The 110,920-nt window shown below is 68.9% G+C and carries 109 protein-coding genes and 1 pseudogene (2 of these 110 only partly in view); 41 read left to right on the plus strand and 69 right to left on the minus strand.

Annotated features, from left to right (window positions below; genetic code table 11):
- Both CLU95_RS13650 and CLU95_RS13655 read left to right on the plus strand, forming a co-directional pair.
- Positions 1-298, plus strand: the 3' end of a protein-coding gene (locus tag CLU95_RS13650; protein ID WP_099793872.1) for a T6SS phospholipase effector Tle1-like catalytic domain-containing protein. Its footprint begins 1,814 nt before the window's first position; the window shows 298 of its 2,112 coding nt (coding positions 1,815-2,112); its start codon lies off the left edge, out of view; its stop codon occupies positions 296-298.
- Between the two features lie 88 nt (positions 299-386).
- Positions 387-674: a hypothetical protein gene (locus CLU95_RS13655; protein WP_099793874.1), complete on the plus strand. Its 288-nt coding sequence runs from the start codon at positions 387-389 to the stop codon at positions 672-674.
- A 13-nt stretch (positions 675-687) separates the two neighbouring features.
- Here the strand turns inward: CLU95_RS13655 and CLU95_RS13660 are convergent, their stop codons facing one another.
- Genes CLU95_RS13660 through CLU95_RS13685 form a run of 6 tightly spaced genes read right to left on the minus strand, consistent with a single transcriptional unit; the run spans position 688 to position 7,241 of the window.
- Positions 688-2,421 (minus strand): acetyl/propionyl/methylcrotonyl-CoA carboxylase subunit alpha, encoded by a 1,734-nt coding sequence (locus CLU95_RS13660; RefSeq protein ID WP_099793876.1) that lies wholly within the window; start codon positions 2,419-2,421, stop codon positions 688-690.
- Between the two features lie 16 nt (positions 2,422-2,437).
- Complete coding sequence (locus tag CLU95_RS13665) at positions 2,438-4,027, minus strand: urea amidolyase family protein (protein ID WP_099797282.1); 1,590 nt, start codon at positions 4,025-4,027, stop codon at positions 2,438-2,440.
- Between the two features lie 8 nt (positions 4,028-4,035).
- The gene (locus CLU95_RS13670; protein WP_099793878.1) at positions 4,036-4,806 is read right to left on the minus strand and encodes a LamB/YcsF family protein; all 771 of its coding nucleotides are present in this window, start codon (positions 4,804-4,806) and stop codon (positions 4,036-4,038) included.
- Positions 4,807-4,847: 41 nt separating this feature from the next.
- Positions 4,848-5,528: a pyroglutamyl-peptidase I gene (gene pcp / locus CLU95_RS13675; protein ID WP_099793880.1), complete on the minus strand. Its 681-nt coding sequence runs from the start codon at positions 5,526-5,528 to the stop codon at positions 4,848-4,850.
- A 10-nt stretch (positions 5,529-5,538) separates the two neighbouring features.
- Positions 5,539-6,495 (minus strand): DUF979 domain-containing protein, encoded by a 957-nt coding sequence (locus CLU95_RS13680; RefSeq protein WP_099793882.1) that lies wholly within the window; start codon positions 6,493-6,495, stop codon positions 5,539-5,541.
- 2 nt (positions 6,496-6,497) lie between these two features.
- On the minus strand, positions 6,498-7,241 hold the full coding sequence (locus CLU95_RS13685; protein WP_099793884.1) for a DUF969 domain-containing protein: 744 nt from the start codon (positions 7,239-7,241) through the stop codon (positions 6,498-6,500).
- A gap of 283 nt (positions 7,242-7,524) precedes the next feature.
- Between CLU95_RS13685 and CLU95_RS13690 the strand changes: the two genes are divergently transcribed.
- Positions 7,525-8,229 (plus strand): GntR family transcriptional regulator, encoded by a 705-nt coding sequence (locus CLU95_RS13690; protein ID WP_257214621.1) that lies wholly within the window; start codon positions 7,525-7,527, stop codon positions 8,227-8,229.
- A gap of 27 nt (positions 8,230-8,256) precedes the next feature.
- On the opposite strand, the pseudogene CLU95_RS13695 reads toward CLU95_RS13690, so the two are convergent.
- The 3 genes and pseudogenes from CLU95_RS13695 to CLU95_RS13705 form a co-directional block, all read right to left on the minus strand.
- A pseudogene (locus CLU95_RS13695) lies at positions 8,257-8,442 on the minus strand (C4-dicarboxylate ABC transporter permease); the annotation flags it as partial.
- A gap of 50 nt (positions 8,443-8,492) precedes the next feature.
- Positions 8,493-8,753, minus strand: a complete 261-nt coding sequence (locus tag CLU95_RS13700; protein ID WP_257214622.1) for a hypothetical protein — start codon at positions 8,751-8,753, stop codon at positions 8,493-8,495.
- Positions 8,754-8,781: 28 nt separating this feature from the next.
- The gene (locus CLU95_RS13705; RefSeq protein ID WP_257214623.1) at positions 8,782-10,395 is read right to left on the minus strand and encodes a hypothetical protein; all 1,614 of its coding nucleotides are present in this window, start codon (positions 10,393-10,395) and stop codon (positions 8,782-8,784) included.
- Positions 10,396-10,759: 364 nt separating this feature from the next.
- Here CLU95_RS13705 and CLU95_RS13710 point away from each other — a divergent pair, with 364 nt between their 5' ends.
- A complete protein-coding gene (locus CLU95_RS13710) occupies positions 10,760-11,389 on the plus strand; it encodes a LysE family translocator (protein ID WP_099793891.1) in 630 nt (209 codons plus the stop codon).
- Between the two features lie 19 nt (positions 11,390-11,408).
- Here CLU95_RS13710 and CLU95_RS13715 read toward each other — a convergent pair whose 3' ends face one another.
- The 4 genes from CLU95_RS13715 to CLU95_RS13730 are packed head-to-tail and all read right to left on the minus strand — an operon-like array spanning position 11,409 to position 16,567.
- On the minus strand, positions 11,409-12,851 hold the full coding sequence (locus CLU95_RS13715) for an L-serine ammonia-lyase (RefSeq protein WP_257214624.1): 1,443 nt from the start codon (positions 12,849-12,851) through the stop codon (positions 11,409-11,411).
- On the minus strand, positions 12,824-13,804 hold the full coding sequence (locus tag CLU95_RS13720) for an ABC transporter substrate-binding protein (RefSeq protein WP_099793893.1): 981 nt from the start codon (positions 13,802-13,804) through the stop codon (positions 12,824-12,826). The genes CLU95_RS13715 and CLU95_RS13720 overlap by 28 nt, the downstream gene beginning before the upstream one ends.
- 32 nt (positions 13,805-13,836) lie before the next feature.
- The gene (locus CLU95_RS13725; RefSeq protein ID WP_099793895.1) at positions 13,837-15,483 is read right to left on the minus strand and encodes an ABC transporter permease; all 1,647 of its coding nucleotides are present in this window, start codon (positions 15,481-15,483) and stop codon (positions 13,837-13,839) included.
- Positions 15,484-15,496: 13 nt separating this feature from the next.
- Positions 15,497-16,567 carry an ABC transporter ATP-binding protein gene (locus CLU95_RS13730; protein ID WP_099793897.1) on the minus strand — a complete coding sequence of 357 codons (1,071 nt, stop codon included), beginning with the start codon at positions 16,565-16,567 and terminating at the stop codon, positions 15,497-15,499.
- A 222-nt stretch (positions 16,568-16,789) separates the two neighbouring features.
- Here CLU95_RS13730 and CLU95_RS13735 point away from each other — a divergent pair, with 222 nt between their 5' ends.
- Both CLU95_RS13735 and serB read left to right on the plus strand, forming a co-directional pair.
- The gene (locus CLU95_RS13735; RefSeq protein ID WP_257214625.1) at positions 16,790-17,674 is read left to right on the plus strand and encodes a LysR substrate-binding domain-containing protein; all 885 of its coding nucleotides are present in this window, start codon (positions 16,790-16,792) and stop codon (positions 17,672-17,674) included.
- Positions 17,675-17,679: 5 nt separating this feature from the next.
- A complete protein-coding gene (gene serB / locus CLU95_RS13740) occupies positions 17,680-18,357 on the plus strand; it encodes a phosphoserine phosphatase SerB (protein WP_257214626.1) in 678 nt (225 codons plus the stop codon).
- On the opposite strand, the gene recG is transcribed toward serB, so the two are convergent.
- The 3 genes from recG to CLU95_RS13755 are packed head-to-tail and all read right to left on the minus strand — an operon-like array spanning position 18,347 to position 22,631.
- Positions 18,347-20,455 (minus strand): ATP-dependent DNA helicase RecG, encoded by a 2,109-nt coding sequence (gene recG / locus CLU95_RS13745; protein WP_257214627.1) that lies wholly within the window; start codon positions 20,453-20,455, stop codon positions 18,347-18,349. The two genes, serB and recG, sit on opposite strands and share 11 nt — an antisense overlap.
- An 11-nt stretch (positions 20,456-20,466) precedes the next feature.
- Positions 20,467-21,957, minus strand: a complete 1,491-nt coding sequence (locus tag CLU95_RS13750; protein WP_099793903.1) for a TIGR01777 family oxidoreductase — start codon at positions 21,955-21,957, stop codon at positions 20,467-20,469.
- Positions 21,954-22,631: a DUF4166 domain-containing protein gene (locus tag CLU95_RS13755; protein ID WP_099793905.1), complete on the minus strand. Its 678-nt coding sequence runs from the start codon at positions 22,629-22,631 to the stop codon at positions 21,954-21,956. Before CLU95_RS13755 ends, CLU95_RS13750 begins: the two co-directional genes overlap by 4 nt.
- Positions 22,632-22,768: 137 nt before the next feature.
- Here CLU95_RS13755 and queA point away from each other — a divergent pair, with 137 nt between their 5' ends.
- From queA to CLU95_RS13770, 3 genes are read left to right on the plus strand one after another with little or no spacing between them, the layout of a single operon-like run.
- Entirely contained in the window at positions 22,769-23,812 is a 1,044-nt protein-coding gene (queA, locus tag CLU95_RS13760; protein ID WP_099793907.1) for a tRNA preQ1(34) S-adenosylmethionine ribosyltransferase-isomerase QueA, read from the plus strand.
- An 8-nt stretch (positions 23,813-23,820) separates the two neighbouring features.
- Positions 23,821-24,993, plus strand: coding sequence for a tRNA guanosine(34) transglycosylase Tgt (tgt, locus tag CLU95_RS13765; protein ID WP_099793909.1), 1,173 nt, complete (start codon positions 23,821-23,823; stop codon positions 24,991-24,993).
- Between the two features lie 36 nt (positions 24,994-25,029).
- On the plus strand, positions 25,030-25,815 hold the full coding sequence (locus CLU95_RS13770; RefSeq protein WP_099793911.1) for an SDR family NAD(P)-dependent oxidoreductase: 786 nt from the start codon (positions 25,030-25,032) through the stop codon (positions 25,813-25,815).
- A 72-nt stretch (positions 25,816-25,887) separates the two neighbouring features.
- Here the strand turns inward: CLU95_RS13770 and CLU95_RS13775 are convergent, their stop codons facing one another.
- The 6 genes from CLU95_RS13775 to CLU95_RS13800 all read right to left on the minus strand — a co-directional run bounded on the left by CLU95_RS13775 (position 25,888) and on the right by CLU95_RS13800 (position 31,844).
- On the minus strand, positions 25,888-26,265 hold the full coding sequence (locus CLU95_RS13775; protein WP_099793913.1) for a DUF3597 domain-containing protein: 378 nt from the start codon (positions 26,263-26,265) through the stop codon (positions 25,888-25,890).
- A gap of 91 nt (positions 26,266-26,356) precedes the next feature.
- Positions 26,357-27,469 carry a serine endopeptidase gene (locus CLU95_RS13780; protein WP_099793915.1) on the minus strand — a complete coding sequence of 371 codons (1,113 nt, stop codon included), beginning with the start codon at positions 27,467-27,469 and terminating at the stop codon, positions 26,357-26,359.
- Positions 27,470-27,500: 31 nt separating this feature from the next.
- The gene (locus CLU95_RS13785) at positions 27,501-28,304 is read right to left on the minus strand and encodes a DUF2145 domain-containing protein (RefSeq protein ID WP_099793917.1); all 804 of its coding nucleotides are present in this window, start codon (positions 28,302-28,304) and stop codon (positions 27,501-27,503) included.
- Positions 28,301-28,747 carry a hypothetical protein gene (locus CLU95_RS13790; protein WP_257214807.1) on the minus strand — a complete coding sequence of 149 codons (447 nt, stop codon included), beginning with the start codon at positions 28,745-28,747 and terminating at the stop codon, positions 28,301-28,303. Before CLU95_RS13790 ends, CLU95_RS13785 begins: the two co-directional genes overlap by 4 nt.
- A 221-nt stretch (positions 28,748-28,968) precedes the next feature.
- Entirely contained in the window at positions 28,969-30,924 is a 1,956-nt protein-coding gene (locus CLU95_RS13795; RefSeq protein WP_099793921.1) for an MFS transporter, read from the minus strand.
- 62 nt (positions 30,925-30,986) lie between these two features.
- Positions 30,987-31,844: a hypothetical protein gene (locus tag CLU95_RS13800; RefSeq protein ID WP_099793923.1), complete on the minus strand. Its 858-nt coding sequence runs from the start codon at positions 31,842-31,844 to the stop codon at positions 30,987-30,989.
- Positions 31,845-31,984: 140 nt separating this feature from the next.
- On the opposite strand from CLU95_RS13800, the gene CLU95_RS13805 reads away from it, so the two are divergent.
- Positions 31,985-32,719 carry a helix-turn-helix domain-containing protein gene (locus tag CLU95_RS13805; RefSeq protein ID WP_099793925.1) on the plus strand — a complete coding sequence of 245 codons (735 nt, stop codon included), beginning with the start codon at positions 31,985-31,987 and terminating at the stop codon, positions 32,717-32,719.
- A gap of 7 nt (positions 32,720-32,726) precedes the next feature.
- Here CLU95_RS13805 and pyrF read toward each other — a convergent pair whose 3' ends face one another.
- The 6 genes from pyrF to CLU95_RS13835 all read right to left on the minus strand — a co-directional run bounded on the left by pyrF (position 32,727) and on the right by CLU95_RS13835 (position 37,506).
- The gene (gene pyrF, locus CLU95_RS13810) at positions 32,727-33,551 is read right to left on the minus strand and encodes an orotidine-5'-phosphate decarboxylase (RefSeq protein ID WP_056577070.1); all 825 of its coding nucleotides are present in this window, start codon (positions 33,549-33,551) and stop codon (positions 32,727-32,729) included.
- Positions 33,552-33,584: 33 nt separating this feature from the next.
- On the minus strand, positions 33,585-34,421 hold the full coding sequence (locus CLU95_RS13815) for a uracil-DNA glycosylase family protein (RefSeq protein WP_099793927.1): 837 nt from the start codon (positions 34,419-34,421) through the stop codon (positions 33,585-33,587).
- A complete protein-coding gene (rimI, locus tag CLU95_RS13820; protein ID WP_099793929.1) occupies positions 34,418-34,960 on the minus strand; it encodes a ribosomal protein S18-alanine N-acetyltransferase in 543 nt (180 codons plus the stop codon). Before rimI ends, CLU95_RS13815 begins: the two co-directional genes overlap by 4 nt.
- Positions 34,957-35,676 carry a tRNA (adenosine(37)-N6)-threonylcarbamoyltransferase complex dimerization subunit type 1 TsaB gene (gene tsaB, locus CLU95_RS13825; RefSeq protein WP_099793931.1) on the minus strand — a complete coding sequence of 240 codons (720 nt, stop codon included), beginning with the start codon at positions 35,674-35,676 and terminating at the stop codon, positions 34,957-34,959. The genes rimI and tsaB overlap by 4 nt, the downstream gene beginning before the upstream one ends.
- On the minus strand, positions 35,669-36,643 hold the full coding sequence (locus CLU95_RS13830; RefSeq protein ID WP_257214628.1) for a DMT family transporter: 975 nt from the start codon (positions 36,641-36,643) through the stop codon (positions 35,669-35,671). The genes tsaB and CLU95_RS13830 overlap by 8 nt, the downstream gene beginning before the upstream one ends.
- 95 nt (positions 36,644-36,738) lie before the next feature.
- Positions 36,739-37,506 carry a DeoR/GlpR family DNA-binding transcription regulator gene (locus CLU95_RS13835; protein ID WP_099793935.1) on the minus strand — a complete coding sequence of 256 codons (768 nt, stop codon included), beginning with the start codon at positions 37,504-37,506 and terminating at the stop codon, positions 36,739-36,741.
- Positions 37,507-37,584: 78 nt separating this feature from the next.
- Here CLU95_RS13835 and CLU95_RS13840 point away from each other — a divergent pair, with 78 nt between their 5' ends.
- From CLU95_RS13840 to CLU95_RS13850, 3 genes are all read left to right on the plus strand, one after another.
- Positions 37,585-38,172 (plus strand): GDP-mannose pyrophosphatase, encoded by a 588-nt coding sequence (locus CLU95_RS13840; RefSeq protein ID WP_099797289.1) that lies wholly within the window; start codon positions 37,585-37,587, stop codon positions 38,170-38,172.
- 7 nt (positions 38,173-38,179) lie between these two features.
- Positions 38,180-39,613 carry a D-alanyl-D-alanine carboxypeptidase/D-alanyl-D-alanine endopeptidase gene (gene dacB / locus CLU95_RS13845; RefSeq protein WP_099793937.1) on the plus strand — a complete coding sequence of 478 codons (1,434 nt, stop codon included), beginning with the start codon at positions 38,180-38,182 and terminating at the stop codon, positions 39,611-39,613.
- A 133-nt stretch (positions 39,614-39,746) separates the two neighbouring features.
- Positions 39,747-41,348 (plus strand): alpha/beta hydrolase family protein, encoded by a 1,602-nt coding sequence (locus CLU95_RS13850; RefSeq protein ID WP_099797291.1) that lies wholly within the window; start codon positions 39,747-39,749, stop codon positions 41,346-41,348.
- A 25-nt stretch (positions 41,349-41,373) separates the two neighbouring features.
- On the opposite strand, the gene CLU95_RS13855 is transcribed toward CLU95_RS13850, so the two are convergent.
- Genes CLU95_RS13855 through purE form a run of 3 tightly spaced genes read right to left on the minus strand, consistent with a single transcriptional unit; the run spans position 41,374 to position 44,128 of the window.
- Positions 41,374-42,375, minus strand: coding sequence for an L-threonylcarbamoyladenylate synthase (locus CLU95_RS13855; RefSeq protein ID WP_099793939.1), 1,002 nt, complete (start codon positions 42,373-42,375; stop codon positions 41,374-41,376).
- A complete protein-coding gene (locus CLU95_RS13860; RefSeq protein ID WP_099793941.1) occupies positions 42,372-43,577 on the minus strand; it encodes a 5-(carboxyamino)imidazole ribonucleotide synthase in 1,206 nt (401 codons plus the stop codon). Before CLU95_RS13860 ends, CLU95_RS13855 begins: the two co-directional genes overlap by 4 nt.
- Complete coding sequence (purE, locus tag CLU95_RS13865; RefSeq protein WP_099793943.1) at positions 43,574-44,128, minus strand: 5-(carboxyamino)imidazole ribonucleotide mutase; 555 nt, start codon at positions 44,126-44,128, stop codon at positions 43,574-43,576. The genes CLU95_RS13860 and purE overlap by 4 nt, the downstream gene beginning before the upstream one ends.
- A gap of 36 nt (positions 44,129-44,164) precedes the next feature.
- On the opposite strand from purE, the gene CLU95_RS13870 reads away from it, so the two are divergent.
- From CLU95_RS13870 to CLU95_RS13885, 4 genes are all read left to right on the plus strand, one after another.
- On the plus strand, positions 44,165-45,085 hold the full coding sequence (locus CLU95_RS13870; RefSeq protein WP_099793945.1) for a tetratricopeptide repeat protein: 921 nt from the start codon (positions 44,165-44,167) through the stop codon (positions 45,083-45,085).
- 124 nt (positions 45,086-45,209) lie between these two features.
- Positions 45,210-45,518 (plus strand): helix-turn-helix domain-containing protein, encoded by a 309-nt coding sequence (locus CLU95_RS13875; protein ID WP_099793947.1) that lies wholly within the window; start codon positions 45,210-45,212, stop codon positions 45,516-45,518.
- Positions 45,519-45,559: 41 nt separating this feature from the next.
- Positions 45,560-46,849: a type II toxin-antitoxin system HipA family toxin gene (locus CLU95_RS13880; protein WP_099797293.1), complete on the plus strand. Its 1,290-nt coding sequence runs from the start codon at positions 45,560-45,562 to the stop codon at positions 46,847-46,849.
- Positions 46,850-46,954: 105 nt separating this feature from the next.
- On the plus strand, positions 46,955-47,398 hold the full coding sequence (locus CLU95_RS13885; RefSeq protein WP_099793949.1) for an META domain-containing protein: 444 nt from the start codon (positions 46,955-46,957) through the stop codon (positions 47,396-47,398).
- 12 nt (positions 47,399-47,410) lie between these two features.
- Here the strand turns inward: CLU95_RS13885 and CLU95_RS13890 are convergent, their stop codons facing one another.
- The 4 genes from CLU95_RS13890 to CLU95_RS13905 all read right to left on the minus strand — a co-directional run bounded on the left by CLU95_RS13890 (position 47,411) and on the right by CLU95_RS13905 (position 50,984).
- Positions 47,411-48,319 carry a phosphoribosylaminoimidazolesuccinocarboxamide synthase gene (locus CLU95_RS13890; RefSeq protein ID WP_099793951.1) on the minus strand — a complete coding sequence of 303 codons (909 nt, stop codon included), beginning with the start codon at positions 48,317-48,319 and terminating at the stop codon, positions 47,411-47,413.
- 100 nt (positions 48,320-48,419) lie between these two features.
- Positions 48,420-49,484: a class II fructose-bisphosphate aldolase gene (gene fba / locus CLU95_RS13895; RefSeq protein WP_099793953.1), complete on the minus strand. Its 1,065-nt coding sequence runs from the start codon at positions 49,482-49,484 to the stop codon at positions 48,420-48,422.
- 94 nt (positions 49,485-49,578) lie between these two features.
- Entirely contained in the window at positions 49,579-50,463 is an 885-nt protein-coding gene (locus tag CLU95_RS13900; protein ID WP_099793955.1) for an alpha/beta hydrolase, read from the minus strand.
- Between the two features lie 35 nt (positions 50,464-50,498).
- On the minus strand, positions 50,499-50,984 hold the full coding sequence (locus CLU95_RS13905) for an Lrp/AsnC family transcriptional regulator (RefSeq protein WP_099793957.1): 486 nt from the start codon (positions 50,982-50,984) through the stop codon (positions 50,499-50,501).
- A gap of 135 nt (positions 50,985-51,119) precedes the next feature.
- On the opposite strand from CLU95_RS13905, the gene CLU95_RS13910 reads away from it, so the two are divergent.
- Entirely contained in the window at positions 51,120-52,136 is a 1,017-nt protein-coding gene (locus CLU95_RS13910; protein ID WP_099793959.1) for a 1-aminocyclopropane-1-carboxylate deaminase, read from the plus strand.
- A gap of 60 nt (positions 52,137-52,196) precedes the next feature.
- Here CLU95_RS13910 and pyk read toward each other — a convergent pair whose 3' ends face one another.
- The 3 genes from pyk to CLU95_RS13925 all read right to left on the minus strand — a co-directional run bounded on the left by pyk (position 52,197) and on the right by CLU95_RS13925 (position 55,945).
- Positions 52,197-53,645: a pyruvate kinase gene (gene pyk, locus CLU95_RS13915; RefSeq protein ID WP_099793961.1), complete on the minus strand. Its 1,449-nt coding sequence runs from the start codon at positions 53,643-53,645 to the stop codon at positions 52,197-52,199.
- Between the two features lie 105 nt (positions 53,646-53,750).
- Positions 53,751-54,944, minus strand: a complete 1,194-nt coding sequence (locus CLU95_RS13920; RefSeq protein WP_099797294.1) for a phosphoglycerate kinase — start codon at positions 54,942-54,944, stop codon at positions 53,751-53,753.
- Positions 54,945-55,036: 92 nt separating this feature from the next.
- Positions 55,037-55,945, minus strand: coding sequence for a LysR family transcriptional regulator (locus CLU95_RS13925; RefSeq protein ID WP_099793963.1), 909 nt, complete (start codon positions 55,943-55,945; stop codon positions 55,037-55,039).
- Between the two features lie 89 nt (positions 55,946-56,034).
- Between CLU95_RS13925 and CLU95_RS13930 the strand changes: the two genes are divergently transcribed.
- The 6 genes from CLU95_RS13930 to CLU95_RS13955 are packed head-to-tail and all read left to right on the plus strand — an operon-like array spanning position 56,035 to position 61,568.
- The gene (locus tag CLU95_RS13930) at positions 56,035-56,589 is read left to right on the plus strand and encodes a VOC family protein (RefSeq protein ID WP_099793965.1); all 555 of its coding nucleotides are present in this window, start codon (positions 56,035-56,037) and stop codon (positions 56,587-56,589) included.
- Entirely contained in the window at positions 56,582-57,703 is a 1,122-nt protein-coding gene (locus tag CLU95_RS13935; RefSeq protein WP_099793967.1) for an alpha/beta hydrolase, read from the plus strand. The genes CLU95_RS13930 and CLU95_RS13935 overlap by 8 nt, the downstream gene beginning before the upstream one ends.
- Positions 57,704-57,714: 11 nt before the next feature.
- Positions 57,715-59,370: an FAD-dependent oxidoreductase gene (locus CLU95_RS13940; protein ID WP_099797296.1), complete on the plus strand. Its 1,656-nt coding sequence runs from the start codon at positions 57,715-57,717 to the stop codon at positions 59,368-59,370.
- Entirely contained in the window at positions 59,367-59,585 is a 219-nt protein-coding gene (locus CLU95_RS13945) for a DUF2783 domain-containing protein (RefSeq protein WP_099793969.1), read from the plus strand. The genes CLU95_RS13940 and CLU95_RS13945 overlap by 4 nt, the downstream gene beginning before the upstream one ends.
- Positions 59,582-60,547 carry an MBL fold metallo-hydrolase gene (locus CLU95_RS13950; protein ID WP_099793971.1) on the plus strand — a complete coding sequence of 322 codons (966 nt, stop codon included), beginning with the start codon at positions 59,582-59,584 and terminating at the stop codon, positions 60,545-60,547. The genes CLU95_RS13945 and CLU95_RS13950 overlap by 4 nt, the downstream gene beginning before the upstream one ends.
- A 46-nt stretch (positions 60,548-60,593) precedes the next feature.
- Entirely contained in the window at positions 60,594-61,568 is a 975-nt protein-coding gene (locus CLU95_RS13955; RefSeq protein WP_099793973.1) for a Bug family tripartite tricarboxylate transporter substrate binding protein, read from the plus strand.
- Positions 61,569-61,578: 10 nt separating this feature from the next.
- Here CLU95_RS13955 and CLU95_RS13960 read toward each other — a convergent pair whose 3' ends face one another.
- The 5 genes from CLU95_RS13960 to def are packed head-to-tail and all read right to left on the minus strand — an operon-like array spanning position 61,579 to position 64,622.
- Complete coding sequence (locus tag CLU95_RS13960) at positions 61,579-61,920, minus strand: AzlD domain-containing protein (protein WP_099793975.1); 342 nt, start codon at positions 61,918-61,920, stop codon at positions 61,579-61,581.
- On the minus strand, positions 61,917-62,657 hold the full coding sequence (locus CLU95_RS13965; protein WP_099793977.1) for an AzlC family ABC transporter permease: 741 nt from the start codon (positions 62,655-62,657) through the stop codon (positions 61,917-61,919). Before CLU95_RS13965 ends, CLU95_RS13960 begins: the two co-directional genes overlap by 4 nt.
- Positions 62,657-63,613, minus strand: a complete 957-nt coding sequence (fmt, locus tag CLU95_RS13970) for a methionyl-tRNA formyltransferase (RefSeq protein ID WP_099793979.1) — start codon at positions 63,611-63,613, stop codon at positions 62,657-62,659. Before fmt ends, CLU95_RS13965 begins: the two co-directional genes overlap by 1 nt.
- Complete coding sequence (locus tag CLU95_RS13975; protein ID WP_099793980.1) at positions 63,610-64,104, minus strand: hypothetical protein; 495 nt, start codon at positions 64,102-64,104, stop codon at positions 63,610-63,612. Before CLU95_RS13975 ends, fmt begins: the two co-directional genes overlap by 4 nt.
- Positions 64,101-64,622: a peptide deformylase gene (def, locus tag CLU95_RS13980; protein ID WP_099793982.1), complete on the minus strand. Its 522-nt coding sequence runs from the start codon at positions 64,620-64,622 to the stop codon at positions 64,101-64,103. Before def ends, CLU95_RS13975 begins: the two co-directional genes overlap by 4 nt.
- A 160-nt stretch (positions 64,623-64,782) precedes the next feature.
- Here def and CLU95_RS13985 point away from each other — a divergent pair, with 160 nt between their 5' ends.
- The 3 genes from CLU95_RS13985 (at position 64,783) to CLU95_RS13995 (ending at position 67,869) form a co-directional block, all read left to right on the plus strand.
- Complete coding sequence (locus CLU95_RS13985) at positions 64,783-66,006, plus strand: LysM peptidoglycan-binding domain-containing protein (RefSeq protein WP_099793984.1); 1,224 nt, start codon at positions 64,783-64,785, stop codon at positions 66,004-66,006.
- 33 nt (positions 66,007-66,039) lie between these two features.
- Positions 66,040-67,182: a DNA-processing protein DprA gene (dprA, locus tag CLU95_RS13990; RefSeq protein ID WP_099793986.1), complete on the plus strand. Its 1,143-nt coding sequence runs from the start codon at positions 66,040-66,042 to the stop codon at positions 67,180-67,182.
- A gap of 150 nt (positions 67,183-67,332) precedes the next feature.
- Positions 67,333-67,869, plus strand: coding sequence for a DUF494 family protein (locus CLU95_RS13995; protein ID WP_062478246.1), 537 nt, complete (start codon positions 67,333-67,335; stop codon positions 67,867-67,869).
- Positions 67,870-67,994: 125 nt separating this feature from the next.
- Here the strand turns inward: CLU95_RS13995 and CLU95_RS14000 are convergent, their stop codons facing one another.
- From CLU95_RS14000 to CLU95_RS30885, 6 genes are all read right to left on the minus strand, one after another.
- Complete coding sequence (locus CLU95_RS14000) at positions 67,995-70,391, minus strand: DUF1631 family protein (RefSeq protein ID WP_099793988.1); 2,397 nt, start codon at positions 70,389-70,391, stop codon at positions 67,995-67,997.
- A 160-nt stretch (positions 70,392-70,551) separates the two neighbouring features.
- Complete coding sequence (secF, locus tag CLU95_RS14005) at positions 70,552-71,511, minus strand: protein translocase subunit SecF (RefSeq protein ID WP_099793990.1); 960 nt, start codon at positions 71,509-71,511, stop codon at positions 70,552-70,554.
- Between the two features lie 18 nt (positions 71,512-71,529).
- Positions 71,530-73,413 carry a protein translocase subunit SecD gene (secD, locus tag CLU95_RS14010; RefSeq protein ID WP_099793992.1) on the minus strand — a complete coding sequence of 628 codons (1,884 nt, stop codon included), beginning with the start codon at positions 73,411-73,413 and terminating at the stop codon, positions 71,530-71,532.
- A gap of 89 nt (positions 73,414-73,502) precedes the next feature.
- Entirely contained in the window at positions 73,503-73,838 is a 336-nt protein-coding gene (gene yajC / locus CLU95_RS14015; protein ID WP_099793994.1) for a preprotein translocase subunit YajC, read from the minus strand.
- A gap of 257 nt (positions 73,839-74,095) precedes the next feature.
- A complete protein-coding gene (locus tag CLU95_RS14020) occupies positions 74,096-77,710 on the minus strand; it encodes an indolepyruvate ferredoxin oxidoreductase family protein (protein ID WP_099793996.1) in 3,615 nt (1,204 codons plus the stop codon).
- Complete coding sequence (locus CLU95_RS30885) at positions 77,707-77,871, minus strand: hypothetical protein (protein WP_180288598.1); 165 nt, start codon at positions 77,869-77,871, stop codon at positions 77,707-77,709. The genes CLU95_RS14020 and CLU95_RS30885 overlap by 4 nt, the downstream gene beginning before the upstream one ends.
- 179 nt (positions 77,872-78,050) lie before the next feature.
- Between CLU95_RS30885 and CLU95_RS14025 the strand changes: the two genes are divergently transcribed.
- Positions 78,051-78,527, plus strand: a complete 477-nt coding sequence (locus CLU95_RS14025; protein WP_099793998.1) for an Lrp/AsnC family transcriptional regulator — start codon at positions 78,051-78,053, stop codon at positions 78,525-78,527.
- Between the two features lie 88 nt (positions 78,528-78,615).
- Here CLU95_RS14025 and CLU95_RS14030 read toward each other — a convergent pair whose 3' ends face one another.
- The 4 genes from CLU95_RS14030 to CLU95_RS14045 all read right to left on the minus strand — a co-directional run bounded on the left by CLU95_RS14030 (position 78,616) and on the right by CLU95_RS14045 (position 80,652).
- Positions 78,616-78,975, minus strand: coding sequence for a hypothetical protein (locus CLU95_RS14030; protein ID WP_099794000.1), 360 nt, complete (start codon positions 78,973-78,975; stop codon positions 78,616-78,618).
- Between the two features lie 99 nt (positions 78,976-79,074).
- Entirely contained in the window at positions 79,075-79,464 is a 390-nt protein-coding gene (locus CLU95_RS14035; RefSeq protein ID WP_099794002.1) for a roadblock/LC7 domain-containing protein, read from the minus strand.
- Entirely contained in the window at positions 79,461-80,003 is a 543-nt protein-coding gene (locus CLU95_RS14040; RefSeq protein WP_099794004.1) for a GTP-binding protein, read from the minus strand. Before CLU95_RS14040 ends, CLU95_RS14035 begins: the two co-directional genes overlap by 4 nt.
- Before the next feature lie 13 nt (positions 80,004-80,016).
- Positions 80,017-80,652 (minus strand): hypothetical protein, encoded by a 636-nt coding sequence (locus CLU95_RS14045; protein ID WP_143605996.1) that lies wholly within the window; start codon positions 80,650-80,652, stop codon positions 80,017-80,019.
- A 389-nt stretch (positions 80,653-81,041) separates the two neighbouring features.
- On the opposite strand from CLU95_RS14045, the gene CLU95_RS14050 reads away from it, so the two are divergent.
- The 4 genes from CLU95_RS14050 (at position 81,042) to CLU95_RS14065 (ending at position 85,022) form a co-directional block, all read left to right on the plus strand.
- On the plus strand, positions 81,042-81,533 hold the full coding sequence (locus tag CLU95_RS14050; RefSeq protein WP_099794008.1) for a hypothetical protein: 492 nt from the start codon (positions 81,042-81,044) through the stop codon (positions 81,531-81,533).
- 80 nt (positions 81,534-81,613) lie between these two features.
- The gene (locus CLU95_RS14055; protein ID WP_099794010.1) at positions 81,614-82,378 is read left to right on the plus strand and encodes a basic amino acid ABC transporter substrate-binding protein; all 765 of its coding nucleotides are present in this window, start codon (positions 81,614-81,616) and stop codon (positions 82,376-82,378) included.
- A 92-nt stretch (positions 82,379-82,470) separates the two neighbouring features.
- Positions 82,471-83,241 (plus strand): amino acid ABC transporter permease, encoded by a 771-nt coding sequence (locus tag CLU95_RS14060; RefSeq protein WP_099794012.1) that lies wholly within the window; start codon positions 82,471-82,473, stop codon positions 83,239-83,241.
- A 155-nt stretch (positions 83,242-83,396) separates the two neighbouring features.
- Complete coding sequence (locus tag CLU95_RS14065) at positions 83,397-85,022, plus strand: MFS transporter (RefSeq protein WP_099794014.1); 1,626 nt, start codon at positions 83,397-83,399, stop codon at positions 85,020-85,022.
- 9 nt (positions 85,023-85,031) lie between these two features.
- On the opposite strand, the gene CLU95_RS14070 is transcribed toward CLU95_RS14065, so the two are convergent.
- Genes CLU95_RS14070 through CLU95_RS14095 form a run of 6 tightly spaced genes read right to left on the minus strand, consistent with a single transcriptional unit; the run spans position 85,032 to position 90,235 of the window.
- The gene (locus tag CLU95_RS14070; RefSeq protein WP_099794016.1) at positions 85,032-85,358 is read right to left on the minus strand and encodes a cytochrome C oxidase subunit IV family protein; all 327 of its coding nucleotides are present in this window, start codon (positions 85,356-85,358) and stop codon (positions 85,032-85,034) included.
- Positions 85,359-85,369: 11 nt separating this feature from the next.
- The gene (locus CLU95_RS14075; RefSeq protein WP_099794018.1) at positions 85,370-86,062 is read right to left on the minus strand and encodes a heme-copper oxidase subunit III family protein; all 693 of its coding nucleotides are present in this window, start codon (positions 86,060-86,062) and stop codon (positions 85,370-85,372) included.
- A gap of 11 nt (positions 86,063-86,073) precedes the next feature.
- Positions 86,074-86,700, minus strand: a complete 627-nt coding sequence (locus CLU95_RS14080; RefSeq protein ID WP_099794020.1) for a bb3-type cytochrome oxidase subunit III — start codon at positions 86,698-86,700, stop codon at positions 86,074-86,076.
- Entirely contained in the window at positions 86,697-88,490 is a 1,794-nt protein-coding gene (locus CLU95_RS14085) for a cytochrome c oxidase subunit I (RefSeq protein WP_099794022.1), read from the minus strand. Before CLU95_RS14085 ends, CLU95_RS14080 begins: the two co-directional genes overlap by 4 nt.
- On the minus strand, positions 88,487-89,662 hold the full coding sequence (locus CLU95_RS14090) for a c-type cytochrome (protein ID WP_099794024.1): 1,176 nt from the start codon (positions 89,660-89,662) through the stop codon (positions 88,487-88,489). Before CLU95_RS14090 ends, CLU95_RS14085 begins: the two co-directional genes overlap by 4 nt.
- A 57-nt stretch (positions 89,663-89,719) precedes the next feature.
- On the minus strand, positions 89,720-90,235 hold the full coding sequence (locus CLU95_RS14095; protein ID WP_099794026.1) for a DUF1269 domain-containing protein: 516 nt from the start codon (positions 90,233-90,235) through the stop codon (positions 89,720-89,722).
- Positions 90,236-90,490: 255 nt separating this feature from the next.
- Here CLU95_RS14095 and CLU95_RS14100 point away from each other — a divergent pair, with 255 nt between their 5' ends.
- From CLU95_RS14100 to CLU95_RS14140, 9 genes are all read left to right on the plus strand, one after another.
- Complete coding sequence (locus tag CLU95_RS14100) at positions 90,491-93,028, plus strand: autotransporter family protein (protein ID WP_180288599.1); 2,538 nt, start codon at positions 90,491-90,493, stop codon at positions 93,026-93,028.
- Between the two features lie 170 nt (positions 93,029-93,198).
- On the plus strand, positions 93,199-94,020 hold the full coding sequence (locus tag CLU95_RS14105) for a creatininase family protein (protein WP_099794030.1): 822 nt from the start codon (positions 93,199-93,201) through the stop codon (positions 94,018-94,020).
- 23 nt (positions 94,021-94,043) lie between these two features.
- Entirely contained in the window at positions 94,044-94,853 is an 810-nt protein-coding gene (locus CLU95_RS14110) for an ABC transporter ATP-binding protein (protein ID WP_099794032.1), read from the plus strand.
- Positions 94,831-95,727 (plus strand): ABC transporter permease, encoded by an 897-nt coding sequence (locus CLU95_RS14115; RefSeq protein ID WP_180288600.1) that lies wholly within the window; start codon positions 94,831-94,833, stop codon positions 95,725-95,727. The genes CLU95_RS14110 and CLU95_RS14115 overlap by 23 nt, the downstream gene beginning before the upstream one ends.
- Positions 95,717-97,096 (plus strand): FAD-binding oxidoreductase, encoded by a 1,380-nt coding sequence (locus CLU95_RS14120; protein ID WP_180288601.1) that lies wholly within the window; start codon positions 95,717-95,719, stop codon positions 97,094-97,096. The genes CLU95_RS14115 and CLU95_RS14120 overlap by 11 nt, the downstream gene beginning before the upstream one ends.
- A gap of 57 nt (positions 97,097-97,153) precedes the next feature.
- Entirely contained in the window at positions 97,154-98,182 is a 1,029-nt protein-coding gene (locus CLU95_RS14125; protein WP_099794037.1) for an ABC transporter substrate-binding protein, read from the plus strand.
- Between the two features lie 140 nt (positions 98,183-98,322).
- Positions 98,323-98,913 (plus strand): NAD(P)H-dependent oxidoreductase, encoded by a 591-nt coding sequence (locus tag CLU95_RS14130; protein WP_099794039.1) that lies wholly within the window; start codon positions 98,323-98,325, stop codon positions 98,911-98,913.
- Positions 98,914-98,949: 36 nt separating this feature from the next.
- Positions 98,950-99,912 (plus strand): PDR/VanB family oxidoreductase, encoded by a 963-nt coding sequence (locus CLU95_RS14135; protein ID WP_099794041.1) that lies wholly within the window; start codon positions 98,950-98,952, stop codon positions 99,910-99,912.
- Positions 99,909-100,559, plus strand: coding sequence for a TetR family transcriptional regulator C-terminal domain-containing protein (locus CLU95_RS14140; RefSeq protein ID WP_099794043.1), 651 nt, complete (start codon positions 99,909-99,911; stop codon positions 100,557-100,559). The genes CLU95_RS14135 and CLU95_RS14140 overlap by 4 nt, the downstream gene beginning before the upstream one ends.
- On the opposite strand, the gene CLU95_RS14145 is transcribed toward CLU95_RS14140, so the two are convergent.
- The 10 genes from CLU95_RS14145 to mdeB all read right to left on the minus strand — a co-directional run.
- Positions 100,552-101,019: a RidA family protein gene (locus tag CLU95_RS14145; RefSeq protein ID WP_099794045.1), complete on the minus strand. Its 468-nt coding sequence runs from the start codon at positions 101,017-101,019 to the stop codon at positions 100,552-100,554. The two genes, CLU95_RS14140 and CLU95_RS14145, sit on opposite strands and share 8 nt — an antisense overlap.
- Positions 101,016-102,221 carry an amidohydrolase family protein gene (locus CLU95_RS14150; protein WP_099794046.1) on the minus strand — a complete coding sequence of 402 codons (1,206 nt, stop codon included), beginning with the start codon at positions 102,219-102,221 and terminating at the stop codon, positions 101,016-101,018. Before CLU95_RS14150 ends, CLU95_RS14145 begins: the two co-directional genes overlap by 4 nt.
- Entirely contained in the window at positions 102,218-103,036 is an 819-nt protein-coding gene (otnI, locus tag CLU95_RS14155; protein WP_099794048.1) for a 2-oxo-tetronate isomerase, read from the minus strand. Before otnI ends, CLU95_RS14150 begins: the two co-directional genes overlap by 4 nt.
- Before the next feature lie 12 nt (positions 103,037-103,048).
- On the minus strand, positions 103,049-103,714 hold the full coding sequence (locus CLU95_RS14160; RefSeq protein WP_099794050.1) for a class II aldolase/adducin family protein: 666 nt from the start codon (positions 103,712-103,714) through the stop codon (positions 103,049-103,051).
- A 167-nt stretch (positions 103,715-103,881) separates the two neighbouring features.
- A complete protein-coding gene (otnK, locus tag CLU95_RS14165) occupies positions 103,882-105,165 on the minus strand; it encodes a 3-oxo-tetronate kinase (protein ID WP_099794052.1) in 1,284 nt (427 codons plus the stop codon).
- Between the two features lie 3 nt (positions 105,166-105,168).
- Positions 105,169-106,182: a D-erythronate dehydrogenase gene (denD, locus tag CLU95_RS14170; RefSeq protein ID WP_099794054.1), complete on the minus strand. Its 1,014-nt coding sequence runs from the start codon at positions 106,180-106,182 to the stop codon at positions 105,169-105,171.
- A gap of 41 nt (positions 106,183-106,223) precedes the next feature.
- Entirely contained in the window at positions 106,224-107,153 is a 930-nt protein-coding gene (gene ltnD, locus CLU95_RS14175) for an L-threonate dehydrogenase (RefSeq protein ID WP_099794056.1), read from the minus strand.
- A gap of 16 nt (positions 107,154-107,169) precedes the next feature.
- A complete protein-coding gene (locus CLU95_RS14180; RefSeq protein WP_099794058.1) occupies positions 107,170-108,501 on the minus strand; it encodes an MFS transporter in 1,332 nt (443 codons plus the stop codon).
- A gap of 157 nt (positions 108,502-108,658) precedes the next feature.
- Complete coding sequence (locus tag CLU95_RS14185; protein ID WP_099794059.1) at positions 108,659-109,435, minus strand: FadR/GntR family transcriptional regulator; 777 nt, start codon at positions 109,433-109,435, stop codon at positions 108,659-108,661.
- 86 nt (positions 109,436-109,521) lie between these two features.
- On the minus strand, positions 109,522-110,920 hold the 3' portion of the coding sequence (mdeB, locus tag CLU95_RS14190; RefSeq protein ID WP_099794061.1) for an alpha-ketoglutarate dehydrogenase. It continues 1,265 nt past the right edge of the window; 1,399 of the gene's 2,664 nt are visible here — the last part of the coding sequence; its start codon lies beyond the right edge, outside the window; the stop codon is at positions 109,522-109,524.

Consider the following 110,920-nt stretch of genomic DNA (forward strand, 5'->3'; position numbering starts at 1 on the left):
GAAGAAGGCCACGCACGACCGGTTGCTGAAGGCCGCTGACGAAGAGTCCATGCCCTCTGCTGCGGAGAATCTGCGCAACTTCGCTCGCGGCTATGAACTCAACAATTTCGAAAGCCGTGTGCTCGCACAGGATGCGAAAGAACCGGGGACACTGCCGCTGATGACGGATGCCGATGCGGCAGATCTGCGAGACAACGCGGGCACGATGGCATCGCTCGCATTGAAGATCCTGGGCACCGCCAGCCGGCGCGAACCGCGCGGCCACGGCCGCTACCGACGCGTGTTCGATAAGAGTTGAAGAAGCGCGCTGCAGGTTCTGTCATCACCTCGCAGAACCTGCAACAGCCAGCTGCCAGGCCATCGCCGCTCGGTGACGGCGAATCAAGATGAATTTGATCGCCCTCGTCCTCGTGATCGGCATCTTGCCGTCGCTGGTGTGCACGCTCTTTCTCATCGGCCATCGCGTGCGTCCACATCCATCGTGGACGCCACGCTTAACGAAAGCCCGGCTGTTCGTGCTCGTACTGGCCGGCACCGCGTTGCTTTATCTCAGTACACGCCACCTGCTCATCGACGCACGCGATGCAGGCGCACGTCTCGAAACCTACATGGCCGCCGTGACGTTCGCACCCTGCATCCTTTCAGGACTCGTCGCCCTGTTCTTCAAACCTTGACGGTCGCCCGCATTCACCCAATGCGCGCAATCGCCGTCCCGGCCGCCACATAGCCCCCCGCCGCAGCCGCGAACGCAATGCGCCCCGCGCGGTGCGCGACGACCTGCATCTCCATCTTCATCGCCTCCATCACCGCGATCACGGCGCCTTCGGCGACCTCGTCACCGTCGGCGACTTTCCATCCTTGCAGCGTGCCCGACACCGGTGCCGCCACGGCGGCGGCATCGGCTGCAGGTGCGTTCGCAACGCCAGGTGCAGCACCACCAGCACCACCCGCCGACGCCAACCCACGCAACAACTCCGCTGGCAGCCCCAGCGACATGCGCCGCCCGTCGATCTCGATGGCCGTGCGGTGCAGCGACGCATCCGGCAGCAGATCAGGCCGCATGCCCGCCGCTTCGTCGTTCGCAAAGTCCGTCTCGATCCAGCGTGTGTGGACCTTGAAGGTGTCTTCCGACACGAAGTCGGGGTGCGCCATCACGGCGCGGTGGAACGGCAGCACGGTCGCCAGGCCTTCGATGCGGAATTCCTTGAGGGCGCGGCGTGCGCGTGCGATCGCCTGGGCGCGCGTGGCGCCGGTGACGATGAGCTTGGCCATCAGCGAGTCGAAGGTGCCGGGCACCTGCGAGCCGGCGTCGACGCCGGTGTCGACACGCACGCCCGGGCCCGACGGTGCGTCGAACACATGGACAGGGCCGGGCGTCGGCAGAAAGCCGCGGCCCACGTCTTCGGCGTTGATGCGGAATTCGAAGGAGTGGCCGCGCGGTGCGGGCGTCTCTGTGACCGACAGCGGCAGGCCTTCGGCGATGCGCAGCTGTTCGATGACGAGGTCGATGCCGGTGGTTTCCTCGGTCACGGGGTGCTCGACCTGCAGGCGCGTGTTGACCTCGAGGAAAGAGATCGCGCCGCTCGCGCTGAGCATGAACTCGACGGTGCCGGCGCCGGTGTAGCCGGCGGCCGCGCAGATGTCGCGCGCCGATTGGTGGATGCGTTCGCGCTGTGCGTCGCTCAGGAACGGCGCGGGCGCTTCTTCGACGAGCTTCTGGTTGCGCCGTTGCAGCGAGCAGTCGCGCGTGCCGAGCACGACGACGTTGCCGTGCGTGTCGGCGATGACCTGCGCCTCGACATGGCGCGGGCGGTCGAGGAACTGCTCGACGTAGCACTCGCCGCGGCCGAAGGCGGTGATGGCTTCGCGCACGGCCGATTCGAACAGGCCTTCGACTTCGTCGAGCCGCCACGCGACCTTGATGCCGCGCCCACCGCCGCCGAACGCGGCCTTGATGGCGATCGGCAGGCCGTGCTGTTCGGCAAAAGCGAGCACCTCGCCGGCGTTGTTCACGGGGTCGGCAGTGCCCGCGACAAGCGGTGCGCCGACCTTCATCGCGAGCTTGCGGGCCTGCACCTTGTCGCCGAGCGTGGCGATGGCCGCGGGCGAGGGACCGATCCATGTGAGGCCGGCGTCGATCACCGCCTGCGCGAAGGCAGCGCTTTCCGAGAGGAAGCCGTAGCCGGGGTGCACGGCGTCGGCGCCGCTGCGCTTCGCAACGGCCAGCAGCTTGGGAATGTTGAGGTAGGTGTCGGCGGGGCGGTGGCCGTCCAGGCCGTAGGCCTCGTCGGCCCGGCGCACGTGCAGCGCGTTCAGGTCGGGATCGGCGTAGACGGCGACCGACTGCACGCCGTGGTCGGCACAGGCACGTGCGATGCGCACGGCGATTTCGCCGCGGTTGGCGATCAGGACTTTTTTCATCGCAGGACTCTCGATCTCAAAGGTCGATGGGGCCATGCTGGCCGGCCATCGGTTGGAAGCGGACGCGGGCATTCACGGGGATCTGCCCCGCACGGTCCAGGTGGTGGGTGGCGACCGACGCGATCACGGGGTAGCCGCCAGTGAGCGGGTGGTCGGCCAGGAACAGCACGGGCTGGCCGCTGGGCGGCACCTGGATCGAGCCGCGCGCCGTGCCCTCGCTGGGCAGCTCGGCGGTGTTCGCGCGCACGAGCGGCTCTTCGCCATTCAGGCGGATGCCGACGCGGTTCGACTGCGGCGTCACCACCCACGGCTGGCTGCACAGGCGCTCGACGGCGTCGGCGGTGAACCAGTCGGTGCGCGGGCCGAGCACGATGTCAAGCACGACTTCTTCGTGCACGGTGGGCAGGTCGGCCGGTGGTGCTTCGGTGGCACCGACGACGGCGCCGATGGCAACGGCGCGCACAGGCAGCACGTCGCCCGCCACCACGGCGGGCGGGCCGACGCGGGCCAGCGTGTCGGTCGCGCAGCTGCCGAGCACAGGCGCCACGGCAAAGCCGCCGCGCACGGCCAGGTAGCTGCGGATGCCGGCGATGGGCTCGCCGAAGGTGACGGTGTCGCCGTCGGCCAGCGCGATGGGTTGATAGCGCGACAGCGGCCATTGCGCGCCATCGGTGCGGGTCAGTGTGAGCGGGCCGTCGGCGCCGGTGACCGCCATCACGGCGTCGCCGCGGCAGACGAACTGAAAGCCGCCGTAGGCCAGCTCGAGGCACGCGGCATCCGACGCATTGCCGACCAGTCGATTGGCTGCGTGCAACGCGCGCTGGTCCATCGCACCGGAGGCGGACACGCCCTGTCGAGCCTGGCCATGGCGACCGCCGTCTTGCCACAGCGCTTGCAAGCCAGCGGCACGAACTTCGAACGCGCTGTCGCCTTCAACGGCTGCAGGTGCGGGCGCCGCGACAACTTGCTCGGCCACGGGCAGCGGCACCTTCAACGCCGTGGCATCGACAAAACGCACCGTGTCGCCCGGCTGCAGCAACGCCGGCGTCTCGCGCGACAGGTCCCACATGGGCGTGTCGGTCACGCCGATGATTTGCCAGCCGCCGGGGCTGGCCTGCGGGTACACGCCGCTGAAGCTGCCCGCAAGCCCGACGGCGCCCGCAGGGATGCGGGTGCGCGGCACGGCGCGGCGCGGCACGTTCAGGCTCGAGTGGCCGCCGCTCAGGTAGGCAAAGCCGGGCGCGAAGCCGGTAAAGGCGACGGTGTAGTCGCTGCCGGTGTGGCGGCGCACCAGCTCGTCGGGCGTGATGCCGAGCAGGCCGGCCACTTCGGCGATGTCTTCGCCGTCGTAGCGCACGGGAATCTCGATGCGCTTGTCGACGCGCGTCTCGCGCGCATCGAGCTTTCGCCGACGCACGGCGTGGGCGAGCGCAGCCGCCGACAGCACGGCGGGCCGGAAGGTGATGAGGATCGTGCGCGCGGCGGGCACCAGCTCTTCGATGCCGGCAATGGGCTCGGCGCGCAGCGAGGCCAGCAGCGCGAGGGTCTGCGCCAGGTCGTCGAGCTCGACCAGCACCGCATTGAGGTTGACGGGCAGAAAGCGCATCGACGTCGTCATGCGGTCGCGGCCTCGGTGAAGGGGCGGACCGTCACGCCGGCCCGCACGAGCCGCTCGCGCACGCGGCGCGCCATCTCGACCGCGCCGGGGCTGTCGCCGTGCACGCAGACCGACTCGGCGCGGATGCGCACCACGCTGCCGTCGATGGCGGTGACGGTGCCTTCGTTGGCCAGGCGCAGCATGCGCTCGGCCACGTCGTTCGCGTCGTGCAGCACGGCGCCGGGTTCGCGGCGCGACACCAGCGTGCCTTGCGGCGTGTAGGCGCGGTCGGCAAAGGCTTCGGCCACCACACCCAGGCCCTGCGCCTCGGCCCAACCCAAGAGCGGCGAGCCCGCGAGCGCGACGAGGACCAGGCCCGGGTCGATCTCGTGGATGGCGGCAATGACGTCGCGCGCCTGGCGCTCGTCGTGGGCGATGGTGTTGTACAGCGCGCCGTGCGGCTTCACGTAGCGCACCTCGGTGCCGGCCGCGGCGGCCAGGCCCTTCAAGGCGCCGATCTGGTAGATGACGTCGGCGCGCAGGTCGGCGCTGTCGACGTCCATGTTGCGGCGGCCGAAGCCGACGAGGTCGCGGTAGGCCACGTGGGCCCCGACCGCCACGCCGCGCTCCTTCGCCTGGCGCAGCGTGCGCAGGATGCCCGCGGGGTCGCCGGCGTGGAAGCCGCAGGCCACGTTGGCGCTGCTGACGATGTCGAGCATGGCGGCGTCGTCGCCCATGCGCCAGACGCCGAGGCTCTCGCCGAGGTCACTGTTCAAGTCGATGTTCATCGGGGGTCTCCGGCGTGCATGCACGCACGCCTTGGGTCAGGTCAATGCAGCTGGCCGGCGGTTTCGCGCACGTCGTGGCGCACGGTGAGCGCGGTGCGGATCGCCACGCGGAAGGCTTCCACCTGCGCGTCCAGCGCCATGCTCGCCACGCCGGGCTTCGAGGACGCCTGCTCGGGCAGGTAGGGCACGTGGACGAAGCCGCCGCGCGTGTGCGCCAGCGCCGGGCGCGTCGCGAGCCGGTGCATCAGCGCGTAGAAGATATGGTTGCACACGAAGGTGCCGGCGCTGTTCGACACGGCCGCGGGCAGGCCCGCCGCGCGCATGTCGCGCACCATGGCCTTGATCGGCAGCGTCGAGAAGTAGGCCGCCGGGCCGTCCTTGACCACGGGCAGGTCGATGGGCTGCTGTCCGGCGTTGTCGGGAATGCGCGCGTCGTCGATGTTCAGCGCGGCGCGCTCCATCGAGATTTCGGTGCGCCCGCCAGCGGCGCCGATGCACAGCACCAACCGCAGGGGCGGGCCGATCAACGCGGCGTCGAGCGTGTCGATGGCGCGGCCGAACACGCAGGGCAGCTGCACCGCCTGCACCACGGCGCCTTCGCAGGCCCAGCCGTCGAGCGCGCGGGCAATTTCCCACGCAGGATTGACCGGGTCGTTCTCGAAGGGCTCGAAGCCCGCGAGCAGCACGCGGGGTGCCTTCGCATCGGTGGTGGCGATCGTCATGCGCAGCGCCTCAGCGGAACATCAGGAAGTACAGCAGGAAGATGTTGACCACCAGCAGCGCGGCCGCGGTCGGTATCTGCACCTTGATCACCGCGTTCTTGTCGGGCAGCTCCAGCAGGGCCGCGGGCACGATGTTGAAGTTGGCCGCCATCGGCGTCATGAGCGTGCCGCAGTAGCCCGAGAACATGCCGATGGCCGCCATCACGGCCGGGTCGCCGTGGTACACGCCCACCAGCACCGGCACGCCGACGCCGCCCGTCATCACCGGGAAGGCCGCGAAGCCGTTGCCCATGATGATGGTGAAGAGGGCCATGCCCAGCACGTACACCGCGACGGCAACGAAGCGGATGTCCATGTTGATGTAGCTGGTGGTGATGTGCGCAACCGCCTTGCCCACGCCGGCGTCGGAGAACACCAGGCCCAGCATGCCGAGCATCTGCGGCAGCACCACGGCCCAGCCGAGCGCGTCGGTCAGGCGGCGCGACTCGCGCATGCCCTGCACGGGCGTCTCGCGCGTCAGCCAGCAGGCCAGCGCCAGCGCCACCACGCAGCCGATGCCCAGGCTCACCAGTGTGGTGTTCTTGGGGTCGAGCAGCAGCGTGCCGCCGAGCTTGATGTGGCTCATGCCCACGGTGCCGATCACGGTGACCAGCGGAATCGCCAGCGCCGGAATGAACAGCTTGTTGCCCAGGCGCGTGGCACTGGCCTGGTACTGCTCAGGGGTGGGTTCGCGGTGCTTGCCCGCGCCGACGCCGCGCAGGCCGGCAATGACGGCCATGCCGATCGCGCCGACGCCGACCAGCGCGGGCGGCAGCTTGTCGCCGACGAGGAAGACCAGCGCATAGAGGCCCCAGAAGAGCGCGCTGGTGTAGCGCTTGGGATGCTGGCGGTCGGCCAGCGTCATCACGGCCGTGACGGCGAGGATGACGCCGACCAGGAGGTACAGGTGCTGGATCGAGAGAATCATGATCAGCGTCCTTCCTTGGCGGGCACGGCAGTGGCAACGGGTGCGTCGGCCTGTGCGGCGCCACCCAGCTCACGGGCCAGCGCCTGGTCGAGCCGGCGCAGGCGCCAGGCGTGGATGATGAAAGCGGCAATGGCCGTCGGGATGCCCCACATCGCGATGTGCAGCGGCTCCACGTCGATGCCGGCTTCGTGCAGGAAGGTGGTCATGAGCACGATGGCGCCGAAGGCCACGAAGATGTCTTCGCCGAAGAACAGGCCCACGTTGTCGGTGGCCGCCGCGTAGGCGCGCAGCTTGTGGCGGATGCGGTCGGGCAGCTTGCCGTAGCGCGTTTCGGTGGCGCCTTCGGCCATCGGCGCGAGCAGCGGACGCACCATCTGCGGATGGCCGCCCAGGCTGGTCAGGCCCATGGCCGCCGTGAGTTCGCGCGCCGCGAGGTAGACGATCAGCAGGCGGCCGGCGGTGGCCGACTTGATGCGGCTGATCCAGTTCTGCGCGTGCTGGCGCAGGCCGTGGCGCTCCAGCAGGCCGATCACCGCCAGCGGCAGAAGAATGATCAGCGGCAGGTTGCGCGTCTTGATGAAGCCGGTGCCGATGGCCGTGAGGATCGCCATCGGGCTGAAGCCCGCGGCAAACGCCGTCACGATGGCCGTGACGATCACGACCAGCATCGGATTGAAGCGCAGGATGAACCCCGCAATGATCACGGCCACGCCGATCAGCGGCCACAGAGGGACTTCAGGTGTCATGGTTGGTCTTTCGTTGCAATGCAAAACACCGGCGCAGGGGCACCGGTGCGGTCGATTGATGCAAACCTCATGCCAATGAATGAGCAATTCATTTCTTGTGAATCACTCATTTCAAACAAGTTGTTGAACAATTTAATGTAGTGTGCCCAACAACAGTGCCTGAATACCCCCATGAAAACCCTGAAACGGGCGCGTTTCGGTGCACGGCTCGGCGTGGCACGGGGGCGGTCTGTTACAACGCAGGCTCGCTGCGCCCCTCCCTTTTCCCCTCCGACCGACCGGCATGACCCGACTGGATTCCCCCACTTCCCCCGCCTCGCCGGCCGCCGGCGCGCTCACGCTCAACGACCGCGTGGCCGAGCTGATCCGCCAGAAGATCGTGAAGGGCGAGTTCTCGCCGGGGCAGCGGCTGTCGGAGGCCGCGCTGGCCGACAACCTGGAGATTTCGCGTAACACCCTGCGCGAGGTGTTTCGCACGCTGACCAAGGAAGGCCTGCTCAAGCACGCGCCGAACCGCGGCGTGTTCGTGGCGGTGCCGAGCATCGCGTCGATCATCGACATCTACCGCGTGCGCCGGCTCATCGAGTGCCAGGCGCTGGCGCAGGCCTACCCGCGCCACCCCGCCAAGAAGCACATGCGCGAGGCGGTCGAGATGGCGCTCAAATGCCGCGACGCCGGCGACTGGCTCGGCGTGGGCACGGCCAACATGGAGTTCCACAAAGGCATCGTCGAGCTGGCCGACAGCGAACGGCTCAACGTGCTGTTCGCCCACATCCTGGTCGAGCTGCGGCTGGCCTTCGGGCTGCTGAAAGACCCGGAGTTCCTGCACGCGCCCTACGTGGACATGAACACCAAGCTGCTCGAACTCATCGAGGCCGGCAAGTTCGCCGAAGGCTCGGCGGCGCTGAACGACTACCTCATCCACTCCGAGCGCATCGTGCTGGCGGTGTATGCGCGGCAGATGCCGGATGGTGGCATCGACGGCTGATTGGCCTGCGCCGCGCGGGCTGCCGCGCTAGCGCTCCTTGCCCGTCACCAGGTCAGGCAGGATCGTCACGATCGACGGGAACAGCGTGACCAGTGCGATGCACCGCACGAGGCAGAAGAAGAACGGAACGGCCGCCTCGGCGACCTTCTGGATCAGCAGCGGCACCACCGCGCGGGTCCGCACGATCATCGAGATGCCGTCCAGCACCGTGCCCCGCATGTATACATGCACGCCGTCGCGCCAACGGCCAGGGCCCGGGCCGGCTATTCCTTCTTCTTGGGGGCCAGCTCGAGCGGGCTGGTCGGCAGGTCGGAGCGCCGGGGCTCGGGCTTGTCTGCGACCTTGCAGTCCTGGTCCTTGAACGGGCCAACCTCGCGCACCCAGTCGGGGCTGATCGGATGCTGCGCGCAGACGGCCTTGCCGCTGACCTTGTTGCGCATCAGGTAGAAGCTCTCGGTGGGTTGCGCCAGGGCCGCGCCCGACAGCGCCAGGCCGACGATGCCGATGAAGAGTTGGTGTTTCATGTCCATGCCTTCTTGTGATGCAACGTTGTCAGGGTGCCGGCGCCGACAGGGTCTTCGCCATCGCGATCACCAGGTTGCGGCCCTGGGCCACGATGGCATCGCGGAAGCCCTCGAAGGTTGCATCCGTGATCTTGCCGTCGCTGCCCGCACCGAAGCGCGTCATGACCGGCGTGTGAATGTGCCCGGCGGGAATGTTCAGCTTGAAGGTGTCGCGCAGCAGCGTGTTGCGGTACGCGCTCGCATTGGAGAGGTAGTTGCCGCCGCCGCCCCGGCTGGAGCAGTTGTTGTCCAGCGGGCCCAGCGCGTCTTTCTTGCACGGCTGCACGCTGTAGGTGTCGCGCCGCAGCACGTCCCAGCCGCCGGGCGTGCCGGTGTCGCGGTTGATGACGCCCTCGCCCGTCTTCGCGTCGATCATGGCCTGGAACGGCAGCGTCGACACCGTGAACTGCGGCGGCGTCTCCTTGGCCCAGGGCCGCGGCATGAAACCGAGCCAGCGCTCCGGCGGATAGATGTCGCAGTCCAGCACCGACGGGAACCTCTCGCCGTCGATGCAGGCGGGCCAGACGTTGTCGTTGCCCGGAATGCTGGCCAGGTGGTAGCGGCCGTTGAAGTGCTCCAGGTGAAAGGCACCGCCGCCCTGGCTCATGGAGATGGATGCATCCACGCGCTTGGGCCCGGGCTTGAACCACGGCCCCAGCGTGTCTTCCTGCATGCCCTGCAGGAAGGGCGGGTAGTTCACGGGCAGGATGAAGGTGCGGATGACGGCCGTGGTGCCGTCGCCCAGCACCACGGTGTTGCCGTCCAGCGAGAGGATGGTCGCGCCCGACGGGTTGCCGATGCGGATGTTCGGGTTGTCGTGGACGCCCGGCGTGCCCAGCGTGAAGGGATCGAAGCCGCTGACCAGGATGCGCTTGTGGCCCGCGCCTTCCGGGAAGTCGATCGCGTACTGGCCGCGCGACGCGCGCTCGAATTCGTTCTCCAGTGCGGCGCGCTGTGCGTCGTCGAGCGGGAAATCGGGCTTCCACTGGCGCAGCGCGAACGTCATGGTCAGACGCGCCCAGTACAGCATGCGGTCGTCGCTCTGCGGCAGGCTGCCCTCGACCTTGCGGCCCTGCACCCGGTCCACCGCGGCCTGCCACAGCTGCTGGCCCTCGGCCTTCAGCAGAGCCACGGCCGCGTCATAGCTCGACGCGCCGGCCAGACCGTCCTTGCACAGCTTGAGTGCAAACGCCGGCCCGAACTTGTCGAAGCCGCTGGCCTGCAGCAACTGCTGCGAGAAGCTCGCCGCATCGCTGGCGCTGAGCTTGTTGGGCAGGCGTTGCTCTTCGTACGAGGCCGCGACGCCGGTGTCCATCGCGCACCTGGCCTGGATCGCCGGCGGCGCGGGTGGTGGGGGATTCGTCGTGGGTGGCGGTGCGGGCGGTGGTGCGTTGGCAGCGGCGATCGCTGCTGCCATGGCCGCGACGGTGGCCGGGTCAGGCCCGCCACCTCCGCCGCCGCCGCATCCCGCCACTACCGCCGCGCAGATGCCCAGACCCAGTGCGTTTCGGCGCCAGGAGACGCCGCCCTGCACGGCGCCCGCGGCGTCCTTCGCTTCGCAGTCGTCCCCCGCGCAGGGGCTCGGATGAAAGTCGCTTGCCATGACGAATCGCTCCCATGAATGTGGTGTGTGCAGACCAGGAAAGCCCCACGGCCGGTCGCCGTAAGTCTCGGCAATTGGTCAACACCACCATGGATCTAGGTCTCAACTATTCGATCTTGGTTGAGCTTTGATATATGTTTTGTTGAACAATTAACCAAATGATGCCCCACCATGTTCTTCATGAAATTGGTGCAAACCCGCAAGATGAGAGATGCAGGCGCCACGGCCGCGCGCCTCGCCGCACAGCGGTGGCTCCCTGATTCGTGAGGTGCGCGCGAGGGCAAACGAGCACCGCGGGCAGAGCGGTTCGCCACCGGACTGCTGAAATAATGGTCACCCCGCCACACCGCCGCCGGATGCGCCCATGACCCTGTCCGCCTACCTGCTGTTCCTCCCCGCCTGCTTCGCCATCAACATGGCGTTCGGCCCCAACAACCTGCTGTCGGTGACCAACGGCGCGAAGCACGGCGTGTCGCCGGCCGTGATCGCGGCGAGCGGCCGGCTCGTGGCCTTCGCGGTCATGATCGCCATCGCGGGGCTGGGCATGGGCGCGGTGTTGGTCGCATCGGAGCTGGCCTTCGATGTCATCAAGTACATCGGCGCCGCCTACCTCGTGTGGATCGGCATCCGGCTGTTGCGCGCGCCCGCGCCGACCGCGCAGGTGCAGGCGCACGAGGCCGCGCCGCCGTCGATGCGTGCGCTGGTGCGCCAGGAGTTCACGGTGGCAGCCGGCAACCCGAAGGCGATCCTGGTGTTCACCGCGTTCTTCCCGCAGTTCGTGGTGCCCGGCGCGTACGCGTCGAGCTACCTGCTGCTGGGTATGACCTTCCTCGTGTTCGAGCTGGTCGCGATCGCGCTGTACGCGCTGCTCGGCGCGCGCATGCGCCGGCTGGCCAACGGCAGCCGCGCGATGCGCTGGTTCAACCGCATCAGCGGCAGCATGATGGTCGGCTTCGGCCTGATCCTCGCGTTCACGCGCCGGCCGGCGGGTTGAGCGGCTGACCGCGCAGCGGTCAGCACTCGACGATGTTCACGGCGAGGCCGCCGCGCGAGGTTTCCTTGTACTTGGTCTTCATGTCCGCGCCGGTCTGCATCATGGTGCGGATGACCTTGTCGAGCGACACGACGTGCGAGCCGTCGCCGCGCAAGGCCATGCGCGCGGCGTTGATGGCTTTCACCGCGCCCATCGCATTGCGCTCGATGCACGGGATCTGAACCAGCCCGCTGACCGGGTCGCAGGTCATGCCCAGGTTGTGCTCCATGCCGATCTCGGCGGCGTTCTCGACCTGGCCGGGCGTGCCGCCCATCACCGCGGCGAGCGCGCCCGCCGCCATCGAGCAGGCCACGCCGACCTCGCCCTGGCAGCCGACCTCGGCGCCCGAGAGCGAGCCGTTCTTCTTGTAGAGGATGCCGATGGCGGCGGCGGTGAGCAAGAACTCGATCACCGCCTCGTCGCCCGCGCCGGGAAAGAAGCGCTGGTGGTAGTGCAGCACCGCCGGAATCACGCCCGCCGCGCCGTTGGTGGGCGCGGTGACCACGCGCCCGCCGGCCGCGTTCTCTTCGTTGACGGCCATGGCGTACAGGTTGACCCAGTCCATCGCCGCGAGCGGGTCGGGTGCGGCCTGCGCGGTGCCGCTGCCCTGCAGCTGACCGAACAGGTCGGCCGCGCGCCGCCGCACCTGCATGCGCCCGGGCAGGGTGCCGGTGCTCGCGCAGCCGCGCCGCACGGCGCCGGCCATCGCGTCCCACACCTGCAGCAGCTCCGAGCGCACCTCGGCCTGGGGCCGCCATTGCGTTTCGTTGGCCATCATCAGCGCGGCGATCGACAGGCCCTGCGCCCGGCATTGCGCCAGCAGTTCCGCGCCGCTGTCGAAGGCGAAGGGCAAGCCCGCAGGCGCCGGGCGCTGCACGCCCGCTTCGTTGCGCACGCTCTCGCCCTGCGCATCGACGACGAAACCGCCGCCGACTGAAAAGTAATCCGCCTCGGCGAGGGTCTGCCCCTGCGCATCCAGCGCGATGAAGCGCAGGCCGTTCGGGTGCTGCGGCAGGCTCTTGCGCAGGAAGAGCAGGTGCGCCTTCTCGTCGAACGCCACGGCATGCACGCCGAGCAAATGCAGGCGCTGCTCGCGCCGGATCGTCGCGACGGCGGGCTCGATGGTGTCGGGATCGATCCGGTCGGGCCGGTGGCCTGCGAGCCCGAGCAGCACGGCGCGGTCGGTGCCGTGGCCGCGGCCGGTGGCGCTCAGCGAGCCGTACAGCTGCGTCACCAGCGCGGCCACCTGCGGCAGCAGGCCTTGCGATTGCAGCAGACAGGCGAACTGCCGCGCCGCGATCATCGGCCCGACCGTGTGCGAGCTCGAGGGGCCGATGCCGATCTTGAACAGATCGAAGGCGCTGACGGACGTCGAAGACGCCTTCGCCGTGCCGGTCACCGCGCCTTCACCGCCAGGTTCCACAGCGCGACGAGCTGTTCGTACTCGGCCGAAGCGGCTTCCTGGTCGAGCGGGAAGATCTTGATGGCGCTCAAGTCGGGCAGCGAGGTGAGCTTGGACACCGCGATGTCGCTGCGCACCGGACGGCGGAAGTTCTTCACCAGCAGTTCCTGCTGCGTCTCCTTGCTCAGCAGGCCGTTGTAGAGCGCAACGGCGGCGTCCATGTTCTTCGCGCCCTTCACGATGAACATGCCTTCGGGCGCCAGGTAGCTGCCCTCGGTGGGATAGACCAGCTTGATCTCTTTCTGGCCGCCCGCCACGTACTCCTGCGCCGCGTACTCGATGGTCAGGCCCACCGGGTACTCGCCGGCGGCCACGCCCTTGTAGGTGCTGCCCGACGACGCGGTGATGACCGCGTTGGCCGCCAGCTTGCCCAGGCCGTCGCGGCCGAACTGCTTGAGCAGGCCATACACCAGCATGTAGGCCGTGGCGCTCTTGCTCGGGTCGGTGATGGCGAACTTGCCCTTCCACTCGGGGCGCATGAGGTCCGACCAGGTCTTGGGCGCGGGCATGCCCTTGAGCTGGCGCTCGTTGATCATCATCACCATCACGTGCACGTTGGTGCCGACCCACAGGTCGTTCGGGCCGCGAAAGGCTGCGGGCACGGCCGCGAGGTCGGGCGACTTGTAGGGCGCCATCTGGTCCTTGTAGGCACCCAGCGTGCCGAAGCCGCCGCTCCACAGCACGTCGCCGCGCGGGTTCTTGGCCTCGGCCTGGATGCGCTTCATCAGCGTGCCGGTGCCGCCCGTGACCTGCTGCACCGTGAGCCCGGGCGTCTTCTTCTTGACCACGGCCAGCGCGGTCTCGACGGTTTCGGTGTTGTTGGACGAATAGAGCACCACCGTCTGCGCACCGGCAACACCCGCCGTGAAGGCCAGGGTCGCAATCGCGCATTTCGCCAGGGACTTGAAGGACATGAAAACCTCGCAGGTTGAAGTGAATGGGTGGGTCATTTGCTGGAAAACAGATTGATGCGGAACACCTTGATCGCCACCACGATGGGCAGCAGGATCACGCTGACCAGCGCCGCGCCGTACGCCGAGGCCAGGCCCAGGCGGCCGCCGTCGACCTGGCGGAAGATGGCGATGGGCATGGTCTCCAGGCCGCCCGTGTAGACCACGATGGAGGCCGACAGCTCCGAGATCGTGGTCACCCACATCAGGATGGCGGCCGAGATGATCGAGGCCTTCATGGCCGGCAGCAGCACCTTGAAGAAGGTCTTCAGCGGCGACACGCCCAGGCTGATCGAGGCCTCTTCGATGGAGTCCGAGATGTTGAACAGCGTCGACGACGCGTTGCGCACCGCAAAGGGCAGGCGGCGCACCGTGTAGCACAGCACCATGATCCCCGAGGTGCCCGCCAGCACCAGCCAGCCGGTGTTGAAGGTCTGCACCAGCGCAATGCCCAGCACCGTGCCCGAGATGGTCAGCGGCAGCACCACGATGTAGTCGAGCAGTTGCGTGAAGGGGTTGCGCTTCTTGATCGTCAGGTAGCTCACGAGCACCGCGAAGGCCACGCCCACCACCGTCGCCATCGAGGCGAACTTCAGCGAGTTGATGATCGGCTCGGGCGCACCGCGCAGCGCACGCTCCAGGCTCGACAGCGACCACTGGCCCCAGCGCATCACGGGCCCGCTGGTCTCGGTGAACGCGCCCACGAAGACGATGAGCAGCGGCAGCATCGACAGCACGATGATCACGCCCACGCTGAGCGTGTAGAGCACCGCCGCGCCCGAGCGCACGCGCACCACCGCGGGCGCGCGGCCTTGCGTCATCGTGTAGATCTTGCGTTCGACCACGCGCTTCTGGAAGAACAGCACGATGGCCACGATGCCGATGGACACCACCGACATCGCGCTTTGCAGCGTGGGGCTGCCGCCCATCTCGCCGACGAAGGCGTTGTACGTCATGACCGACAGCAGCGGCACGCTGCTGCCCAGCACCACCGACAGCGCGAAGTTGCCCACCACCAGCGTGAACACCACCAGCGCATTGACCAGCACCGCGGGCAGGATCACCGGCACCAGCACGCGCAGCTTGGTCACCAGCGGCGAGGTGCCCAGGCTCAGGCCGGCTTCTTCGAGCTGGCCGTCGAAGCCGCGCAGCGCGGCCAGCACGCCCAGGTAGATGTAGGTGTAGTAGACGAGGGTCATGGAGAACACCATGCCGGTCCAGCCGTAGAAGGTCGGCAGCGTGATGCCCACGCCCGCGAGCAGGTTGGTCACCAGCCCGTTGTTGCCCAGCAGCAGCAGCCACGACTGGCCGACGATGATCTCGGGGATCACGATGGTCATGATCGGCAGCACGGCCACCAGGTTCTTCAGCGGGAAGTCGTAGCGCGCCACCATGTACGCGAAGGGCACGCCCACGGCCACGGTGCAGGCCGTGACCGACACGCCGAGCACCAGCGTGTTGCGGAACGCGAGCAGGTATTCGCTGTCCTGCAGCAAGGTGATGAAGCCGGTCAGCGAGAACGCGCCCGACTCGTCGCGCACGCTGTTCACGAACAGCGTGCCCAGCGGATAGAACACGAAGAACAGCAGCAGCACGAGGCTGAGCAGGGTCAGGAAACCCCAGGGCCACCAATTGATTTTCATGGCGTGCGTCCGTTCAGGCGGCGACGACGCGGCTGTCGGCCGGCACCAGCACCTGCACCGCATCGCCGGCCTGGAAGTCGGCCACCATGTTGCCGGCATGCAGCTCGACGCGGATCTCGGAGTTGTCGTGCAGCCGGATGCGGTAGGCGGTCTTGAAGCCCAGGTACTGGCGGCGCAGCACCTCGCCCGCGATGGCGTTGGGCACGTGGGGCGCGGGCGCCATCAGCGACAGCGCCTCGGGCCGCGCGATGAGGATGCCCTGCGCGCCCAGTGCGGCGCCGCCCTGCGTGCCGTCGAGCTGCTGGCCGCACAGCTGGTAGCGCACATGCGACGCGGCCCCGCCGGCGGACTCGGCCGGCACCGGAATCACGTTGGCCGAGCCGATGAAGTCCGCCACGTAGGCGTTCACCGGCGTGCCGTACAGCTCTTCGGGCGTGCCCAGTTGCGCGATGCTGCCGCGGTCCATGATGGCGATGCGGTCGGACATGGCCAGCGCCTCTTCCTGGTCGTGTGTGACGAACACGGTGGTGATGCCGGCCTCGCGCACGAGGTCAAGAATCACGTCGCGCATCTGCAGCCGCATCTTGGCGTCGAGGTTGGACAGCGGCTCGTCCATCAGCAGCACGCGCGGGCGGATCACCAGCGCGCGCGCCAGCGCCACGCGCTGGCGCTGGCCGCCGCTCATCTGCGCCGGGTAGCGGTCGGCCAGTGCCAGCAGGCTCACCTTGTCCAGTGCCTCATTCACGCGCCGTGCGATCTCGGCCTTGGGCACCTTGCGCGCGCGCAGGCCGTAGGCCACGTTGTCGAAGGCCGTCTTGTCGGGGAACAGCGCGTAGTCCTGGAACACCATGCCGATGTCGCGGTGGTGGGTCGACACGCGCGTCACGTCGTCCTTGTCGAACAGGATGCGGCCGCCGTCGGGCTCGTTGAAGCCGGCGATGCAGCGCAGCAGGGTCGTCTTGCCGCAGCCGCTGGGGCCCAGCAGGGTGTAGAAGGCGCCATCGGGCACATGCAGCGACAGGTTCTGCAGCACCGTCTGGTTGGCGAACTGCTTCACGACGTTGTCGATGGTGATGGAAGCCATGTCTCTTGTTCAGGGTGGAAGGAAGCGCGATGCTAGGTGCGGCTCTTGCGTGCCACCAGCCGTATTTTTTAAGGCGGCCGGTTAGTTTTTCTGCAGGCTTCCCGGTCTACGATGCCCGCCGGCCTCCGACCCCGGGCGGCACGCAACCGAACACGAAAAACAGATGAGGAAGACAAGCCCGCTCGCCAAGGTACGCATGTGGTGACCCGACGCCTCCCCCCTTTGAAAGCGCTGCGCGCTTTCGAGGCGGCGGCGCGCCATGCCAACTTCACCGCGGCCGCCGACGAACTCAGCATCACGCACAGCGCCGTCAGCCAGCAGATCCGCCTGCTGGAGGACTACCTGGGCCAGCCGTTGTTCGCGCGCGAGGCCCGCGGCGCGACGCTGCTGCCCCATGCGCGCGACTACTTCGCCGAAGTGCAGGCCAGCCTGGACCGCATCGCCAGCGCCACGGCCGCGCTGAAGTCGCCCCACCAGCGCAGCAGCCTGCGCGTGTGCACCACGCCCTCGCTGGCGATGAAGTGGCTCATTCCGCGGCTGGCCGGGTTCCAGGCCCTCGCGCCGCAGACCGACGTGCAGCTGTCGACCCTGGGCCGGCAGTTCTTCGACCAGGCCGAGGCCGGCAGCGACGTGCTGATCCGCCGCATTCCCATGCAGCGCCCCGACCACACCTGCGTGCGCTGCCTGGACGACCACCTCGTGGCCGTGGCGTCGCCGCGCTTCATCGAGCGGCACCGCATCGCCAGCATTGCCGACTGCCTGGGCCACCCGCTGCTGCAGGCCACCGGCGGGCTGGAGAACTGGCCGCGCTGGTTCGAACTGGCCGGCCTGCGCGTGCCGCCCCAGCTGCCGGGCCCCGTGTTCGACCACCAGTTCCTTTGCATGCAGGCGGCCATGAACGACCTGGGGCTCGCGCTGGCGCCCTGGTGCCTGCTCGAGGAAGACATCCGCGCCGACCGGCTGCGCCTGGTGTTTCCCGAACCGCGCCTGCCCGCCTCCGGCGTCTATGCGCTGTACCGCACCGAAGGGCCGGTGGCCGCGCTGGCACGGCAGTTCGTCGACTGGCTCGGCACGCAGCACTGGAGCGCGGGAAGCCGCACGCCATGAACCCCATGCCCTCTCTTCCTCTCCGGCGGCTGTCGGACTTCAAGCTGATCGCCTTCGACATGGACTCGACGCTGATCGACATCGAGACGGTCGACGAGATCGCCGACATCGCGGGCTGCGGCCCCGAGGTCGCGGCGATCACCGAGGCCACGATGCGCGGCGAGATCACCGACTACAAGGACAGCCTGCGCCGGCGCGTGGCCCTGCTGCGCGGCGTGCCGCTGTCGGCGCTGCAGGCCGTGTACGACCAGCGCCTGCACCTGAACCCCGGCGCCGAGACGCTGATCGCCGCCTGCAAGCAGGCCGGCCTGCGCGTCGTGCTGCTGAGCGGCGGCTTCACGTTTTTCACCGACCGCCTGCGGGACCGGTTGAAGCTGGACGACACCCGTTCCAACGTGCTCGAGATTGAAGACGGACGCCTCACCGGGCGCATGCTCGCCCAGCCATGGGGCGACATCTGCGACGGCGATGCCAAGCGAGACAAGCTGCTCGACTGCTGCCGCGATATGGGCATTTCGCCGGCCCAGGCCATCGCCGTGGGCGACGGTGCCAACGACCTGCCGATGATGGGCGCGGCCGGGCTGTCGGTGGCCTACCGCGCCAAGCCGATGGTGCGTGAGGCCGCGATGCTGGCAATCGACGAAGGCGGGCTCGACCGGCTGCTGGGTTTCCTCAGGCCTTGAGGTACTCGGCCTTGGTACCGAGCCAGCGGTCGATGTGGCGCTGCGCCAGTTCGGGGTGCTTCTGCAGCATCACCGGCGCGAGTTCGCGCGCCCAGTCGAGCAGCAGCGTGTCGGTCGCGAGGTCGGCAAAGCGCAGCAGCGGCGCACCCGACTGGCGCGCGCCCAGAAATTCGCCGGGCCCGCGAATCTCGAGGTCGCGCCGTGCGATCTCGAAACCGTCGCCGGTCTCGGCCATGGCCTTGAGCCGCGCGCGCGCCGCTTCGCCCACGCGACCGCTGTCGCCCGGCGCATAGAGCAGCACGCAGGCCGAAGCCGCCGCGCCGCGCCCCACGCGCCCGCGCAGCTGGTGCAGCTGCGAGAGGCCGAAGCGCTCGGCATGCTCGATCACCATCAGCGAGGCGTTGGGCACGTCGACGCCCACTTCGATCACCGTGGTGCTCACGAGCACCTGGATTTCGTTCGCGGTGAAGGCCGCCATCACCGCCTGCTTCTCGGCCGTGGGCATGCGCGAATGCAGCAGGCCGACCTGGATGTGGTCGCCCAGCGTGCCGGCGAGTTCGTCGCGCGTCTCGGTGGCGTTGCGCAGGTCGACCGCCTCGCTCTCCTCGATCAGCGGGCAGACCCAGTAGACCTGCCGGCCCTGCGAAATCTGCGCCTGGATGCGGTCGATGACCTCGTCACGCCGGTGGTCGGCCACCAGCTTGGTGACGATGGGCGTGCGGCCCGGTGGCAGCTCGTCGAGGGTGGAGACGTCGAGGTCGGCGTAGTAGCTCATCGCCAGCGTGCGGGGAATCGGTGTGGCGCTCATCATCAGCAGGTGCGGTTCGAGGTCGCCACCGGCCTTGCCGCGCAGGGCCAGGCGCTGCGCGACACCGAAGCGGTGCTGCTCGTCGATGATGGCCAGCGCGAGCTTCTTGAAGCGCACTTTTTCCGAGATGACCGCGTGCGTGCCGATGACCAGCGCGGCCTCGCCGCTCTCCACCGCCGCCGACATCTCGTCGCGCTCCTTCTTCTTCTGGCTGCCCGTGAGCCACGCCACGCGCAGGCCGCGCTCGGCCAGCAGCGGATCGAGCCAGCCGACCAGCTTGCCGAAGTGCTGGGCCGCGAGGATTTCGGTGGGTGCCATCAGCGCGCACTGAAAGCCCGCGTCGATGGCGCGCGCCGCGGCCAGCGCCGCGACCACCGTCTTGCCCGAGCCCACGTCGCCCTGCAGCAGGCGGTGCATCGGAATCTGCCGGTGCAGGTCGGCCGTGATCTCCTCGCCCACACGCTGCTGCGCACCGGTGAGGCCGAAGGGCAGCACGGCGAGCAGCTGCGCGTGCAGTGAACTCGCCACCGGTTCGGCGGACGAAGGCAGCACGGGCGCACGTTGCGCCGCGCGCTCCAGCCGCGCCTGCAACTGCGAGAGCTGCTGCGCCAGCAGTTCTTCCGCCTTGATGCGCTGCCACGCCGGGTGGCTGTGGTCTTCGAGCGCGGCAATCGACACGTCGGGCGTCGGGTAGTGCAGGAAGCTCAGCGCGCTGCGCAGGTCCCACGCACCGCGCAGGCCGATCTGCACCGGAATGGTCTCGTCGAGCAGCGCGCGCGCCAGGCCCGAGCGCACCTCGCGCCGCAGCACCGGCTGTGCGAGCCCGGCCACGGTCGAGTACACCGGCGTGAGCGCATTGGGCAGCGCGGTGCCGGCCGCCTTGACGGTCGGGTGCATGATCTGCCGCCCCACGAAACCGCCGCGCATTTCGCCGCGCACGCGCACCTTGGCGCCCACCGCGAGCTGCTTCTGCTGCGACGGATAGAAGTTGAAGAAACGCAGCTGGCAGGTGTCGCTGCCGTCGTCAATGGTGGCGATGAGCTGGCGGCGCGGGCGGAACACCACCTCGCACTCGGTGACCACGCCCTCGACCTGCGCCATGTCGCCGTCGCGCGTGTCGGCGAGGCGCACGACGCGCGTCTCGTCCTCGTAGCGCATCGGCAGGTAGAGCGCGAAGTCGATGTCGCGCACGAGGCCGAGCTTGCGCAGCGCGCGCTGCACGAGGCTCAGGCCGGTGCCGGGCGGTTGCGCCGGCGCGGCGGGGGGAGTCGGTTCTTTCTTGGCGGGCACGGACAAGGCTTCTAGCGTGGACGGCAAAGGTCCGTCAAGGCGCTGCGGGCATCGGGGAACATGAACTGGAAGCCGGTGCGCAGCAGCTGCGCCGGCACGACGTGCTGGCCTTCGAGCAACAGGTCGGCCTGCTCGCCCAGCAGCAGCTTCACGGGCGCGGCGGGTGTGGGCATCCAGCAGGGGCGGTGCAACACACTGGCAGCGACACGGGTGAAGGCCTCCTGGCCCAGCGCGCCCGGCGCGGTGACGTTGAAGGCCTGCGCGGCGACGGGCTCGGTGGCGGACTCGGTCACGGTCCACACATGCGCGATGGCGCGAATCAGGTCGTGCACATGCACCCACGACAGCCACTGCCGCCCGCTGCCCAGGCGCCCGCCCATGCCCAGCTGCACCGGCATCAGCAGCTGCGGCAGCGAGCCCTGGTGGCCCAGCACGAAACCGAAGCGCAGGCAGGCCACGCGCACGCCGTGCGCCACGGCCGCGTGCGCGGCCTGCTCCCAGCGCTGGCACAGCGTCGACATGAAGATGTTCTGTGGCGGCGCGTCTTCGGTGAGCTCGGTGGTGTCGCCCTGCGGCTGCACGCCGTAGTAGCCGATGGCGGAACCCGAGAGCAGCAGCCACGGCTTGCGCGGGCGCGTGCCGATCCACGCGACGAGCTGCTGCGTCAAACCTTCGCGGCTTTGCAGCAGTTGCTGCTGGCGCCGCGCGCTCCAGCGCTGGCCGAGGATGCGTGCGCCCGCGAGGTTGACGACCACATCGATGGCGTCCGCGGCGGGAATCTGGTCGAGCGATTGCACGCAGCGCACCGCGCCGCCGAAGCCCCAGGCGGCGCCGCGCGCGTCGCGTGTCCACACCGTCACTGCGTGGCCATCGGCCAGCAGGTGGCGCACGAGGATCTGGCCGATAAAGCCGGTGCCGCCCGTCACCAGCACCTGCTGCGGCGTCGTGCCGAAGTGCACCGGGGCCTGGGCGTCGCGCACCTGCGCCTGCTTCCGCTGCTTGAACAAGGCGCGCGCCGCGAAGCCGTCGCGCAGGCCCGAGATGCCCACGCCCACGCCGCACAGCGCCAGGAAGGCGCTGAGCCAGCCGTGCGGCTGCCACACCATCGCCGTCGGTTGGTCGGCCCAGCCGACCGCGCTCATCGCCAGCAGCGCGATGAACGCGCCGGCGTTGATGGCCAGCACCGTGTGCGTCACGCGTTCGGTCGGCGGCAGCAGGCGGCTGCCGTCTTCGACCACGAAGTCCCACAGCGTGAGCACGATCTCGATGCCGAACACCGCGAGCAGCACCCACGCCCACGCGCCGTGCCAGGCCCACGCCGACAGCCCGAGGAACAGCGCGCAATAGATCGATGAGCGCGTGGCATGGATCGCCAGCTCGCGACCCGCCGTGCCGCGGCGCGGCAGGGCTTCGGTGCCTTCGTGGTGGTAGAGCGTGTCGAAGGCGCCCAGCGCGCCCTGCGCCGCCATGAGCTGCAAGGCCAGCAGGTGCGTGTCGATCATGCGGACACCGCCTGCGGCTCCGGCACTTCCTCGAACACGCCGACCTGCGTGAAGGTGGTGCCCATGAGGCAGTGGCGGATCTCGATGCGGATGTTGAAGCGCTCGGGCGTCTCGTTGTGGTGCCAGAGAAAAGTCTTGCCCGGCGTGAACAGGCCCGGCAGCGGAATGCGCCAGCCGAACACCTCCCAGAAATAACCGTCGCTCTGGAAATGCAGGCTGCCGTTGGCTTCCACGCTCAGCACCAGCTTCATGCCCAGCCCCATGCCCACGTACTCCAGCACCTCGCCGCGTTCGCTCTCGCGCATGAAGCTGGTGAACTGGATCGGTGGGCGACCGTGCAGGCGGTAGATGCGCTGCTTGTAGATGGCGGGGTCGTCGGGCCGGGCGTAGACCTGGATCTCGACCGGGAAGTGGCTGTCGCTGTAGGGAATCAGCGCGCCCTGGATCATCGGCTGCGTGAGGTGGCCCAGCAGCTTGCCGAAGCGCGAGCAGCGCAGCTCGCTGAGCGCGCCCAGGTAATGCAGCGCCTTGCCCGGCAGGGGATTTTTGTCGAAGCGCCGGCGGATGTCGGGGTGCAGCCCCATCCACGCGCCGCCCAGGATCTTCTTGAAGAGCTCGCCTTCGGAAGGAGGGGCAGGGGCAGGCGTGACGCGCGCAACGGAAGAATCGACCATGCGTCGATTCTGCCTCGGCAACCCCCGGCCGACCCTCACGCGGCGCTGTGATTCCGGGCCATGGGACAATCGCCGCTCTCCGCCTTTTTCTCTTTCCCATGCCTCCTTGGCACGGGCCCGTCCGGCCCTCAAGCACCATGCGCGCCTTCACGCTTTCCGATTTCGATTTCCATCTGCCGCCCGAGCTGGTGGCCCAACACCCGGCCATCGAACGCACCGCCTCCCGTCTGCTCGACGGCACCGGCGATGCCCCGGTCGACCGCATCTTCAAAACGTTGCCCTCGCTGCTGCGCGCGGGCGACCTGCTGGTCTTCAACGACACGCGCGTGGTCAAGGCGCGCCTGTTCGGCGAGAAGCCGACCGGCGGCAAGCTCGAGCTGCTGGTCGAGCGCGTGCTGCAGGGCCACGAGGTCGTGGCGCACATGAAGGTCAGCAAGAAGCCGCCCGTGGGCACCACGCTCGAGATGGTGGGCGGCTTCCGCGCCACGCTGCTGGGCCGCTGGCCCGAGGAAGACGGCGCGCTGTTCCGCTTCGGCTTCGAGAGCGACGCGGGCGAAGACCCGTATGCGCTGATGCAGCGCTGCGGCCACGTGCCGCTGCCGCCCTACATCACGCACACCGACTCGGCCGACGACGAGAGCCGCTACCAGACCGTGTTCGCGCGCGTGCCCGGCGCGGTGGCCGCACCCACGGCCGCGCTGCATTTCGACGAAGGCCTGCTGGCCGAGCTCGAAGCGCGCGGCGTGCAACGCGCCAGCGTCACGCTGCATGTGGGCGCCGGCACCTTCCAGCCCGTGAAGACCGAGAACATCGCCGAACACACGATGCACGCCGAGCGCTACGAAGTGCCCGAAGCCACGCAGCGCGCCATTGCCGAATGCAAGGCACGCGGCGGGCGCGTCGTTGCCGTGGGCACGACCACGGTGCGCACGCTCGAGTCGTGGGCGAAAAGCGGCGAAGCCACGGGCGACACGCGCATCTTCATCACGCCGGGCTTCGCCTTCGCACACGTTGACGTGCTGGTGACCAACTTCCATTTGCCGAAGAGCACGCTGATGATGCTGGTCTCGGCCTTCGCGGGTTATGAGCGCGTGATGGCGCTGTATGCCCACGCCATTGCCAACGGCTACCGCTTCTTCAGCTATGGCGATGCCATGCTGCTCGCACGGACCCAGGACTGAACGACATCATGCTGAACTTCGAACTCCTCAAGACCGACCCCGACAGCCACGCGCGCCGCGCGACGCTCACGCTCAACCACGGCAAGGTCCAGACGCCGATCTTCATGCCCGTGGGCACCTACGGCACCGTCAAGGGCGTGATGCCGCGCAGCCTCGAAGAGATGGGCGCGCAGATCATCCTGGGCAACACCTTCCACCTGTGGATGCGCCCGGGGCTGGACGTCATGGCCAGCTTCGGCGGGCTGCACCAGTTCGAGAAATGGAACAAGCCCATCCTCACCGACTCGGGCGGCTTCCAGGTGTGGTCGCTGGGCGCGATGCGCAAGATCAGCGAAGAGGGCGTGAAGTTCGCGTCGCCCGTCAACGGCGACAAGCTGTTCCTCACGCCCGAGGTCTCGATGCAGATCCAGACCATCCTGAACAGCGACATCGTGATGCAGTTCGACGAGTGCACGCCCTACGACACCAAGGGCCACATCACGACCGAGGCTGAAGCCCGCATCTCGATGGAGCTGAGCCTGCGCTGGGCCAAGCGCTGCCAGAGCGAATTCACGCGACTCGAAAACCCCAACGCGCTGTTCGGCATCGTGCAGGGCGGCATGTTCGAGAACCTGCGCGAAGAGTCGCTCGCGGCGCTGGTCGACATGGACTTTCCGGGCTACGCCATCGGCGGCGTGAGCGTGGGCGAGCCCAAGGAAGAGATGCTGCACATCATGGGCCACACGCCGCACCGGCTGCCCGCGAACAAGCCGCGCTACCTCATGGGCGTGGGCACGCCCGAAGACCTGGTGCAGGGCGTGGCCGACGGCGTCGACATGTTCGACTGCGTGATGCCCACGCGCAATGCGCGCAACGGCACGATGTTCACGCGCTTCGGCGACCTGAAGATGCGCAACGCGCGCCACAAGAGCGACCCGCAGCCGGTCGACCCGAGCTGCACCTGCCACGCCTGCGCGGGCACCTCGGGCGTGAGCTGGAACGACGGCGGGCGCGAAGGCTTCAGCCGTGCCTACCTGCACCACCTCGACCGCTGCGGCGAAATGCTCGGGCCGATGCTGTGCACGATCCACAACCTGCACTACTACCTGAACCTGATGACGGAGATCCGCGCGGCGCTCGACGCGGGCACCTTCACGGCGTTCCGCGCGCAGTTCAAGGCCGACCGCGCACGCGGCGTCTGACAACCGGCGCGGCGGTGTTGGGGTAGGCTTGCGGCCATGACATCCGCCGCTGCTTCCGCTTCTGTCTACACCGCCCGCTACCCCTCGCTGGCCGGCCGCACCGTGTTCATCTCGGGCGGCGCCAGCGGCATCGGCGAATCGCTGGTGCGGGCCTTTCATGCACAGGGCGCCAAGGTCGGCTTCTGCGACCTCGACACCGCCGCCGGCGGCGCGCTCGCCGCGCAACTGCAAGGCGCGGATCCCGCGCTGTTCGTACCCTGCGACGTGACCGACACGGCCGCGCTCGCCGCGGCCATCGACGCGGTGCGCCAGCGCTTCGGGCCGGTGTCGGTGCTGCTGAACAACGCGGCCAACGACCGGCGCCATGAACTGGCCGACGTGACGAGCGACGACTTCGACCGCCTCGTGGCCGTCAACTTCAAGCACCAGTTCTTTGCCGCGCAGGCGGTGGCCGACGACATGCGTGCGTTGGGCGGTGGCTCGATCGTCAACTTCGGCTCGATCAGCTGGATGATCAAGGGCAAGGGCTACCCGGTGTACCAGGCCTGCAAGGCCGCCGCGCGCGGCCTCACGCGCTCGCTGGCGCGCGACCTGGGCAAGGCGAACATCCGCGTCAACTCGATCGTGCCGGGCTGGGTGATGACCGAGCGGCAGATCCAGCTGTGGGTGAAGCCCGAATCGGGCGCGGAGATCGATGCGGCGCAGTGCCTGCCGGGGCGCGTGATGGCGGAAGACATTGCCGCGATGGCGCTGTTCCTTGCCGCTGACGATTCGCGCATGTGCACTGCACAAGACTACGTGGTGGACGCAGGCTGGACCTGAAGCGCCTCAGCGGTCGCCCCAAAGAAAAAGCCCGGCATGCCGGGCTTTTTGCTGCGTGGGTGGCGGGACGGATCAGTCGCGCAGTTCGGCTGGCAGCGTGCCGCCATTGGCGGCGATGCGGGTCATCACCTGCTTGTGCAGGCCGATGTTCCATTCGGCCGAACCCGGTTCGCCGTTGCTGTAGAGAATTTCGGTGGCCAGTTCCTTGCGCGCGGCGAGGCTGCTGTCCAGGCCCAGCAACTTGAGCAGGTCGACGATCGAGGTGCGCCAGTTCAGGCCGGCGGCACCCGGCATGGCGTCCAGGACGGCGGGCACGTCGCCCAGCGGAATCGCAGGCGGCGGTGCGACAGCGGCCGGCGCGCCGGGTGCAGCCGCCGGCGGTGCGGCGACGACTTCAGCGGCGTTGGCCGACGGAAAAATCTTGGAAAAAATCTTGCCGAAAATGCTCATGGGTGTGCTCCGTCAATGTGAATGGGAAAACCCGCGGCACGGCGTTGCGTGTCGCAGCCCGGGGTTGTAGCACGACCGTGCGGCGCTTTCGCTACGGGGCCGGCTGAACCGGTGCGCCCGGCGTGACCGATTGCGCAGTGCCGGTCACAGGTGTGTTCGGCGCTTGCGTTGCGGTCGCGGCGGTTCCGCAGGCATGGCAGAACTTGGAGAACGCGCTCTTGCGCGTGCTGCAGTGGCCGCAATGGTCGAACAGGCCGATGCCGCAGTGCGGGCAGAAGTCGATCTCGTTGTTCTTCAGGTCGACCGGGCGTTCGCAGCCGGGGCACACGCTCTTGCCCAGGCGTGCCAGCGCGACGTCGTAGCTCAGCTCTTCGCGGCGCACCTGGTCGGGCTGCTGCTCGGCGAGCTTCTGGCGCGCCAGGTAGCGGTTGAGCGCAATGATCGCGTAGCGCCCCACCAGCACCGTGAGCACGATGCCCACCACGTAGCGCACATAGCCGCCGTAGCTCGGGAGGTAAGGCACCAGCTCGACGAAGAAGGCAAACAGCGCGAAGAAGATGAAGCCCCACACGAAGGGCCAGTAGGTGCTCTTGCGCTTCTTCACGAACAGCCAGCCGGCCACCAGCAGCAGCGGCAGGGTCAGCGCGAGCCGGTAGGCGAACACGCGCAACTCGACGCGGCGGTACTCGGCATTCAGCCGCTCTTGCGCATCGTGCTCCAGCACCGACAACGCCTCGCGCGCACGCTGCTCGGCCTGGCGTGCGTCGAGCGCAATCTGGCGCTGTGCGTTCGCCTTACGTTGCGCCGCGTCTTCCTTCTGCTTGAAGGCGTCGAGCGCCTTGGTGCGCGCGATGAGCTCGGTGTCCTGGTCGGGCTGCGCGGTGGCGCGGCGCGTGGCGATCCAGTTGCCGAAGGTCTCGCGCGCGTTGGCGCTGGCCTGCTGCGCCGTGTTGAGCTGCAGCTGCGCCTGGTCGAGGTCGCGCGCGGCCTGCTCCTCGGCCGTTTCAGACGCCTTGATGGTGGCGCGCAGCGGCTCGGCCGCCGGCTTGTCGATGAAGTCGTCGAGCACGCGCACGCGCTCGACCTGCGGCAGGTCGCCCACGATCGTGCTGCCCAGCCCGATCAGGAAGCTCGCGAACACGAACGCCACCAGCCACAGGCCGCGGCGGAACCACTTCTCGGAGAGGCGCAGGGATTTGCTCATGGTCTTTCCTTCTTTCTTTTCTTCGTTTCGCTCAGAGCTTGAGTGTGACCGGCGCCGCACCCAGCCCCGCGCGCGGCAGCCAGCTGAACACCGAGTCGACGGTCACGGTCTCGATGCGGTCCGAAAACCGCTTCTCGTTCGGATGATCGTCGAACGCGATGTTGGCCGAGCCCACGCGCCCGCCCAGGCGGGTCAGCGGGCCGAGGGTCAGCGTGGTCGGCTCGTAGCCCTTGAACTGCAGCCAGGCCTGCGCCTGCGCGCGGGTGCCGATGGTGGCGGGCTCCATCGCGGCGGCCAGGGTTTCGAGCGCCCACTGGTTCGACTGCTGGTACTTCTGGCCCCAGGCGTAGCTCACGATGCTGTAGGGCGCCACGTTCAGGCGCACGAGGCGTGCATCGGGCTCGCGCAGCGCGGCCATCAGCTGCGCCTGCACCGCGGGCGTGGGCACGGACCAGGCGGCCTCGTAGCGCCACAGGTCGTCGAGGAAGAACTCGCCCAGCCCCTGCCGGTAGACCGCGGCCACCGCCGTGCCGCAGTGGTTGAGCTTGTGCACCACGCGCCACGGACCCTCGTCGGTCTTGTAGGCGATGCCCAGGTGCGAATAGCGCAGGCCGTACTTGCTCAGGTCCTGCCCGGCGCGCGCCAGGACGACCACGCGCGCGCCGCTCGCATCGAGCTGCTGCGACGTGCGCTCGGCCAGCTGCATGCCCTTGACGATCAGCGCCGGCGTCGGCTTGACCTGTTCGCACGAGCGACCGGCATTCGCCTGCAGCGGCAGCACCACCGCTGCGATGGCGAACGTCAGCAGCAGCGCGGGGCGCACGGCGGGCTTCACGACAGTCTTTCGTTGTGGAGCAGTGCGCGGCCGACCGCGTTGGGCACGAAGGCCAGCACCTCGCCGGCAGCCGAGAGCACGACACCCGTGCCGATCACGCTGACGACCACGGCCGTGCCGGCGACCGCCGACACGCCGCGGGTGGCGCGCCCCATCACCTTGACGCTGGCGCGGGCGCCGTCCGAGGCACGTTCGAGCAGGTAGACGGTGCCATCGACCGAGGCCTCGACCGCGATCACGGTGAGCACCGAGCCGCCCACCGACAGCGCCGCGGGCACGGCAACCACCGCGGTGGCCGATGCCCCGACGACAGACGCAGCACCGACCACCGAGGCCACGGGCAGCAGCGACAGCGCGGTCGAGGCCTCGCTCTGGGCCTGCGCGGGCAGCGGCGTGGCCACACCCGCGAACGCGGCGCAGACGGCGAAGGCCAGGGCGGCCATCGAGTGCGTCAGGGTGGTCTTGCGCGCAGCCGGCTGGCTGCGCGGGACGATCGAAACGGTGGGGGAAGAGAGGGGTTGCATGAAGGCCTCGCGGCGCAGTGAAGGTGAGCGAATGATGGTTCGCCTTCACGCCGCGAGGCTCGGATACTTCAACCAGTTGCGGCGCTGGCGTCCCGCAGTATCCCGACGAGATACTTCCGGGCACCCCCGCGCCGCGCGCGTCAGGAGGCCAGCAGGCCGGCCACGCGCTGGCGCAGCGTCTCGGGCTGCACGTCCTGCGGCGGCACGGGGTGGCCGACGCGCAGGCCCACGCGGCTGAAGAGGCCGCGGCGGAAGGGCTTGGCCATGGCGACCTGCTGGCCGCCGCGCAGCTCGATGCGGCTGAAGTACGAGCCCCAGAGGTTGGTCAGCGCCATCGGAATCACCGGGGGCTCGATGCCTTCGGCGCGCGCGCCTTCGAGGATCTTCATCACGCCGCCCTTGAAGGGCTGCAGCTCGCCGTCGCGCGTGATCGCGCCTTCCGGGAAGATCGCGAGCAGGTCGCCCTCGCGCAGCACGCCGATGGCCTTTGCAAAGGCGGCCTCGTACGCGGCCGGGTCTTCCTTCTGCGGCGCGATCGGAATGGCCTTGGCCAGCTTGAACAGCCAGCCGAGCACCGGCACCTTGAAGATGCGGTGGTCCATGATGAAGCGAATGGGGCGCGGGCTCGCGGCCATCAGCAGCACCGCGTCGATGAAGCTCACGTGGTTGCACACCAGCACCGCGGCGCCCTCGGTGGGAATGTGCTGGTCGTCCTTGATGTCGAAGCGGTACACGAAGCGCGACAGCACCCAGGCCACGAAGCGCAGCAGGTACTCGGGCACCAGCATGAAGATGTAGAACGCGACCACCGCGTTGGCGATGCCGGTGAACAAGAAGATCTGCGGAATGGTGAAGCCCGCGCCCAGCAGCGCGCCCGCCAGCACCGAGCTGCCGATCATGAAGAGCGCGTTGAGGATGTTGTTCGCCGCGATGATCCGCGCCCGGTGCGTGGGCTGGCTGCGCAGCTGGATCAGTGCGTACATCGGCACGCTGTACAGGCCCGCGAAGAGCGACAGCAGCGCAAGGTCGGCCATCACGCGCCAGTGCGCGGCCTGGTGCACGAAGGCGCCCAGACCCATGCCGGCCGAAGGCGGCAAGGCGCGCGAGGCAAAGTACAGGTCAATGGCGAACACGCTCATGCCGATGGCACCCAGCGGCACGAGGCCGATCTCGACCTGCCGGCGGCTCAGCGTCTCGCACAGCAGCGAGCCCACGCCGATGCCCACCGAGAACACCACCAGCAGCAGCGACGCCACCTGCTCGTCGCCGTGCAGCACTTCTTTCGCGAAGCTCGGGAACTGGCTCAGGAACACCGCGCCGAAGAACCACATCCACGAGATGCCGAGCAGCGAGCGGAACACCACGATGTTCTCGCGCGCCAGCATCAGGTTGCGCCAGGTTTCGCTGAAGGGGTTCCAGTTGATGACCAGGCTCGGGTCGGTGGCCGGCGCGGGCGGAATGGCCTGCGCCACGCCGCGCCCCACCAGCGCGAGCAGCAGGCAGGCCACGGCCACCGTGGTGTGGCCGATCTGCGGCATCGCCACCAGCAACCCGCCCGCCACCTGGCCCAGCAGGATGGCGACGAAGGTGCCCATCTCGACCATGCCGTTGCCGCCCGTGAGCTCGCGCGAGTCGAGCACCTGCGGCAGGTAGGCGAACTTGACCGGCCCGAACAGCGTGGAGTGCAGCCCCATGAGGAACACGCAGCCCAGCAGCACCACCGCGTCGGCGCGCACGAAGCCCCAGGCGGCGATCACCATGATCGCGATCTCGAGGTTCTTGACGAAGCGGATCATCTTCGTCTTGTCGAACTTGTCGGTCAGCTGCCCGGCCGTGGCCGAGAACAGCAAAAACGGCAGGATGAACAGCGCGCCGATCACCAGCCCCGCCATCGCCGGCGGCATCCAGCTGATCTGCAGCTGGTAGGTCACCATGACGGTGAAGGCGAACTTGAAGAGGTTGTCGTTCGCGGCCCCCGCGAACTGGGTCCAGAAGAAGGGTGCGAAGCGCCGCTGGCCGAGCAGCGCGAACTGGTTGGCGTGGGCGTTGGCCTCATGAACCACGGGCGCAGGTGCGGCGGCGGCGGGGGTTGTCATGCGATGCAATCTCCTCTTTGTCTTCTACCGCTGCGCCACGGCGTTCAGGTGCTCAGGTCGCGTCATGCCGCGATGGCGGCAGGGTCGGGATTGTGCCGCAGCAGCGTCGCGCGCCAGCCCTTTTCGAGGCGGTACAGCGCCATCAGCACGGGCAGGCCGGCCATCGACGCCACCAGGTGCTTGAGCGTGTGGCCCGACACGAGATGGCCGGTGGCTTCATAGATGGCGTGGTCGCCCAGCTCGAAAATCTTGGCCACCACATAGAACGCAATCACCCAGCCCAGCTTGAGGCCGACGGCGCCGCGCATCGGCCGGGTCAACGCCAGCGTGAGCACCAGCCCCATGCCACCGAACTGCACCAGCGCCCAAGGCAGCACGTTGCCGGTTTCCTGGCAGACCTCTGCGGCCAGCAGGCCGGCCGTGAGCACGAACCAGGCGGCCGGCCAGCCGGCGCGCTGGCTGACGCGTTCGCAGACGGCGATGCCGATCAGGCCCGCGAAGGCCACGGCCATGCCGGCGCGGTCGGCGGCGAGGCGGGGTGCGTCGGGCATCAGGTGATAGAAGGCCGAGCCGGCGGCGGTGGCGATCAGGCCGGCGAAGAACAGCCAGGCGCAGTCCAGCGTGTTGTCCGGTGGGTCGTTGGCGGGCGGCGCCAACGGGAACCCGGCCAGCGCCTCCTGGTGCGAGCGGTCGATGCGGTTGAGCCGGTACAGCCCGAGGCAGCCGATGACCAGGAACGGCAGGTTGCTCAGCACGTCCATCGCGTTGGGCAGGTGCAGCAGCGGCCGGTTGTCGGCGAACACCGAGGCGATCGCCACGTCGGCGGCCGGCAGCGCCGGGCCGAAGAAGGCGATGAGCAAGAGCAGCGCGAAGGTGAACAACAGTCCGCGTTCGCGGCGTGTCAGGGTGGGCAAAAGCATGGCGTTCCTCGGTGGGGGTGGTGGCTGGCGGGTGGAATTTAGTTGCCAGCCCTCTCCCAGGCATCGAGAATCGATACGAGGCACTATTTCACTCCCTTCGGTATCCTTTTCCAATACCTTCAACCCGCACTGCCCCCTCCATGAGTACCACTGTCGATCTGGTCCAGGCCCTCAAGAACGAACTCAAAAGCGCCCGCATGACGTATGCCGACCTGGCCCGGTCGCTGGACATGGCGGAGTCCAGCGTCAAGCGCATGCTGGCCAAGAGCGACATGCCGCTGTCGCGCGTCGACGCGATCTGCCGCGCCCTGAAGATCGATTTCGCCGAGCTGGCGCGGCGCGTGGCCGACGCCCAGCCGCTGCTGAAGGAGCTGACGCACGAGCAGGAAAAAGCCGTGGTCAAGGACAAGAAGCTGCTGCTGGTGGCGATCAGCGTGCTGAGCCAGTGGACGCTGGAGCAGATCGTGGCGTCGTACCGGATCACCGAGCCCGAGTGCATCGGCTGCCTGGCGCAGCTGGACCGCATCGGCATCATCGAGCTGCGCCCGCTCAACCGGTACCGCCTGAAGCTCGCGAAAACCTTCCGCTGGCGCCCGCACGGCCCGGTGATGGAGTTCTTCCGCGAGAACGTGGTGCTCGACTACTACAAGGGCGGCTTCGACGGCCCGGCCGAAGGCCTGCTGCTGGTGCACGGCTCGATCAGCCGCTCATTGGCACCGGCCTTCCTGGAGCGGCTGCAGCGCGTGGCGCAAGACTTCGCGCAGCAGCACCAGACCGACCAGAAGCTGTCGGCCAAGGACCGCGAGGGCTACACCCTGCTGCTGGGCATGCGCAACTGGGAGTTCGAGGCGTTCACGCGCCTGCGGCGGAACTGAAGGCCTGTCAGGGCTTGGCGGCTTCGAGCGCGTCGCGCGTGGTGCGCGCCGCATTCTTCGCCGCGTCGGCGAAGTCTTCGCCCGACGAGGCGTAAATGATCGCCCGCGACGAGTTCACGATGATCGGCGCGTCGGCGCGCCAGCCGGCGCGCACGGTGGCGACTGCGTCGCCGCCCTGGGCACCGACGCCCGGGATCAAGAGCGGCACCGTCGGCGCGAGTTCGCGCACGCGCTCGATCTCGGCCGGGTAGGTTGCGCCGACCACGAGGCCGAGCTGGCCGTTGAGGTTCCACGGGCCCTGCGCCAGGCGGGCGACGTGCTCGTACAGGAAGGGCTGGCCCTCGACGCTTGCGAGCCGCTGGCCCTGCAGGTCGGAACCGCCGGGGTTGCTGGTGCGGCACAGCAGGAAGGCGCCCTTGCCTTCGTGCTTGAGGTAAGGCGCGACCGAGTCGAAGCCCATGAAGGGCGACAGGGTCACGGCGTCGGCGCCGTAGCGCTCGAAGGCTTCGAGCGCGTACTGCTCGGCGGTGGAGCCGATGTCGCCGCGCTTGGCGTCCAGAATGGTGGGCACATGGGGCGCGTTGCGGCGCATGTGCTCCATCAGGCGTTCGAGCTGGTCTTCGGCGCGGTGGGCCGCGAAGTAGGCGATCTGCGGCTTGAAGGCGATGACCAGATCGGCCGTCGCGTCGACGATGCGCGCGCAGAAGTCATAGATGCGGCTGGCGTCGCCCTTGTACGCCCCCGGGAATTTGGCGGGCTCCGGGTCGAGGCCCACGCAGAGCAACGAACCGTTGGTTTGCTGCGCGGCGGCCAGCTTGTCGAGGAAAGTCATGGGGCCCGATTTTACGGACCCCGCCCGCAGGCCTCAGACCGTGGGGGTGGCTTGCTCCGCGGCCAGGCAGAGATCAGCCCAGGCGCGGGCCTTGTCGGCCGGGTTGCGCAGCAGGTAGGCGGGGTGGTACGTGGCAACCACCGGCACGCCATTCGCCGACGCCAGCGGCACGGCGCGACCGCGCAGCTTGCCCAGCGGATCGCGGCTTTGCATCAGGCTTTGCGCGGCCAGCGGGCCCATCGCCAGCACGATGCTCGGCGCCAGCGCCGCCGCGTGGGCGTCGAAGGCGGCATCGATCGGCTGCGGGCTGCCGGGCTGGCCGGCGGCCACGCCGCGGTGCGTGCGCATCAGGTGCACGGGCGTGCGACCGTCGTGCAGCTTCAGCGCGCGCAGCATGTTGTCGAGCAGGCGGCCGGCGTCACCCGCGAAGGGCTCGCCGTGGCGGCCGTCGGCCTCGGGCGGCATGTCGGCCACGACCAGCCAGCCGCCCTGCACCGGCGCCGTGGCATCGGCCTTGTCGGCGTACAGGCGGCAGGGCGCTTCGACCAGCACGGCGGCGCCTTGCGCCACGGGCGGTGCCGCGACGGGACGCGGGGCGGGGGCGGCCACGGGGCGGGCGACGGGCGCGGGTGCCGGGCGTGGCGGGGGCGGCGCGTCGTACGACTGATCGCGCTCGTCGAGCTCCAGCGGCGGACCTTCGGGCATGTCGGGCATGCCGGAATCGGCGGCCACCGGGGCCTCCGGCTCGGCTTCGGCTTCGATCTCGGGTTCCGGCGGCACAGGCCACCAAACCTTCACGCCCATCTCGTCGAGCATGGCGCGCTGGCGCGCGTCCAGGCGCAGGGTGTGTACAGCGGCGGTGTCCGTCATCGCAAAGCTCCCCAGGCGGAGCCTGTTTCGTTGAGGCGCATGCTCATGACGACCGCGTCTTCACGCTTGCCGTCGAACGCCGGGTAGTAGCCCTTGCGCACGCCGACGCTGCGAAAGCCTTGCCGCAGATAGATGTCGAGCGCGCGCCGGTTGCTTTCGCGCACCTCGAGCCAGAGCCACAGCGCGCCCTCGCCGCGCGACCAGCCGGCCAGCGCCTCGAGCATGAGCGGCGCCCAGCCCTGGCGCTGGAAAGCCGGCGCCACGGTGATGTTGAGCAGGTGCACCTCGTCCACGCCCTTCATGGCGACGAAGTAGCCGATGAGCGTTTCGCCCAGGCTGGTGCAGGGCGATTCGACACCCGCCGCCACGCCGGGCGCCAGCAGGCACTGGCAGTGGTAGCCCACGGCCATCGAATCGGTGAAGTTGGCGCGCGTCCAGGGGTGCGTGTAGGCCGTCTGCTCGACCGCGCACACGGCATCGATCCGCTCGACGGTGAGCGGTTCAAGACGGGCTTCGACGGACTGGAGGACAGCGCTCATGCGGGGCTTGGCGGAACGGCGACAGCAGCGGCAGCGGCCTTGATGGCGGCGCGTTCCTCGGTGGTTTGCGCCACTTTATCGCGAACATAGAGCGGCCAGGCCTGCGCGGCGGGCACGGTGCGTCCGGCCGCGAGCAGCGCGGGCGCCAGCCGCAGCATGGCGGCGGCCGTGGGCAGCACCTCGTGGCGGGCCGTGGCGGGCGCCAGGCGCGGGCCGTAGGCGGTGAAGGCGTTGCCGGCGAGCGCCCAGCCGGCCGGCACCTCGAGCGCCTCGGGGGCGAGCAGCAGCGGCTCGGGATCGCCGCCGAACGGGCCGGCGGTGTCGAAGTCGTAGTGCGCGGCGTAGAGCTGGTCCATGCGCGCATCGAGCACGGCCACCACGCGCTGCGCGCCGAAGGCATGACGCGCCTCGTCGGCCACGGCCAGCAGGGTGTCGACCGGCAACAGCGGCACCTTGGCGCCGAAGGCCAGGCCCTGCGCCACCGAGCAGGCGGTGCGCAGGCCGGTGAAGGAGCCCGGGCCGCGCCCGAAGACGATGGCGTCAAGCTCGGCCAGCGCGAGCCCCGCGTCGGCGAGCAGTTGGCGGATCAGCGGCAGCAGCGTGCTCGACGCCTGCGCGCCGCCCACGCCGCTGTGCGCCAGCACGCGGTCGCCGTGGCGCACCGCGACCGACAGGTGCTCGGTGCTCGTGTCGAAGGCCAGCAGCTTGTCAGACATTCGGACGCCCCATTCCCGCCGGGCACGGCGTCGGGCAGACCGGCGCCACGCGCACGGCCGCTGCCTTGCGCACGCCGAACAGAATGCCGCCCGTCACCAGCGCGAGCCCGGCGACCAGGCTCCAGTGCATCGGTTCACCCAGCCACAACACCGCGCCGAAGGCCGACAGGCCCGGCACCAGTGCCGTGATCATGGTGGTGCGCACGGGGCCGAAGTGCTGGATCATCTTGGTGAAGGTGATGCCGGAGATCACGACCGAGCCGAGGCCCTGGAAGGCCATCTGGAACGCGACCTCACCCCACGGCGCGCTGCCGATGTGGCTGACGACGGCACCCGAGGCCACCAACAGCGTGTAGACCGGCACGTAGGTCATGAGCGCGAACACGGTGATGGCGATGGTCGCGCGCACGGCGTCGAGGCCGTTGCGGCGCGCCACGATGCTGTAGCAGGCCCAGCAAAAGGCGGCGCCCATGAACATCAGGTCGCCCTTCCAGACCTCGCCGCCCTCGAAGGCGTGCAGCAGGCTGCGCCCGCCGACCACGAGATCGCCCGCGACGATCATCGCCAGGCCGATGGCGCGCGTGGGCGTGATGCGGTCGCGCAGCACCAGTGCGGCCAGCAGCGTGGTCCACAGCGGCAGGCTGCCGGGCATCAGCACGGCGGCATGGCCGGCCGGTGCGAAGAAGAAGCCGCTGTAGGCGATGAGGGCGTAGGCCACGCCGCCGAAGATGCCGGCCGTGGCCGTCACGCGCAGCGACAGCGGCGACAGGCCGAAGAACGAGGACACGGCGCCGCGGTGCTTGGTCGCCAGCCACGCGCCCCAGGGCACCAGCACGAGGCTGGCGCCGCAGACGCGCGCAAAGGCGAGGTCGAAGGGCGTGAGCGAACGCGCGGCCGAGGCGCGCGCGATGAGGATGAAGGCGGTCCAGACCACGACGGTGACCACGGCCGCACCGATGCCGAGCATGCGGGGAGACAGGAGGGGCGGGGAGGTCTGCGGGGGCGCGGCGGGCATCCCGCCATTATCGAGGGCGGGCCTCGGCCGCGCAGGGACGGGGCGAATCAACCAGCCTCGCCGGCACGCAGGATCGCCAGCCCGGCCGCGCGCAGCGGCGCCAGCACCTGCTCGGGGGCCTGCGGCGCCACCAGCAGCTGCGTTGCGCCCGCCAGCGGGTTGACCACCCAGGCCGACGCGGCCCCGAGCTTTTCGGACGAGGCCAGCACGACGGTCTCGGCCGCCGCGGCCATGAGCGCGCGCTTGATCTCGGCCTCTTCCGCATCGCCCGTGGTCAGGCCCGCCTCGGCATGCACGCCGGTGACGCCCATGAAATACGTGTCGGCATGGATGCGCGAAATGGCCGCCATGGCCGCCGCGCCGACCGCCACCATCGAATGCCAGAAGAGGCGCCCGCCGATCAGCACCACCTCGATGCCGGTGTGCGCCTGCAGCTCGACCGCCACCGACGGGCTGTGCGTGACCACCGTGGCCTGCAGCGTGGGCGGCAGGTGGCGCGCCAGCTGCACGGCCGTGGTGCCGCCGTCGATGAACACCACCTGCCCCGGCTTCACGAGGCGCGCGGCGGCGCGGCCGATGGCCACTTTTTCGTCGGGCGCGAGCTGCTGGCGCCCGGTGAAGTCGGCCTCGGCCGCCGCGACCGGCAGCGCGCCGCCGTGCACGCGCTGCAGCAGCCCTTCGGCCGCGAGTTCGCGCAGGTCGCGGCGGATGGTGTCTTCGGACAGGGCCAGCTCCTCGCTGAGCGCCTTGGCGACGACCTGGCCGTCGCGCCGCAGGACCGAGAGGATGTGTTGCTTGCGCGGGCGGGTGAGCATGGGTCGATGATAGCGAGATTGCACGTTAATGCACGAATCATCTTGTTATTGCACGAATCCGGTTTTATGCTCGCCGCCATGACCCTCCACGACCGCGTCCGGGTGCACGAAGTCACCCTCCTGTCCGACCACTGGTACACGCTGCGCACCACCGCCTTCGACTGGCGGCGCAACGACGGCGAGTGGCAGCGCATGCACCGCGAGACCTACGACCGCGGCAACGGCGCCACGCTGCTGCCCTACCACCTCGGCCAGCGCACGGTGCTGCTCACGCGGCAGTTCCGCTACCCGGCCTTCGTCAACGGCCACGACGACCTGCTGATCGAGGCGACTGCGGGCCTGCTCGACAACGCCGCGCCCGAGGAGCGCATCCGCGCCGAGGTCGAAGAAGAACTGGGCTACCGGCTCGGCGCCGTGCAGAAGGTGTTCGAGAGCTTCATGAGCCCGGGCTCGGTGACCGAGAAGCTGCACTTCTTCGTCGCGCCCTACGAGGCCTCGATGCGCGTGGGCGCGGGCGGCGGGCTGGCGGAGGAGGGCGAGGACATCGAGGTGCTCGAGCTGCGCATCGACGAGGCGCTGGCCATGGTGGCCGACGGCCGCATCGCCGACGCCAAGACGATCATGCTGCTCTACCACGCGAAGCTGCACATCTTCGCGCCGGGATAATCGGCGGATGCCTCTTGCCTTCCGCCACGCGCCCCGTGCGCAGACTCTTGCGCTGATCCTTGCACTGCTGGTTTCGACCGGCGCCCTCGCCCAGCAAGCCCTTCCGCCCCAAGTCGATGCCGCCCTCGCGCGCGCCAAGGTGTCGCGCGACGCCGTGACCTTGCTCGTGGCCGATGCCGACGCCGGCCGCGCGCCGCGCCTGGCCTGGCGCTCGCAGGTGCCGGTGAACCCGGCCTCGATCATGAAGCTGGTGACCACCTACGCGGCGCTCGACCTGCTCGGCCCGGCCTACAGCTGGAACACGCCGGTCTACGTCGAGGGCTCGGTGGCCAACGGCGTGCTCAACGGCAACCTCTACATCAAGGGCCAGGGCGACCCCAAGCTGGTGCTCGAGCGCGTGTGGCTGCTGCTGCGCCACGTGCAGGGCCTGGGCATCACCACCGTGAGCGGCGACATCGTGATCGACCGCAGCGCCTTCGAGACCACGGTCGAGAACGACCCGGCCGCCTTCGACGGCGAGCCGCTGCGCCCCTACAACGCCTCGCCCGATGCGCTGCTGGTGAACTTCAAGTCGGTGAACATGACCTTCGCGCCCGACCGCGCCGGCCAGTTCGCGCGCGTGAGCTACGAGCCCCCGCTGGCCAGCGTGGCGATGCCGCCGACCGTGCCGCTGGCGCCCGGCGAATGCGGCGACTGGCGCGGTGCGCTCAAGCCCGACTTCAGCGACGTGAACCGCATCCGCTTCAACGGCGGCTTTCCCACCGGCTGCGGCGAGAAGAGCTGGGCCGTGGCGTACGCCGACCCGCGCACCTACAGTCTGCGCGCCATCGGCGGCATGTGGGCCGAGATGGGCGGGCGCGTCGGCGGCCAGATGCGCGAGGGCCGCGTGCCCGCGGGCCTGAAGCCGGCCTTCGACTTCGAATCGCCGCCGCTCGCGGAAGTGGTGCGCGACATCAACAAGTACAGCAACAACGTGATGGCGCAGCAGGTGTTCCTCACGCTCGGCCTCACGCAGAAGCAGCGCGGCACCTTCGAAGCGTCGCGCAGCGCACTGGGCCAGTGGTGGCGCGACCGCATCGGCACCGGCGAGGCCTCGCCGGTGTTCGAGAACGGCTCGGGCCTGTCGCGCGACGAGCGCATCAGCGCCGCCGCGCTCGGCAAGATGCTGCAGGTGGCGTGGCGCTCGCCCGTGATGCCCGAGCTGATGGCCTCGCTGCCCGCGATGGGCGTGGACGGCACGCTGAAGCGGCGCACGCTGCGCTCGGGCGGCGCAGCCCACCTGAAGACCGGCACGCTGCGCGACGCCTCGGGCGTGGCCGGCTACGTGCACGGCGCGAGCGGCCGGCGCTACGTGCTGGTGGCCATCGCCAACGGCGAGAACGCCGGCGCCGCGCGCGCCGCCTTCGACGCGCTGATCGACTGGACCGCGCAGGACCAGTGACTCGGACGGGGCCTGGCCCGTTCGGCTACTGAATAGGTTCTGCTGGCAAACGCGGCTTGCGCGCGGCCGTGGCGCTGCCCAGAATAGGACGCTCGTTCGTTTTCGATACAAATCCAGGAGACGCGTCTTGACCTTGCATCCACGGCATTCCCGGCCCTCTTCCCTCTCGGCCCGCCGAGCCACCGCCACGGCGACGCTCGCCGGCGCCACGCTGTTGCTCGCCGCCTGCGGCGGGGGCGGCGGTGGTGGGGGCGGCATCGGCATCGGCTTTCCGCCGCCGGGCGGCGGCAGCGACACCGGGCGCGGCACGGTCGTCACCAGCCCGCCCGAGCAGGGCACCAAGCTCACGGCCGACCAGTTCAGGGCCAGCCTGCAGGCCTCCGACCAGGGCAAGGCGCTGCTGCAGGTCACCGGCGCGCCCAAGTGCGGCGTCGACATGCGCTACCTCGAGTACCGCACCGTCGGCGGCAAGAACGAAGCCACCAACGCCACTGCCGCGATCATGGTGCCCTCGGGTTCCGACGTCGCCTGCAGCGGCGGGCGCCCCGTGGTGCTGTACGCGCACGGCACCACGCCGGCACGCAACTACAACCTCGCCAAGTGGACCGACACCACCCAGCCGGCCGCCGGCGAGGGCCTGATGGTGGCCGCCATGTTCGCGGCGCAGGGCTACATCGTGGTGGCGCCCAACTACGCGGGCTACGACAAGTCGACGCTGCCCTACCACCCCTACCTCAACGGCGAGCAGCAGGGCAAGGACATGGTCGACGCGCTCACCGCGGCGCGCAAGACCTTCTCGGACATCGGCGCGAACGACGCCGGTTCGCTGTTCATCACCGGCTATTCGCAGGGCGGCTACGTGGCGATGGCCGCGCACCGCGAGATGCAGGCCACCGGCAAGACGGTGACGGCCTCGGCCCCGCTGGCCGCGCCCTCGGCCATCAGCCTGCTGACCGACTACACCTACCTGGGCTGGCCGGCGCTGGGCTCCACGCTGTTCGTGCCGCTGCTGTCGACCAGTTGGCAGCAGCAGTTCGGCAACGTCTACGCCAGCCCCAGCGACGTCTACGAAGCGCAGTACGCCACCGGCATCGAGACGCTGCTGCCGAGCCTCACGCCGGGCACGCTGTTCTCCAGCGGCAAGCTGCCGCAGCTGGCGCTGTTCCCGGCCGACGGCAAGCCGGGCCCGGTGAGCCCCGAGCTGTCGATCTTCTATGGCGCCAACAACCTCATCAAGCAGAGCTTCCTGACGCAGGCGGCCACCGACATCCAGTCGAACACCTGCCCCGGCAACGCGCTGCCGGCCACGGCCGCGTCGCTGAGTTCGGCTTCGCCACTGGACTGCAAGCCCGCCACGGGCTTCCGCAAGGCCGCCATCGCCAACGACCTGCGCAACTGGGTGCCGACCAAGCCGATGCTGCTGTGCAGCGGCGCGAACGACCCGACCGTGAACTTCCTGAGCACCCGCGCCACGGCCGGCTACTTCCGCGCCAAGGGCATGCCGGCCGCCGCGCTCGCGGTGGTCGACCTGGAAGACCGCAGCGCCACCGACAGCTATTCGGCGGCACGCGCCGGCTTCGCGCAGGCGAAGGACCTGCTGGCACAGAGCACGCCGGGCAGCGCCGCCGACAAGGCCCGCGCCGTGACTGCGGCCTACCACGGCACGCTGGCGCCGCCGTTCTGCCTGGCGGCAGCGCGCGGGTTCTTCCAGGGTGTGTTGGCGGCGGGAGGCTAAACCCCCGCGGCCTGGGAGGCGTTGATCAGGCCGCTGCAGCGCGCTGCAAGCGGTCCTTGACGCCTTCCCACTCGGGCGTGTCGGGCGGCGTCTCGATCCAGATCAGCTTCACGCCCTGCGCGTCGAACTCGCGCAGCACCGCGAACAGCTGCTGCGCGGCGGCAGCAGCGTCGTCGGGCATGCGCCGCAGCAGCACGCGCTGCGAGCGGCTGCGCACATTGCTGCGCGTCCACACGGCGATGTGCGCGGCATTGGCGCCAAGCACATCGAGACCGGTCTGGATCGCCTTGGGGTCCATCAGCCGCACCTTGGCATCGGGCGCGTAGTGCGCCTCCAGCGTGCCCGAGGCGCGCGGATCGGGCGTGTCGAGCACCTCGCGGTCGCGCAATGGCTCGCCGGCGGCGGCCTCGATCTGCGCCCGCGTGATGAGGCCGGGCCGCAGCAGCACCGGGGCGCCGCGGCTGCAGTCGACGATGGTCGATTCGATGCCCACTTCGCAGGCACCGCCGTCGATCACCAGCAGCGCGTCGCCGAACTCGTCGTGCACGTGCTGCGCCGTGGTCGGGCTGACGCGGCCGAAGCGGTTGGCGCTCGGCCCCGCCAGGCCGGGCACGCCCTGCTCGGCGCAGGCTTCGAGCAGCGCCTGCGCCACCGGGTGCGCGGGGCAGCGCAGGCCGATGGTGTCCTGCCCGCCGGCCGCCGCCGCGCCCACGCCGGGCTGGCGCGTGACGATCAGCGTGAGCGGGCCGGGCCAGAAGGCCTGCACGAGCTTCTGCGCGAAAGGCGGCAGCGGCTGGGCAAAGCGCGACAGCGCCTGCGCGCCCTTGGCGCCCGCCGCCACGTGGACGATCAGCGGATGGTCGGCCGGCCGGCCCTTGGCCGCGAAGATGCCGGCCACGGCGGTGTCGCTGCTGGCATCGGCGCCCAGGCCGTAGACGGTCTCGGTCGGAAAGGCGACCAGCCCGCCCGCGCGCAGCACGCGCGCGGCCTCGGCGATGGCGTCGGGCGCTTGGCCGTCGAGGATCATGCGAGCGCCGGCAGGCCCAGCAGCAGCGCGGCCTGCGAGGCGTTGGCGCGCACGCTCTCGAGCGTGGCGCCGGTGAGGGTCAGGTGGCCCATCTTGCGGCCGCGGCGCGGTGCCAGCTTGCCGTACAGGTGCAGATGGACGCCGGGCACGGCAAGCACTTCGCTCCAGCGCGGCGACACCGGCTTGCCGTCGGCCGCGCCGTCCGGAAACCACAGGTCGCCCAGCAGGTTGAGCATGACGGCGGGGCTGTGCTGGCGCGGCGCGGTCAGCGGCAGGCCGGCCAGGGTGCGCACCTGCAGCTCGAACTGAGACACGTCGCAGGCTTCCATCGTGTAGTGGCCGCTGTTGTGCGGGCGCGGTGCCATTTCGTTCACCACCAGCGAGCCGTCGGCCAGCGCGAAGAACTCGACGCACAGCACGCCCACGTAGTCCAGGCCGCTGGCGATGCTCTTGGCGGAATTGACCGCGCCCTGCGCCACGGTCTTGGGCATGTTCTGCGGATGCACCTCGGTCACGGCGAGGATGCCGTCGCGGTGCAGGTTGCGCTGCGGCGGGAAGTGCACGATCTGGCCGTCACGGCCGCGCGCCAGGATCACCGAGCACTCGAACTCGAGCGCCAGCATCTTCTCGAGCACGCAGGGCACGCAGCCCGCGGCCTGCCAGGCCTCGACCAGCTCGGCGCGCGTCTTCACGCGCTGCTGGCCCTTGCCGTCGTAGCCCAGGCGGGCGGTCTTGAGGATGCCGGGCAGCAGTTGGTCGTCGACGGCGGCCAGTTGCTCCGCGGTCTCGATGACGGCATAGGGCGCGCACGGCACGCCGCAGCGCGTGAAGTGCGCCTTCTCGGTGATGCGGTCCTGCGCGATGGCGATGGCCGAGGCGGCAGGCGACACCGGCCGCGCCACCGCCAGGTGCTCCAGCGAGGGCGCGGGCACGTTCTCGAACTCGGTCGTCACCGCGTCGGCCAGGCCGGCGAGGCGGGCGAGGCCGTCGACGTCGGCGTAGTCGGTGTGGATGTGGTGGTGGCTCACGCGGCCGGCGGGGCTGTCGGCGTCGGGGTCGAGCACCGCGGTGAAGTAGCCCATGCGCTGGGCCGCGTGCGCGAACATGCGCCCGAGCTGGCCGCCGCCGAGCACGCCGAGCGTGGCGCCCGGGAGGATGGGCAAATCGCCGGCATGGCCCGAATGGCCGGTGACGCCGCTCACAGCGCACCCCCGCCTTGCGGCGAAAACGGTGACACGGGCGACACCGCCGCGCCCGCTTCGGGCGGCGGCAGCACCATGGCCTCGGCGGCAGCGGTCTGGGCCGTGCGGAAGGCGTCGAGCCTGGCGCGCAGTGCGGGGTTGTTCACCGCCAGCATCGCCACCGCGAACAGCGCCGCGTTGGCCGCGCCGGCGGTGCCGATGGCAAAGGTGGCCACGGGCACGCCCTTGGGCATCTGCACGATGCTGTAGAGGGAATCGACGCCCTGCAGGTGGCGGCTGGCCACCGGCACGCCGAGCACCGGCACCGTGGTTTTGGAGGCCAGCATGCCCGGCAGATGGGCCGCGCCGCCCGCCCCGGCGACGATCGCCGTGAGCCCGCGCCCGGCGGCGCTTTCGGCGTACGCAAACAGCGCATCGGGCATCCGGTGGGCCGAGACCACCTTCGCTTCGTGGCTGATTCCGAATTGCTGGAGAATCTCGACCGCATGGCGCATCGTCTCCCAATCGGAGTTCGAGCCCATCACTACACCGACCTGAATGGTTTCGTTCATGGTTTCAATTTTACGTTTCACCCCCAGCTGTTCCCGATGATCGACATCACTCTCGAAAATTTCCAGTCCGAGCTGGTCGAAGGCTCCGTCGCCACGCCGGTGCTGCTCGACATCTGGGCCGAATGGTGCGGCCCCTGCAAACAGCTCGGCCCGGTGCTCGAAAAACTCGAAACCGAATACGCCGGCCGCTTCACGCTGGCCAAGCTCGACGCCGACAAGGTGCCGCAGATTTCGTCGCAGCTGTCCGAAATGTTCGGTGTGCGCAGCATCCCGTTCTGCGTGATGTTCAAGGACGGCCAGCCGGTCGACGGCTTCGTGGGCGCCATTCCCGCCGAGAAGATCCGCGAATTCCTCGACAAGCACGTGCCGGGCGCCGATGAGGCCGAAGCCGCCTCGGAAGAAGCCGCCGCGCAGGACGCGCTGGCCGAGGGCGACACCCTGGGCGCGCTCGAGAAGCTGCAGCACGCCGTGGCCACCGACCCGGCCAACGACGACGCGCGCTTCGACTACATCAAGCTGTTGCTGCAGGAAGGCCGCACCGACGACGCCAAGGTCGCCTTTGCCCCGGTGATCGCCAAGACCACGCTGGTGCGCCGCTTCGACTCGCTGCAGCGCTGGATGGACGCCATCGATTTCGCAGCACCGGTCACAGGCTCCGCGCCGACTTTGGGCGATTTCGACGACAAGATTGCCGTCAGCAAGCGCGACTTCGACGCCCGCTTCGGCCGCGCCCGCCTGCTGATGGCCGCCCAGCGCTGGACCGACGCGATGGACGAGCTGCTCGACATCCTCATGCGCGACAAGAGCTGGAGCGAAGACCTCGCGCGCAAGACCTACATCGCGATCCTCGACGTGATCGAGCCGCCGAAGGTGAAGGTCGCCGACGGGCAGATTCCGCCGGACGATCCGGTCGTGGCCACGTACCGCCGCCGCCTGAGCAGCGTCGTGCTGAGCTGAACGACGCATTGCGCCTTTCAGTGCGCAATTGAACAAGAAAGCGACCCGTGGGTCGCTTTTTTATTGCCGCCGTCGCCTCATATAGATAGCATTGCTACTCAATTTCCGATAAAAGCGCATTGCAATGCTCCAACTCACTGAAGAACTCGAAAAGGCCCGCAAGGCCGGCGGCCTGAGCCAGGAGGCGCTGGCCACGCGCGCCGGACTGTCGCGCATGACGGTGCAGCGCATCGAAAGCGGCCAGATCGATCCGCGCCTGTCGACGCTGCTCGAAATGGCGCGCGTGCTGGGGCTCGAACTCATGCCCGTGCCCGCCAGCCTGCGCCCGCAGCTCGAAGACTTCGTGCGCTCGGGCGGTCGCCTGCTTGGCCAGCCGGCGGGCGTGGGCGCGCCGCCGTCCATCGCGCAGAGCCTGGCTGACGAGGGCCGGTGAGCACGCGCGCCGTCTTCAACACCGGCATCCGCTACCTGCGGATGTATTTGCACGCACCTGACGGCGGGCGGCGCGCCATCGGTTACCTCTCGCAGTACGGCGACATCCTGCGTGTGTCCTTCGACGAGGCCTACATCGCCGACCCGGGCCGGCCCACGCTGTCGCTGGCCTACCGCGGCGCCGACGAGGCGGCCACGCGCGCCATCCTGGCGTCGGCGCGCGACACCCGCGTGTCGCGCAGCGACGGCCGCTGGCCCAGCTACTTCCAGAACCTGCTGCCCGAGGGCCACAACCGCGAGCGCCTGGCGCAGCAGCGCGGCTGCGCGGCCGACGACGAGTTCGAGCTGCTGGCCGCCGCCGGCCACGACCTGATGGGCGCGCTCGAGGTCGAGCCCGTGCCCACGTCCGAAGGCATTCCCGACACCGTGCGCCACTGGCACACGGCGCTGGGGCTCGATGTGCTCGAACCCGGCTTTGTCGAGATGCCGGTGGAAGACGCCGCCGCCATTCCCGGCGTGGTGACCAAGTTTTCGGCGGTGCAGGACGGGCGGCGCTACGTGGTCAAGCGCCACGGCGCGGCGGGCTCGTTCATCCTCAAGCTGCCGAGCACGCGCCACCCCGACCTGGTCGCCAACGAATACACCGGCTACCGCCTGTGCGGCGCGCTCGGCCTCGACTGCGCGCAGGCCCACGTGATCGACCGCGCCGACGCCGACCTGCCCGAGCAGGTGCCCTTCGCGCAGATCCTGGCGGTGCGCCGCTTCGACCGCACGCCCGAGGGCGGGCGCATTCACATGGAAGAGTTCGCGCAGGTGCTGCAGTACGAGCCGCGCCAGAAGTACGGCCGCGGGCTGGCCACCGACTGGCCCGCCATGCTGCGCGTGCTCGACCGCCTGTCGCCGAACCCGGTGGCCGACGTGCGCGAGTGCGTGCGCCGACTGGTCGCCTTCATCCTGCTGGGCAACAGCGACGCGCACCTGAAGAACTGGGCCCTGCGCTACCCCGACGGCGTGGCGCCAGTGCTCGCGCCGCTGTACGACCCGGTCTGCGTGGCCGCCTTCTTCGAGGACGTGCCGGCGCGCGACTACGGCGTCAACCGCGCCATCGACACCACGCTGCGCGCTTTCGACGGGCCCGCGCTGGAGGCGCTGCTGCGCGCGGCCGGGCTGCTGCGGCCGGCGCGCTTGATGGCCATTGCGCGCGACACCGTGCGCCAGGCCCAGGCCGAGTGGCCCGCGCTGCTGGCGCAGGACGGCACGCCCGCCAGCGTGCGCCGCTGTGTCGAGGCGCGCCTCGCGGGTGGCGTGGCGCTCGCGGCACTGGCGGCCTGAAGAAGAAGCCCGGACGCGCCGACGGGCCTGTCTTCGCACCGGTCACGGCGTCGCATACGATGGCGCCGGTTTTAACTTGTTGCAGATTGAAAAGGAAAATTGGCCATGCGTTCCTTCGCCCGCCGTACCGCGCTTTCCGCCATTGCCTCGGCCGCGCTGCTGCTGACCGCCCTGACCGGTTGCGGCAGCGGCATCAGCCTCGACGAGCCGATCGAAGGGCCGGTGTGGCGCCTGGTGCAACTGGGCGACGAGCCCATCGCGCCGGGCGGCGATGCCCAGCTGCAGTTCGACCGCAACAGCGGACGGGTCAGTGGGTCGGGCGGCTGCAACCGCGTCACGGGGTCGTTCACGCGCGCGGGCGTGTCGCTCAAGCTCGGCCAGATGGCCGCGACGCGCATGGCCTGCGCCGACCCGGTGCGCGGCGCCAACGAGGCGCAGTTCCTGTCGGCGCTGCAGAGCACGGCTAGCTATCGGCTGGCGCCGGGGCGGCTCGCGCTGCTCGATGCGGGCGGCCGCACGGTCGCGCTGCTCAGCAGCGGCAACCGCTAGGAAAAAAACAGATCAGCCGTGGGTGAGGCGGTCCAGCGCCTCACGGTACTTGGCGGCCGTCTTTTCGATGACTTCGGCCGGCAGGCGCGGCGCCGGGGGCGTCTTGTCCCAGGGCTTGCCGTTGATCTTGGTGGCTTCGAGCCAGTCGCGCACGAACTGCTTGTCGTAGCTCGGCGGGTTGGTGCCGGCGGCCAGCGCGGCTTCGTAGCCCTCGACCGGCCAGTAGCGCGAGCTGTCGGGCGTGAGCACTTCGTCCATCAGCACCAGCGCGTCGTTCTCGTCCAGGCCGAACTCGAACTTGGTGTCGGCAATGATCATGCCCTTGGTGAGCGCGATCTGGGCCGCCGCTTCGTAGATGGCGATGCTGATCTCGCGGATCTGCTGGGCCAGCTTGGGGCCGACGATCTCGACCACGCGCTCGTAGCTGATGTTCTCGTCGTGCTCGCCGGCCGCAGCCTTGGCGGCGGGCGTGAAGATCGGGCGCGGCAGCTTGCTCGCGTTGGTCAGGCCCTCGGGCAGCGGCACGCCGCAGACCGCGCGGTTGTCCTGGTATTCCTTCCAGCCGCTGCCGGCCAGGTAGCCGCGTACCACGGCTTCGACCGGGATCGGGCGCAGGCGCTTGACCAGCATCGAGCGGCCCGTGACCTGCGCCACCTCGTCGGACTGGACCACGCTCTCGGGCGCTTCGCCCGTCAGGTGGTTGGGGCACAGCGCGCCCAGGCGGTCGAACCACCACAGCGCCATCTTGGTGAGGATCTCGCCCTTGCCGGGGATGGGCTCGCCCATGATCACGTCGAAGGCGCTGAGCCGGTCGCTCGCGACCATCAGGATGCGGTCTTCGCCGACGGCGTAGTTGTCGCGCACCTTGCCGCGCGCAAGCAGGGGCAGGCTCTGGATGGAGGAGGTGTGAACGGTGGTCATGGACGGATGCTCGGCTGGGAAACGGTGACGGGAAAAGCGGATTGTGCGCGCAGAAAAAAGCCACCGCGAGCGGTGGCCTGCGGCGCGCAGTCTGTCTTCGTTAGATGACTTGCTGCGCCAGGTCGCCCTTGGCGTACTTGGCAGCGACGACCTGCAGCGTGTCGCCCTTGATCTTGGCGCCCTGGCCTTCGCAGCCGAACTCGATGTAGCGCTGCTTGCAGATCTGCTTGGCGGCTTCGCGCGCGGGCTTGAGCCACTCGCGGGCGTCGAACTTCTCGGGGTTCTCGGCCAGGAACTTGCGCACGGCGCCGGTCATCGCCAGGCGGATGTCGGTGTCGATGTTGATCTTGCGCACGCCGTACTTGATGGCTTCCTGGATTTCCTCGACGGGCACGCCGTAGGTTTCCTTCATGTTGCCGCCGTACTTGCGGATGATTTCCAGCAGGTCTTGCGGCACCGACGACGAGCCGTGCATCACCAGGTGGGTGTTGGGCAGGCGGGCGTGGATTTCCTTCACGCGCTGGATCGACAGGATGTCGCCCGTGGGCTTGCGCGTGAACTTGTAGGCGCCGTGGCTGGTGCCGATGGCGATGGCCAGTGCGTCGAGTTGCGTGGCCTTGACGAACTGGGCGGCTTCTTCGGGGTCGGTGAGCAGCGAGGCGTGGTCGAGCACGCCTTCGGCGCCGATGCCGTCTTCTTCACCGGCCAGGCCGGTTTCGAGCGAGCCCAGGCAGCCCAGTTCGCCTTCGACGGTGACGCCGACCTTGTGGGCCAGTTCGACCACCTTGCGGGTCACGTCGACGTTGTAGTCGAACGAAGCGGGCGTCTTGCCGTCTTCGTGCAGCGAGCCGTCCATCATCACGGACGAGAAGCCCAGGTCGATCGCGCCCTGGCAGATGGCCGGGCTCTGGCCGTGGTCCTGGTGCATCACCAGCGGGATGTTCGGGTACTGCTCGATGGCGGCCTGGATCAGGTGCTTGATGAAGGCTTCACCCGCGTACTTGCGGGCGCCGGCGCTGGCTTGCAGGATGACGGGCGCACCGGTTTCCTTGGCGGCCTCCATGACAGCCTGGACCTGTTCGAGGTTGTTGACGTTGAAGGCCGGAATGCCGTAGCCGTTGGCGGCGGCGTGGTCCAGCAGTTCGCGCATCGAGACGAGTGCCATGGGAAATACCTCGTGGGAATAGAAAAAGACGGGAAAAAGAGAAGGCGGAAAGTCGGGAGAAAACTCCCCCGATTCTACCGAGCCACCCCCAACCCTATCTGTGGGACGGCACCGCCCCCAGCCCGAGGAAATCCATGACAGGCGGCAGCACCGGCCCGCCCAGCCACCGCAGGGGCTTGCCGAAGGCGGCGATCAGCGTGACGTGGCTCAGGTTGTCGAACGTCCGCACCTCCACCGGCACCCCTGCGGCGCGCAGGGCGTCGGCCATCCGGCGGGTGTTGCGGTCGGGGTCGACGAGCGTGTCTGTCGAGGCCGCCATGAGCAGCGCCGGCGGCGACGCAGCGCTGACGTGCGCCAGCGGCTGCGAATCGCGCGGCGTGTCCGGCCAGCGGAAGGCGCGTTGCGCCTGCGGATCGCCGATGGGCAGGAAGTCGTACGGGCCGGCAAGGCCGATCCAGCCTGCGAGTTGCTGCGGGCTGGCGCCCACCTCGCCAAGCCAGCGCGCATCGAGCGCCACCATCGCGGCGTTGTAGCCACCCGAGCTGTGGCCCATCACGTAGACCTGCTTCGGGTCGGCGCCCAGGCGGTCGGCGTTGTCGAGCGCCCATTTGACGGCCAGCGCGCTGTCGCGCACGAACGCCGGGTAGGTGAAGGCGGGCGACAGCCCGTAGTCGGGCACCACCACCGCCGCACCCCGCGCGGCCAGCGCCTCGCCGACGAAGCGGTAGCTGGCGCGGTCACCGCTGCTCCAGGTGCCGCCGAAGAAGAACACCACCAGCGGGCGGGCGCCCCGGACCGGCGACACGATCGCCAACGGCTGGTACACATCGAGCCGCTGGTGCGGCGCATTGCCGTAGGCGATGCCGCCCTGGAACCGGTAGGTGTCGGTGGGCACCAGCCCGTTGAGTACCTGGACCGGCGCACAGGCCGAAAGGGCAGCGACGGCTGTGAAGGCAGCGGCGAAAGGGCGCAAGGTCATTGCGCCAGTACGCACGCCGCCGGCCGCCGGTTTCGTCAGATGGGCAACTGTGTGGTCGACAGCACCTGCTTGAGCACCACGAAGGTCCGGATCTGCCGCACGCCCGGCAGGTACAGCAGCTGCTCGGCGTGCAGGCGGTTGAAGCTGTCGTTGTCGCGGGTGCGCACGAGCATGAAGTAGTCGAATTCGCCCGTGACGACGTGGCATTCGAGGCAGCCCGACACCTTCTGCGCCGCCTTCTCGAAATCGGCAAAGGAGTCGGGCGTGGAGCGGTCGAGCACCACGCCGATCATCACGAGCATGCCGACCTCGAGCGCGTCGGGGTCGAGCAGCGCGACCACGCCCTTGATGAGCCCGCCGGCCTTGAGCCGCTCGACCCGCCGCAGGCAGGCCGGTGCGCTGAGGTTCACCTTGGCGGCCAGCGCCACGTTCGACACCGAGGCGTCGCGCTGAAGGGCGCGCAGGATCGCGCGGTCGGTGCGATCGAGCTCGGTCGGGGCACGCAACTTTGTTGTGCTCATGGCTTCCTTGTCGGATGAAAAGCTGTCTTCTTGGCCATCCTGCCTTCTTTTGAGCAGCGAATCCAGCGAACTTCGCAAGCACATTGCAAACCCTTCTTCCTACGATCGACAGCTTCAACCCTCGGAGCTGCGTCGATGAACCTGAAGAAATTCCCCCGTCACGTCCTGACCTTCGGCCCCTCGCCGATCCAGCCGCTGAAGCGCCTGAGCGCCCACCTCGGCGGCAAGGTCGATCTCTACGCCAAGCGCGAGGACTGCAACAGCGGCCTGGCCTTCGGCGGCAACAAGACGCGCAAGCTGGAGTACCTGATTCCCGAGGCGCTCGAAGGCGGCTACGACACGCTGGTGTCGATCGGCGGCATCCAGTCGAACCAGACGCGGCAGGTGGCCGCGGTGGCCGCGCACCTGGGCCTGAAGTGCGTGCTGGTGCAGGAGAACTGGGTCAACTACTCCGACGCGGTGTACGACCGGGTCGGCAACATCGAGATGTCGCGCATCCTCGGCGCCGATGTGCGACTGGACGCGGCCGGCTTCGACATCGGCATCCGCCAGAGCTGGGAACAGGCCATGGCCGACGTGCGCGCGGCCGGCGGCAAGCCCTTCCCGATTCCGGCGGGCTGCTCCGAGCACCCGCGCGGCGGACTGGGCTTCGTGGGATTTGCCGAAGAAGTGCGCCAGCAGGAGGCCGAACTCGGGTTCAAGTTCGACTACATCGTGGTCTGCTCGGTCACGGGCAGCACGCAGGCCGGCATGGTGGTGGGCTTCGCGGCCGACGGCCGCGCCGACCGCGTGATCGGCATCGACGCCTCGGCCAAGCCGCAGCAGACCTATGACCAGATCCTGCGCATCGCAAAGAACACGGCCGAGCTGGTCGAGCTGGGCCGCGACATCACCGAAAAAGACGTGGTGCTCGACCGCCGCTTCGGCGGGCCCGAGTACGGGCTGCCGAACGAAGGCACGCTCGAAGCGATTCGTTTGAGCGCGCGCTTCGAAGGCATGCTGACCGACCCGGTGTACGAGGGCAAGTCGATGCACGGGATGATCGAGAAGGTGCGGCTCGGGGAGTTTCCGGCGGGCTCGAAGGTGCTGTATGCGCACCTGGGCGGCGTGCCGGCGCTGAACGCCTACAGCTTCCTGTTCCGCAACGGCTGAACGGGGCGACGCAATGACAAAGGCCGGCATGTGCCGGCCTTTGTCTTGCTGCGAATGTGCTCAGCTCGCGCGGCAAATTTTCAGCATGTTGGTGCCGCCGGGCGCGCCCATCGGCTCGCCGCAGGTGATGGCATACACGTCACCGCTTTGCACGATGCCGCGCTTCTTCAGATGGGCTTCCGCCTGTTCGAGCGCGGTGTCGCGGTCGGTCTGCGAGTCCATCAGCAGCGGGCGCACGTTGCGGTACAGCGCCAGCTTGCGCTGCGTGGACAGGCGCGAGGTCAGGGCGTACATGGGAATGTGCGCGCGGTGGCGGCTCATCCACAGGATGGTGGAGCCCGACTCGGTCAGCGCCACGATGGCCTTGGCGCCCAGGTGGTGCGCCGTGAACAGCGCGCCCATGGCGATCGACTGGTCGATGCGGCTGTAGGTCTTGCCGCTGAAGTCGGCGTCGAGCGTCTGGTCTTCGGCGCCTTCGGCGGCTTCGCAGATGCGGCTCATTTCCTGCACGGTCTCGAGCGGGTAGCGGCCCGAGGCGGTTTCGGCGGAGAGCATCACGGCGTCGGTGCCGTCGAGCACGGCGTTGGCCACGTCGCTCACCTCGGCGCGGGTGGGCACGGGGTTGGTGATCATCGACTCCATCATCTGGGTCGCGGTGATGACCACCTTGTCCATGTCGCGCGCCATGCGGATCATCTTTTTCTGCAGCGCCGGCACGGCGGCGTTGCCGACTTCCACCGCCAGGTCGCCGCGGGCGACCATGATGCCGTCGCTGGCACGCAGGATTTCTTCCAGCTTCGGAATGGCTTCGGCGCGCTCGATCTTGGCGATCATGCCGGGCTTGTGGCCGTACTCGGCGGCCGCCACGTTGCACAGCTGGCGCGCCATTTCCATGTCGGTGGCGTTCTTGGGGAAGCTCACGGCCACGTAGTCGGCCTGGAAGCTCATCGCGGTCTTGATGTCTTCCATGTCCTTGGCGGTCAGCGCGGGCGCCGTGAGGCCGCCGCCCTGCTTGTTGATGCCCTTGTTGTTCGACAGCTCGCCGCCCAGCTTGACGGTGGTGTGCACCGCCTGGCCGCGCACGCCGTCGACCGTGAGCACGATCAGGCCGTCGTTCAGCAGCAGCTTGTCGCCGGGCTTCACGTCGCGCGGCAGGTCCTTGTAGTCGAGGCCCACGGCGTCGATGTCGCCCAGCTCGGTGCGCGAGGCGTCGAGCACGAACTTGGCGCCCGGTTCCAGCCAGATCTTGCCCTGCGCGAACTTGCCGACGCGGATCTTCGGGCCCTGCAGGTCGGCCATGATGGCCACTTCGCGGCCCACCTTGCGGGCCGCTTCGCGCACCATGGCGGCGCGATCGATGTGGTCTTGCGCCGTGCCGTGGCTGAAGTTCAGCCGCACCACGCTGACCTTGGCCAGGATCATCTGCTCCAGCAATTCGGGCGTGTTGGAGGCCGGGCCGAGGGTGGCGACGATCTTGGTGGCGTGGCGGGGGATGCGGTCCGAGCTCATGAAGGGGGTCTCCGTTTTGTATTCGCTACTGTATACACTTTGTGTGTCGAACGGAAGTCAGGCGCCACAGGGGGTTTCCCTCCCGTGGCCGGACCGCCGGGGGAATCAGCCGGCCGCGCGCTTGGCCAGGATCTCGAAGGCCGGCAGGGTCTTGCCCTCCAGCACCTCGAGGAAGGCACCGCCGCCGGTCGAGATGTAGCCGACCTGCTTTTCGATGCCGTACTTGGCGATGGCCGCCAGGGTGTCGCCACCGCCGGCGATCGAGAAGGCGCTGCTCTCGGCAATCGCCTGCGCGATGGCCTGGGTGCCGCCCGCGAAGGCGTCGAACTCGAACACGCCGACCGGGCCGTTCCAGACGATGGTGCCGGCTTCGCGCAGCTGCGCGGCCAGGATGGCCGAGGTCTTGGGGCCGATGTCCAGGATCAGGTCGTCGTCGGCCACGTCGGTGGCGGCCTTGACGGTGGCGGGCGCATCGGCCGCGAAGGTCTTGGCCGTGACCACGTCGACCGGAATCGGCACGTCGGCGCCGCGCGCGCGCATGGCGTCGATCACGGCCTTGGCCTGGTCGAGCAGGTCGGGCTCGGCCAGCGACTTGCCGATCGAAAGGCCCGCGGCCAGCATGAAGGTGTTGGCGATGCCGCCGCCGACGATCAGCTGGTCGACGTTGGCCGACAGGCTCTTGAGGATGGTGAGCTTGGTGCTGACCTTCGAGCCCGCCACGATGGCGACCAGCGGCCGCTTGGGCTGGGCCAGCGCCTTGGAGATGGCGTCCATTTCGGCCGCCAGCAGCGGGCCGGCCGCGGCCACCTTGGCGAACTGGGCGATGCCGTAGGTGGTGGCTTCGGCGCGGTGGGCGGTGCCGAAGGCGTCGTTCACGTAGATGTCGGTGAGCGCAGCCAGCTTGCGGGCCAGCGCTTCGTCGTTCTTCTTCTCGCCCTTGTTGACGCGGCAGTTCTCGAGCAGCACGACCTGGCCGGGCTTCACGTCGACGCCGTCGACCCAGTTGGCCACGAGCGGAACGTCACGGCCCAGCAGCTCGCCCAGGCGCTTGGCGACGGGGGCCAGCGAGTCTTCGGGCTTGAATTCGCCTTCGGTCGGGCGGCCCAGGTGCGAGGTGACCATCACGGCCGCGCCGGCGTCGAGCGCCAGCTGGATGCAGGGCACCGAGGCGCGGATGCGCGTGTCTTCGGTGATGCGGCCGGTGTCATCCTGCGGCACGTTGAGGTCGGCACGGATGAAGACGCGCTGGCCGGCGGCCTTGCCTTGCGCACAGAGGTCGGTGAATCGAATGACGTTCATGGGTCTGAGGATGGTGAAAGACGGGACTGCGCGCATTGTAGTTTTCACCCCCCGGCGCCCCTGCGCGTCTCTTGCGGGGCGCTGATGCTTTTTCAGGCCTTCGGCTGCGCGGTCGCGAACTGCTCGAGGATGCCGACAAAACTCGCCGCCGCGGGCGACAGCGAGCGCCGCGCCGCGCTGTACACGCACACCTCGCGGTGGAAGTCGGGCGACTCGAGCCGCACCATCTGCAGCCCGTGCGCCCGCACCAGCGACGCCGAGTACGTCGGGCACACGGTCAGCCCCAGCCCCGAGGCCACCATGCCAAGCGCGGTGGTCATGTACGACACCTCCTGCGTGCCGGGCCGCATCAGGAAGGCGCGCTCCTCGGGCCCCAGCTCGGGCAGCACGCGCTGGCGAAAGTCGCGCGTGGGGGCGATGAAGGTGTAGGGCCCCAGCTCGTGCCAGCGCACCTTGCGGCGCTTGGCAAAGGCGTGGCCCGGCGGGCAGATCAGCCAGTGGCGGTCGCGGAACAGCGTGCGGCGCTCGATGGCGGCGGCATCCACCGCCACGTCCTGGCCCACGGCCAGCTCGACGTCGCCGGCCGCCACGCCCAGCAGCAGGTGCTCGGGCAGCGTGTCGGCCAGGCGCACGTCCACGTCGGGGTACGCCTCGCGGTAGGCGGCGATCACGCGCGGCATCAGCGTGCAGGCCATGAGCTGCGGCGCTGCAAGCCGCAACAGCCCTTTCTTCTTGTCACGCAGATCGGTCACACCGGCTACCGCGCTCGAGAGGTCGCCGAGCAGGCGGTGCACCGACGGCAGGAACTCGCGCCCTGCCTCCGACAGCTGCACGCGGCGCGTGTTGCGGTCGAGCAGCTGCACGCCCATCTCGCGCTCGAGCTCGCGCACCAGCACGCTGAGCGCCGACTGCGTGAGGTGCAGCTGCCCGGCCGCGGTGGTGAAGCTGCCGGTTTCGGCCACGGCGGCAAAGGCGCGCAGCTGGCGCAGGGTGAGGTTCATATATATGGTTATTTCATCAATCGATGAATTAATTTCGATTGCATCATAAGACGCGGCATTGCCCAATCGCGGCCTCAACGGAGACACGCATGCCGACGACGACCGCCCCCACGTTCGCGCCCCCCATTCGCGGGCTGCACCATTTCGCCTGGCGCTGCCGCGACAGCGAGGAAACCCGCCACTTCTACGAAGACCTGCTGGGCTTGCCGCTGGCCCACGTCATCAAGAACGACCACGTGCCGAGCACGGGCGAGTACTGCCCCTACGTGCACATCTTTTTCCAGATGCGCGATGGCGCGTACATCGCCTTCTTCGACCTGGGCGACGACACCGCCGCGCTGCCCTCGCCCAACACACCCTCATGGGTGAACCACATCGCGCTGCGCGTCGACTCGGGGGACGACCTGCTGGCCGCCAAGGCGCGGCTCGAAGGCGCCGGCATCGAGGTGCTGGGCGTGACCGACCACCACATCATCGAGTCGATCTACTTCTTCGACCCCAACGGCATCCGCGTGGAACTCACCACGCCGACCGTGCCGCAGGCCGAGATGGACGCGCACGCGCGCCACGCCCATGCCGACCTCGACGCGTGGACCGCGCGCAAGGCCGCGCTGCGTGCCGCCGGAGGCGCTTCGCATGTCTGAGCTGCAACTTGCCGTCATCGACGTGAAGCCCGGTGCGGCCATGGACAGCCAGTCGGGCCTGCAGTTGCTGCGCCCGCGCATCTACGGCGCCTTCCGCGCGCCGCCGGGCCCGAAAAAGATCGCGGCCATCGTGATGCACCCGACCAGCAACTTCATGGGCCACTACCTCATCGGCCCGCTGGCCGAGCGCGGCATCTGCTGCATGGGCCTGAACTCGCGCTTCGTCGGCAACGACACGGTGCTGCTGATGGAGCGCGCGATTCAAGACCTGGGCGCCGGCGTGCAGTACCTGCGCGCGGCCGGCTACGAGAAGGTGTTCCTGGTCGGCAACTCGGGCGGCGCGGCGCTCGCGGCCTTCTACCAGGCGCAGGCCGAACAGCTCACTGCCACGCACCTGCCCGACGGCGATCCGACGCACCTGCACGCCAGCGATCTGCCGCCCGTGGACGGCCTCGCGCTGTGCGCCGCGCACCTGGGCCGCACGCGGCTCATGCGCGACTGGATCGACCCCTCGGTCACCGACGAGCACGACCCGCTCTCCGTCGACCCCGACCTCGACATGTACGACCCGCGCCACCGCGTGCCCTACGAGGCCGACTTTCTCGCGCGCTTCAGCGCAGCACAGAAGGCGCGGCTGGACCGCATCGAGCAGGGGTGCCTCGACCGCCTCGCGCTGCTGCGCAGCACGCCGGGCGCGCCGCGCGACCAGACCTTCGTCGTCTACCGCACGCACGCCGACCCGCGCTGCGTCGACCTGTCGCTCGACGCGAACGCGCGCCTGCCCGGCAGCGTCTGGGGCGATGCGCGGCAGGTGAACTATTCGGCCAACGCGATGGGCCGCACCACCTCGCTGACCGCGTTCCTCTCGCAGTGGTCGTCGCGCTCGCAGGCCGACGGGCCCACCAACCTCGCGCGCACCACCGTGCCGAAGCTGCTGCTGACCTACACCGGCGACCAGTCGACCTTCCCGAGCACGCGCGACGCCTGGATGGCCGCGGGCGGCGCGCGCATCCGCAACGTCGACATCGTCGGCGGCAACCACTACCTGGCGGGCCAGCCCGAGCTGATCCCGCAAGCGGCGGATGCCATCGCCGAATTCGCCCACGCGCTGTGACGCACGACACCATGGAAAGCTTTGCATTCGCACCGGCCTACGAACTGCCGGTCTGGCCCTTCACGCCGCCGCCCGAACTCGGCAGCGCGCAGGTCGTGCGCCACCCGGTCGTGATCGTCGGCGCCGGCCCCTCGGGCCTCACGCTGGCCTGCGACCTCGCGCAACGCGGCGTGCGCGCCGTGCTGCTCGACGAAGACGACACCGTCGGCGTGCGCGGCGCCTCGTCGCGCGGCATCTGCTACGCGCAGAAGAGCCTGGAGATCTTCGAGCGCCTGGGCATCTATGAGCGCATCGCGGCCAAGGGCATCACCTGGTCGTTCGGGCGCACCTTCTCGGGCGACGAAGAGGTCTACAACTTCAACCTGCAGGCCACGAGCGTCTCGAAGCAGCCGCCCTTCGTGAACCTGCAGCAGTTCTACATCGAGTGGTTCCTGGTCGATCGCATTCTCGAACTCGGCGTGACCGACCTGCGCTGGAAGAGCCGCGTGACGCGCGTCGAGCCGCTGGCCGACGGCGTGCGCATCGACATCGAGACACCCGCCGGCAGCTACACGATCGAGGCCGACCACCTGATCGACGCCACGGGCGCGAACAGCCCGATCCGCACGCAGCTCGGCGTCGAGTCGCATGCCTCGCGCAGCACCGACCGCTGGTGCATCTCCGACGTGCGCTTCGAGAAGCCGCTGCCCACCGAGCGCTGGACCTGGGTCGACGCGCCCTTCAACGAAGGCCGCGGCGTGTGGCAGCATCTGATGGCCGACGGTGTGTGGCGCATCGACTACCAGATGCCCGAGGACTGCGACCCGGCCGAGATCAGCCGCCCCGAGGTGGCCGGCGCGCGGCTGCGCGAACAGCTCGGGCCCGACGTGGCTTTCGAGTTCGTGTGGATCGGCCCGTACGGCTACCGCGACCACCTGCTCGAGCGCTTCCGCCACGGCCGCGTGTGCTTCATCGGCGACGCCGCGCACGTGGTGAGCCCCTTCGGCGCGCGCGGCGGCAACACCGGCATCCAGGACGCGGCCAACCTCGGCTGGAAGCTCGCGCTGGTCGCGCAAGGGCAGGCCGGCGATGCGCTGCTCGACAGCTACGACGCCGAGCGCCGCCCGGCCGCGCAGGAGAATCTGACGGTCACGAGCCGCTCGGCGCGCTTCCTTGCACCGCGCACGCCGGCCGAGCACACGCTGCGCCGCGCCGTGGTGGCGCTGGCCAAGCGCCACACCTTCGCGCGTGCGCTGGTCAACACGGGCCGCATGTCGGTTGCCAACGACTACCCCGCCGCGCCGCAGCTGCCCGAGGGCGGGCGCACGGTGCAGAACCTGCCGCTGCAGTGGGCCGACGGGCGCGAGACCACGCTGATGCAGCTGCTGGCCGAGGGCACGCAGTGCCTCGGCCTGTGGTTCGCACCGACGCGCGCGCAGGCGCAAGCGGCGCAGGACGCCACGGCCGGATTGCCGCTGCGCCTGCTGGCCGTGGGCGGTGAGAGCGGCCTGCCGACCTTGCAGGCCGACGAGACGCTCGCACGCCACCTCGGCATCGACACCAACGCGGGCGGCTTCGTGCTCGTGCGTCCCGACGCCTACCGCGCTGCGCTCCTTGCGCAGGCCACCCCCGACACGATCGCCGCCGCCGTCCGCACGGCGCTCGCTCTCACCGCTTCGTCCTCATGATCACCGAGCCCCGCATCCCCGACCCCGACGGCTTCTACGCCGCCCTGCTGGCCGCGCACGAAGGCCGCACCGAGGCGCAGAGCGCCGACCTCAACGCCCGCCTCGTGCTGCTGCTGGCCAACCAGTGCGCCGACCAGGCCGTGCTGCTCGCGTGCATCCGCGCGGCGGCCGAGGCCGACGAAGACATCCCCACGACCACGACAACACCTCCATGACCGCTACCGTCTCTTTCGCTTCCGCCTCCGACACCCGGGAGCAGAAGCCCCGGCTGCAGGAACTCGCGCCGGGCGCCTACGGCTACATCAGCGACTTCGATCCCAACTGCGGCTTCGTCGTCGGCGAGGAGCACGTGGTGCTGATCGACACCCGCCCCACGCCCCGCATGGCGCGCGACTTTCTGGCGGCGATCCGCAGCGTCACCGACAAGCCGATCCGCACCATCGTGCTCACGCACTATCACGCGGTGCGCGTGATGGGCGCGAGCGCCTTCGACGAAGTGCAGGAGATCGTCGCCAGCAACGGCACGCTCGACTGGATCCGCACGCGCGGCCAGGCCGACTTCGAATCGGAGGTGGGCCGCTTTCCGCGCCTGTTCGCGGGCGTGGAAGAGATTCCGGGCCTGACCTTCCCGACCACAGTCTTCGAACGCGAGATGACGCTGCCGCTCGGCGGCGACCGCGCGCTGCGGTTGATGGCATTGGGCCGCGGCCATTCGGGCGGCGACACCGTGGCCTGGCTGCCCGACTGCGGCGTGCTGTTCTCGGGCGACGTGGTCGAGAACCACTGCGGCGTGTACGCGGGCGACGCCTACATCGGCGACTGGGCCGGCACGCTCGACGCGGTGCGCGCGCTGCAACCGCGCGTGCTGGTGCCGGGGCGCGGCGCGGTGCTGCAGGGCGAAGCGGCCTGCGCCGAAGCGATCGGGCTCACGAAGGACTTTCTCTCGACGCTGCTCGACAGCGTGCGCGCGGGCATCGCCGCGGGCGACACGCTCAAGGGCTGCTTCGCGCGCGCCGAGGCGGCCATGACGCCGCGCTTCGGCGGCTGGCCGGTGTTCCAGCACGTGCTGCCGTTCGACGTGTCGCGCGCGTATGACGAGCTGCGCGGCATCGAGCACCCGGTCGTGTGGACGGCCGAGCGCGACCAGGAACTCTGGCAGGTCCTGCGCGGGACCTGAGCCGACCTTCACTGATTTTTTCAACAAAGCAACGGAGACAAAAACGATGAAACGCTTCCTTCCCCTGCTGGCCGCAGCCCTTGCGCTCGCCACCAGCCCCTTCGCGTCGGCGCAGCCGGCGGCCTACCCGAGCCAGCCCGTGAAATGGATCGTGCCCTACGTGGCCGGCGGCGGCACCGACAACCTTGCACGCGCACTGGCCGAGGCCATGCAGCCGTCGCTCGGCCAGCCGCTGATCATCGACAACCGCCCCGGCGCGTCGACCAACATCGGCGTGTCCGTGATGATGCAGGCCAAGCCCGACGGCTACACGATCATGCAGGCCGAGAACGCGGCGCTGCTGTTCAACGAGCACATGTTCGCCAAGCTGCCCTACAAGCCGGCGACCGACTTCACCTACATCGGCACCATCGGACGCTTTCCCGTGGCGCTGGTCGTGCACCCCGACTTTCCCGCGAAGAACGTGGCGGAGTTCGTGCGCTACGTGAAGGCCAACCCCGAGAAGGTGAGCTACGCCTCACCCGGCAACGGCTCGCCGCACCACATGGCGATGGAGCTGTTCAAGCAGAAGGCCGGCCTCACGATCACGCACGTGCCGTACAAGGGCGCCGCGCCCGCCATGACCGACGTGATGGGCGGTCAGGTGCCGACGATGATGCTCGACCTGGCCTCGGGCCTGCCGATCATCAAGTCGGGCAAGGTGCGCGTGCTGGCCATTGCGCTGCCGCAGCGCGCCAGCGCCCTGCCCGAGGTGCCGACCTTCGTCGAAGCCGGCTTCAGCGACGTCAACGCCTACGCCTTCCACGGCCTGATCGGCCCGGCCGGCATGCCGCCCGAGGCCGTGGCGCGCATCAACACCGAGCTGCACAAGGCGATGAAGGCACCGAAGGTGGTGAAGCTGTTCTCGGAGTTCGGCTTCGAGGCGCTGCCCGGCACGCCGCAGGACTTCTACAAGCTCGCGCGCGCGGAGAGCGAGCGCTGGGGGAACATCATCAAGACCGCGGGCGTGAAACTCGATTGATCGAATCCGGTCACCAGCCCAGGCCGAGGTGCAGGGGCAGGTAGACCGCCATGCCGGCCAGCATCGTGCCGAGCACGCCGCGCCGCCAGAAGTAGTAGGCGCCGCCGACGACCGCCGCGTAGAGGCGGGCGTCGTGCAGCGTGGTGATCAGGTGGCCCTGGGTCATCACGATCTCGGGGGCGATCACGCCGGCCAGCGCGGCGGCCGGCGCGTAGTGCAGCGCGCGGTGCGCCCACTCAGGCAGGCCCCAGGGCCGGTCGAGGATGAAGAAGAAGCAGCGCGTGAGCACGGTGATGCCGGCAAGGCCGACGATCACGGCCAGGGTCCACCAGTCGGTGCCGCTGCCGCTCATTTGTCGTCCTCCGCGTCGGGGTCGAGCCCGAACTGCTTTTCGAGCCAGAAGCACAGCAGCACCGCCACGCCGATCGCGACCACGATGTTGAGCTTGAGCGGCAGCGCATAGGCCGCGACCGCCGTGGCGCCCGCGATGAGCGCGGCCAGCACGCGCAGCCGCGTCGTCGCCATCGAGCAGACGATGGCCACCAGGCTCAGCACGCCGGCAAAGCCCAGGCCCCAGGTCTGCGGAATGAGGTTGGCCAGCGCAATGCCCAGCAGGCTCATGCCCATCCACGCGCACCAGGTCACGAAGTAGTTGCCGGTGAGGTAGGCCTCTTGCGACAGCCGCTCGGCGGGCGTCGTCGGTGGGGCCGTGTACTGCTTCGTGAAGAGCGCGTAGCTCAGGTCGGCCGTCAGGTAGCCGTGCAGCAGACGGCGCCAGCGCGGCATGTGCATGAGGTAGGGCCGCAGGTGCAGGCTGAACACCACGAAGCGCAGGTTGACGCAAAAGCCCGTCGCCAGGATCACCCAGGCCGGCGCGCCCGCGGCCAGCAGCGGGATGGCGGCGAGCTGCGAGCTGCCGGCGTAGACGAACAGGGTCATCGCCACGGCCTCGAGCACGCTCATGTCCGACTTGACCATGGCCACGCCGGTCATCAGGCCCCAAGCGCCGATGCCGAGCGCGGCCGAGGCCATGTCGCGCATGCCGGTGCGGAACTCGGGCTGGCGGCGCAGCGTGGGCGAGAGAAACATCAGCCGAAGACCTGGCCGGGCTTCAGGTCGAAGCCACGCAGGAAGTCGGCCGCGGGCAGGCGCTTGCCGCCCGGGCGTTGCAGTTCGGTGAGCACCACGGTCGCATCCGACGCCGCCACGGCGACGCCAGTGGCGTCGGCCGAGACGATGGTGCCGGGCGCGGCCCCCGTATGGCCGGTTGCCACGTGCGCAGCCCAGAGCTTGACGGTTTCGCCGCCGAGCGGGCTGTTGGCGCCGGGAAACGGATCGAAGGCCAGGACACGGCGCACGATGGCAGCGGCCGGCTGCGTCCAGTCGATCAGCGCTTCGTGCTTCTCGACCTTGTGGGCGTAGGTGATGCCTTCGGTGGGCTGCGGCGTGCGAACCAGTTGCCCGATCTGCGCCAGCGCCTCGACCACCATGCGGCCGCCGAGCGCGGCCAGCCGGTCGTGCAGGCGGGCGGTGTTGTCGTCGGGGGCAATGTCGACCGACTCGCGCAGCAGCATGTCGCCGGTGTCCAGGCCCGCGTCCATCTGCATGATGGTGATGCCGGTCTGCGTGTCGCCGGCCTCGATGGCGCGGTGGATCGGCGCCGCGCCGCGCCAGCGCGGCAGCAGGCTGGCGTGGATGTTGAGGCAGCCGTGCAGCGGCAGGTCGAGCACCCACTGCGGCAGGATCAGCCCGTAGGCCGCGACCACCATCACGTCGGGCTGCCACGCCAGCAGCGTGTCGCGCGCGGCGGTGGCCTCGTCGGGGTACTTGCCGTCGAGCCGCAGGCTGCGCGGCTGCGCCACGGGCCAGTGGTTGGCAACGGCGCACTGCTTGACGGGCGAGGCCTGCAGCTTCATGCCGCGACCGGCGGGCCGGTCGGGCTGGCTCATCACGCCAACGATGTCATGGCCGGCGGCGGCAATGGCCTCCAGGGCGACGCGCGCGAACTCGGGCGTGCCCGCAAAAACGACTTTCAACGCGCTCAATCCCGGTTCCGTTCGAATTCGAGGTCATCCCCCGTGTGGTACCGACGCACCACGCCAGTGGGGTCGATGTAGATATAGAGCATGCGGCGCTCGTTGACGGCCTTGTAGCGCCAGGTCCAGACGGCGCCGTCAAAGGAGCTGACGCGGCTGATTTCGTAGGGCTTGCCGTAGAAGGCCAGCACCTCGTTCTGGCGCCAGCGGTCGACCTGGATGTCGTGGCCGAAGCGCGCTTCGCTCAGCACCTGGGTCACCGAGACGACCTTGCCGGACGCGTCGAGGTCGATGTCGACCACCTCGAAGCCCGCCGGCATGCGCGAGTACTGCAGCCGCTCGCCACCGCCGTTGAGCGGGTAGCGGCCCGTGGGCGCGCCCAGGCGCTGCAGGGTGTCGGCGGCGGAGGTGCCGGGCTGGATGCGCGTGGGTTCGCTGACGCAACCCGCCAGGAACAACAGTCCGGCGGCAGCCAACGCGCTCGCAGCCCGTTGACTCATACCCGTGCGTCTTTCATGTCCTCGCGCCGTTGCTTGAGGAGCTTGCTCTTGATGCGGTTGCGCTTGAGTGGCGACAGGTATTCGACGAACACCTTGCCCAGGAGGTGGTCAAGCTCGTGCTGGATGCACACGGCCAGCAGGCCGTCGGCCTCGATCGTGTGGCTGTTGCCGTCGGCGTCGAGCGCCTGGACCTTCACCGAGGTGGAGCGCATCACGCCGTCGTAGATGCCGGGCACCGAGAGGCAGCCCTCTTCGTTGAGCACTTTTTCGTCGCTGGCCCAGGTGATTTCGGGGTTGATGAGCACGATCGGCTCGTTGCGCTCTTCGGAGACGTCGATCACGACCACGCGCTCGTGCACGTCGATCTGGGTCGCGGCCAGGCCGATGCCGCTCGCGTCGTACATCGTTTCCAGCATGTCGGCCACCAGCGTCTTGATGCGCGCGTCCACGCCCTGCACCGGCTTGGCCACCGTGTGCAGGCGCTTGTCGGGGTAACTCAGAATGATTCGTTTGGCCATGAAATCGGGGGGAAGTTGTGGCTATTTTCGCCAATTCCGCGACGCGTCGCGGCGCATTGGCTCGAAAACGTTGCCCTTGCAAGGGCTTCGGGCGCAGAATTCGTAGCAAATTGTGAGATTCGTATGCGCCACGATACTTCGTGCGCTCACCCATCCAGACATGACACAGCCCAGCTCCACCGAACACCAGCGCCCGACCTTCTTTGCCTTCTGGACGGCCGCCCTGGCGGTGGCCGGCAGTTGCGGCGCCACGGCGGCCTGGGCGCAGACGACCTACCCGGTCACGCCCCAGCAGCGCGCCACCGCCCAGCAGACCGCCCAGGCGGGTGTGCCGCTGAGCGAGCTGTCGCCGAAGGCGCCCGACGAATACACGGTCAAGCCCGGTGACACGCTCTGGGCCATCTCTCGCCTGTACCTGCTGCGCCCCTGGCGCTGGCCGGAGCTCTGGGGCATGAACATCAATGACATCCAGGACCCGCACCGCATCTACCCGGGCCAGGTGCTGTACCTGGACAAGAGCGGCGGCCGCGCCCGCCTGACCACGCGCCGCGGCGTCTCTGGCGGCGACGGCGGCACCATCAAGCTGTCGCCGCGCACCCGCTTCGACTCGCTCGCGGGCATGGCCCTGCCCACGCTCAACCCGAGCCTGATCGAGCCCTTCCTCAGCGAGCCCATCGTGGTCGACGCCAACACGCTCGATGCCGCACCGCGCATCGTGGCCGGCAACGACAGCCGCGTGCTGCTGTCGCGCGGCGACCGCGCCTATGCGCGCGGCAACGCCGAATCGCCGCTGGTCGAAAAGCCGGGCCCGGTGCAGCACTACCGCATCTTCCGCAGCGCCACGCCGCTGAAAGACCCCGGCACCGGCGAGATCCTCGGCTACGAGGCGCAGTACCTGGGCAAGGCGCAGCTGCAGCGCGGCGAATCGACCACCATCGAGACGACCGGCGACAAGGACGTCATCACCGTCGTGCCGGCCAGCATCGACATCATTGCGTCGCGCGAAGAAATGCGCGCCGGCGACCGCCTGCTGCCCGAGCCGCCGCGTCAGCTGCTGAGCTATGCACCGCGCGCACCGTCCACGCAGGTCGACGGACGCATCATCTCGGTCTATGGCAATGCGGTGCAGTACGCGGCGCAGAACCAGGTCGTGGCCATCAACAAGGGCACGCGCGACGGCGTCGACAACGGCCACGTGCTGGCCATTCTGAAGAACGGCGAGACCATCCTCGACCGCACCGGCGCCCGCAAGGAAACGATCAAACTGCCGAACGAACGCATCGGCTTGCTGATGGTGTTCCGCACCTTCGAGAAAGTCTCGTACGCACTGGTGCTCGAAATCAACGACACTCCCCGCGCCGGCGACTTCCTCGTCAATCCCTGACACGCGCCTGAGGCTTTTTTCTCGCACACTCGTTTGGAACGCGCAGAACTCGCAGGCTGGCTGCGACTTTCACTGACACCAGGCGTCGGCGACGGCGCCGCACGCCGTCTGCTCGCGGCCTTCGGGCTGCCTGACGCGATCTTCGCGCAGCCCGAGGCGACGCTGGGCGAAGTCGTCAGCGCCGCCCAGGCCGCCGCGCTGAAGCAGCCGCCCTCCGGCCTGCAGGCGCAGGTCGACCAGACATGGCAATGGCTGCACCCCGCAGACGACAACACCGGCGGCGCCGTCACGCGCCGCGTCGTGACGCTCGGCGATGCCGCCTATCCGGGTTCGCTGCTCGAAATGGTCGACCCGCCGCTGATGCTCTACGTGCTCGGCGCCGCCGCCTTCGACCTCACGCAACTCGGCCGCAGCCTCGCCGTGGTCGGCAGCCGCAACCCGACACCGCAGGGCGCCAGCCACGCGCGCGCCTTCGCTCGGGCGCTGGGCGAAGCCGGCCTGCCCGTCGTCTCGGGACTGGCACTCGGCATCGACGGCGCGGCGCACCTGGGCGCGCTCGACGCGGCCGGCGACGCCCCGGTGCTCGCCACGGTGGCCGTGGTCGGCACCGGCCTGGACCGTGTGTACCCCGCGCGGCACCGCGACCTGGCGCACCGCATCACGCTGCAGGGGCTGATCGTGAGCGAGTTGCCGCTGGGCACGCCGCCGCTCACGCAGAACTTTCCCAAACGCAACCGCCTCATCGCGGGCCTGGCGCGCGGCACGCTGGTGGTCGAGGCAGCACTGGCGTCGGGCTCGCTCATCACCGCGCGCCTCACGTCGGAGCAGGGCAAGGAAGTGTTCGCGATCCCGGGCTCGATCCACTCGCCGCAATCGCGCGGCTGCCATGCACTGATCCGTCAGGGCGCGAAGCTGGTCGAGTCGGTGAACGACATCCTCGAAGAGCTGCCGCCGTTGGCCCCGGCCGCTCGCACGCCTTCCACCGACACGCCGTCGTCGGCCCCGGAACATCCGCTGCTCGACGCCCTCGGCTTCGACCCGGTGAGCCTCGACGCGCTGAGCGCGCGCACCGGCTGGAGCGCAGCCATGCTGCAGGCGAAGATGCTCGAGCTGGAGCTCGACGGGCATGTGGCGCGTTTGCCCGGCGGCCTGTTCCAAAGAGCAGCCGTCGGCTGATGCTCGGGGCCCGCGCCCGCTTTTCGTGGAACACCGCGGAACCGGCTTTGCCGGGCCGCAGGTGTTGCCCCCGGTAGGGGGAAGGCGCACGCGACACGAAGTGCGCGAAGACTGAGGGCGAGCAACGGTTTCCTGGGCTATATTGAGCCCATGTTCGAAGTGCTCGTGTTTGTGTATGAAAACTACTGGCGCGGCGATGCCTGCCCCGAACCCGAACAGCTGGGCCGCAAGCTCAGTGCGCACGGTTTCGAGGCGGAAGAAATTCGCGACGCCCTGCAGTGGCTCGACGGCCTGAGCCTTGCCACGCAAGGCCTGCAGTTCGAACACCAGGCCAGTGAGGGCGATGACGACAACGCCATCACCACCGCCCGCGTCACGCTGGGCGGCGCGCCCGATGCGGCGCTGCCCCAGTCGAGCCAGTCGATGCGCGTGTACTCGCCGTCGGAGCAGGAACACCTCGGCGCCGAGTGCCTCGGCTTCATCCGTTTTCTTGAACTGTCGAACGTGCTGCCCTGCGGCCTGCGCGAGATCGTCGTCGAACGCGCGATGGCCGCGCCGGGCGACCCCGTGGCACTGGACGAACTCAAGATCATCGTGCTGATGGTGCACTGGAGCACCGGCATCGAGCCCGATGCGCTGGTGCTCGACGAACTCTGCGAGAGCCGCGAAGGCCGCACGGCGCACTGAGCTCGCCCCCAGTCTTCGCGCACTTCGTGTCGCTTCGCCAACCCCCTACCGGGGGCAACACCAACGGCCTGGCAAAGCCGGTTCCGTGGTGTTCCGCGAACAGAGAAAACAGCCGAAGCGGCTGATCAGTTCAGCAGTCGCTCGGGATTCGCATCGAGCTTGGCCAGCGCCTCGCGCGTGGCGCGCACGGTGAGCGTCTCTTCCTCGGCCGGCACCAGCAGGCCGGCCTGCAGGTACATCGCCAGCCGCCCCGCCTGAATGAGGAAGCTGCGGCCGTCGGCCGAGGCGAACAGGTGCAGCCGCTTGCGGTCGCTGCGCCAGACGAACTGGACCTGGGTCACGCGGTCGTTGTGGTCCAGCATGAACCAGTTGCCGACCTGCAGCTCATGGGTCCATGCGAGCATGTCTTCAGCCACCTTGACGCCGGCGGTGTCGGAGATGACCTCGATGGCGGTGGCGTCCACGCCGAGCAGCAGCTCGATGCTCTGCGCGTCGAGCGGCAGGCTGGAGGCGCTGCCGTCGTCGCTCACGAAATCTTCGAGGTGCGCCAGCCGCTCGGCCATGGCCTCGATCTTGGCCTGGGGAATGGCCTCGGTCTTCGACATGAAGGCGTCGGTCAGCGTGGCGCCGATGGTCTTGATGTGGCCCTCTTGCGGCTCGCCGACGATGCCCAGCAGGTCCATGCCCTGACGCAGGCGTTGCAGCAGCTGCGGCAGGTCTTGAATCACGCGGGCGCGGTCGGCGCGGTTGGGCTTGGCGCTCGCGGCCCAGACCAGCTCGGAGGCCACGCGCTTGAGCATCACGGTGTGCTCGCCCTGTGCGCCGTAGCGCAGCGCGGCAATGGCCAGCACCTCGGCCCAGACCTTGAACAGGAACTCGCGGATCTCGTCGCGCACCGGCATGTCGTTGAGCATCTTGCGCAACTCGATGGTGTACTGGATCGCCATCGTCTCCTTCTGCTCGACCTGCTGCGCCACGCTCATTACGCGCTGCGTGGCGTCGCTCTGCGTGAGGTAGCGGCTGAGGAAGGCGACGAACTCGTCGAACACGAGCTTGAACACGCGCTGGCCGGTTTCGGGGTACTGCTCGATCACCTGCACCACGCGCTTGATCTCGTTCTCGAGCGCGCTGCCGGTGATGGCGGCGGCGTCGAAGCCCATCACGCAGGAGCCCATGCGGTCGATCAGCATGCGCGCGGGGTGCTGCAAGGTGCCGAAGAATTCGGGCTCGGCGATGGCCACGCGCAGCACGGGCATCTGCAGCCGTGCGAACCACACGCGAGCGGAGAACGGAATGCGCTCTTCCGCGAGGATGGCCTGGAACATCAGCGCCACGATCTCGACCGTGGCCTTGTCGGCCGTGGTGGGTGCGCGCTTCTTGAGTTCGGCCGTGCGCCGGCGCAGGTCGACCGCGGTCTGCTGGATCAGCGTGGCCTGCTCGCCGCCGCCGTCCATGTACTGCGTGGCCGCCATGCGGTAGGCGACCTCGGCATCGGCGATGGCACCGGCAAAAGTGCGTGAGAACACGCGGGGCGCGGCCACGCCGCCGCCGGTGCCGGTCACCCCGCCCGGTTGCGAGGCACCGGCCTCGCCGCCGATGCGCGCGGCAACAAAGCGCTTGAGGCTCAGCAGCGCGGTCTGCGCGCGTTGCCGCGCGAAGGCGAGCGGCGAGCTGCCCATCATCGAGCTGGAGGCCGGCCCCGACGACGGCACCGACGCCTGGAAGCCGAAGCCCGGTCGCTGCGGTTGCGATGGCTGTGACGATGGCTGCTGGGCGTGCGACATCGCCGCACCGCCCGGCACGCCGTGGCCCATCGGCATGTTCGACGTCGCCGGCATGCCCATGGACGATGTGCTGCCGCCGCCCGAATCACCCGCGCGGCGCACGAAGCTCTTGAGGTCGATCTCCTGCATCACGCCCTGCGCGATCAGGAAGGCGTTGGCGTTTTCGTAGGCTTTCACGACCACGTCGGCCAGCGCCTGCTGCACGATGCTCTGCACGCGGCCCCAGGCCTCGCGGCTCAGGCCGGCGGCCAGCCACTGGTCCACCAGCAGCTGGGCCAGCGTCTCGGGTTTCAGCACGTCCCGGGCGTCGAGCTCGTGCGTGCCTTCGAGGTGCTGGATGCGCAGGCGCAGGTCGCTGAGCTCGAAGCTGGCCTTGTCGTGGATGGTTTGCGCCAGGCGCGAGGCGAGGATGTTGCTCTCGACCACCTCGTCGCCGATGAGCTCCAGCCGCAGCGCCGCGGGGGCCGACGAGGTCGTGCCCGTCGGGCCCGTGCCCAGCGCCTTGCGCCAGCCGGTCTGCGTGAGCGACACCCACTGCGAGGCGTGGCCCTGGAACGCCACGAGGTCGTCGCGGCTTTCCTGCATGGTGCGTGCGCTGCCGACATCGGACGCCACCGAGGTCAGCCGGTCGCGGATGGCCTGGGCTAAGGGAGCGATGGCGCCTTCCGTGGCCGCCACGAAACGCTCACGCGCCTCGCGTGCGAGCTGCAGGGAAGAGGCGGACCGCGCAGTGCTCATCGTGAAGGATCGGAAAGGCCAGAGGAAACGAAACGGTTCGTCGGCGACAGCCCCGAGCTTGCATCGGGATGCGTCGCCGCACAAGTGCGGCTGACGCGCAGCCGCGCCGAAGTATCCCTCAGAAGGTGTGAGCGGACACGGCGCGTGCGTTCACGTCTGCTCAGACCACGGCGCCGGCGTTCGGGTCGTCGCCACCCGGATCGCCGTCGCGCTTGACGGGGCCCTTGATCAGGTCTTCACGCTTCACGCCCAGCCACATCGCGATCGCGGCAGCCACGAAGCACGACGAGTAGATGCCGAAGCAGATGCCGATGGTCAGTGCCAGCGCAAAGTAGTGCAGCGTCGGGCCGCCGAAGAAGAACATCGACAGCACCACGAGCTGCGTGGAGCCGTGGGTGATGATCGTGCGGCTGATGGTCGAGGTGATCGCGTTGTCGATGACTTCGGTGGTCGTCATCTTGCGGTAACGCCGGAAGTTCTCGCGCACGCGGTCGAAGATCACGACCGACTCGTTCACCGAGTAGCCCAGCACCGCCAGCACCGCCGCCAGCACCGCCAGCGAGAACTCCCACTGGAAGAAGGCGAAGAAGCCCAGGATGATCACCACGTCGTGCAGGTTGGCCAGCACGGTGGACAGCGCGAACTTCCATTCGAAGCGGAACGCCAGGTAGATCATGATGCCGATCACCACCATGGCCAGCGCCTTGATGCCGTTGGTGGTCAGCTCCTCGCCGACCTGCGGCCCGACGACCTCGATGCCGCGCTGCGTGGCCGAGGGGTCGACCGACTTCAGCGCCTGCATGACCTGCGCGCTCTGCTGGTCGGAGCTCATGCCCTTCTGGGTGGGCAGACGGATCTGCACGTCGCGCGAGGTGCCGTAGTTCTGCACCTGCACTTCGGGGTAGCCGAGCTTGTTGATCGCCTCACGCACCTTGCCGATGTCGGCCGATTGCTCGTAGGCCACTTCCATCACCGTGCCGCCGGTGAACTCCACCGACAGGTGCAGTCCGCGATGGAACAGGAAGAACAGCGCCAGCGCAAAGGTTGCGAAGGAGATGATGTTCAGCACCAGGGCATGGCGCATGAACGGGATGGTCTTGTGGATGCGGAAGAATTCCATGGCGATGGTCCTCGGCCGTTACTTGGTTTCGACCACGGCCGAGCCGTCGGTCTTCGGCCGCCAGACGGTGCCGATCGACACGGTCTTGAGCTTCTTCTTCTGGCCGTACCAGAAGTTCACGAGGCCGCGCGAGAAGAACACGGCCGAGAACATCGAGGTGACGATGCCGATGCAGTGCACCACCGCGAAGCCGCGCACCGGGCCCGAGCCGAAGGCCAGCAGCGCGACACCCGCGATGAGCGTGGTCACGTTGGAGTCGAGAATCGTGCCCCAGGCGCGCTCGTAGCCCGCGTGGATGGCGGCCTGCGGCGAGGCCCCGTTGCGCAACTCTTCACGCACGCGCTCGTTGATCAGCACGTTGGAGTCGATGGCCACGCCGATGGCCAGCGCCATGGCCGCGATGCCGGGCAGCGTGAGCGTGGCCTGCAGCATCGACAGGATGGCGACCAGCAGCATCAGGTTCACGGCCAGCGCGATCGACGAGAACAGGCCGAACAGCGCGTAGTAGGCACACATGAAGACCATGATGGCCAGGAAGCCGTACATCACGCTCTTGAAGCCTTTTTCGATGTTGTCGGCACCGAGCGTCGGGCCGATGGTGCGCTCCTGGATGATCTCCATGGGGGCGGCCAGCGAGCCGGCGCGCAGCAGCAGGGCGAGGTCGCTGGCCTCGGCCACCGTCATCGAGCCCGACACCTGGAAGCGGTTGCCCAGCTCGCCGTTGATCGAGGGGGCCGTGAGCACTTCGCCCTTGCCCTTCTCGAAGATCAGCATGGCCATGCGCTTCTTGTAGTTCTCGCGGCTGACGTCGCGCATGATGCGGCCGCCCTTGGCGTCCATGGTCAGGTCGACCTTGGGCTGGTTGCTCTGCTGGTCGAAGCCGGGCTGGGCGTCGGTGAGGTTCTCGCCGGTGACGAGCACCTGCTTCTTCACGATCACCGGACGGCCGCTGCGGTCGAGGAATTTCTCGGAGCCGAAGGGCACGGGCGCGCCGCTCAGTTCGGCCGCGCGGCCTTCGGCGCTTTCGTCCACCATGCGCATTTCGAGCGTGGCGGTGCGGCCCAGGATTTCCTTGGCCTTGGCCGTGTCCTGCACGCCGGGCAGCTGCACGACGATGCGGTCCAGGCCCTGCTGCTGGATCACCGGCTCGGCCACGCCGAGTTCGTTGATCCGGTTGTGCAGGGTCGTGATGTTCTGCTTGAGCGCGGCGTCCTGCAGGCGGCGGGCCGCCTCGGGCTTGATGGTGGCGGTCAGGCGCCAGTTGGTGCCGTCTTGCGTGTCGGTGGTGCTGAGGTCGGGGAACTGGTCCACGATCAGGCGCTTGGCGGTCTCGAGCGAGGCCGCGTCGCGGAACGTCACCTCGACGGTCTGGCCGTTGCGGCTGACCTGGGTGCCGCGGATGTTCTTGTCGCGGAAGGTGGTGCGCAGGTCGCTCGCGAACGATTCGGCCTTCTTGTCGATGGCGCCCTTCATGTCGACCTGCAGCAGGAAGTCGACGCCGCCGCGCAGGTCGAGGCCCAGGTACATCGGGAACGCATGCAGCGACGTGAGCCACTTCGGCGAACGCGACAGCAGGTTCAGCGCCACCGTGTAGGGCGGGTCGCTGGCGTCGGGCACCAGGGCGCGCTGCACGACGTCGCGCGCCTTGAGCTGGTCGTCGGTGGTGGTGAAGCGGGCGCGCAGGGAGCCAGCGTCGAGTGTCACCAGGTCGGGCGTCAGGCCGGCGGTCTTCAGCGCCTCCTCGACCCGGGTCTGGGTGGCGGCATCGACCTTGACGGTCGTCTTGGCCGCGGACACCTGCACCGCGGGTGCCTCGCCGAAGAAATTGGGCAGGGCGTAAATGAGCCCCACGAGTAGCACGATCACGATGATCGCGTACTTCCAGACCGGGTAACGGTTCATGAGAAGGCGCTTTTCACAAGCGTTTCAGAAATGGAACACGGCGTGACTTGGGGCCCTGCGCCGTGAAGCGCAAGGTTCAGCTCACGCTTTTATTGCTTGACGGCGCCCTTGGGCAGCACCTGGACCACCGCGCTGCGCTGGATCTTGATCTCGATGCCGTTGGCGATCTCGAGGCCGAGGTACTGGTCGCTGATGGACGTGATCTTGCCGAGCACGCCGCCGGCCGTGGCGACTTCGTCACCCTTGGCCAGGGCTTCGATCATGGCGCGGGCTTCTTTCTGGCGCTTCATTTGCGGGCGGATCATGACGAAATACAGCACCACGAACATCAGCACCAGCGGCAGCATGCTGCCCAGCGAGGACAACATGTCGCCACCACCGGCGGCTGCGGGCGCGGTTTGAGCGAAAGCAGAGGAAATGAACAAGAGAGTCTCCAGCAGAGGGAAGAGAGAAGAAAAAGACTTCAGATGCGCAGGCCGGGCCCGCGGTTCCGCGCCCACGAGGGATGCGGGCCGCAAGTCAGAGGCTCGGCGGGGGAGGCCGCGCGCAGTCGGGCATTGTATTCGTCGCGGATGGCCGTTTCGCGCCCTTATCCGGCGCGGTGCGGAGGGCTTTCAGCTATCGTTTAAATAGCAAAGAGCGCCGCAGGGGCGCTCTTTGACGGGGAAACGGACCTGCGGAATCAGGCCGCTGCGCGCTGTGCCTGCGGGTTGCGCCACTTGCCCAGCAACTCGTTCCAGCGGGTGCGGGCCGCCGCCAGGTTGCGCTCCTTCACGTGGCCGTAGCCGCGGATCTGCTCGGGCAGGCCCGCGATCTCCAGCGCCAGCGCGTGGTTGTCGGCGCGCAGGCCCTTGAGCACTTCCTCGATGCTGGCGCGGTACTCGCCGATGAGGGCGCGTTCGGTCTTGCGCTCTTCGGTGCGGCCGAAGACGTCGAGCGCCGTGCCGCGCAGGCCCTTGAGCTTCGCGAGGACGCGGAAGCCCGTGAGCATCCAGGGGCCGAACTTCTGCTTTTGCAGCTGGCCCTTGGCGTTCTTCTTGGCCATGAGCGGCGGCGCCAGGTGGTAGTTGAGCTTGTAGTCGCCTTCGAACATGCCCTCGACGCGGTCCAGGAACGTGCGGTCGGTGTGCAGGCGAGCGACTTCGTACTCGTCCTTGTAGGCCATGAGCTTGAACAGGTAGCGCGCCACCGTTTCGCTCAGGGCCGTGCTCTTGCTGCCGACGGCCGCCTCGGCCTGCTGCACGCGGCCGACGAAGGCCTTGTACTCCTCGGCATAGGCGGCGTTCTGGTAACCGGTCAGGAACTCGACGCGGCGAGCCACCAGGGCCTCGACCGTCTCGCGCTTCTTGAACTCGATGATCTGGCCCGGGCGCACGCGCTTTTGCAGCTCGTCGGGACGCACAGCGGCCTGGCGGCCCCACTCGAAGGCGGTCTTGTTGTTCTCGATGGCCACGGCGTTCAGCTCGATGGCGCGCATCAGCGACTCGTGCGCCAGCGGCACCCAGCCCTTTTGCCAGGCGTAGCCCAGGATCATCGGGTTGACGTAGATGGTGTCGCCCATCAGCGCGGTGGCGGCGGCATCGGCGTCGAAGGCGCCCAGGCCGTCGATGCCCACGGCGCGCGCAATTTCAGCGGCGCAGGCGTCTTCGGGGTTCTGCCAGTTGGCGTTGCGCACGAAGGCGGCGGTAGGCGCACTGTGGCTGTTGAGCGCCACGTGCGTGCGCCCTTCGCGCATGCGCGCCATGGTCTCGGCATTGATCGTGACGAGCGGGTCGCAGGCCAGGATCAGGTCGGCGGCGGCGGTGCCCACGCGGGTGGTGCGGATGTCGTCCTGCGTGTCGCCGATGAGCACGTGGCTCCAGGTGGCACCGCCCTTTTGCGCCAGGCCCGCCGCGTCCTGCGTGACGATGCCCTTGGCCTCGATGTGCGCGGCCATGCCCAAGAGCTGGCCGATGGTGATCACGCCGGTGCCGCCGACGCCCGCCACCACCACGCCCCAGACCTTGCCGCCGACCAGCGACGGAATGGCGGGCTCGGTCAGCAGGCCGAACTCGGCCGGCGTGGCCGCCTTGTTCTTGCCCTTCTTCTTGAGCTGGCCGCCTTCGACGGTCACGAAGCTCGGGCAGAAGCCCTTCAGGCAGCTCATGTCCTTGTTGCAGCTGCTCTGGTTGATGGTGCGCTTGCGGCCGAATTCGGTTTCCAGCGGCTCCACGCTCAGGCAGTTGCTCTGCACGCTGCAGTCGCCGCAGCCTTCGCAGACCAGCTCGTTGATGACCACGCGCTTGGCCGGATCGACGGCCGTGCCCCGCTTGCGGCGGCGGCGCTTTTCGGTGGCGCAGGTCTGGTCATAGATGATGGCCGTGGTGCCGGCCATGGCGCGGAACTCGCGCTGGATGTCGTCGAGCAGATCGCGGTGCTTCACCTGCACGTGGTCGCCCGGAATGGTCACGCCCTCGTACTTCTCGGGCTCGTCGGTGACGATCACGACCTTCTTCGCGCCTTCGGCGTGCAGGCTCTCGGCAATCTGCAGCACCGAGTGGCCCTCGGGGCGCTCGCCGACCTGCTGGCCGCCGGTCATGGCGACCGCGTCGTTGTAGAGGATCTTGTAGGTGATGTTCACGCCCGCCGCGATGCTCTGGCGAATTGCCAGCAGGCCGCTGTGGAAGTACGTGCCGTCGCCCAGGTTGGCGAAGATGTGCTGGTCGGTCGTGAAGGGCTGCTGGCCGACCCATGGCACGCCCTCGCCGCCCATCTGCGTGAAGCCGATGGTGGAGCGGTCCATCCAGGTCGCCATGAAGTGGCAGCCGATGCCGCCCATCGCGCGCGAACCTTCGGGCACAACGGTGCTGGTGTTGTGCGGGCAGCCCGAGCAAAACCAGGGCTGGCGCGTGGCGTCGGCCACGCTGGTGGACGCCTGCTGCACCACCATCGCGCGTTCCTTCGCCTCGAGGATGGCCAGCTGCGCATCGATGCGGGCGGCCATGTCGGCGCCGGCGGCGGCCAAGAGGCCGGTCTTCTTCAGGCGCGCGGCGATGGCCTTGGCGATGAGCGCCGGGTTCAGGTCGGCGTTGGCACGCAGCAGCGTGTGCGAGGTCGGGTTGGGCATCGACCATTCGCCGCCGGAGTAGCCGTCGTCCGTGGAGCTGGCGCCTTCGTCGAACTTGCCGACCACGTTGGGGCGCACGTCGGAGCGCCAGTTGTAGAGCTCTTCCTTGAGCTGGTATTCGATGACCTGGCGCTTCTCCTCGACCACCAGAATCTCTTGCAGGCCGGTGGCGAAGTCACGCGTGAGCTGCGCCTCGAGCGGCCACACCACGCCCACCTTGTGCAGGCGGATGCCCAGCTGGCGGCAGGCCGCGTCGTCCAGGCCCAGGTCGATGAGCGCCTGGCGCGTGTCGTTGAAGGCCTTGCCGCTGGCCATGATGCCGAAGCGGTCGTTCGGGCCTTCGATCACGTTGTGGTTCAGGCGGTTGGCGCGGATGTAGGCCAGCGCGGCGTACCACTTGTAGTGCATGAGCCGGGCTTCCTGCTCCAGCGCATGGTCGGGCCAGCGGATGTGCAGGCCGCCGGGCGGCATCTCGAAGTCGGTGGGAATGACGATGTCGACGCGCTCGGGGTCGATCATGGCCGTGGCGCTCGATTCGACGATCTCCTGGATCGTCTTCATGCCCGACCACACGCCCGAGAAGCGGCTCAGCGCGAAGGCGTGAATGCCCAGGTCCAGAATTTCCTGCACGTTGGCCGGGAAGAACACCGGCGTGCCGCAGGCCTTGAAGATGTGGTCGCTCTGGTGCGCGGCCGTGCTGCTCTTGGAGATGTGGTCGTCGCCGGCCACCGCGATCACGCCGCCGAATTCGGTGGTGCCCGCCATGTTGGCGTGCTTGAAGACGTCGGAGCAGCGGTCCACGCCCGGGCCCTTGCCGTACCAGATGCCGAAGACGCCGTCGAACTTGTTGGTGCCTTGCGGCGAGAAGCCCAGTTGCTGCGTGCCCCACAGCGCCGTGGCCGCGAGCTCTTCGTTCACGCCGGGCTGGAAGACGATGTTCTGTTCCTTGAGGAACTTGCTGGCCTTCCACAGCGCCTGGTCGTAGCCGCCGAGCGGGGAGCCGCGGTAGCCGCTGATGAAGCCGGCGGTGTTCTTGCCGACCTGCTTGTCGCGCAGGCGCTGCAGCATCGGCAGCTTGACCAGGGCCTGCACACCGCTCATGAAGGCGCGGCCGTAATCGAGACTGTATTTGTCGTCGAGCGTGACGGTTTCCAGGGCTTTGCGGATGTGCGCAGGCAGCGGGGCGTTCATGCTGCACCTCCTTCGCAAGCAGGCTCGACGCCAAATCCAGTGCGGCCGACTGCGTCGCCCGCGTCATATTTGTGCCTACGGCGCAACCCGCGTTGCGGGTTGTCGTCGAGCGTGACGGTTTCTAGCGCGCGGCGAATGTGCTCGGGCAGCGGGGCGTTCATGTTGTCTGTCTCCGTGTGGCAGGGCCTTGTGGGCCTGGCTGAATTGGCGGTGGGTCTGTGCCCGGTAGGGCGCGAGCCCATGATCACGCAAAGTGTATGCCGGGGTCCGCGACAGGTGTTTGCGTTTTTCGTCCCAAAAAAGCGGTGTACAGAAAGAATCTTGCTTAACATCCACCCCTATGGAAAGCATTGACAAGTTCGACCTCGCTATCCTGCAAGAACTGCAGACCGATGGCCGCCTCACGAACGCCGAGCTTGCGCAGCGCGTGGGCCTGTCGGCGGCGCCCTGCTGGCGCCGCGTGCGCGCGCTCGAAGACGCCGGCTTCATCAAGGGCTACCGCGCCGAGATCGACCGCCACAAGATCGGGCTGGGCGTGCTCGCTTTCGTGCGCGTGGACACCGAGCGCGTCACCCACGAGGCCACGCGCAAACTCGAGGACGCGATCCGCAAGATGCCCGAGGTCGTGGCCTGCCACTACATCAGCGGCACCGGCACCTTCGAGCTGCAGGTGGTCGCACAAGACCTGAACGGTTTCTCGGCCTTCGCGCGGCAGAACCTCATGAACCTGCCGAACGTGAAAGACCTGCACACCAGCTTCTCGCTGGGCGAGGTGAAGGCGAACAGCGCGCTGCCGCTGGCGCACCTGGCGAAGTAGCCGCCCCCCAAAAGAAAAAGGCCGCCTCCCGCGAGGGAGCCGGCCCGTCCATCCGCCCGAGGGCGGTGCACCTTCTATCTGTATCTAGTTAGAAGGTGATTTCCTTCTCGACGTCCTGCAGCTTGCGGCGGGCCAGCGCCAGGTTCGACTTCGCCTTGTCGAGCACGAAGTAGATGAACACGCCTTCCTTCTGCGCCATCGGGCGCAGCAGGTGGTACTGCTTGCCCAGCGTGATCAGGATGTCTTCGATGGTGTCGCTCAGGCCCAGCGCGCGCATCGTCTTGAGCTTGGCACGCATCACTTCGGTGTTGCCGGCGGCGGCCACTTCGAGGTCCACGCCGGAGCCGGCGGCGCCCAGCATCATGCCGCTGGCGGAATCGACCACGGCAGCGCACAGGGCGCCGTCGGCGGTCAGAAGGTTGTCGAGGCTGGTCTGGATCGAGGCCATGGGTCAGTGAGTCCTGTTGGTGAAGTTCATGCGAATGAAAGAAGAGGGTGGAGACGTCGCATGCCAAGTCGTCTCCGCACTAGAGTTCGTAGAGGGCGCCTATAGCTGCGGCGCCTCGAGCGCCTGCACGCAGGCCGCCGTGCGGTACATCGCCTGCGCGAGCACCGCATCCGCGTCGGCGATGACGTTCACGACCAGCGCGGTCTCGCCGTTGTGCACCGGGCTGACCAGCGCAAAGCCGTTGTCGGTCGCGACCGTGATGCAGGTGCAGCGGCCCAGGCCGGCCTCCTGCGACACCACGGCGCCGATGGCGGCGATCGAGCTGGCCATGGCGGCGATGCGCGCGGGCTCGACGTCGCGCCGGGCGACGCTCGCAATCTCGAAGCCGTCGGGCGTGGCCACCACCACCGAGGCGACGCCGCTCACCTCGTCGAGCACGCGGCGGGCTTCGACCGCGGCGCGCAGCTTCAGGGCGTGGGGAATCCTCATGGCGCGGCCTCCTCGTCGAGCACTTCGATCTGCATCAGCAGCGTTTCGATCAGCGCGACGACGTCGTCCTTGCAGCGCGGATCAACCGCCAGCAGCGGCAGCACCAGCCCGCGCGCGGCCAGCGCCTGCGCGTAGTCGTCGAGCGTGGGGGTGGGGTGCGACGGCAGGCGGCTCACGCCCACGGCGCAGGGCATGCGCTCGAGCGCGCCGGCAAAGCCGTCCAGGTACTGGGCCAGGTCGGCCATCGGGTCGGGCCGGCTGTTGTCCAGCAGGATCGCCAGGCCCAGCGCATCGCGCACCAGGATCTTCCACATGAAGTCGAAGCGGCTCTGGCCCGGCGTGCCGTACAGGCGCAGACGGTCGCCGTTGTCCAGCGTCACCTGACCGAAGTCGAGTCCCACCGTGGTGGTGGCCTTGGCGACCGAGGTGTCGGCGTTGGCGACCTCGGTGGCGATCGGCGCGGTGTCGCTGATGGCCGCGATGGCCGTGGTCTTGCCCACGCCCATGGGCCCTGTGAAGACGAGCTTGAAGTCCCTCATGCCGGTGCCCTCTTCAAGCCAGCCCGAGGCGCCGGCGGATGCGCGAGAGCAGGCCGCGCTTGTGCTGCGCGGCCTCGCCGCCCGGGGACGGGCGCGGCTCGCGCGCCTCCTCGGTCCAGGTCAGCGCGCCTTCTTCCTCCAGCAGGCCGAGGAAGGTGCTGCACTCCTGCACGTCGATGCGGCCCAGCACGCTCAGGCTTTCGGCCGATTGCGCACTCTTCGACAGGGCCGCCGCCAGCCGCACGTAGATCGGGTGGCGCTGCAGGGTCACCTGCGAGGGCCAGCGGATCAGCGAGGCACGCGCGCGGATCGAGCGCACCATGGCGCGCGCCGCCTCGCCCGAGGTCCCGCCCGGCGTGACCTGGTTGAGCAGCGCGACCAGCTCTTCCGCATAGATGGGACGCGCCAGCGTGCGGCGCGCGGGGGCTGCTGGCGCTGCATCGCCGCGCGCCACCATCGGCACCACGAAGCGTGCCGCCGGCGTCTGCCGCTCGGCTGCCGGCGTGTCGCCGTCCACCAGCAACAGGTCGCACGGTTGCGATTCGCTGACGGTCCAGAGGGACCGGAGATTGGAGCTGAGGCGAACGATGATCCTCAGGAGCTCGACCTCGACCTGAGGGAGCCCCATGACGCCCAAAACCAATGGCATACCTTCTTCCCTGACCAATTGTTTTTAATAGTTCCCTATTGTTATATGTGTTAACTAAATGATTCGCCATGTATCGAATCAATGCCCAAATTTGGACGCACAGCGAGAAGTACCGCACACGGGGAGAGCACCGGAAAGCGCTCTGGGACACTCGGGCCGCATGAACTCCGACGAAACCGGCCTGCGGGCCCTGTCGCACCTGCACACCCTGGGCCTGCTGACCGACGCAGAACACGCGCAGGCGCTCGCGCACCCCGACCTGCCGAGCGCCGCGCTGCGCACCCCGAGCGAAGGGCTGGGCGGCCGCCAAGGACATCGTCGCGCCGGAGGCACTGCCCGGCCTGCGCGCCCGTGCCGCCCCCGGCGCGGAAGACGAGGCGCACCGCACCGTGGCGAACGCGGTGGCCATGGTCAGCGGGCAGGCGCCGGCCTGGGTGCTGCTCGAGATCAGCCTCATGGCGAACCGCCTGGAAGACGGCGTGACCGACAGCGCGCTCGACCAGTTGCAGGCGCTGCAGCTGATCGACCCCACGCAGCACGCCCAGGCCCGCGCCCTGCTGCCCGAACAGGAACCCGAGTGGGCGGCGCCCGCTTCGCCAGCCGCCACGCTGGCCTGGGCCGTGCGCACCGGCGGGATGTCGCCCGCGCAACTGCAGACCCTCGCATCGCCGACGTCCGCGGTCTCGCCGGAAGGCCGGCAGGTCGCGGCCGACGCGCTCGCCCGCACGGAGCGCAGCAGCAGCGGCGGCAGCACGAAGACGGTGCACACCCGCACCGTGACGTGGCACAGCACGGGCGCGCCCCGTTCGTCGCGTGCCAGCAAGGTGATCGCCGTCGTGGCCGTGGTGGCCGTCGCGCTCTACTTCCTGTTCGCCCGATAGGCGGCAAGGGGTCCCGATAGCGACCGCCTAAAATGCTCGCCCACCGCTTCCCGCCGGGCGGCAAGACACAAGGACCCCGAATGAACTCTCTACGCCGCGCCCTGGCCCTCGGCCTCGCTGCCGCCACGCTCGCCTTCGGTGCCCAGGCCCAAGCCCAGAATCGCGAACTCACCGTGGCCTCCAGCGCCACCTACGCGCCGTTTGCCTTCGAGAACAAGGACAAGCAGATCGTCGGCTTCGACATCGACATCATCAACGCCATCGCCAAGCAGCAAGGCCTGAAGATCAAGATCGTCAACACGCCCTTCACCGGCATCTTCGGCGCGCTGAACAACGGCGACGTCGACCTCGTGATCTCGGGCGTCACCATCAACGAGAAGCGCAAGCAGAGCTACGACTTCACGCCGCCCTACTTCGCGGCGCGCCAGCTCATCGCGCTGCCGAAGAACAGCACCGTGGCCTCGCTGAAGGACCTCACGGGCAAGAAGATCGCCGTGGTCAGCGCCTCCACCGCCGACGACATCGCCTCGCGCGAGTTCGGCAAGACCAGCCCCAACATCCGCCGCTTCGAGAGCACGCCGCTCATCATTTCCGAACTGGCCGGCGGCGGCGTCGATGCCGCCATGGGCGACAACGGCGTGATCGCCTACCGCGTGTCGCAGCACGCCGAGCTGAAGACACTGGACGACAAGTCCTTCCCCGAAGAGGGCTTCGGCATCGTCGTGAAGAAGGGCGACAAGGCGCTGCTCGACAAGCTCAGCGCCGGCCTGGCAGCCATCCGCGCCGACGGCAGCTACGCGACGATCTACAAGAAGTGGTTCAACAAGGACCCGAACGTGCGCTGAGCCGCACGGCATTTTCCTGAACACGGCCGCCTTCACGCGGCCGTTTCGTTTTTTTCGCAGACAGACAGATAGACAGAGTGGAGGACGCAGGCATGGAACAACCAGTGCTGCTTTTTGGATGGTTCCGCTGGGACATCCTCGTGGAATACAAGGACCTGTTCTGGCAGGGCGCCTGGATGACGCTGCGCATGACCGTGGTCTGCGTGCTGCTCGGGTCGAGCTGGGGCTTGTGCCTGGCGCTGGCACGGCTGGCGCAGGCGCGCCATGCGCCGTGGACCTGGGTCACGCGCGTGCTGCTGCGCTGGCCCGCCACGGTGTACGTGAGCTTCTTCCGGGGCACGCCGCTGTTCGTGCAGATCCTGCTGATCCACTTCGCGGTGATGCCGGTGTTCATCCACCCGAGCACCGGCCTGCTCATCGACGGCGAACTGGCGCGCACGCTCAAGCAGGAGCACGGCGCGCTCATCTCCGGCGTGGTCGCGCTCACGTTGAACTCGGCGGCCTACATCTCCGAAGTGTTCCGCGCCGGCATCCAGTCGATCTCGCGCGGGCAGTTCGACGCCGGCCGCTCGCTGGGCCTGAGCCCCGCGCAGGTGATGCGCTACGTGGTGCTGCCGCAGGCCTTTCGCCGCATGCTGCCGCCGCTGGGCAACAACGCGATCGCGCTGCTCAAGGACACCTCGCTGGTGTCGGCCATCGGCCTGGCCGAGCTGGCCTACGCCGCGCGCACCGTGGCCGGCGCCTATGCACGCTACTGGGAGCCGTACCTCGCGATCTCGGTGGTGTACTGGGTGATGACGCTCGTCCTCACGACCTTGCTGCGCCGACTGGAACACCGTCTCGCGCGCAGCGACAGAAGTTAGGCACACCCCCAGGCTTCGCGCACTTCGTGTCGCTACGCCAACCCCCTTGCAGGGGGCAACACCTGAGGCCCGGCAAAGCCGGTTCCTCGGTGTTCCTGGAAAGAGAAGAGCGTCTTGCCGATGCTCCGCTGTTGCCCGCGCCACAATAGCGCGACATGCCGCCCATATCCCCCGAAGAGACACCCCTCCCGCCGGCCAAGCCGCAGCCCTCGAACCTCGCGGCGCTCGAGCCGCTGAAGCTCCCCGTGTTCCGCATGCTGTGGAGCACCTGGCTCATCGCCAACATCTGCATGTGGATGAACGATGTGGCCGCGGCGTGGATGATGACCTCGCTCACCACCTCGCCGATCTGGGTCGCGCTGGTGCAGTCGGCCTCCACCTTGCCGGTGTTCCTGCTCGGCCTGCCCAGTGGCGCGCTGGCCGACATCCTCGATCGCCGGCGCTGGCTGGTGGCCACGCAGTTCTGGCTGGCCGGCACCGCCGTCGTGCTGTGCGCCGCCATCGCGCTCGACGTGATGACCGCGCCGCTGCTGCTGGCGCTCACCTTCGCCAACGGCATCGGGCTGGCGCTGCGCTGGCCGGTGTTCTCGGCCATCGTGCCCGAGCTGGTGCCGCGCCAACAACTGCCCGCGGCGCTGGGCCTGAACGGCATCGCCATGAACGCCTCGCGCATCGTCGGCCCGCTCACGGCCGGCATGCTGATCGCGAGCGCGGGCAGCGTGTGGGTGTTTGCGCTCAACGCAGTGCTGTCGGTGGCGTCGGGCTTTGTGGTGCTGCGCTGGCGCCGCGAGCACACGCCCAACCCGCTGGGCCGCGAGAAGCTCATCAGCGCGATGCGCGTGGGCGTGCAGTTCGTGCGCCAGTCGCAGCGCATGCGGGCCGTGCTCACGCGCGTGTCGCTGTTCTTCTTCCACTCGACCGCACTGCTGGCGCTGCTGCCGCTCCTGGCGCGCAACCTCGAGGGCGGCGGCGCCGGCACCTTCACGCTGCTGCTGGCCGCGATGGGCACGGGCGCGATCATCGCGGTGCTCTTTCTGCCGCGGCTGCGCCAGGCGCTCGGCCGCGACCAGCTGGTGCTGCGTGGCGCCATGTTGCAGTCGGCCGCCACCGCCGTGATGGCCGTGGCGCCCAACGCCTGGGTCGCGGTGCCGGCGATGTTCTTCGGCGGCATGGCGTGGATCACGGTGGCCAACTCGCTGTCGGTGTCGGCCCAGCTGGCGCTGCCCGACTGGGTGCGCGCGCGCGGCATGTCGACCTACCAGATGGCGATCATGGGTGCGAGCGCGATCGGCGCGGCGCTGTGGGGCCAGGTGGCCACCGTCACGTCGCTCAAGCTGAGCCTGGCCATCGCCGCCGTGAGCGGCACGCTGCTGATGCTGGCGGCCATGCGCTGGGTGACCGACGTGAGCGGCGAAGACGACGTGCGCCCCGCCCAGGCCGGCTGGGCCACCGGCCCGCCCGCCGAGGCGCCGCAGGAAGACGGCCGCGTGGTGATCACGGTCGAGTACCTGATCGACCCGTCGCGCGCCGCGGCCTTCCACCTCGTGATGCAGCAGACCCGGCGCGCACGCCTGGGCCAGGGCGCGATCGGCTGGGAGCTGCTGCACGACATCGCGCAGCCCGAGCGCTACGTGGAGCAGATCGTCGACGAGTCGTGGACCGACCACCTGCGCCGCTTCAACCGCGCCACGGCCGCCGACATGGCGCTGCGCGAACGCCGGCTGGCGTTTCACCTCGGCGAAACGGCGCCGGTGATCACGCGCTTCGTGGTGCGGCGCTGAGCCCGCCCGTCAGCGGAAGAACAAGAGCCGCGTGAGGAAGGTGTGGTCGGCCTCCGCGGCCATCAGCCCGACCAGCACCAGCAGGCACAGCGGCGGCAGCAGGATGGCGAAGACCAGCGCCAGCCGCTCCCACGCCATGTGCATGAAGACCGCGACGATGAGCCCGGCCTTGAGCAGCATGAAGGCGAGGATCAGGCCCCAGCGCAGGTAGCCCTGCACGTGGAAGTAGTCGACCATGTACGACATCGCGCTGAGCACGAACAGGAGCCCCCAGATCTTCAGGTACAGGCCGATGGGGTGCTGCTGGCCGGTGGTGGTTGTGGGGGTTGTGTTCATGGTCGTGGTCCTCACCAGAGATAGAACAGCGCGAAGATGAAGACCCACACCAGGTCCACGAAGTGCCAGTACAGGCCGACGATCTCGACCACCTGGTAGTTGCCGGCCTTGTCGTAGTCGCCGCGCATCAGCTTGAAGGCCACGGTGAACAGCAGCACCACGCCGGCCGACACGTGCAGCCCGTGGAAGCCCGTGATCATGAAGAAGGCCGCGCCGAACTGCGCCGCGCCCATCGGGTTGCCCCAGGGCCGCACGCCCTCCTCGAGGATCAGCTTGGACCACTCGAAGGCCTGCATGCCGACGAAGAGTTCGCCGAAGGTGGCGGTCACGAGCATCAGCGTGGCGGCGTTCACGCGGTCGCCGCGGTAGGCGAAGTTGACCGCCATCGCCATCGTGCCGCTGCTGCTGATGAGCACGAAGGTCATGATCGCGATCAGCAAGAGTGGCACGTCGGTCCCGCCCACGTGCAGCGCGAACACCTCGCTCGGGTTCGGCCACGCCGCCGTGGTCGACACGCGCACCGTCATGTAGCCCGTGAGGAAGCAGCTGAAGATGAAGATGTCGCTCAGCAGGAAGATCCACATCATCGCCTTGCCCCACGAGACGTGGAACGCCTGGCGGTCGGAGGACCAGTCGGCCACCAGTCCGCGCCAGCCGCCCGTGGCGACGGCAGGGCCGGTGAGTGTTGCGGTGGTGGGGTTCATGCGAAGCCTCCTCACGACGTGCCGCAGATGACGCGCGCCACCTCCGGCGTCACCCATCCCAGCAGTGCGAACAGTGCCAGCCACACGGCCAACATGAAGTGCCAGTAGCGTGCGCACAGCGCGATGCGCCATCCGGCCCGGGCGGGATCGGCCCACGCGACGCGCGCCGCCATCGCCCACCCGACCAGCCCGCCCGCCAGGTGCAGCCCGTGCATGGCGGTCAGCAGGTAGAAGAAGCTGCCCGACGGGTTGCCCGCCGGCATGACCTGCGCGTGCGCCATCGCACTCCAGGCCCACAGCTGGACGCACAGGAAACCCACGGCGCACAGGCCGCCGGCCAGCAGCAGGCGGCGCATGCGCGCCGGGTCGGAACGGTGCGATGCGCGCGCGGCGCCTTGCAACGCGACGCTGCCCGCCACCAGCAGCGCCGAGCTGAGCCACAGCTGCCACGGCAGCGCGAGCGCGATCGCATCGCCACTGCTCATGCGCATCACGTAGGCGACGGTGAAGAGGGAGAACAGCGCGGTGACCACGCCCATGAAGACCCACAGGCCGATGCCGGCGGCGCTCGCGTGCGCGTCGCGCAGCCGGACGTCGCGCGGCAGGCCACGCATGCGCAGAGCCGCGTCGGCGTTCATGCCGGTGCTCCTCGCGCGCCGCTCACCGGCACGTCGTTCTCGTCGTCGCTGGCCTGCGGCGGCGCGTTCTGCGCAACGAAGTCTTCCGCCGCGCCCGGCACGCCGTAGGCGTAGGCCCAGCGGTAGGCCACGGGCAGCCGCGGCCCCCAGTTGCCGTGGCCGGGCGGCGTCTCGGGCGTCTGCCATTCGAGCGAGGCGGCGCGCCACGGGTTCGCGCCGGCCGGCCGGCCGCGCCAGGCACTCCAGGCCAGGTTGACGATGAAGAGCAGCTGCGCCGCACCGACCACCAGCGCCACCACGGTGATGAAGGTGTTGAGGCTGAAGGCCGACGGCGGAATGAATTTGTAGCCGTCGAAGTTGTAGTAGCGCCGCGGCATGCCCAGCACGCCCAGGTAGTGCATGGGAAAGTAGATCGCGTAGGTGCCCAGGAAGGTGATCCAGAAGTGCAGCCGGCCGATCCGGTCGTCGAGCATGCGGCCGGTGATCTTGGGGAACCAGTGGTAGATGCCGCCGAACACCACCAGCAGCGGCGCCACGCCCATCACCATGTGGAAGTGCGCCACCACGAAGTAGGTGCCCGACAGCGGAATGTCCACGCTCACGTTGCCCAGGAACAGGCCCGTGAGCCCGCCGATCACGAAGGTACACATGAAGGCCAGCGCGAACAGCATCGGCACCGACAGGTGGATGTCGCCGCGCCACAGCGTCAAGAGCCAGTTGTAGACCTTGATCGCCGTGGGCACGGCGATGACCAGCGTGGTGGTCGCGAAGAAGAAGCCGAAGTAGGGGTTCATGCCGCTCACGAACATGTGGTGCGCCCAGACCACCACGCTGAGCCCGCCGATGGCCACGATGGCCCACACCATCGTGCGGTAGCCGAAGATGCGCTTGCGCGCGTGCACGCTGATGAGGTCCGACACGATGCCGAAGGCCGGCAGCGCCACGATGTAGACCTCGGGATGGCCGAAGAACCAGAACAGGTGCTGGAACAGCAGCGGGCTGCCGCCCTTGTAGCCCGTGACCTGCCCCATCGACACCAGCGCCGGCATGAAGAAGCTGGTGCCCATCGTGCGGTCGAGCAGCAGCATCACGCCGCTGACGAACAGCGCCGGAAAACCCAGCAGCGCCAGCACCGTGGCCACGAAGATGCCCCACACCGTGAGCGGCATGCGCAGCAGCGTCATGCCCCGGCAGCGCGCCTGCAGCACGGTGGTCGCGTAGTTCAGGCCGCCCATGGTGGTGGCCACGATGAAGATCAGCAACGACACCAGCATCAGCACGATGCCGCCGCCGTGGCCCGGCGTGCCGGGCAGGATCGACTGCGGCGGGTACAGCGTCCAGCCCGCGCCCGTGGGGCCGCCCGCGACGAAGAAGCTCGCCATGAGCACCACCACCGACAGCAGGTAGACCCAGAAGCTCAGCATGTTGAGGTAGGGGAACACCATGTCGCGTGCGCCCACCATGAGCGGGATGAGGTAGTTGCCGAAGCCGCCGAGGAACAGCGCCGTGAGCAGGTAGATCACCATGATCATTCCGTGCATGGTCACGAACTGGTAGTAGCGCTCGGCGTTGATGAACTCGAACTGGCCCGGAAAGCCCAGCTGCAGCCGCATGAGGTTCGACAGCACGAGGCCGACCACGCCCACCGCGATGGCGGTGCAGGCGTACTGCACGGCGATCACCTTGTGGTCCTGGCTCCAGACGTAGCGGCGCAGGAAGCTCTGCGGCGCCGGATGGCCGCCGTCGTCATCGTGTTCGTCGTCGGGGGTGAGCACAGCAGCGTCAGTCATCGCGCGGCCTTCTGTTCGGTGGCAGCCTGCGCCGGCGGGCTGCCCAGACTCTGGATGTAGGCCACCAGCGCGGCCAGCTCCTCGTCGCTCAGGTCGATCTTCGGCATCACCGGCGGGAAGCCCTTCACATGGCGCGCCTGCGGGTCGCGGATGAAGCTGCGCAGATAGGCCTCGTCGACCCGCGCCGTGCTGCCGTCGGCCATCGACTCGTTCTTGCCGTACAGGCCCTTCCAGGTCGGCCCCACGCGTGCGCTGCCGTCGACGGTGTGGCAGGCCACGCAGCCCTTGGCGTCGGCCAGCGCGCGGCCCTGGTCGACGCGTGCGCCACCGCCGCCACCAGCCGGTGCCTGGGTCGCCTGGGCTGCTCGGGCCGCATTTGCCAGCTGCATCGCGGCGAAGGTCGGCAACGCCGCACGCCACGCATCGTAGGCCGCGGTGTCTTCCACCACCACGAAGCCGCGCATGTTCGGATGGCCCACGCCGCACAACTGCGCGCACAGCGCCTCGTAGCGGCCCGCAACGGTCGGCGTGAACCAGAAGCGGCTCACCTGCCCCGGCACGATGTTCATGCGCGCGCGGATGGGCGGCACGAAGAAGTCGTGCAGCACGTCGTGCGAGCGCATCAGCACCAGCACCGGCTGGCCGATCGGCAGGTGCACCTCGTCGCCGGGGACCAGCAGGTCGTCCTGCCCTGCCGGGTCGGCCGGGTCGAGCCCGAACGGATTGGCGGCGCTGACGAAGCGCGCATCGGTCGCGCCCAGCTTGCCGTCCGCGCCCGGCAGGCGAAAGCGCCACTGCCACTGCTGGCCCAGCACCTCGAGCACGCGCGCGTCATGCGGCGTGCGCACGTAGTTCGCGTACACCACGAGGCCGGGCGCCAGCAGCGCCATGATGCCGACGGTGGTGCCGCCGATCAGCCAGCGCTCGAGCGTCTTGTTCTCAGGCGCATGCGGCGCCACGCGGCGCCCCTCGCGGTGGCGAAAGCGCACCACGGTGTAGGCGAGGAACACGTTGATGACGACGAAGAACAGGCCCGTGATGACCAGCGTGATGGTCAGCGTGTCGTCCATGCGCTGCCAGTTGGAGGCCAGCGGCGTCGTCCACCACGGGTTGACGAAGTGGAACGCCACCGAGGCCCCCACGATGAGCAACAGGACGACGGCGATGGTCATGTGCTGCGCTCGCTGGGGTGGCCATCGGGGGTTCCGGGCGTCGCATGCGCGGTGGCGTCAGCGGATCGCCGGGATGTGCGGCTCTTCGCCCTCGAAGCGGGCCTCGGGGTGCGTGGCTTCCAGCATCGCCTCGACCTCGCGCACGCGGGGCGGCGGCAGGTCGACCATCAGCAGGACCTGGCCCTGCGCGATGGCGCTCTCGAAGCGTTCCAGCCGCGGGCTCGGGATCGAAATGCCGACCATGCTGGCCGACCACGCGCCCACCACGCCGCCCAACAAGGCCAGGCCCACGGCCACGGCCCATTCGGGCTCGTCGCCGAACACCGGGAACAGCAGCGCGGCCAGCAGGCCGGCGACGACACCGCAGGCGGTGCCGAGCACCCAGCCGGTCTTGGCCGCGTGAACAAGGTCGGAGGTCTGCCAGACGTTGGCCGCGTGGAGCCCGGCCATGTCCTGGCCTTCGCGGGCGGCGAAATGCAGGTGCGCGATGTCGACACGCGCCCGCAGCAGATCGTGCATGGCCTGCCTGGCACTCGCCAGGTCGGGCAACAGCCAATAGATGCGTCTTTTCATGGCGCCTCCTTTCCGTCTTGCGACGAGCAAGAGTCCATGCGTGATTTATAGGCTCAAGAGGGGCCGCATTCAAGTCGCCGCTCAATCGGGATCGACCCGGTGAATACGGAAGTTCGTCGGTTTCCAGATGGGAATTTGCACTGAATAATCCGTCGCGCCAGGCCCCCACGGCCTTATGAAAAACAAGAAGGAGCAGACAACATGCGCATGAAGCAAGGCCCCCGGTTTTCCCGTTCTTCCCGCCTCCCCTGGCTCGTGACCGCTCTCGCAGGGCTCGCGGGCGGCGCCGCGCACGCGGCCTGCGGTCCCACCGCCACGCCGGGCACCGGCGACACGGTGGTCTGCGACGGCGCCACGACCGGCTCACCCAGCGTGATCGCCACGCCGGGCAGCACCGGCGTCACCCTCACCGTGAACAGCGGCGCCACGCTGACCACCAACGCCACGCAGGTGCTGCTGGTGCGCGATGCCAGCACCATCACCAACAACGGCACGATCACCGTCTCGGGCGGTTCGGGCTCGGCGCGCGCCGCGATGGTCGCCACGGGCAACGACAACACGCTGACCAACAACGGCACCCTGCGCACCACAAGCAGCGGCACCTCGGGCATCCTCGTCACGTCGAACAGCAGCACGCGCACGCTCATCACCAACAACGGCAGCATCGGCACCACGGGCGGCAGCTCGCACGGCATCTCCTCGCTGGGCCCGGGCAACACGGTGATCAACAACGGCAGCATCTCGGCCAGCGGCACCTCGGCCAAGGGCGTGTACCTGCAGGGCGGCAACCTCGTGGCGAACCTGCTGGTCAACACCGGCAGCATCGCCACCACCGGCGCCAACTCGCCGTCGGGCGGCGCCGACGCAGTGCATGCGAACACGCTCGGCAGCACCTTCTTCTCGCGCGTGGAAAACCGCGCCGGCGCCTCGTTCTCGAGCGCCAACGGCTACGGCTACCGCGGCCAGAACGGCAACGACACACTGGTCAACGCCGGCACCATCGAAGGCCATGGCGGCGCCGCCAACACCGACGCGATCTACATGGGCGCACTCGGCAACGGCATGCTGATCCTGCAGACCGGCTCGGTCATCAAGGGCGGCGCCGACGGCGGCGTCGGCAAGACGGCCAGCACTTTTCTCGAAGGCAACGGCACGGTCGACAACGCCTTCCGCAACTTCCAGAACCTCACGATGCGCGGCACCGCGTGGTCGTGGCAGACGGACGCGAGCTTCTCGGAGTCGATCCGCGTCGAGTCCGGCCGCTTCACCTTGCCCGCCACGCTGACCAGCCCGGTCATCACGGTGCTGCCCGGCACCACCGTGGCCGGTACCGGCACCTTCGCGGGCAACGTCACCAACCAGGGCACGCTGCTGCCCGGTCCGAACGACGGCGTCGGCTTCGGCGCCTTCACGGTGCGCGGCAACTACTTCGGCGGCAGCGGCGCGCTGGTGCAGGTCAACACGGTGCTGGCGGGCGACAACGCGCCGTCGGACAAGCTGGTGATCGACGGCGGCGCCGCCACGGGTTCCACCGGCCTGCGCGTGGTCAACCGCGGCGGCCTGGGCGCGCCCACGCTGGCCGACGGCATTTTGGTGGTGCAGGCGGTGAACGGCGGCACCACGGCCGACAAGGCGTTCTCGCTGACCCAGGCGGTGGAGGCCGGCGCCTACAACTACCGGCTGTTCCGCGGCGGCGCGACGGGCGGCAACCCCGACAACTGGTACCTGCGCAACAACGGCTACCTGGTCGGCGGCACCGTGGTCGGCTCGCTGGAGGAAGCCGCCGAGGTGATCGCCGGGTCGGGCGGCCCGGCGACGGTGGAACAGGTCAAGCTCTACCGGCCCGAGGTGCCGCTGTACAGCGCCCTGCCGATCGCCGTGCGCCGCCTCGGGCTGGCGCAACTGGGCACCTTCCACGACCGGCAGGGCGATCAGCAACTGCTCGCAGACGGTGAAGGCGGAGGCCGGCAGGCCTCGTGGGGCCGCGTGTTCGGCGAAAGCACGCGGCAGCGCCTGCGGGGCGATGCCAACCCGCAGTTCGACGGCAGCGTCAGCGGCCTGCAGCTGGGCCACGACTTCCTGGCGGCCACCGACAGCGCGGGCGGACGTCACCGCGTCGGCGTGCTGGGCGGCTACACGCGGGCCAGCGGCCGCGCGAGCGGCCTCGCCGGCGGCGCCACCAACGAGGCGGCCGGCCGGCTCACCGTCGAGGGCTACAGCCTCGGCGCCTACTGGACCCGCGTCGCGAGCAGCGGCTGGTACAGCGACGCCGTGCTGCTGGCCACGCGCTACAAGGCCGATGCGCGCTCCACTTTGGGGCGCGGCGGCCGCCCGCACGGCACCCACGTGACCGCATCGCTCGAGGCCGGCTACCCGCTGGCGCTGAGCGACACCGTGACGCTGCAGCCGCAGGTGCAGCTGATCTGGCAGCGCAGCTCGCTCGACGACTTCGACGACGGCCTCTCGACCGTGCGCTTCCAGCGCGACAACGCCGTCACCGGCCGGCTGGGCGCGCGGCTCGAAGGCCGCTTCGACGCGGCCGGCGGCGTCTGGAAGCCCTACCTGAAGGTCAACCTGTGGCACACCTTCAGCGGCAGCAACGCCATCTACTTCGGGCCGACCGACCAGGTCGTCAACCGCCGCAACGCGAGCGCGCTCGAGGTCGGCGGCGGCATCGTCGGGCAGCTGAACCAGACGCTGTCGGTCTACGGCGGCCTGGCCTACACCAGCGCCATCGGCATCACCGAGCAGACCGGCGTGCAAGGGCAACTGGGGCTGCGCATGCGCTGGTGAACCCCGGGGCGCCGGACACCGGGCGGATCGACTTTTGACCGCCCGGGCAAATTTGATGGCATGCGGCTTGCTTGATAAAGATCAACGGGTATCCACGGATAGCCAGTCTTTTTTGACCGTATGGATAATTTAGCTCATCATCCTGTCCGCCCGCCCCGAGGAACACCCCGATGAATCACCCCCCCTTGCGCAGCCGCTTCTGGTCCGACCTGACCAGTGAAGAGTTCTCCCGCCTCGACCGCGAACGGCTCATCGCCGTGCTGCCGGTGGGCGCGACCGAACAGCACGGCCCCCATCTGCCGATGTCGACCGACACCGCCACCATCGACGGCATGGTGCAGGCCTGCCTGCCCTACCTGCCCGACGACCTGCCGGTGCTGTTCCTGCCCACCGTGCCCTACGGCAAGAGCAACGAGCACTCGCGCTACCCGGGCACGCTCACGGTGTCGGCGAACACGCTGATCTCGCTGTGGAAAGACGTCGGCGCCTGCGTCGCCAAGGCCGGCGTGCGCAAGCTGGTGCTCTACAACAGCCACGGCGGGCAGATGAGCGTCATGGACATCGTGGCGCGCGACCTGCGCGAAGAGCACGACATGATGGTCGTCGCCGCCAACTGGTACACGCTGGGCCTGCCCGAGGGCCTGTTCACCGCGCACGAAGGCAAGCACGGCATCCACGCGGGCGACCTCGAAAGCTCGGTGATGCTGCACCTCACGCCCGATTACGTGCGCCGTGACCAATTCCAGAACTTCGGCTCCCTGACTGAGCAGATGGCGGCCGAAAACAAGTTCCTGTCGATCACGCCCAGCGGCAAACTCGGCTGGCAGATGCACGACATCAACCCGGCCGGCGCCGCCGGCGACGCCACGCGCGCCACGGCCGAGAAGGGCGCCGCGGTGCTCGACCACGTGGGCCAACGCTTCGTCGAGCTGCTGCACGAGATCGACCGCTTCCCGCTGGAGCGGCTGGCCAACGTTCCCGCCTGGCGCTGAGCCCCGGCTGCACAAGGAGTCCCATGGAAAGCACCACGCCATCCACGCCACCCCTGGTCCGACTGCGCAACGTCGGCAAGCGTTTTGCCAACGGCACGCTCGCCCTGCAGGGCATGACGCTCGACATCGGCGAGCACGACTTCGTCAGCTTCCTCGGCCCCTCGGGCTGCGGCAAGAGCACCGCGCTGCGGCTGATTGCCGGGCTCACCCGCATCAGCTCGGGCGACATGCAATGGTCGGGCGCCAACACGGGCGTGGCCAAGAACAGCAAGAGCGACCGCGACCTGGGCTTCGTGTTCCAGGAACCCACGCTCATGCCCTGGACCAAGGTGTTCGACAACGTCTGGCTGCCGCTCAAGCTGGCGGGCATGGGCCGCGACGAAGCCGCGCCGGTGGTGCAGCAGGTGCTGGAGCTGGTGGGCCTGTCGCGCTTTGCCGATGTGTACCCGCGCGAGCTCTCGGGCGGCATGAAGATGCGCGTGTCGATTGCGCGCGCGCTGGTCACGCACCCGCGCCTGCTGCTCATGGACGAGCCCTTTGCCGCGCTCGACGAAATGACGCGCATCAAGCTCAACAACGACCTGCTGGCCATCTGGCGCGAGCACCGCTTCTCGATCGTGTTCGTCACGCACAGCGTGTACGAGTCGGTCTACCTGTCGAACCGCATCGTCGTGATGGCGGCGCGCCCGGGCCGCGTGATCGACGAGATCGCCATCGACGAGCCCTACCCGCGCGGCGAAGCCTTCCGCACCTCCAGCCGCTACAACGCGCACTGCACGGCTGTTTCGCAATCTCTGCACGGAGCACTCCATGGCCTCGACATCGACCATTGAAACCGTGATGCCCCTCGACACCACCACCGCCACCCACGAAGCCACGCCGTCCGCCGAGACGCTGCGCGCGCACGAAGACAAGCTGCGCCGGCGCGAGTCGACGCTGCGCGTCGTCGTGCCGGTCGTCATCGTTGCGGCGCTGCTGCTGGTGTGGGAGTGGATGGTGCGTGCCAACGACATCCCGCACTACATCCTGCCCGCGCCCTCGCTCATCCTGCGCACGCTGTTCGACAACTGGGGTTCGCTCTCGGGCGCGCTGTGGTTCACGGTGAAGCTCACGCTGCTCGCGCTGGGCGCCGCCATCGTCGGCGGCGTGCTGCTGGCGATTGCGTTCGCGCTGTTCAAGTGGGTGGAAATCGGCCTGTTCCCGATCGCCGTGATCCTGCAGGTGACGCCGATCATCGCGATCGCACCGCTGATCTTGATCTACGTGTCGAGCACCACCGCGGCGCTGTTGCTGTGCGCGTGGATCGTGGCCTTCTTTCCCATCCTGTCGAACACCGTCATCGGCCTGAAGAGCGCCGACAGCAACCTGCGCGACCTGTTCCAGCTGTACAAGGCCTCGCCCTGGCAGACCTTCCGCTACCTGCTCGCACCCAGCGCGCTGCCGTACTTCATGGCGGGCCTGAAGATCGCAGGCGGCCTGAGCCTCATCGGCGCGGTGGTGGCCGAGTTCACGGCCGGCACGGCGGGCAAGGAAACGGGGCTGGCCTCGCGCATCCTCGAATCGAGCTTCCGCACCGAGATCCCGATGATGTTCGCGGCGCTGCTGCTGGTGTCCTTGCTGGGCATCGTGATCTTCATCGTGTTCGCCGCCCTGTCGCGGCTGGTGCTCGGCCACTGGCACGAGAGCGAGATGCGCCGTGAACGCTAGAACCCCGCTGTCCACGGTCGACTGGGACGCCGTGCGCGAGGACCTGCGCGGCCTGAACGTGATCGCCACGCCCGCCCAGCGCAAGCAGCTGTCCAAAGACTTCTACTGGTACAGCCCGATCCTCACGGCGCAACTTGCGGGCTGCGTGGCCGACCTCGTGGTCAAGGTCAGCACCGAAGACGACGTGCGCCAGGCCGCGGCCGTGGCCGCGAAGTGGAAGCTGCCGCTCACCGTGCGCGCGGGCGGCACCGGCAACTACGGCCAGTGCGTGCCGCTCGAAGGCGGGCTCGTGCTCGACGTGACGCAGATGTGCCGCGTGCTCGACCTGGCCGACGGCCGCATCCGCGTCGAAGCGGGCGCGCGCATGCACGACATCGACCTGGCCGCGCGCGAAACCGGACAGGCGCTGCGCATGTGGCCCTCGACCTGGCACGTGGCCAGCATCGGCGGCTTCATCGCGGGCGGCTTCGGCGGCATCGGCTCGTTCCGACACGGCATCCTGCGCGACCCCGGCAACCTGCTGCGCGCGCGCGTGATGACGGTGGAGCGCGAGCCGCGCGTCATCGAGCTGGTGGGCGACGAGATCCAGCAGGTGCACCATGCCTACGGCACCAACGGCGTGATCCTCGACGTCGAAGTGGCGCTGAGCCCGGCGGTCGACTGGGTGCACTGCACGGCGCTGTTCGAGACCTACCGCGGCGCGCTCGACTTCGGCATTGCCGCGCAGGCGCCGTCGCTCGACATCTTCCTGCTCTCGACCGTGGAGGCGCGCTTCTCGCCCTACTACACGGCCATGGGCGAGCACTTTCCGCCCGACCGGCACGCGGTGTTCACCATGGTCTCGCCCGAATCGATGGCCGAGTTCCGCGCGCTGGCGGCGGCGCACGACGGCACCCTCTCGGTGGCCGGCACCGAAGACGAGCTGCTGGCCGCCGGCCTGCCGCCGGCCTACGAGTGCGCCTTCAACCACACGACGCTGCAGGCGCTGAAGGCCGACCGCAGCTGGACGTATCTGCAGGTGGCCTACGCCCAGCCCTTCGATCCGGCCGTGGTCGAGCGGCATCTGCAAATCTTCGGCGACGACGTGCTGCAGCACCAGGACTTCGCGCGCGCCAACGGCGAATGCGGCACCTTCGGCATCCTGCTCGTGCGCTGGAAGGGCGAGGCCCACCAGTACGAGGTGATGCGCGAGATCGAGTCGCAGGGCGGCGCGCAGATCTTCAACCCGCACGTCTTCACCATCGAGGACGGCGGCATGAAGACCATCGACACGCAGCAGATCGAGTTCAAGAAGCGCAGCGACCCGATGGGGCTGATGAACCCCGGAAAAACGCGCGGCTGGACGCCCGACATGGCCGTCGAGCGCTGAAAAAACATTAGTCTTCGCATCCCGTCCCCACCCCAACCTCCACAGGAGTCCGTCCCCATGCGCATCCCCGCTTTCTCTCTCCGGCCGCTGGCCTTCGGCCTGGCCCTCGCAGGTGCTGCCTTCGCCGCGCACGCCCAGGAAAAAGTGGTGTTCGCCACCAACTGGAAGGCGCAGGCCGGCCACGGCGGCTTCTACCAGGCGCTGGTGGACGGCACCTACAAGAAGTACGGCCTCGACGTGGAAATCATGCAGGGCGGCCCGATGGTCAACAACCGGCCCATGCTGCCGGCCGGCAAGGTCGACTTCCTCATGACCGGCAACCTGCTGCAGTCGTTCGACAACGTGAAGAACGGCGTGCCCACCGTGGTGGTCGCGGCCATCTTCCAGAAAGACCCGCAGGCCATGTTCGCCCACCCGGGCCAGGGCTACGACACCTTCAAGGACATGACCAAGGCGCCCGTGGCCTTCATCGGCAAGGACGGCCAGTTCAGCTTCTGGCAGTGGATGAAGTCGGAGCACGGCTTCAAGGATGCGCAGCTCAAGCCCTACACCTTCAACGTCGGCCCGTTCCTGGCCGACAAGAAGTCCATTCAACAGGGCTACGCCATCTCGGAGCCGCTGTCGATCAAGGCGCAGGCCGGCTTCGACCCCGTGGTGCACCTGCTGGCCGACCACGGCTTCTCGACCTACGCCACCACCATCGAGACCCGCGCCGACCTCATCAAGACCAAGCCCGAGACGGTGCGCAAGTTCATCGAGGCTTCGATCGTCGGCTGGAACAACTACCTCTACGGCGACAACAAGGCCGCCAACGAGCTCATGGCCAAGACCAACCCCGACGCCACGCCGGCCGCGCTGCAGGGCTCCATCGATCTCATCAAGAAGATGGGCATCGTGGACAGCGGCGACTCGCTCACCAAGGGCATCGGCGCGATGGACGAAGCGCGCGTGAAGGACTTCTACGACAAGATGGTCAAGGCCGGCCTGTACAAGCCCGGCGAGATCGACCTGTCGAAGGTTGTGAACACGCAGTTCGTCAACAAGGGCGTCGGTGTCGACGTTCGCAAGAAGCTCACCGGCAAGTAATTCGCTTCGTTTTTTCCCGTGGGTCGCGCGGGGCTTGCGCCGGGGTCAGATGCCGGCGCCTGGGTTGCCATAAGGCACGCGCGGCCTTTTATCTCTGGGCTCTGACCCCGTCTCGCCGAACAGGCGAACCGGCCCGAACCATGAAAACGCTCGTCGTCCATTGCCATCCGAATCCTGACAGCTTCAACCACGCGCTCTACCGCACCGCCCTCGAAGCGCTGCAGCCTCGCCATCCCGTGCGGGCCATCGACCTGTACGCCGAGGGCTTCGACCCGACGCTGACACGCGAAGAGCGCATCGCCTATCTCGACAACCCCGAACTGATCCGCGAACGCGTGAAACCCCACGTCGAAGCGCTGCTGTGGGCCGAGCACCTGGTGTTCGTCTACCCCACCTGGTTCCATGGACCGCCGTCCATGCTCAAGGGCTGGCTCGAACGCGTGTGGCTGCCGGGCGTGGCCTTCCTGCCCGCGGAGCGCAAGGGGCAGCTGGCGAAGTCGGGCATGCGGCACATCCGCAGGCTGACGGTGGTGACCACGGGCGGCTCGCCGCGCTGGTTCGTGATGGCCATCGGCGACCCGGGGCGGCGGCTGTTCACGCGCGCGCTGCGGGCGCTGTTCGCGTGGCGCTGCAAGGTCACGTGGCTGCAGCTGCACGACATGAACGCCGTCACCGACCGCGACCGCAGCCATTTCATCGCGCGCGTGGCGCGCACGCTGCACAACATCTAGCCCACAAACAAGCAAGCAAGCAGGGAGACAGACACCATGAGCCTCGAACGCACCCTGACCGTCCGCGTCGAACGCATCTCGCGCCAGACGCCGGAAATTTTGGCCTTCGAGCTGACGCATCCGTGGGGCCGCGCGCTGCCCGGCTACGAGGCCGGCGCGCACATCGACGTGCACATGCCCGGCGGCTTCTCGCGCCAGTACTCGCTGGCGCGCGCGCCGTCAGGCACCGGCTCTTACGTGATCGGCGTGAAGCGCGAGCACGCGAGCCGCGGCGGCTCGGCCTCGATGCACGAGCGCGTGCGCGAGGGCGACCTGATCGCGATCAGCGCACCGCGCAACACCTTCCCGCTGCGCGCCGAAGCCCGTCGCCACCTGCTGCTGGCCGGCGGCATCGGCATGACGCCGCTGCTGGCCATGGCGCAGGCGCTGGCCGCGCGCGGTGCCGACTTCACGCTGTGCGTGTTCGCGCGCAGCGAGGAGCACCTGGCCTTCGCCGAGGCACTGCACGCGCCCGCGCTGGCGCCGCACCTGAAGCTGCACCTGGACCAGGGCGACGCATCGCAGCGCATCGACCTGCGCGCCCTGCTGGCCGAACGCGCGCCCGACACGCACCTGTACGTCTGCGGCCCCGGCGGCTTCATGCAAGCGGTGCGCGAGGCCGCCGCGCACTGGCCCGAAGATGCGCTGCACACCGAGTACTTCGCCGCGCCCACCGGCACGGCCGCCGCCACCACGGGCCTGCCCTTCACGCTGAAGCTGGCGCGGCGCGGCATCGAGGTGCCGGTGGCAGCCGACCAGACCGCGGTTGACGCCTTGCACGAGGTCGGCATCGACATCCCCGTGTCGTGCCAGCAAGGCCTGTGCGGCACCTGCGTGGTCGAGGGCGACGGCGAAGGCGCCGAGCACCGCGACTTCTGCCTCACGGGCACCGAGCGGCGCACCAAGGTGGCACTGTGCTGCTCGCGCGCCAAGGGCCTCGACCTGGTGCTGCAGCTGTGAGCGTGACGGACACCGACAGCGAAGCACCCGCCACGCGCGGGCGTTCGCGCAAGTACACGCAGGTGCTGGGCCTCATCAACCAGGCCGCGATCGAGGTGTTCGCGAGCGAAGGCCTGGCCGGCGCGTCGACGCAGGCCATCGCCGACAAGGCCGGCCTGTCGAAGGCGCAGCTGCACTACTACATCGAGAGCAAGGAAGCGCTGTACCGGCAGGTGCTGCAGGACATCCTGACCGACTGGATCGTGGTGTTCGGCTTCAGCGACGAGGCCTTCGGCCCGCGCAAGGTGCTGGGCGATCTCATCCAGCGCAAGATGATGTTCTCGTTCGAGCACCCGCTGCGCTCGCGCATCTTCACCGCCGAGATGATGCGCGGCGCGCCCGTCATCAACAGCATGATGGACACGAGCAAGCAGCGCACCGACCAGGCCGCCGCCGTGATCCAGAACTGGATGAACCAGGGTCTGATGGACACAGCCGACCCGATGCTGGTGCTGTTCCACATCTGGGCCGTGACGCAGTTCTACGCCGACCACGCCACGCAGGCGGCCTACTACCGCAGCGCCGCGTCCCAGGGGGAAGACAAGGACCGCCGCTACCTGATCGAACAGGTGACGGAGTTTTTGCTCAAGGGCGCGGGCGTCAAGTAGCGCTGCGCAGGGGCAGGAACATGGTGGCTTCGACTTCCACCAGCACCTCGTCGCCCGGTAGAAAACGCGACACCTCGACCACCGTGCTCACCGGCGGCTCGCCCGGATAAAACAGGCCGCGCACGCGGTTGTAGAACGCGTAGTGCGGCAGGTGGCGGAAGTACTGCACCAGCTTCACCACGTCTTCCATGGTGCCGCCGTGCTCCGCCGCGATCTGGCGGATGCGCTCCAGCACGAACCAGCTCTGCGCCACGATGGGCGCCTCGAAGATGTCGACCGACATCTGGCCCGTGGCGTAGCCCACGCCCTGCAGCGCGGTGCGCGCTTCTTCGGGAATGGCGTCGTAGCCCGCCACCGCGCGGCGCGTGGCCGGGTCGACGGCGACCACGCCGCTCATGAAAACGAAATCGCCGACGCGCTTGGCGGCGGCATAGTTGGCCATCGGCTTGCCCATGCTCATGGTGTGTTCGGCTCCAGAAGTTGACCCGCGCGGTAGACGCTGCGCAGGCGGCCGCGCGGGCCGATGAGTTCGTGTTCGTCGGTGGCGGCCAGCACCACCAGGTCGGCCGGGCAGCCCGGCGCGATGCGGCCGTCCCACGCGAGCCCCAGCGCCTTCGCGGGGTTCACGGTGATGGTGTCGAGCCAGTCGGCGGCGGGCGCGAGGTGCGCCATCTGCACGCCCAGGCCGAAGGTCTCGAGCAGGTCGTAGCTGCCGTAGGGATAGAAGGCGTCCTGCACGTTGTCGGTGGCCAGGCTCGCGCGCAGGCCGTGCGCGGCGGCCTCGCGGATGCGCGTGATGCCGCGCGCCACGGGCGTGCGATCCCACGCGCCCTGCAGGTAGAGGTTGGTGGTCGGCAGCGCGACCAGGTGCAGCCCGGCACCGGCGCACAGCGTGAGTGTTTCGGCGGCCACCGCATCGTCCTGCACCGAGAGTGAGCAGGCGTGGCCGCAGACCACGCGGCCCTTGAAGTCGCGCGCGCGCACCAGCTGCGCAATGCTGCGCAGGCCGCTGGCGTCGGTGTCCAGGCCTTCGTCGACATGGAAGTCGAGCGTCAACCCGTGCTGCTGCGCGAGGTCGAACACGCGGCCCAGCTTGGGGACCAGGCCTTCGTTGCGGTAGACGAAAGCGCCCAGCGCTCCGCCCGCGCGCTTCACGTCGCGTGCGATGCGCTCGCCGGCCGCGAGGTCGGCGAACACGTCGAGCGGCACGAGGGCGACGAACTGCAGCGCGATGCGCCCGGCCCATTCTTCGCGCAGCGCCTCGAACACGGCCAGCGCGGCCGGCGGCTCGGGCTCGACCCAGTCCAGGTGCGTGCGCAGCGCGCGCGTGCCGGCGCGCCAGGCCTCGTGCAGCGCGCGCTCCATGCGCAGGCGCAGCGATGCACCGGTCCAGCTCGCGCGGTGGCGGCCCATGCGCTCGATGGCGGTGAACAGGTCGCCCTGCGCAGCGCCGACGTCCTGCACGGTGAAGTTCTTGTCGATGTGCGCGTGCGCCTCGACGAGCGCGCTCAGCAGCGTGCCGCGCGCTTGCGTCTGCGACGCGCTGGGCACGATGGACGCGATCTTGTCGCCGTCGATCGTGACGTCGAAGACCTGCGCATCGCCCGCTGCTGCAAAACCTCGCAGCGGCATCGGGATGCGCAGCGCTTCGAGCGTCGTCATGCGCGCTGGCGCCAGTCGCGCAGCCAGCCCAGGCCGGCCGAGGTGCCGCCGGGCTCCATGCCGCGGCGCGGGCGGTATTCGCAACCGACCCAGCCTTGCCAGCCGCATTGCGCTGCCACCTCGTCGATCACGCCGAAGAGGTAGTCGTAGTTCTGCTCGCCGACATCGGGCTCGTGGCGCTCGGGCACGCCCGCGATCTGCAGGTGGCCGACGCGGCCGGTCGGCAGGTACTGGCGCAGCTTCATCGCCACGTCGCCCTCGCCGATCTGGCAGTGGTACAGGTCCATCTGCACCTTGAGGTTGGCGGCACCGACGGTCTCGACGATCTGGTGCGCGTGGTCCTGCCGGTTGAGAAAGAAGCGCGGGATGTCGCGCGTGTTGATCGGCTCGATCAGCACATCGCGCCCGGCCTTCGCGGCCTCGGCCGCGGCCCAGCGCAGGTTCTCGACATAGACGGCTTGCGCCGCCTCGCGTGCGAGGCCTTCGGGCACCAGGCCGGCCATGACGTGGATGCGCGGGCAGTCGAGCGCCACGGCGTAGTCGATGGCCTTGGCAATGCCCTCGCGGAACTCGCCCTCGCGCCCCGGCAGGCAGGCCAGGCCGCGTTCGCCGCCGGCCCAGTCGCCGGGCGGACCGTTGAACAGCACCTGCTGCAGGCCGTTGTGCTTCAGGCGGGCAACGATCTCTTCTTTGCTGAAGTCGTAGGGAAAGAGGTACTCGACGGCCTGGAAGCCGTCTTTCGCGGCGGCGTCGAAGCGGTCGAGAAATGCGAGCTCCGGGTAGAGCATCGAGAGGTTGGCGGCGAATTGAGGCATGGGGTGTTTGTACTACCAGCGCGCACCGAAGGTGCGGCGCAGTTCATCGATCTGATCGGGGGCGAGCGGTGCGGGCCGGGTGGCCTGCGTGAGCATCTGCAGGCGTGCGGTTTCTTCCAGCTCTTCGAGCACGGCCATCGCGGCGGCCGGCGTCTCGTGCCAGACGTTGGGGCCCAGGCGCGCGAGCATCGCCGCGCGGATCGGCGTGCCGGCCGCGCCGTAGCGCGCGATGGTGTGTGCCACCTGCTCGGCCGCCTCGGGCGCGCCGGGGCGGTGGTACGGGATGACCGGCACATGGCCGACCTTCATCACGAAGTAGGGCGTGAGCGCGGGCAGCAGTTCGGCCTGCGGATTGCCCAAGGTCAGGGCGACGCAGTGCGTGCTGTGCGTGTGGATCACGCAGGCCGTGCCCGCATCGAACGCGCGCGCGGCGGCGTAGATGCGCGTGTGCAGCGCGATGGTCTTGCTGGCGCGGTCGCCGCCCGTCTGCTGGCCTTGTGCATCGAGCCGTGCGAGCCGCGCGGGGTCGAGAAAGCCCAGGCAGGCATCGGTCGGCGTGATGAGGAACCCGTCGTCCAGCCGCACGCTGATGTTGCCGGCCGTGGCATGCACGTAGCCGCGCTCGAACAGGCTGCGGCCGACGCGGCAGATTTCTTCTCTGGCTTGGGTTTCGGTCATGTCGGATGTCGATGCACGTTGTTCCGGTGTTGCTCCCTCTCCCGCTGGCGGGAGAGGGCTGGGGTGAGGGCTGCGAGCGATGGAAGGTGCGGTGCAAGTGCAAAGGCCGCGGGGCCCTCACCCTAACCCTCTCCCCCAGGGGGAGAGGGGACCACACGAACACAGCGCTATGCGAGCACTGTAAAAGCTTTGGTGAAGAAATCGTCGCTGCCGAAGTTGCCCGACTTCAGCGTGATGTGCAGCCCGGCTTCGGGCGCCGCGTCGGAACGCGCATGGCACCACGGCACGCCGGGGTCGATCTGCGGACCGATCTGCATCTGCGCGATGCCCAGCGCCTGCACGCAGGCGCCCGAGGTCTCACCGCCGGCCACCACCAGCTGGTGCACGCCGCGCTCGACCAGGCCGCGCGCGATGGCGGCGATGGTGCGTTCGACCATGGCGCCGGCCTCTTCCACGCCGAGCCGTCCCTGCACCGACTTCACGGCGCCGGCTTCGGCGGTCGAGTAGACGAGCACAGAACCCTTGTCGATCAGCGGTGCGGCCCAGGCCAGCACTTCGGCGGCCACGTCCACGCCCGCCGCGATGCGCAGCGGGTCGATGGCCATCGCCGCGCCGCCGCGCTGGATGAAGTCGAGCACCTGCCGGTTGGTGGCGAGCGAGCAGCTGCCCGACACCACCGCGGTCTTGCCGCCGGCCTTCGGCAAGGCGCTGGCCTGCGACGACGGCGCGAGGCCGAAGTTGGCCGGCAGGCCGATGGCCACGCCCGAGCCCGCCGTGAGCAGCGGCAGCTTCGCGAGCGCCGGGCCCATGCGCAGCAGGTCGTCGTTCGAGACCGCGTCGACGATGGCGATGGTCACGCCCTCGGCCTTCAATTGCGCGATGCGTTCTTCGATGGCCGCTGCGCCGCGTGCCACCACCGCGTGGTCGATGAGGCCCACCTTGCGCGTGCACTGCGCCTGCAGCACGCGCACGAGGTTCGGGTCGGTCATCGGCGTGAGCGGATGGTTCTGCATGCCGCTCTCGTTGAGCAGCACGTCGCCCGCGAACAGGTAGCCCTTGAACACGGTGCGCTTGTTGTCGGGGAAGGCGGGCGTGGCGATGGTGAAGTCGCAATGCAGCGCGTCCATCAGCGCCTCGGTCACGGGGCCGATGTTGCCCCTGACCTCGCCGGTGAAGGTGCTGTCGAAGGTGGAGCAGTACTTGAAGTAGATCTGCTGCGCGCCCTGCGCCTGCAGCCAGCGCAGCGCCTCGAGCGACTGCGCGATGGCCTCGGCCGGCGCGATGGTGCGCGACTTGAGCGCGACCACCACCGCATCGACGTCGGCATCGAGTGGCCCTTCGGGCACGCCGATGGTCTGCACCACGCGCATGCCGGCGCGCACGAGGTTGTTGGCCAGGTCGGTGGCGCCGGTGAAGTCGTCGGCGATGCAGCCGAGCACAAGCTTCGCCATCGCTCAGCCCTTCAGCGGCAGCGTGACCGCCTGTGCGTTCTCGCGCACGTAGTCGCGCAGGATGGCGTCGAAGCTGGCGTCGGCCTTCAGGCCCAGCGCCTCGGCGCGCGCGGCATGGATGCGGCTGGGCCAGCTGGTGACGATCTTCGCGATGGCGGTGTCGGGCTCCCAGTCGATGAGGGCGGTGGCCTCGGTGCCGGCGATGCGCTCGAGCGCCTGCGCCATCTCGCGCACGGTGGTGGTCAGCGCGGGCAGGTTGATCGCGGTGCGTGCGCCCCATTCGGCAGCGCCGGCGGTGGCCGCGCGCACGATGCCGGCGACGGTGTTGCCGGGCGAGGCCAGTGCGACCGGCGTCTCGGGCGCCACGGGGCAGCGTGCGCGCACGCCGGCCAGCGGCTCGCGCAGCATGCCGCTCAGGAAGCTGGAGGCCGCGCCGTTCGGGCGGCCCGGGCGCACCGACACCGTCATGAGCCGCACGTTGCGGCCCTGCACGAAGCCCTTGCGCGTGTAGTCGGCCACGAGCTGCTCGCCGATGAACTTCTGGATGCCGTAGCTGTTCTGCGGCGTGGGCAGCGTCGTGTCTTCGATCACCGCGGGCAGGCGCTGCTCGGGCGAATCGCCGAACACGGCGACGGAGCTGGAGAACACGAACACGGGCGCATGACCGGCGCTGCGGCAGGCGTCGAGCAGGGCGCGCGTGGTGTCGAGGTTGCTGCGCATGCCGAGGTCGAAGTCGGCCTCGCACTCGCCGCTCACGGCGGCGGCGAGGTGGAACACGGCGTCGGTGTCGGCCAGCGGCAGCGCGCCATTGGCGGCCTGTTCGTAGAGGTCGCCCTGCACGAACTGGATGCGCGCGTCGGCGGCGAGGTCGGCGGGCGGCGGCACACGGTCGGCGAGCGTGATGCGTGCGATGTCCTGGGGCTGGCCGCCGGCCAGTGCGAGCGGGCCGCCTGCGAGCAGGGTGCGGGCGAGGCGGGCGCCGAGGAAGCCGCAGCCGCCGGTGATGAGAACGTTCATGGTGTGTGTCTTTCCTGATCGGTGGAGCGCAACGCTCAATGCTATTTCTTCGATTCTTTCGCAGCAGGCAATTCGATGCCCGGGAAGATCTTGATGACCGCGCTGTCGTCTTCGCGCGCGAAGCCGGCCGTGGAGGCCTGCATGAACATCTGGTGCGCGGTGGACGACAGCGGCAGCGGAAACTTGCTGGCGCGCGCCACGTCGAGCACCAGGCCCAGGTCCTTCACGAAGATGTCGACGGCCGACAGCGGCGTGTAGTCGCCCGCGAGCACGTGGGCCATGCGGTTCTCGAACATCCAGCTGTTGCCGGCGCTGTGGGTGATGACCTCGTACAGCGCGTCGGGGTTCACGCCCTCGCGCAGGCCCAGTGCCATGGCTTCGGCCGCAGCGGCGATGTGCACGCCGGCCAGCAGCTGGTTGATGACCTTCACCTTGCTGCCCGCGCCGGCCGAATCGCCCAGGCGGTAGACCTTGGCGGCCATCGCGTCGAGCATGGCGCCGGCTTTCTCGTACGCCGCGGGCGTGCCGGCGGTCATCATCGTCATCTGGCCGCTCGCGGCCTTGGCGGCGCCGCCGGAGATCGGTGCGTCGAGGTACAGGATGCCCTGCTGTGCGAGGCGCGCTTCGAGCGCGACGGACCAGTTCGGGTCGACGGTGGAGCACATCACGAACAGGCTGCCGGGCTTCATCGACGCCGCGCAGCCGGGCGTGGTGCCGTCGCCGAACAGCACCGACTCGGTCTGCGCCGCGTTGACGACCACGCTGACCACGATGTCGCACTGCGCGCCGAGCGCAGCCAGCGTGTCGCAGGCCGTGCCGCCGTCGCGCGCGAAGGCTTCGGCGACGCCGGGGCGCACGTCGAACACATGCGGCGCATGGCCCGCGCGGCGCAGCGATTGCGCCATGCCGCTGCCCATGGCGCCCAGGCCCACGAGGCCGACGACGGGGGTGTTGGTGGAAGAAGAAGTCATGTCGTGCGTCCTTCGATCAACGGTTGACGAGTTGCTTGGGCGTGAGCCACACGCCGATGGCACCGAGCACCAGCGCGCCGGCCAGCACGTACATGCCGATCTGCGTGCTGCCCGTGAGGTCCTTCAGGTAGCCGATGAGGTACGGGCTCACGAAGCCCGCGAGGTTGCCCACCGAGTTGATGACCGCGATGCCCGCCGCCGCCGCCGTGCCCGAGAGGAAGGCGGTGGGCAGCGACCAGAACAGCGGCGCGCAGGTGAGCACGCCGGCGGCCGCGAGCGACAGGAAGGTCAGCGACACGACCGTGTTCTGCGTGTACGAGGCCGCGACCGTGAAGCCCACGGCGCCCATCATCGCGGGAATGATCAGGTGCCAGCGACGTTCGCGGCGCGCGTCGGCGCTGCGGCCGAAGAGGTTCATCGCGACGATCGCGCAGAGGAACGGAATGGCGCTCAGCAGGCCGATGTTGAAGTTGCCCTGCACGCCTGTGGCTTTCACCAGCGTCGGCAGCCAGAAGGTCAGCGCGTACTGGCCCATGACGAAGGCGAAGTAGATCAGCGCCATCCACCACACGCGCGCGTCGCGGAACATCGCGCCCACCGAGTGCGGGCCCTTGGCGCCGTGCGCCTGGTCACGCGCGACCTCGCGTTGCAGCAGCTGCTTTTCTTCAGGCGAGAGCCAGCGTGCGTGCTGGATGCCGTTGTCCAGGTAGAGCAGCACCATCACGCCCACCAGCACGGCGGGAATGGCTTCGATGATGAACATCCACTGCCAGCCGTGCATCGACGACACGCCGTGGAAGGCGTCCATGATCCAGCCCGACAGCGGGTTGCCGAAGATGCCCGCCACGGGAATCGCCGACATGAACACCGCGATGATCCGCGCGCGCCGGTGCGACGGGTACCAATGCGTCAGGTACAGGATCACGCCGGGGTAGAAGCCGGCCTCGGCCACGCCGAGCAGGAAGCGCAGGATGTAGAAGCTGGTCGGCGTTTCCACGAACACGAAGCAGGCCGACAGCAGGCCCCAGGTGATCATGATCCGCGCGATCCACACGCGGGCACCCACGCGGTTGAGCAGCAGGTTGCTCGGCACCTCGAACAGGAAGTAGCCCAGGAAGAAGATGCCGGCGCCCAGGCCGAACACGGTTTCGCTGAAACCGAGGTCCGCGCCCATCTGCAGCTTGGCGAAGCCGACGTTCACGCGGTCGAGGTACGCGACCACGTAGCAAAGCATCAGGAAGGGCACGAGGCGCCAGAACACCTTGGCGTAGGCGCGTTTCTCGAGCGCGGCATCGACGGGCAGGTCGGCCATGGCCGAAGGCGCGCCGGCCTGGAGGGTGGAAGTCATTGGGAGGGAGTCCGCTGGATGAAAAAACGGGGCCGTCCCGTCACCCTGCGGCGCGGTCGCCCCTTACTTGTCAGGTCATCATACAAATTTAAGACAAGCTCTCGGATACGGGATAACCCGCACATCCAGACCCCTTCAGAAAATTGTGAGCGTGGGCTTACTTGCCCTCTGGCCAGCCTTCGACCAGGGGTCGGGCGAGCTGGGCGCCTTCCTGCTGCCAGAAGGCCGGGTCGGCCTGCTCGATGCGGCGGATGGCGTTGTCCATGTGCGCCTTGGCGGCTTCGCGCGCGGCCAGCGGGTCGCCGGCGTCGATCGCCTCGACGATGCGCGCGTGCTCCTGCGCCACTTCGCGCACGAAGTCGGCACGGCGCGCCTCGTTGGCGCGCGTGACGCGGGTGGCGCCATGCAGGAACTGCCGCAGGTACTGCAGCGTGCCGATGAGGAACGGGTTGCGCGCGGCCTCGGCGATGGCGCGGTGAAAGCGCACGTCCTCGTCGGCCCCGTTGCCGCCCATCGACACCGCCGCCTGCAGCGCATCGATGGCGTCGCGGATGCGCAGCATGTCCTCGGGCGTGCGGCGCTCGGCCGCGAGCGCGGCCACCTCGGCCTCGAGCGCGCGGCGCAGCTCGACCATCTGCACCACCGCTTCGCGCGACGCGACATGCGGCATCTCGAAGCGCAAAGGCTCCACGCCGGCAGCGCGCACGAACATGCCGCTGCCCTGTCGCGAATCGACCAGCCCGAGCGACTTGAGCCGCGACACCGCCTCGCGCACCACGGTGCGGCTCACGCCGAACTGGGTGGCCAACGCGGTCTCGGTGGGCAGCCGGTCGCCTTCCGACAAGCGCCCGCTGCGCACCTCGGCCACGAGCGCATCCGCCACCTGGTCGGCCAGGCGGACGGCGGGAGCGAGGGACTGGAAACGGGGGGTCATGGGCGCGGGGAGGCGGTGGGGTCTGCGACTCTAACGCAGGCACCGCACCGTCACGCCGCATGGCCGCGTCTGCGCCTTCGCCTGTGTCAGAGGCCGAGCGCGTGGCGCGCAGCCCGCGCGATGCTCGCCGCGTCCACGCCGAAGAAGTCGCGCAGGGCGGCGCGCGTGTCGCTGCGACCGAAGCCGTCGGTGCCCAGCGTGAGGTAGCGGCGGCCTTCGGGCAGGAAGGCGCGCACGCTCTCGGGCAGGGCGCGCACATAGTCGGTGGCGGCGACGATCGGGGCCTTGCTGCTGCCCTTGCCGAGCTGCTGCGCGACGAAGGGCGTGCCGGCGTTCTTCTCGCCGGCCAGCGCGCGCTGCTCGCAGGCCTGGCCGTCGCGCGCCAGCTCGCTCCAGCTCGTGACGCTGAACACCTCGGCCTCGATGCCTTCGTCCGCCAGCTGCTGCGCGGCCTTGATGACCTCGGTAAGGATCGCGCCCGAGCCCAGCAGCGTGACGCTTTGCTTCGCCTTGCCCGATGCCGGTGCGTAGGTGCCGAAGCGGTAGCAGCCGCGCAGGATGTCGGCCTCGGCGCCGGCCGGCAGGTCGGGCTGCGCGTAGTTCTCGTTCATGAGCGTGACGTAATAGAACACGTCCTGCTGCTCGACCATCATCTCGCGGATGCCCGCGTCGACGATGACCGCCATCTCGCCCGCGAAGGCCGGGTCGTAGGCCTTGCAGTTCGGAATGGTCGCGGCCACGAGGTGGCTGCTGCCGTCCTGGTGCTGCAGGCCTTCGCCGCCGAGCGTGGTGCGGCCCGACGTGGCGCCCAGCAGAAAGCCGCGCGCGCGCTGGTCGGCCGCGGCCCAGATGGCGTCGCCCACGCGCTGGAAGCCGAACATCGAGTAGTAGATGTAGAACGGCAGCATCGCCAGGCCGTGCACGCTGTAGCTCGTGGCCGCGGCCGTCCAGCTCGCGATGGCGCCGGCTTCGCTGATGCCTTCTTCAAGGATCTGCCCGTCGGTGGCTTCGCGATAACTCAGCACCGAGCCGATGTCTTCCGGCGCATAGCGCTGGCCCACGCTCGAGTAGATGCCGACCTGCTTGAACAGGTTGGCCATGCCGAAGGTGCGCGCCTCGTCGGCCACGATGGGCACGATGCGCGGGCCCAGCGCCTTGTCCTTCATGAGGTTGCCCAGCATGCGCACGAAGGCCATGGTGGTGCTCATCTCCTTGCCCGCGGCGGCCGTGGCGAACTGCGCGTAGGCCGCGATGTCGGGCTTGGGCACGACGTCGCACGCGGTCTCGCGGCGCGGCATGGCACCGCCGAGCGCTTCGCGGTGCTGGCGCAGGTAGCGCATCTCGGCGCTGTCTTCGGCCGGGCGGTAGAAATCCATCGCGGTGGCCTGCGCGTCGGTGAGCGGCAGGTTGAAGCGGTCGCGGAACTCGATGAGGTCGACGTCGCCCATCTTCTTGTGCGAGTGCGTGGTCATCTTGCCCTGCGCG

The sequence above is a fragment of the Variovorax sp. 54 genome (assembly GCF_002754375.1).
GTDB lineage: Bacteria > Pseudomonadota > Gammaproteobacteria > Burkholderiales > Burkholderiaceae_C > Variovorax.

Bases quoted from the DNA above. Each gene is read 5' to 3' on its own strand.
- CLU95_RS13655 (WP_099793874.1), top strand. From the start codon at position 387: ATGAATTTGATCGCCCTCGTCCTCGTGATCGGCATCTTGCCGTCGCTG.
- CLU95_RS13660 (WP_099793876.1), bottom strand. From the start codon at position 2,421: ATGAAAAAAGTCCTGATCGCCAACCGCGGCGAAATCGCCGTGCGCATC.
- CLU95_RS13665 (WP_099797282.1), bottom strand. From the start codon at position 4,027: ATGCGCTTTCTGCCCGTCAACCTCAATGCGGTGCTGGTCGAGCTCGAC.
- CLU95_RS13670 (WP_099793878.1), bottom strand. From the start codon at position 4,806: ATGAACATCGACTTGAACAGTGACCTCGGCGAGAGCCTCGGCGTCTGG.
- pcp (WP_099793880.1), bottom strand. From the start codon at position 5,528: ATGACGATCGCCACCACCGATGCGAAGGCACCCCGCGTGCTGCTCGCG.
- CLU95_RS13680 (WP_099793882.1), bottom strand. From the start codon at position 6,495: ATGATTCTCTCGATCCAGCACCTGTACCTCCTGGTCGGCGTCATCCTC.
- CLU95_RS13685 (WP_099793884.1), bottom strand. From the start codon at position 7,241: ATGACACCTGAAGTCCCTCTGTGGCCGCTGATCGGCGTGGCCGTGATC.
- CLU95_RS13690 (WP_257214621.1), top strand. From the start codon at position 7,525: ATGACCCGACTGGATTCCCCCACTTCCCCCGCCTCGCCGGCCGCCGGC.
- CLU95_RS13700 (WP_257214622.1), bottom strand. From the start codon at position 8,753: ATGAAACACCAACTCTTCATCGGCATCGTCGGCCTGGCGCTGTCGGGC.
- CLU95_RS13705 (WP_257214623.1), bottom strand. From the start codon at position 10,395: ATGGCAAGCGACTTTCATCCGAGCCCCTGCGCGGGGGACGACTGCGAA.
- CLU95_RS13710 (WP_099793891.1), top strand. From the start codon at position 10,760: ATGACCCTGTCCGCCTACCTGCTGTTCCTCCCCGCCTGCTTCGCCATC.
- CLU95_RS13720 (WP_099793893.1), bottom strand. From the start codon at position 13,804: ATGTCCTTCAAGTCCCTGGCGAAATGCGCGATTGCGACCCTGGCCTTC.
- CLU95_RS13725 (WP_099793895.1), bottom strand. From the start codon at position 15,483: ATGAAAATCAATTGGTGGCCCTGGGGTTTCCTGACCCTGCTCAGCCTC.
- CLU95_RS13730 (WP_099793897.1), bottom strand. From the start codon at position 16,567: ATGGCTTCCATCACCATCGACAACGTCGTGAAGCAGTTCGCCAACCAG.
- serB (WP_257214626.1), top strand. From the start codon at position 17,680: ATGCCCTCTCTTCCTCTCCGGCGGCTGTCGGACTTCAAGCTGATCGCC.
- CLU95_RS13750 (WP_099793903.1), bottom strand. From the start codon at position 21,957: ATGATCGACACGCACCTGCTGGCCTTGCAGCTCATGGCGGCGCAGGGC.
- CLU95_RS13755 (WP_099793905.1), bottom strand. From the start codon at position 22,631: ATGGTCGATTCTTCCGTTGCGCGCGTCACGCCTGCCCCTGCCCCTCCT.
- queA (WP_099793907.1), top strand. From the start codon at position 22,769: ATGCGCGCCTTCACGCTTTCCGATTTCGATTTCCATCTGCCGCCCGAG.
- tgt (WP_099793909.1), top strand. From the start codon at position 23,821: ATGCTGAACTTCGAACTCCTCAAGACCGACCCCGACAGCCACGCGCGC.
- CLU95_RS13770 (WP_099793911.1), top strand. From the start codon at position 25,030: ATGACATCCGCCGCTGCTTCCGCTTCTGTCTACACCGCCCGCTACCCC.
- CLU95_RS13775 (WP_099793913.1), bottom strand. From the start codon at position 26,265: ATGAGCATTTTCGGCAAGATTTTTTCCAAGATTTTTCCGTCGGCCAAC.
- CLU95_RS13780 (WP_099793915.1), bottom strand. From the start codon at position 27,469: ATGAGCAAATCCCTGCGCCTCTCCGAGAAGTGGTTCCGCCGCGGCCTG.
- CLU95_RS13790 (WP_257214807.1), bottom strand. From the start codon at position 28,747: ATGGCCGCCCTGGCCTTCGCCGTCTGCGCCGCGTTCGCGGGTGTGGCC.
- CLU95_RS13795 (WP_099793921.1), bottom strand. From the start codon at position 30,924: ATGACAACCCCCGCCGCCGCCGCACCTGCGCCCGTGGTTCATGAGGCC.
- CLU95_RS13800 (WP_099793923.1), bottom strand. From the start codon at position 31,844: ATGCTTTTGCCCACCCTGACACGCCGCGAACGCGGACTGTTGTTCACC.
- CLU95_RS13805 (WP_099793925.1), top strand. From the start codon at position 31,985: ATGAGTACCACTGTCGATCTGGTCCAGGCCCTCAAGAACGAACTCAAA.
- pyrF (WP_056577070.1), bottom strand. From the start codon at position 33,551: ATGACTTTCCTCGACAAGCTGGCCGCCGCGCAGCAAACCAACGGTTCG.
- CLU95_RS13815 (WP_099793927.1), bottom strand. From the start codon at position 34,421: ATGACGGACACCGCCGCTGTACACACCCTGCGCCTGGACGCGCGCCAG.
- rimI (WP_099793929.1), bottom strand. From the start codon at position 34,960: ATGAGCGCTGTCCTCCAGTCCGTCGAAGCCCGTCTTGAACCGCTCACC.
- tsaB (WP_099793931.1), bottom strand. From the start codon at position 35,676: ATGTCTGACAAGCTGCTGGCCTTCGACACGAGCACCGAGCACCTGTCG.
- CLU95_RS13830 (WP_257214628.1), bottom strand. From the start codon at position 36,643: ATGCTCGGCATCGGTGCGGCCGTGGTCACCGTCGTGGTCTGGACCGCC.
- CLU95_RS13835 (WP_099793935.1), bottom strand. From the start codon at position 37,506: ATGCTCACCCGCCCGCGCAAGCAACACATCCTCTCGGTCCTGCGGCGC.
- CLU95_RS13840 (WP_099797289.1), top strand. From the start codon at position 37,585: ATGACCCTCCACGACCGCGTCCGGGTGCACGAAGTCACCCTCCTGTCC.
- dacB (WP_099793937.1), top strand. From the start codon at position 38,180: ATGCCTCTTGCCTTCCGCCACGCGCCCCGTGCGCAGACTCTTGCGCTG.
- CLU95_RS13855 (WP_099793939.1), bottom strand. From the start codon at position 42,375: ATGATCCTCGACGGCCAAGCGCCCGACGCCATCGCCGAGGCCGCGCGC.
- purE (WP_099793943.1), bottom strand. From the start codon at position 44,128: ATGAACGAAACCATTCAGGTCGGTGTAGTGATGGGCTCGAACTCCGAT.
- CLU95_RS13870 (WP_099793945.1), top strand. From the start codon at position 44,165: ATGATCGACATCACTCTCGAAAATTTCCAGTCCGAGCTGGTCGAAGGC.
- CLU95_RS13875 (WP_099793947.1), top strand. From the start codon at position 45,210: ATGCTCCAACTCACTGAAGAACTCGAAAAGGCCCGCAAGGCCGGCGGC.
- CLU95_RS13880 (WP_099797293.1), top strand. From the start codon at position 45,560: ATGTATTTGCACGCACCTGACGGCGGGCGGCGCGCCATCGGTTACCTC.
- CLU95_RS13885 (WP_099793949.1), top strand. From the start codon at position 46,955: ATGCGTTCCTTCGCCCGCCGTACCGCGCTTTCCGCCATTGCCTCGGCC.
- CLU95_RS13890 (WP_099793951.1), bottom strand. From the start codon at position 48,319: ATGACCACCGTTCACACCTCCTCCATCCAGAGCCTGCCCCTGCTTGCG.
- fba (WP_099793953.1), bottom strand. From the start codon at position 49,484: ATGGCACTCGTCTCGATGCGCGAACTGCTGGACCACGCCGCCGCCAAC.
- CLU95_RS13900 (WP_099793955.1), bottom strand. From the start codon at position 50,463: ATGACCTTGCGCCCTTTCGCCGCTGCCTTCACAGCCGTCGCTGCCCTT.
- CLU95_RS13905 (WP_099793957.1), bottom strand. From the start codon at position 50,984: ATGAGCACAACAAAGTTGCGTGCCCCGACCGAGCTCGATCGCACCGAC.
- CLU95_RS13910 (WP_099793959.1), top strand. From the start codon at position 51,120: ATGAACCTGAAGAAATTCCCCCGTCACGTCCTGACCTTCGGCCCCTCG.
- pyk (WP_099793961.1), bottom strand. From the start codon at position 53,645: ATGAGCTCGGACCGCATCCCCCGCCACGCCACCAAGATCGTCGCCACC.
- CLU95_RS13920 (WP_099797294.1), bottom strand. From the start codon at position 54,944: ATGAACGTCATTCGATTCACCGACCTCTGTGCGCAAGGCAAGGCCGCC.
- CLU95_RS13925 (WP_099793963.1), bottom strand. From the start codon at position 55,945: ATGAACCTCACCCTGCGCCAGCTGCGCGCCTTTGCCGCCGTGGCCGAA.
- CLU95_RS13930 (WP_099793965.1), top strand. From the start codon at position 56,035: ATGCCGACGACGACCGCCCCCACGTTCGCGCCCCCCATTCGCGGGCTG.
- CLU95_RS13935 (WP_099793967.1), top strand. From the start codon at position 56,582: ATGTCTGAGCTGCAACTTGCCGTCATCGACGTGAAGCCCGGTGCGGCC.
- CLU95_RS13940 (WP_099797296.1), top strand. From the start codon at position 57,715: ATGGAAAGCTTTGCATTCGCACCGGCCTACGAACTGCCGGTCTGGCCC.
- CLU95_RS13945 (WP_099793969.1), top strand. From the start codon at position 59,367: ATGATCACCGAGCCCCGCATCCCCGACCCCGACGGCTTCTACGCCGCC.
- CLU95_RS13950 (WP_099793971.1), top strand. From the start codon at position 59,582: ATGACCGCTACCGTCTCTTTCGCTTCCGCCTCCGACACCCGGGAGCAG.
- CLU95_RS13955 (WP_099793973.1), top strand. From the start codon at position 60,594: ATGAAACGCTTCCTTCCCCTGCTGGCCGCAGCCCTTGCGCTCGCCACC.
- CLU95_RS13960 (WP_099793975.1), bottom strand. From the start codon at position 61,920: ATGAGCGGCAGCGGCACCGACTGGTGGACCCTGGCCGTGATCGTCGGC.
- CLU95_RS13965 (WP_099793977.1), bottom strand. From the start codon at position 62,657: ATGTTTCTCTCGCCCACGCTGCGCCGCCAGCCCGAGTTCCGCACCGGC.
- CLU95_RS13975 (WP_099793980.1), bottom strand. From the start codon at position 64,104: ATGAGTCAACGGGCTGCGAGCGCGTTGGCTGCCGCCGGACTGTTGTTC.
- def (WP_099793982.1), bottom strand. From the start codon at position 64,622: ATGGCCAAACGAATCATTCTGAGTTACCCCGACAAGCGCCTGCACACG.
- CLU95_RS13985 (WP_099793984.1), top strand. From the start codon at position 64,783: ATGACACAGCCCAGCTCCACCGAACACCAGCGCCCGACCTTCTTTGCC.
- CLU95_RS13995 (WP_062478246.1), top strand. From the start codon at position 67,333: ATGTTCGAAGTGCTCGTGTTTGTGTATGAAAACTACTGGCGCGGCGAT.
- CLU95_RS14000 (WP_099793988.1), bottom strand. From the start codon at position 70,391: ATGAGCACTGCGCGGTCCGCCTCTTCCCTGCAGCTCGCACGCGAGGCG.
- secF (WP_099793990.1), bottom strand. From the start codon at position 71,511: ATGGAATTCTTCCGCATCCACAAGACCATCCCGTTCATGCGCCATGCC.
- secD (WP_099793992.1), bottom strand. From the start codon at position 73,413: ATGAACCGTTACCCGGTCTGGAAGTACGCGATCATCGTGATCGTGCTA.
- CLU95_RS14020 (WP_099793996.1), bottom strand. From the start codon at position 77,710: ATGAACGCCCCGCTGCCTGCGCACATCCGCAAAGCCCTGGAAACCGTC.
- CLU95_RS30885 (WP_180288598.1), bottom strand. From the start codon at position 77,871: ATGAACGCCCCGCTGCCCGAGCACATTCGCCGCGCGCTAGAAACCGTC.
- CLU95_RS14025 (WP_099793998.1), top strand. From the start codon at position 78,051: ATGGAAAGCATTGACAAGTTCGACCTCGCTATCCTGCAAGAACTGCAG.
- CLU95_RS14030 (WP_099794000.1), bottom strand. From the start codon at position 78,975: ATGGCCTCGATCCAGACCAGCCTCGACAACCTTCTGACCGCCGACGGC.
- CLU95_RS14035 (WP_099794002.1), bottom strand. From the start codon at position 79,464: ATGAGGATTCCCCACGCCCTGAAGCTGCGCGCCGCGGTCGAAGCCCGC.
- CLU95_RS14040 (WP_099794004.1), bottom strand. From the start codon at position 80,003: ATGAGGGACTTCAAGCTCGTCTTCACAGGGCCCATGGGCGTGGGCAAG.
- CLU95_RS14045 (WP_143605996.1), bottom strand. From the start codon at position 80,652: ATGCCATTGGTTTTGGGCGTCATGGGGCTCCCTCAGGTCGAGGTCGAG.
- CLU95_RS14055 (WP_099794010.1), top strand. From the start codon at position 81,614: ATGAACTCTCTACGCCGCGCCCTGGCCCTCGGCCTCGCTGCCGCCACG.
- CLU95_RS14060 (WP_099794012.1), top strand. From the start codon at position 82,471: ATGGAACAACCAGTGCTGCTTTTTGGATGGTTCCGCTGGGACATCCTC.
- CLU95_RS14065 (WP_099794014.1), top strand. From the start codon at position 83,397: ATGCCGCCCATATCCCCCGAAGAGACACCCCTCCCGCCGGCCAAGCCG.
- CLU95_RS14070 (WP_099794016.1), bottom strand. From the start codon at position 85,358: ATGAACACAACCCCCACAACCACCACCGGCCAGCAGCACCCCATCGGC.
- CLU95_RS14075 (WP_099794018.1), bottom strand. From the start codon at position 86,062: ATGAACCCCACCACCGCAACACTCACCGGCCCTGCCGTCGCCACGGGC.
- CLU95_RS14080 (WP_099794020.1), bottom strand. From the start codon at position 86,700: ATGAACGCCGACGCGGCTCTGCGCATGCGTGGCCTGCCGCGCGACGTC.
- CLU95_RS14085 (WP_099794022.1), bottom strand. From the start codon at position 88,490: ATGACTGACGCTGCTGTGCTCACCCCCGACGACGAACACGATGACGAC.
- CLU95_RS14090 (WP_099794024.1), bottom strand. From the start codon at position 89,662: ATGACCATCGCCGTCGTCCTGTTGCTCATCGTGGGGGCCTCGGTGGCG.
- CLU95_RS14095 (WP_099794026.1), bottom strand. From the start codon at position 90,235: ATGAAAAGACGCATCTATTGGCTGTTGCCCGACCTGGCGAGTGCCAGG.
- CLU95_RS14105 (WP_099794030.1), top strand. From the start codon at position 93,199: ATGAATCACCCCCCCTTGCGCAGCCGCTTCTGGTCCGACCTGACCAGT.
- CLU95_RS14110 (WP_099794032.1), top strand. From the start codon at position 94,044: ATGGAAAGCACCACGCCATCCACGCCACCCCTGGTCCGACTGCGCAAC.
- CLU95_RS14115 (WP_180288600.1), top strand. From the start codon at position 94,831: ATGGCCTCGACATCGACCATTGAAACCGTGATGCCCCTCGACACCACC.
- CLU95_RS14125 (WP_099794037.1), top strand. From the start codon at position 97,154: ATGCGCATCCCCGCTTTCTCTCTCCGGCCGCTGGCCTTCGGCCTGGCC.
- CLU95_RS14130 (WP_099794039.1), top strand. From the start codon at position 98,323: ATGAAAACGCTCGTCGTCCATTGCCATCCGAATCCTGACAGCTTCAAC.
- CLU95_RS14135 (WP_099794041.1), top strand. From the start codon at position 98,950: ATGAGCCTCGAACGCACCCTGACCGTCCGCGTCGAACGCATCTCGCGC.
- CLU95_RS14145 (WP_099794045.1), bottom strand. From the start codon at position 101,019: ATGAGCATGGGCAAGCCGATGGCCAACTATGCCGCCGCCAAGCGCGTC.
- CLU95_RS14150 (WP_099794046.1), bottom strand. From the start codon at position 102,221: ATGACGACGCTCGAAGCGCTGCGCATCCCGATGCCGCTGCGAGGTTTT.
- otnI (WP_099794048.1), bottom strand. From the start codon at position 103,036: ATGCCTCAATTCGCCGCCAACCTCTCGATGCTCTACCCGGAGCTCGCA.
- CLU95_RS14160 (WP_099794050.1), bottom strand. From the start codon at position 103,714: ATGACCGAAACCCAAGCCAGAGAAGAAATCTGCCGCGTCGGCCGCAGC.
- otnK (WP_099794052.1), bottom strand. From the start codon at position 105,165: ATGGCGAAGCTTGTGCTCGGCTGCATCGCCGACGACTTCACCGGCGCC.
- denD (WP_099794054.1), bottom strand. From the start codon at position 106,182: ATGAACGTTCTCATCACCGGCGGCTGCGGCTTCCTCGGCGCCCGCCTC.
- ltnD (WP_099794056.1), bottom strand. From the start codon at position 107,153: ATGACTTCTTCTTCCACCAACACCCCCGTCGTCGGCCTCGTGGGCCTG.
- CLU95_RS14180 (WP_099794058.1), bottom strand. From the start codon at position 108,501: ATGACTTCCACCCTCCAGGCCGGCGCGCCTTCGGCCATGGCCGACCTG.
- CLU95_RS14185 (WP_099794059.1), bottom strand. From the start codon at position 109,435: ATGACCCCCCGTTTCCAGTCCCTCGCTCCCGCCGTCCGCCTGGCCGAC.